This is a genomic window from Leeuwenhoekiella polynyae (genome assembly GCF_004104075.1).
Lineage (GTDB): Bacteria > Bacteroidota > Bacteroidia > Flavobacteriales > Flavobacteriaceae > Leeuwenhoekiella > Leeuwenhoekiella polynyae.
The window spans coordinates 692,058-790,419 of record NZ_QOVK01000001.1; the positions used below are offsets into that span (position 1 = coordinate 692,058).

General features: G+C 37.5%; 86 protein-coding genes (1 of these 86 running past the window's edge). 52 read left to right on the forward strand and 34 right to left on the reverse strand.

What is annotated here, in order from left to right:
* Window positions 1-573, forward strand: the 3' end of a protein-coding gene (locus tag DSM02_RS02945; RefSeq protein ID WP_128764229.1) for an FAD-binding and (Fe-S)-binding domain-containing protein. It extends 2,355 nt beyond the left edge of the window; the window shows 573 of its 2,928 coding nt (coding positions 2,356-2,928); its start codon lies beyond the left edge, outside the window; it ends in the stop codon at window positions 571-573.
* 2 nt (window positions 574-575) lie between these two features.
* Here DSM02_RS02945 and DSM02_RS02950 read toward each other — a convergent pair whose 3' ends face one another.
* The 3 genes from DSM02_RS02950 to DSM02_RS02960 are packed head-to-tail and all read right to left on the reverse strand — an operon-like array spanning window position 576 to window position 2,415.
* Window positions 576-1,118, reverse strand: coding sequence for a DUF4377 domain-containing protein (locus DSM02_RS02950; protein ID WP_128764230.1), 543 nt, complete (start codon window positions 1,116-1,118; stop codon window positions 576-578).
* A 46-nt stretch (window positions 1,119-1,164) separates the two neighbouring features.
* On the reverse strand, window positions 1,165-1,941 hold the full coding sequence (locus DSM02_RS02955) for an aldose 1-epimerase (protein ID WP_128764231.1): 777 nt from the start codon (window positions 1,939-1,941) through the stop codon (window positions 1,165-1,167).
* Entirely contained in the window at window positions 1,942-2,415 is a 474-nt protein-coding gene (locus DSM02_RS02960; RefSeq protein WP_128764232.1) for a hypothetical protein, read from the reverse strand.
* Window positions 2,416-2,549: 134 nt separating this feature from the next.
* Here DSM02_RS02960 and DSM02_RS02965 point away from each other — a divergent pair, with 134 nt between their 5' ends.
* The 4 genes from DSM02_RS02965 to DSM02_RS02980 all read left to right on the forward strand — a co-directional run bounded on the left by DSM02_RS02965 (window position 2,550) and on the right by DSM02_RS02980 (window position 6,279).
* Window positions 2,550-2,969 (forward strand): OsmC family protein, encoded by a 420-nt coding sequence (locus DSM02_RS02965; RefSeq protein ID WP_128764233.1) that lies wholly within the window; start codon window positions 2,550-2,552, stop codon window positions 2,967-2,969.
* Window positions 2,970-3,147: 178 nt separating this feature from the next.
* The gene (locus tag DSM02_RS02970; RefSeq protein ID WP_164918216.1) at window positions 3,148-4,128 is read left to right on the forward strand and encodes an MraY family glycosyltransferase; all 981 of its coding nucleotides are present in this window, start codon (window positions 3,148-3,150) and stop codon (window positions 4,126-4,128) included.
* A gap of 1 nt (window position 4,129) precedes the next feature.
* Entirely contained in the window at window positions 4,130-5,272 is a 1,143-nt protein-coding gene (locus DSM02_RS02975; protein ID WP_164918217.1) for an aminotransferase class I/II-fold pyridoxal phosphate-dependent enzyme, read from the forward strand.
* Window positions 5,272-6,279, forward strand: a complete 1,008-nt coding sequence (locus tag DSM02_RS02980) for a polysaccharide biosynthesis protein (RefSeq protein WP_128764236.1) — start codon at window positions 5,272-5,274, stop codon at window positions 6,277-6,279. Before DSM02_RS02975 ends, DSM02_RS02980 begins: the two co-directional genes overlap by 1 nt.
* Here DSM02_RS02980 and DSM02_RS02985 read toward each other — a convergent pair.
* A complete protein-coding gene (locus DSM02_RS02985) occupies window positions 6,276-7,016 on the reverse strand; it encodes a tyrosine-protein phosphatase (protein ID WP_128764237.1) in 741 nt (246 codons plus the stop codon). The genes DSM02_RS02980 and DSM02_RS02985 overlap by 4 nt on opposite strands.
* Window positions 7,017-7,122: 106 nt before the next feature.
* Here DSM02_RS02985 and DSM02_RS02990 point away from each other — a divergent pair, with 106 nt between their 5' ends.
* The 8 genes from DSM02_RS02990 to DSM02_RS03025 all read left to right on the forward strand — a co-directional run bounded on the left by DSM02_RS02990 (window position 7,123) and on the right by DSM02_RS03025 (window position 22,732).
* Window positions 7,123-9,948: a triple tyrosine motif-containing protein gene (locus DSM02_RS02990; RefSeq protein WP_128764238.1), complete on the forward strand. Its 2,826-nt coding sequence runs from the start codon at window positions 7,123-7,125 to the stop codon at window positions 9,946-9,948.
* 247 nt (window positions 9,949-10,195) lie between these two features.
* Window positions 10,196-13,231: a SusC/RagA family TonB-linked outer membrane protein gene (locus tag DSM02_RS02995; protein ID WP_128764239.1), complete on the forward strand. Its 3,036-nt coding sequence runs from the start codon at window positions 10,196-10,198 to the stop codon at window positions 13,229-13,231.
* Window positions 13,232-13,241: 10 nt separating this feature from the next.
* Window positions 13,242-14,720 carry a RagB/SusD family nutrient uptake outer membrane protein gene (locus tag DSM02_RS03000; protein ID WP_128764240.1) on the forward strand — a complete coding sequence of 493 codons (1,479 nt, stop codon included), beginning with the start codon at window positions 13,242-13,244 and terminating at the stop codon, window positions 14,718-14,720.
* A 14-nt stretch (window positions 14,721-14,734) separates the two neighbouring features.
* Window positions 14,735-16,348 (forward strand): hypothetical protein, encoded by a 1,614-nt coding sequence (locus tag DSM02_RS03005; RefSeq protein WP_128764241.1) that lies wholly within the window; start codon window positions 14,735-14,737, stop codon window positions 16,346-16,348.
* Between the two features lie 20 nt (window positions 16,349-16,368).
* On the forward strand, window positions 16,369-18,015 hold the full coding sequence (locus DSM02_RS03010) for a family 16 glycosylhydrolase (RefSeq protein ID WP_128764242.1): 1,647 nt from the start codon (window positions 16,369-16,371) through the stop codon (window positions 18,013-18,015).
* A gap of 2 nt (window positions 18,016-18,017) precedes the next feature.
* Window positions 18,018-20,303 carry a beta-glucosidase BglX gene (bglX, locus tag DSM02_RS03015; protein WP_128764243.1) on the forward strand — a complete coding sequence of 762 codons (2,286 nt, stop codon included), beginning with the start codon at window positions 18,018-18,020 and terminating at the stop codon, window positions 20,301-20,303.
* Window positions 20,303-21,064 carry a glycoside hydrolase family 16 protein gene (locus DSM02_RS03020; protein WP_128764244.1) on the forward strand — a complete coding sequence of 254 codons (762 nt, stop codon included), beginning with the start codon at window positions 20,303-20,305 and terminating at the stop codon, window positions 21,062-21,064. The genes bglX and DSM02_RS03020 overlap by 1 nt, the downstream gene beginning before the upstream one ends.
* A gap of 111 nt (window positions 21,065-21,175) precedes the next feature.
* Window positions 21,176-22,732 carry an NAD(P)/FAD-dependent oxidoreductase gene (locus DSM02_RS03025; RefSeq protein WP_128764245.1) on the forward strand — a complete coding sequence of 519 codons (1,557 nt, stop codon included), beginning with the start codon at window positions 21,176-21,178 and terminating at the stop codon, window positions 22,730-22,732.
* Window positions 22,733-22,790: 58 nt separating this feature from the next.
* Here DSM02_RS03025 and DSM02_RS03030 read toward each other — a convergent pair whose 3' ends face one another.
* Window positions 22,791-22,991 carry a hypothetical protein gene (locus tag DSM02_RS03030; RefSeq protein WP_128764246.1) on the reverse strand — a complete coding sequence of 67 codons (201 nt, stop codon included), beginning with the start codon at window positions 22,989-22,991 and terminating at the stop codon, window positions 22,791-22,793.
* A 138-nt stretch (window positions 22,992-23,129) separates the two neighbouring features.
* A complete protein-coding gene (locus DSM02_RS03035) occupies window positions 23,130-23,540 on the reverse strand; it encodes a hypothetical protein (protein WP_128764247.1) in 411 nt (136 codons plus the stop codon).
* Window positions 23,541-23,815: 275 nt separating this feature from the next.
* Between DSM02_RS03035 and DSM02_RS03040 the strand changes: the two genes are divergently transcribed.
* The 10 genes from DSM02_RS03040 (at window position 23,816) to DSM02_RS03085 (ending at window position 36,882) form a co-directional block, all read left to right on the forward strand.
* Window positions 23,816-25,198: a glycoside hydrolase family 28 protein gene (locus tag DSM02_RS03040; RefSeq protein ID WP_128764248.1), complete on the forward strand. Its 1,383-nt coding sequence runs from the start codon at window positions 23,816-23,818 to the stop codon at window positions 25,196-25,198.
* A gap of 369 nt (window positions 25,199-25,567) precedes the next feature.
* Window positions 25,568-27,208 (forward strand): TldD/PmbA family protein, encoded by a 1,641-nt coding sequence (locus DSM02_RS03045; RefSeq protein ID WP_128764249.1) that lies wholly within the window; start codon window positions 25,568-25,570, stop codon window positions 27,206-27,208.
* A gap of 33 nt (window positions 27,209-27,241) precedes the next feature.
* Window positions 27,242-28,558, forward strand: a complete 1,317-nt coding sequence (locus tag DSM02_RS03050; RefSeq protein WP_128764250.1) for a TldD/PmbA family protein — start codon at window positions 27,242-27,244, stop codon at window positions 28,556-28,558.
* Between the two features lie 130 nt (window positions 28,559-28,688).
* Window positions 28,689-29,309, forward strand: a complete 621-nt coding sequence (locus DSM02_RS03055; RefSeq protein ID WP_128764251.1) for a DUF4159 domain-containing protein — start codon at window positions 28,689-28,691, stop codon at window positions 29,307-29,309.
* Window positions 29,310-29,318: 9 nt separating this feature from the next.
* Complete coding sequence (locus DSM02_RS03060) at window positions 29,319-30,311, forward strand: AAA family ATPase (RefSeq protein WP_128764252.1); 993 nt, start codon at window positions 29,319-29,321, stop codon at window positions 30,309-30,311.
* Window positions 30,312-30,314: 3 nt separating this feature from the next.
* Window positions 30,315-31,211: a DUF58 domain-containing protein gene (locus DSM02_RS03065; RefSeq protein ID WP_128764253.1), complete on the forward strand. Its 897-nt coding sequence runs from the start codon at window positions 30,315-30,317 to the stop codon at window positions 31,209-31,211.
* Window position 31,212: 1 nt separating this feature from the next.
* Window positions 31,213-32,457 carry a BatA domain-containing protein gene (locus DSM02_RS03070; RefSeq protein WP_128764254.1) on the forward strand — a complete coding sequence of 415 codons (1,245 nt, stop codon included), beginning with the start codon at window positions 31,213-31,215 and terminating at the stop codon, window positions 32,455-32,457.
* Complete coding sequence (locus DSM02_RS03075; protein WP_128764255.1) at window positions 32,454-34,673, forward strand: tryptophan-rich sensory protein; 2,220 nt, start codon at window positions 32,454-32,456, stop codon at window positions 34,671-34,673. Before DSM02_RS03070 ends, DSM02_RS03075 begins: the two co-directional genes overlap by 4 nt.
* Window positions 34,666-36,411 (forward strand): hypothetical protein, encoded by a 1,746-nt coding sequence (locus DSM02_RS03080; protein WP_128764256.1) that lies wholly within the window; start codon window positions 34,666-34,668, stop codon window positions 36,409-36,411. Before DSM02_RS03075 ends, DSM02_RS03080 begins: the two co-directional genes overlap by 8 nt.
* A 159-nt stretch (window positions 36,412-36,570) precedes the next feature.
* Window positions 36,571-36,882: a hypothetical protein gene (locus DSM02_RS03085; RefSeq protein ID WP_128764257.1), complete on the forward strand. Its 312-nt coding sequence runs from the start codon at window positions 36,571-36,573 to the stop codon at window positions 36,880-36,882.
* A gap of 72 nt (window positions 36,883-36,954) precedes the next feature.
* Here the strand turns inward: DSM02_RS03085 and DSM02_RS03090 are convergent, their stop codons facing one another.
* The gene (locus tag DSM02_RS03090; protein WP_128764258.1) at window positions 36,955-37,587 is read right to left on the reverse strand and encodes a nitroreductase family protein; all 633 of its coding nucleotides are present in this window, start codon (window positions 37,585-37,587) and stop codon (window positions 36,955-36,957) included.
* 107 nt (window positions 37,588-37,694) lie between these two features.
* On the opposite strand from DSM02_RS03090, the gene DSM02_RS03095 reads away from it, so the two are divergent.
* Genes DSM02_RS03095 through DSM02_RS03105 form a run of 3 tightly spaced genes read left to right on the forward strand, consistent with a single transcriptional unit; the run spans window position 37,695 to window position 40,510 of the window.
* Complete coding sequence (locus DSM02_RS03095; protein WP_128764259.1) at window positions 37,695-38,036, forward strand: winged helix-turn-helix transcriptional regulator; 342 nt, start codon at window positions 37,695-37,697, stop codon at window positions 38,034-38,036.
* 42 nt (window positions 38,037-38,078) lie between these two features.
* Window positions 38,079-38,495 (forward strand): Fur family transcriptional regulator, encoded by a 417-nt coding sequence (locus tag DSM02_RS03100; protein ID WP_128764260.1) that lies wholly within the window; start codon window positions 38,079-38,081, stop codon window positions 38,493-38,495.
* A gap of 41 nt (window positions 38,496-38,536) precedes the next feature.
* On the forward strand, window positions 38,537-40,510 hold the full coding sequence (locus DSM02_RS03105; protein WP_128764261.1) for a heavy metal translocating P-type ATPase: 1,974 nt from the start codon (window positions 38,537-38,539) through the stop codon (window positions 40,508-40,510).
* A gap of 21 nt (window positions 40,511-40,531) precedes the next feature.
* Here the strand turns inward: DSM02_RS03105 and DSM02_RS03110 are convergent, their stop codons facing one another.
* From DSM02_RS03110 to DSM02_RS03155, 10 genes are all read right to left on the reverse strand, one after another.
* On the reverse strand, window positions 40,532-41,182 hold the full coding sequence (locus DSM02_RS03110) for a hypothetical protein (RefSeq protein WP_128764262.1): 651 nt from the start codon (window positions 41,180-41,182) through the stop codon (window positions 40,532-40,534).
* Entirely contained in the window at window positions 41,179-42,012 is an 834-nt protein-coding gene (locus tag DSM02_RS03115; RefSeq protein WP_128764263.1) for an ABC transporter permease, read from the reverse strand. The genes DSM02_RS03110 and DSM02_RS03115 overlap by 4 nt, the downstream gene beginning before the upstream one ends.
* The gene (locus DSM02_RS03120; protein ID WP_128764264.1) at window positions 42,009-42,860 is read right to left on the reverse strand and encodes an ABC transporter ATP-binding protein; all 852 of its coding nucleotides are present in this window, start codon (window positions 42,858-42,860) and stop codon (window positions 42,009-42,011) included. The genes DSM02_RS03115 and DSM02_RS03120 overlap by 4 nt, the downstream gene beginning before the upstream one ends.
* Window positions 42,860-43,402 carry a hypothetical protein gene (locus DSM02_RS03125; RefSeq protein WP_240673965.1) on the reverse strand — a complete coding sequence of 181 codons (543 nt, stop codon included), beginning with the start codon at window positions 43,400-43,402 and terminating at the stop codon, window positions 42,860-42,862. The genes DSM02_RS03120 and DSM02_RS03125 overlap by 1 nt, the downstream gene beginning before the upstream one ends.
* Window positions 43,403-43,550: 148 nt before the next feature.
* Window positions 43,551-44,738: a DUF748 domain-containing protein gene (locus DSM02_RS03130; RefSeq protein ID WP_128764265.1), complete on the reverse strand. Its 1,188-nt coding sequence runs from the start codon at window positions 44,736-44,738 to the stop codon at window positions 43,551-43,553.
* 113 nt (window positions 44,739-44,851) lie between these two features.
* Window positions 44,852-45,277 carry a barstar family protein gene (locus tag DSM02_RS03135; protein WP_128764266.1) on the reverse strand — a complete coding sequence of 142 codons (426 nt, stop codon included), beginning with the start codon at window positions 45,275-45,277 and terminating at the stop codon, window positions 44,852-44,854.
* Between the two features lie 20 nt (window positions 45,278-45,297).
* Window positions 45,298-45,852 (reverse strand): hypothetical protein, encoded by a 555-nt coding sequence (locus tag DSM02_RS03140; protein ID WP_128764267.1) that lies wholly within the window; start codon window positions 45,850-45,852, stop codon window positions 45,298-45,300.
* A 144-nt stretch (window positions 45,853-45,996) separates the two neighbouring features.
* Window positions 45,997-46,335: a hypothetical protein gene (locus tag DSM02_RS03145; RefSeq protein ID WP_128764268.1), complete on the reverse strand. Its 339-nt coding sequence runs from the start codon at window positions 46,333-46,335 to the stop codon at window positions 45,997-45,999.
* Between the two features lie 119 nt (window positions 46,336-46,454).
* On the reverse strand, window positions 46,455-47,057 hold the full coding sequence (locus DSM02_RS03150; RefSeq protein ID WP_128764269.1) for a 3-keto-disaccharide hydrolase: 603 nt from the start codon (window positions 47,055-47,057) through the stop codon (window positions 46,455-46,457).
* A 526-nt stretch (window positions 47,058-47,583) separates the two neighbouring features.
* The gene (locus DSM02_RS03155; RefSeq protein WP_128764270.1) at window positions 47,584-47,982 is read right to left on the reverse strand and encodes a hypothetical protein; all 399 of its coding nucleotides are present in this window, start codon (window positions 47,980-47,982) and stop codon (window positions 47,584-47,586) included.
* Between the two features lie 1,020 nt (window positions 47,983-49,002).
* Between DSM02_RS03155 and DSM02_RS03160 the strand changes: the two genes are divergently transcribed.
* The 5 genes from DSM02_RS03160 to DSM02_RS03180 all read left to right on the forward strand — a co-directional run bounded on the left by DSM02_RS03160 (window position 49,003) and on the right by DSM02_RS03180 (window position 58,605).
* Window positions 49,003-49,527, forward strand: coding sequence for an RNA polymerase sigma factor (locus DSM02_RS03160; protein ID WP_164918218.1), 525 nt, complete (start codon window positions 49,003-49,005; stop codon window positions 49,525-49,527).
* A gap of 101 nt (window positions 49,528-49,628) precedes the next feature.
* Window positions 49,629-50,783, forward strand: coding sequence for a FecR family protein (locus tag DSM02_RS03165; RefSeq protein ID WP_128764272.1), 1,155 nt, complete (start codon window positions 49,629-49,631; stop codon window positions 50,781-50,783).
* Between the two features lie 147 nt (window positions 50,784-50,930).
* Entirely contained in the window at window positions 50,931-54,335 is a 3,405-nt protein-coding gene (locus DSM02_RS03170) for a SusC/RagA family TonB-linked outer membrane protein (RefSeq protein WP_240673966.1), read from the forward strand.
* Window positions 54,336-54,345: 10 nt separating this feature from the next.
* Complete coding sequence (locus tag DSM02_RS03175) at window positions 54,346-55,692, forward strand: RagB/SusD family nutrient uptake outer membrane protein (protein WP_128764274.1); 1,347 nt, start codon at window positions 54,346-54,348, stop codon at window positions 55,690-55,692.
* A 93-nt stretch (window positions 55,693-55,785) separates the two neighbouring features.
* On the forward strand, window positions 55,786-58,605 hold the full coding sequence (locus tag DSM02_RS03180) for a M16 family metallopeptidase (RefSeq protein WP_128764275.1): 2,820 nt from the start codon (window positions 55,786-55,788) through the stop codon (window positions 58,603-58,605).
* A 191-nt stretch (window positions 58,606-58,796) separates the two neighbouring features.
* On the opposite strand, the gene DSM02_RS03185 is transcribed toward DSM02_RS03180, so the two are convergent.
* The 4 genes from DSM02_RS03185 to DSM02_RS03200 form a co-directional block, all read right to left on the reverse strand.
* Window positions 58,797-60,584, reverse strand: coding sequence for a RagB/SusD family nutrient uptake outer membrane protein (locus DSM02_RS03185; protein WP_128764276.1), 1,788 nt, complete (start codon window positions 60,582-60,584; stop codon window positions 58,797-58,799).
* Window positions 60,559-61,131, reverse strand: a complete 573-nt coding sequence (locus DSM02_RS03190; protein WP_128764277.1) for a hypothetical protein — start codon at window positions 61,129-61,131, stop codon at window positions 60,559-60,561. The genes DSM02_RS03185 and DSM02_RS03190 overlap by 26 nt, the downstream gene beginning before the upstream one ends.
* Before the next feature lie 107 nt (window positions 61,132-61,238).
* Window positions 61,239-62,063 carry a hypothetical protein gene (locus DSM02_RS03195; RefSeq protein ID WP_128764278.1) on the reverse strand — a complete coding sequence of 275 codons (825 nt, stop codon included), beginning with the start codon at window positions 62,061-62,063 and terminating at the stop codon, window positions 61,239-61,241.
* A gap of 66 nt (window positions 62,064-62,129) precedes the next feature.
* Window positions 62,130-62,873 (reverse strand): hypothetical protein, encoded by a 744-nt coding sequence (locus tag DSM02_RS03200; RefSeq protein ID WP_128764279.1) that lies wholly within the window; start codon window positions 62,871-62,873, stop codon window positions 62,130-62,132.
* 169 nt (window positions 62,874-63,042) lie between these two features.
* On the opposite strand from DSM02_RS03200, the gene DSM02_RS03205 reads away from it, so the two are divergent.
* The 4 genes from DSM02_RS03205 to DSM02_RS03220 are packed head-to-tail and all read left to right on the forward strand — an operon-like array spanning window position 63,043 to window position 66,587.
* Window positions 63,043-64,266, forward strand: a complete 1,224-nt coding sequence (locus DSM02_RS03205; RefSeq protein WP_128764280.1) for an Nramp family divalent metal transporter — start codon at window positions 63,043-63,045, stop codon at window positions 64,264-64,266.
* Window positions 64,263-65,018 carry a 5-oxoprolinase subunit PxpA gene (gene pxpA / locus DSM02_RS03210; RefSeq protein WP_128764281.1) on the forward strand — a complete coding sequence of 252 codons (756 nt, stop codon included), beginning with the start codon at window positions 64,263-64,265 and terminating at the stop codon, window positions 65,016-65,018. The genes DSM02_RS03205 and pxpA overlap by 4 nt, the downstream gene beginning before the upstream one ends.
* Window positions 65,009-65,737 carry a 5-oxoprolinase subunit PxpB gene (gene pxpB / locus DSM02_RS03215; RefSeq protein ID WP_128764282.1) on the forward strand — a complete coding sequence of 243 codons (729 nt, stop codon included), beginning with the start codon at window positions 65,009-65,011 and terminating at the stop codon, window positions 65,735-65,737. Before pxpA ends, pxpB begins: the two co-directional genes overlap by 10 nt.
* Window positions 65,730-66,587 (forward strand): 5-oxoprolinase subunit C family protein, encoded by an 858-nt coding sequence (locus DSM02_RS03220; RefSeq protein WP_128764283.1) that lies wholly within the window; start codon window positions 65,730-65,732, stop codon window positions 66,585-66,587. Before pxpB ends, DSM02_RS03220 begins: the two co-directional genes overlap by 8 nt.
* A gap of 4 nt (window positions 66,588-66,591) precedes the next feature.
* On the opposite strand, the gene DSM02_RS20290 is transcribed toward DSM02_RS03220, so the two are convergent.
* Window positions 66,592-66,729: a hypothetical protein gene (locus tag DSM02_RS20290; RefSeq protein WP_164918219.1), complete on the reverse strand. Its 138-nt coding sequence runs from the start codon at window positions 66,727-66,729 to the stop codon at window positions 66,592-66,594.
* 143 nt (window positions 66,730-66,872) lie between these two features.
* Between DSM02_RS20290 and DSM02_RS03225 the strand changes: the two genes are divergently transcribed.
* On the forward strand, window positions 66,873-67,841 hold the full coding sequence (locus DSM02_RS03225; RefSeq protein ID WP_128764284.1) for an aldo/keto reductase: 969 nt from the start codon (window positions 66,873-66,875) through the stop codon (window positions 67,839-67,841).
* Window positions 67,842-67,981: 140 nt separating this feature from the next.
* Window positions 67,982-70,444 (forward strand): zinc-dependent metalloprotease, encoded by a 2,463-nt coding sequence (locus DSM02_RS03230; RefSeq protein WP_128764285.1) that lies wholly within the window; start codon window positions 67,982-67,984, stop codon window positions 70,442-70,444.
* An 80-nt stretch (window positions 70,445-70,524) separates the two neighbouring features.
* On the opposite strand, the gene DSM02_RS03235 is transcribed toward DSM02_RS03230, so the two are convergent.
* The 3 genes from DSM02_RS03235 to DSM02_RS03245 form a co-directional block, all read right to left on the reverse strand.
* Complete coding sequence (locus tag DSM02_RS03235) at window positions 70,525-71,673, reverse strand: AEC family transporter (RefSeq protein ID WP_128764286.1); 1,149 nt, start codon at window positions 71,671-71,673, stop codon at window positions 70,525-70,527.
* Window positions 71,674-71,675: 2 nt separating this feature from the next.
* Window positions 71,676-72,866, reverse strand: coding sequence for a pyridoxal phosphate-dependent aminotransferase (locus DSM02_RS03240; RefSeq protein WP_128764287.1), 1,191 nt, complete (start codon window positions 72,864-72,866; stop codon window positions 71,676-71,678).
* Window positions 72,867-73,086: 220 nt separating this feature from the next.
* Window positions 73,087-73,557, reverse strand: a complete 471-nt coding sequence (locus DSM02_RS03245; RefSeq protein ID WP_128764288.1) for a ferritin-like domain-containing protein — start codon at window positions 73,555-73,557, stop codon at window positions 73,087-73,089.
* Between the two features lie 182 nt (window positions 73,558-73,739).
* Here DSM02_RS03245 and DSM02_RS03250 point away from each other — a divergent pair, with 182 nt between their 5' ends.
* Both DSM02_RS03250 and DSM02_RS03255 read left to right on the forward strand, forming a co-directional pair.
* Window positions 73,740-74,207 (forward strand): DUF6428 family protein, encoded by a 468-nt coding sequence (locus DSM02_RS03250; RefSeq protein WP_128764289.1) that lies wholly within the window; start codon window positions 73,740-73,742, stop codon window positions 74,205-74,207.
* Window positions 74,208-74,276: 69 nt separating this feature from the next.
* The gene (locus DSM02_RS03255) at window positions 74,277-75,545 is read left to right on the forward strand and encodes an MFS transporter (protein WP_128764290.1); all 1,269 of its coding nucleotides are present in this window, start codon (window positions 74,277-74,279) and stop codon (window positions 75,543-75,545) included.
* A gap of 1 nt (window position 75,546) precedes the next feature.
* Here DSM02_RS03255 and DSM02_RS03260 read toward each other — a convergent pair whose 3' ends face one another.
* The 3 genes from DSM02_RS03260 to DSM02_RS03270 form a co-directional block, all read right to left on the reverse strand.
* Window positions 75,547-76,191 (reverse strand): hypothetical protein, encoded by a 645-nt coding sequence (locus tag DSM02_RS03260; protein ID WP_128764291.1) that lies wholly within the window; start codon window positions 76,189-76,191, stop codon window positions 75,547-75,549.
* On the reverse strand, window positions 76,191-76,739 hold the full coding sequence (locus tag DSM02_RS03265; protein WP_128764292.1) for a hypothetical protein: 549 nt from the start codon (window positions 76,737-76,739) through the stop codon (window positions 76,191-76,193). The genes DSM02_RS03260 and DSM02_RS03265 overlap by 1 nt, the downstream gene beginning before the upstream one ends.
* Window positions 76,740-76,813: 74 nt before the next feature.
* Entirely contained in the window at window positions 76,814-77,449 is a 636-nt protein-coding gene (locus DSM02_RS03270; RefSeq protein WP_128764293.1) for a hypothetical protein, read from the reverse strand.
* A gap of 315 nt (window positions 77,450-77,764) precedes the next feature.
* Between DSM02_RS03270 and DSM02_RS03275 the strand changes: the two genes are divergently transcribed.
* A complete protein-coding gene (locus DSM02_RS03275) occupies window positions 77,765-78,229 on the forward strand; it encodes a cold-shock protein (RefSeq protein WP_073100854.1) in 465 nt (154 codons plus the stop codon).
* Here the strand turns inward: DSM02_RS03275 and DSM02_RS03280 are convergent, their stop codons facing one another.
* Genes DSM02_RS03280 through epsC form a run of 3 tightly spaced genes read right to left on the reverse strand, consistent with a single transcriptional unit; the run spans window position 78,230 to window position 80,748 of the window.
* The gene (locus DSM02_RS03280) at window positions 78,230-79,048 is read right to left on the reverse strand and encodes a DUF1853 family protein (protein ID WP_262707830.1); all 819 of its coding nucleotides are present in this window, start codon (window positions 79,046-79,048) and stop codon (window positions 78,230-78,232) included.
* Window positions 79,045-79,929, reverse strand: a complete 885-nt coding sequence (cysM, locus tag DSM02_RS03285) for a cysteine synthase CysM (protein ID WP_128764295.1) — start codon at window positions 79,927-79,929, stop codon at window positions 79,045-79,047. The genes DSM02_RS03280 and cysM overlap by 4 nt, the downstream gene beginning before the upstream one ends.
* Window positions 79,930-79,953: 24 nt before the next feature.
* Window positions 79,954-80,748, reverse strand: coding sequence for a serine O-acetyltransferase EpsC (epsC, locus tag DSM02_RS03290; protein ID WP_128764296.1), 795 nt, complete (start codon window positions 80,746-80,748; stop codon window positions 79,954-79,956).
* A gap of 190 nt (window positions 80,749-80,938) precedes the next feature.
* Between epsC and DSM02_RS03295 the strand changes: the two genes are divergently transcribed.
* From DSM02_RS03295 to corA, 3 genes are all read left to right on the forward strand, one after another.
* Window positions 80,939-81,721, forward strand: coding sequence for a tRNA pseudouridine synthase A (locus tag DSM02_RS03295; RefSeq protein WP_128764297.1), 783 nt, complete (start codon window positions 80,939-80,941; stop codon window positions 81,719-81,721).
* A gap of 150 nt (window positions 81,722-81,871) precedes the next feature.
* On the forward strand, window positions 81,872-82,417 hold the full coding sequence (locus tag DSM02_RS03300) for a type 1 glutamine amidotransferase domain-containing protein (protein ID WP_128764298.1): 546 nt from the start codon (window positions 81,872-81,874) through the stop codon (window positions 82,415-82,417).
* A gap of 74 nt (window positions 82,418-82,491) precedes the next feature.
* Entirely contained in the window at window positions 82,492-83,598 is a 1,107-nt protein-coding gene (gene corA / locus DSM02_RS03305) for a magnesium/cobalt transporter CorA (RefSeq protein WP_128764299.1), read from the forward strand.
* Between the two features lie 26 nt (window positions 83,599-83,624).
* Here the strand turns inward: corA and DSM02_RS03310 are convergent, their stop codons facing one another.
* Window positions 83,625-84,056, reverse strand: a complete 432-nt coding sequence (locus DSM02_RS03310; protein WP_128764300.1) for a hypothetical protein — start codon at window positions 84,054-84,056, stop codon at window positions 83,625-83,627.
* A gap of 109 nt (window positions 84,057-84,165) precedes the next feature.
* Between DSM02_RS03310 and DSM02_RS03315 the strand changes: the two genes are divergently transcribed.
* From DSM02_RS03315 to DSM02_RS03335, 5 genes are all read left to right on the forward strand, one after another.
* Window positions 84,166-84,843 (forward strand): DUF2461 domain-containing protein, encoded by a 678-nt coding sequence (locus DSM02_RS03315; RefSeq protein WP_128764301.1) that lies wholly within the window; start codon window positions 84,166-84,168, stop codon window positions 84,841-84,843.
* A 115-nt stretch (window positions 84,844-84,958) separates the two neighbouring features.
* Window positions 84,959-86,815, forward strand: coding sequence for a DNA topoisomerase IV subunit B (locus DSM02_RS03320; protein ID WP_128764302.1), 1,857 nt, complete (start codon window positions 84,959-84,961; stop codon window positions 86,813-86,815).
* 42 nt (window positions 86,816-86,857) lie between these two features.
* Window positions 86,858-89,485, forward strand: coding sequence for a DNA gyrase/topoisomerase IV subunit A (locus DSM02_RS03325; RefSeq protein WP_128764303.1), 2,628 nt, complete (start codon window positions 86,858-86,860; stop codon window positions 89,483-89,485).
* 3 nt (window positions 89,486-89,488) lie between these two features.
* Window positions 89,489-89,938: a large conductance mechanosensitive channel protein MscL gene (mscL, locus tag DSM02_RS03330; RefSeq protein WP_128764304.1), complete on the forward strand. Its 450-nt coding sequence runs from the start codon at window positions 89,489-89,491 to the stop codon at window positions 89,936-89,938.
* 115 nt (window positions 89,939-90,053) lie between these two features.
* Window positions 90,054-92,111 carry a response regulator gene (locus tag DSM02_RS03335; RefSeq protein ID WP_128764305.1) on the forward strand — a complete coding sequence of 686 codons (2,058 nt, stop codon included), beginning with the start codon at window positions 90,054-90,056 and terminating at the stop codon, window positions 92,109-92,111.
* 37 nt (window positions 92,112-92,148) lie between these two features.
* Here DSM02_RS03335 and DSM02_RS03340 read toward each other — a convergent pair whose 3' ends face one another.
* Both DSM02_RS03340 and DSM02_RS03345 read right to left on the reverse strand, forming a co-directional pair.
* The gene (locus tag DSM02_RS03340) at window positions 92,149-92,526 is read right to left on the reverse strand and encodes a DNA topoisomerase IV (protein WP_205875064.1); all 378 of its coding nucleotides are present in this window, start codon (window positions 92,524-92,526) and stop codon (window positions 92,149-92,151) included.
* Between the two features lie 54 nt (window positions 92,527-92,580).
* Window positions 92,581-93,018: a helix-turn-helix domain-containing protein gene (locus DSM02_RS03345; protein WP_128764307.1), complete on the reverse strand. Its 438-nt coding sequence runs from the start codon at window positions 93,016-93,018 to the stop codon at window positions 92,581-92,583.
* Window positions 93,019-93,306: 288 nt separating this feature from the next.
* On the opposite strand from DSM02_RS03345, the gene DSM02_RS03350 reads away from it, so the two are divergent.
* The 4 genes from DSM02_RS03350 to DSM02_RS03365 all read left to right on the forward strand — a co-directional run bounded on the left by DSM02_RS03350 (window position 93,307) and on the right by DSM02_RS03365 (window position 98,220).
* A complete protein-coding gene (locus DSM02_RS03350) occupies window positions 93,307-94,485 on the forward strand; it encodes a M14 family zinc carboxypeptidase (protein WP_240673967.1) in 1,179 nt (392 codons plus the stop codon).
* Between the two features lie 55 nt (window positions 94,486-94,540).
* Window positions 94,541-95,020 (forward strand): Lrp/AsnC family transcriptional regulator, encoded by a 480-nt coding sequence (locus tag DSM02_RS03355; protein WP_009780242.1) that lies wholly within the window; start codon window positions 94,541-94,543, stop codon window positions 95,018-95,020.
* Between the two features lie 87 nt (window positions 95,021-95,107).
* On the forward strand, window positions 95,108-97,693 hold the full coding sequence (locus tag DSM02_RS03360; protein WP_128764308.1) for a phosphoenolpyruvate carboxylase: 2,586 nt from the start codon (window positions 95,108-95,110) through the stop codon (window positions 97,691-97,693).
* Window positions 97,694-97,695: 2 nt separating this feature from the next.
* Entirely contained in the window at window positions 97,696-98,220 is a 525-nt protein-coding gene (locus tag DSM02_RS03365; protein ID WP_128764309.1) for a DinB family protein, read from the forward strand.
* The last annotated feature ends 142 nt before the right edge of the window (window positions 98,221-98,362 follow it).

Consider the following 98,362-nt stretch of genomic DNA (forward strand, 5'->3'; position numbering starts at 1 on the left):
TTAAAATATGCACGGAAAGCTGCTCAGAAAAACATTCAGACTTTTAAAGATTTAATTGATGAAGAACATCCATTAATTGGTATTGAACCCTCAGCTATTTTAGGGTTTAGAGATGAATACATCAGGCTGGCAAAAGATGTTGAAGCAGCTAAAAAGCTTGCGAAAAATACATTTACTATAGATGAATTTCTAAATGCTGAAATCAAAGCAGAACGTATTAAAGCAACCTCTTTTACTACCGAATCAAAAAAACTTAAAATCCACGGGCATTGTCATCAAAAAGCATTGAGCGGTATAGAGCATACGTTTAATATTCTCAATTTACCAGCTAATTTTAAACCAACCATTATTCCGTCTGGATGTTGTGGTATGGCGGGATCTTTTGGATACGAGAAAGAACATTACGATTTAAGTATGCAAATAGGGGAGCAAACTTTGTTTCCAGCGGTTAGGAAGGCTACTGGCGAAACTTTGATCGTAGCTCCCGGAACAAGCTGCAGACATCAAATAAAAGACGGGACGCAGCGTGAAGCAGTACATCCCGTAACTGTTTTGAGGAATGCCTTGGTTTAAATCTAATTGATAGCTAACAAAACTATTCCGTTAGGGAAAGCGTGTTTAAAATTACCAATAACTCGATCTTGAGCTTCTAGTTTTTGAGTCATTTCATCACATAAGAGGTTACAGTCCATTTCTATCTCGTTTAAAATGCTAAAACCGGAGTCCAATCTGACAAAGTTATTACCGTTACTTTTAAGGTCGATTTCAAAAGTTGTATCAGCATCAACATCTTCTGTATTATTGATACTAATTAACTTATAGCGTATAGAACTCCCATCAGCGGGAGGATTTTTTACTTTCATTTTCTCAACAGTAAGGTCATAAATCTTGCCGGGCACATAGTTAAAATCTTCTATGGGACTGTATAATCTGCTCCATTCTGAAGAACCAATAGCTTCTTCTTCCTGAATTAGCAATGTCAAATATTGACCTTCTCCCACACCAGTATTGCGATAATGATTTACTTTAAGGTTTACAGTTTGACTGTCCTCATTATCATCATTGGTACAGGAAAACAGACAAATACATAAGAGAACTAGCGTTAATATATGTTTCATAATAGATTGTTTCCTATATAGATGCAAAATCAGGAGAATGGTTGCTTCAATTTAATTTTAATTTAACTGTAAATCGAACTTCACCATTATTTAAAGTCTGAAAACCTTCGTGTAATTTTTCTTGTTTTACCGCGTAAGGATAAAAACTAATAGGCTCTATACAGAGCATATTGGTGACTTCAGTCCAGAGCATAAAGTTGCCAAAACCTTCCGATTTAAGCGTTATGTTTTTATCGTCTCTTAAACTGATTTCGCTACAATCTGGTACTTGAAAGGCCCGGCTTCCCACAGCCATAATCTCTTCTAAAGAAATCTCTCTTTTTTCATTTTGAACCACAGGCGTTTTCGTATGTAATTTAAATGCAGGATGATACCCCAGCATAAACGGCATTCCTTTTTCTCCGCTGATAATAAATTCGATTTTAAGCTCGTTTTCACTTAGCGTGAATTGTTTTTTAAAAACGAAATCATAAGGCCATGACAGCCATTTTTCTGTAGATTTTTTAGGGAATTTTGAATTTTTGACTTTGGTCTCGGCTTTATATGTTTTTTCAAAAACAGCAGTAGTTTCTGTAGAGCTGGTCAGTTTGTACGTAAGTTCACGCAATAAACCGTGCTGATCTAAAATGGCTTCACCTTTTGGGGTTTGTACTTTAAAATGTGCTTCATCGGTAGGCCCAATAACCGGAAACATCTCATCATCAGATTTTCCCCAGCCGGGACTTCCTACCTGATGTATATATTCGTGATCATCCTTTTTATAACTTGATAATTGTCCTTTATCTATTGAAACCGCTTGGTTGTTAAGTTGTAATTGTGTCATTTAATTTAGATTTTCTAGTGCGTTATAATAATCAAGATGCAGGTCTTCGTGCAGTGCTTCAATTTTTTTATGGATGTATTCCAGTTGTCTAAGATAGAGATTACGCAGCGTATTATTATTTCGAATTGCAGGTCTAACCGTGTTCATTTTTTCGCAGAAATAAATCAGGAGTTCCACTTCAGTTTCTTTGTTTCCGGAATAGCGAATGTACTTTTTAGTTTCCCTTAGGATTTTACGAACAGACTTTTTCATCCAATAATAATTTTTATGATTTATCGATTCAAACTGGTCGTCAATATCCTCTTTTACACTGGCCACATAACCCGCCTCATAATCCGATTCAAAAAGTAAATAGGTGAGTAATTCTTTGTTTTCTTTCTTGAATTTTGCCAGCCGCAAACAGATTTGAAGCAGTTCTTCTTCATCTTTGTGTTTTAATTCTTTTTTGAGTTGCGTTACCGTAGCTGCTTTCATACTTGCAATTTAACCAAAATGCTGTTAAAGCCCGTTAATACTAGGGCTATAAACGCTAAATTATATTTAAAATAGTTGTGAGGAAGCTGCCTGATAGTTAGTTTTAGTTAAACCAAAAAATAAAAAATAGATATATGAAATTTTCAAGAAACGCATCTGCAAACTGGAAAGGGCAAATTAAAGCCGGAATGGGAACAATCTCTACTGAAAGTACAGTTTTAGATGGTGCTAAATATGCATTCGGAACTCGTTTTGAGGACGGAAAAGGTACTAACCCTGAAGAATTAATAGGGGCAGCTCACGCCGGTTGCTATACGATGCAATTATCAGCATTTTTAGGAGAAGAAGATTTAACTCCAGAGAATTTGCACACCGACGCAAAAGTAACTTTTGAAGACGGAGCAATCACTAAAGTTCACTTAACCTTAAAAGGTAAAGTGCCGGGATGTGATGCGGAAACTTTTGAAAAAATTGCGACAAAAGCAAAAGACAATTGTCCGGTATCAAAATTACTTAAAGCCAAAATCACTTTAGATGCTACACTAGAAGAGTAAGATCTTTTGAACTATAACTTCAAACCGCCTCTGGGCGGTTTTTTTATGTCTTAGAGTCAAATGTGTAAAGTGTATATTTGAAAACCAAAACCTACGCGTAGTGCCACAATTATTGCTTTATTTTTTGCCGGCTTTGTTAGCATTTGTAATAACATTTGCAATGGTAAGGCTGTTGTGCATGCCTAAGTTTTCAAGCTATTTTGTAGATCATACAGGCGGAAAAAAACTGCACAAGAAGGCTACTCCTGCTTCGGGAGGGATCGCGTTGTTCACAGGTATATTCAGCACCGCTTTAATTTTTGACGGAAGCTATTTAATTCTCAATCATATATACATTTTAATAGGCTTTGCAGCGATGTTTTTGTTGGGACTCGTTGATGATCTAAAACCTATAGGTTGGAGGAGTAAGTTAGTTATCCAATTTGCGATTATTCTTTTTGTTGTTTTACCAGGGGACTTGTGTTTAGAATCGGTTATGTATGAGCAAAGTTTCTACCGAATGCCATATTATCTAAGTACAAGTGTTTCTATATTTATTTTGTTGTTTTTAACCAATGCGTTTAATTTTATAGATGGCGTAGATGGCTTAGCTACGACAGTTGCGCTACTTTTTTTTCTAGGTTTACTTTATTTTCAAACTCCATTTTCTGGTATTTTTTTAATGTGTGCGGCAGCCGGTTTATTCGCATTTAGAAGATTTAATAAAGAACCGGCCCAATTATTTATGGGAGATAGTGGCTCCTTATTGCTGGGTTTTATGTGTGCGGTTTTTTGCATTGTTTTTCTAGAGGCAGATCTAGCTATTTCTAACATACGCTTACAATCGTATCAGCAGCGTTTGCCTGTAATGACTACTTTATTTTGGTATCCCATTTTTGACACGGTACGTGTTTTATTGTTGCGTCTGTATAAAAGAAAACCTCTTTTTAAACGGGATAAATTACACAGTTATTCCGCCTTACTTAGATTGGGCTATACCCATACACAAATTGTAAGTTTTGTTTTTCTTATAACTCTGGTTTTACTTGGCGGAGTTTTATTTATGGAACCTTTAATTGGTTTGTGGTTCTTTTTAATCCTTCAGGTAATGCTGTTAGTTGCGCTTCACGTATATTTAGATTTTCTGATCAGAAACTTTAAGAAAAATACCAAGCAGTAACTTGAAACCTAAACCTCATACAATAGCACTTTCTGCACCAAAGCTTGATGCAAACGCAATTGCTGAGGTTACCCGTGCTATTGAGGATAACTGGATCACTGCAGGTGGACCATTTGTTACAAAATTTGAAAATTCATTACAGGAAGCGTTGGGTACACAACGAGATCTTGTTGCGCTAAATTCTGGCACTTCAGCTTTGCATTTAGCATTGATTCTCGCGGGTGTTCAGGCAGGAGATTCTGTTTTGTGTCAGACGATGACGTATGTCGCGACGGCTAATCCTGTTGCTTATTTAGGCGCAATGCCCATTTTTATAGATAGCGAAGCCGAAACCTACAACATGTGCCCTGAGGTTTTGGAAAATACTGTCGAATCATTAATCCAAAAAGGGAATAAGCCTAAGGCTATAATCGTTGTGCATTCTTATGGAATGCCGGCTAAAATTAAGCGTATTGCTGAAGTTGCTAAGAAATATCACATAGTCTTAATAGAAGATGCAGCCGAAGCTTTAGGGAGTAAAGTGGGTGAGCAGTTTTGTGGGCTTTTTGGTGATTATGGAATTCTTTCTTTTAATGGAAATAAGCTGATAACTACAGGTGGTGGTGGAGCTCTGATTTGCAAAAACACAGATGACGCTACTCAAGTTCGACATTTGGCGAGTCAGGCAAAAATGAATGCTTCTGGTTTTGAGCACGATAATGTGGGGTATAATTATATAATGCCCGGTCTCAATGCAGCTTTGGGGATCGCTCAACTGAAAACATTGCATGAGCGGGTTGCCACAAAGCGGAAAATACATCAATTCTATGCAGCTATTTTTGACGAAATTGATGATGTAGATTTGTTTGAATCTTTTGATAAAGAGCTGTATTCTAACTACTGGCTGAATGTAATTCAGTTTAAAGAATCTTCACTGAAGAGTCCCGAAGGACTCCGTATTTATTTTGAAAAGCGAGCAATTGAATCCCGGTTTTTATGGACACCCTTACACCTTCAGGGAATTTATACCCATCAGAAATATTTTGGGAATGCTACAGCCGAAGAGTTTTGGAAGCGAAGTCTGTGTTTGCCATCAGGAACCGGAATGACAGCTGATGAGCTTGACAGAATCAAAGATGAACTAATTGCTTATTTTTCAGATTAATGAAGAGCGACACGATAGATTTAAGTTCAGAGGTGATTTTAGTTACCGGAGCAGCCGGAAGCATCGGTCGCGAGTTGGTATTCAATTTCGCTTCTAAAAATCCTAAACAACTTATTCTGGTTGATATTTCAGAAACTGGGTTATCCAACCTGATTAAAGAACTTCAAATCAATTATCCCAAGTTGAACTTCGTTTATTTTACAGAAAGTATCTGTAATTCAGCTTTTATTGATTTTCTGTTTCAGAAACACAAAATAACATCCGTATTTCACGCGGCGGCTTACAAGCACGTTTCTTTAATGGAACAGAATATTTGTGCAGCGATTACCACTAATATTTATGGAGCAAAGCTGTTGATAGATAGCGCAACGACCGCGAGTGTAAGGCGTTTCATTTTTATTTCCACCGATAAAGCTGTAGAGCCGATAAGCGTGATGGGGCGAACAAAAAAAGTTGTAGAAGATTGTTTAGTATGGAAACAACAAGAAGGTTCACTGCCTCAAATTTGTACACTGAGATTGTGTAATGTTTACGGTTCTTCTGGTTCTGTAGTTCCTGTTTTTAAAAATCGGATAGCATTAAATCTACCGCTTGAAATTAAAGGGCAAAATGTAAAACGTGCGTTTATAGCTGTAGAAGAAATTAATGATATTACAGACTGGCTTTTAGCTCAAATAGATTGCGGCGGAATATTTATTCCGAAAAACCCTAAGGTTTTCACCATACTTGAAATAGCCCAGCAAGTGATCCGAGATTTTAAAAATATTTCACCAGAAGAATACCCAATACAATTTATTGACTTACCAAAGTCTGAAAAACAGGAAGAATCCTTAAAAAACACTTCAGAGAACATTATTCAACTAGAAGGTTCACCTCTTGTTCAATTAAAAACTATGAAACAGCGGCATTTTAATCTAGAACTGTTAGAAAGGTGTTTTTTTGCGGCAAAATCCTATGATGAACAAGAAGCCTTAAAATCGCTCAAAAACTTATGTATTGAGGGCTAGGAGCTAAACGTAGCGGTTGTATTACTAATTATTTTTTCAAGGGCTTGTTCATACTTTCCGGCAAATTTTACCTTTTTCATATTTTCTATGTGTCGTATATGATGCGTGTCTGTACCTATAAAATCATACATATTTTCGGCTAAAAGGCGTAGTGCGATTTTTGCAATTCCGGGTCCGTAATAGCCGCTAATAGAAAGTGCATTTAATTGAAACTTGCAAATGCTTTTCAATTCGGTAAACGTATCGTATTTAGCGTGATAAAACGCATAGCGCTCCGGGTGTGCCAAAACTGGTGTAAAACCGGCGTTACCTACTTTAAATAAGATTTCTCTAAGATTAACAGGAGGTTGCAGGTAAGACATTTCAACCAAGACGTAGTTGTCTTTAAGTGGTAGAATTTGCTTGCTGTCCAATAGATCTACCAGTCCGGAATCCATCATATATTCAGAAGATGATCTTATTTTAAAATCCTGGTGACCATTTTCAGTTAAAAAGGATTTTAGATTGTGTTCTGCTGCCAAGATAGTTTCTGGAGTATTGGCATAAAAATCACTCATTGTATGCGGGGTACAGATCAAATCTGTAATACCAAATTCTTTAAAGCCAGCCAGTAGTTTTAAAGAATCCTCTGGAGTTTTTGCGCCATCATCGATTCCGGGTAGTATATGATTATGAATATCTGTAAATTCACCAAGCTTACTTACTAAGAATTTCTTTGAGCTGAAAATTGATAACATTGGATTTTAATTTTTTGCAAAATTAAGCATTCTAAATTGTATGCCTAGCATTTAATATATAAGGTACTGTTATACTATTAAAGCTAATTGAGTAAATTGCTCATCTATGCTTAGTTTTTTACGAAATCTGCAATTACTTTTTGGTTTAATACTAGCTTTTGTTGCTGTAGAACTGTCCGCTCAGGAGCTTCCTCCTGTTCTCAATTTTACACCAGAAGATTATGCTGCCGAAAATCAGAACTGGGCCGTGGCTCAGGGCGATCAGGATTTTATATATGTAGCAAACAATTCCGGATTATTAGAATACGACGGTGCAAAATGGAGGCTTTATAATTCACCAAACAATACTATTTTAAGATCTGTTACTGTTGTAGACGATCGTGTTTATACCGGTAGTTATATGGAATTTGGTTATTGGCAACATACCAACACCGGTTTACTCGAATATACTTCCCTGAGTGAATCTTTAGAAACTTCGCTTATAGAAGATGAACAGTTTTGGAATATTCTGGTCATTGATGATTTGATTTTGTTTCAGTCTCTAAATCGCATTTATAGCTTTAACAGTACGACACAAGAATTTGAGATTTTTGATTCAGAATCTTCTATTACACAATCTTTTTTAGTCGATAGATCTGTTTATTTTCAGCAGGAAGGTTTAGGCTTATTCCAATTACAGAACGGCAGTGCGATATTGATTTCAGAATCGCAGACTTTTTTAGATAATCTTGTAGTTTCTTTTTTTAAGAAAAACGAGAATTATATAGCCATAACTCAAAAAAATGGCATATTTCAGTTGGGTGGCGGCAATCCTAATATCTGGAATCAGAATACCACCAATTATCTTTCTGATAAAACTATATATACGGCCAAAAAGCTTACCGACGGTTCGATTCTGCTGGGAACGATCTCAAGCGGATTGATCCATCTTTCTTCTGAAGGTGATATAGTTTACGAGATTGACCAGAATTTAGGCTTAGGAAATAATACGGTGCTAAGCATTTTTGAAGATAAAGATGCTCACGTCTGGTTGGGTTTAGATAATGGAATAAGCGTTATCAACACCAATACAGCTTTTAAAGTTTATACCGATAACGTAGGGAAATTAGGTTCGGTATATGCTGCTGCCAAGCATAAAGGTTATAGTTATCTAGGAACGAATCAAGGACTGTTTTACAAAAAGAATGCTGTTTCAAATGCTAGATATGTCTTAATTCCTGAAACTAAAGGACAAGTATGGAATTTGAATACTTTAGGAAATGAACTGTTGTGTGGACATCATGAGGGGACTTTTTTAGTGAATGCTGACCGCGTAGAGAAGATTGCAGATATACCCGGAACATGGAAAATACAATCGCTTGATGTTTCTAAGAATTTGGCTATTCAAGGCAATTATAATGGCTTGTATATCCTTGAGAAGTTAAATTCTAAATGGCACGTACGAAATAAGCTAACGGGTTTTGATATTTCCAGTCGCTATTTTGGGATTGCAGCACATCAAACTATTTATGTAAATCACGAATATAAAGGGGTATTTAAACTGAAAGCCAATACAAATTATACAGAGATTTTAAGTTATGATCTGGTTGAAAAACTTCCTAAGGGAGCCAAGTCAAGCTTAATCAGTTATCAAGATAAATTACTTTATGCCTTTGAAGATGGAATTTATGTCTTAAAAGAGGGGGGTGACAGCTTTGTAAAAGATACGATACTCAGTAATGGTTTTTTAGAAACTGCTAACTATACTTCCGGAAAATTAACTTATGATAGCATTAATGATAAACTGTGGGCTTTTAATGCACAGGATATTATGTATTTTGAACCCGGGATACTTGCTGATGCGTTAAAGGTACGCCGTATTGCGTTGCCTTCTAAGACGAGAAAAGATATTTCTGGATTTGAGAACATTACAGATTTTGGTGATGACACTTATCTTTTTGGTAATGCAACTGGTTATATTCTTTTTGATCTTAAAAAGTTAGATTTCAAGCCTTACACTATAACTCTTAGAACGATTCAGAATAAATCGCGTAAGGAAGAACAGAATTTTGTAGCACTAACAACTGTTGAACCTTTTAACTATAAGAATAACTCCTTTGTTTTTGATTATAGTGTAGCAGAATATGATAAGTTTCGTTCTGTGGTTTATCAATACCGTTTAGACGGAATGTATGAGGAATGGTCTAGTTGGTCAACGGTTTCTCAAGCTACTTTTGAGAATTTGCCTCCGGGTGATTATGAGTTCAACGTACGGGCACGTATTGGTGATCAGATTTCAGAAAATACCGCTTCGTATCCATTCAGTATAGCAAGACCCTGGTATTTATCTGTTGTAGCGATCGTGATTTACATTGTGTTGCTGATAGCATTATTTATTGCGATACAGATCTATAACAGGAAACATTATCGCAAGCAGAAAGAAACACTTATTGAGACCAATCAGAGAAAACTGGAATTGGCCAACTATGAAAGTGAACGGAAAATCATGAGGCTTCAAAATGAAAAGCTGCAACAAGATGTAGATAGCAAAAACAGAGAACTGGCAGCTTCTACGATGAATATTGTAAAAAAGAACGAGTTGCTGAATGCCATCAAGAAAGAATTGAAAGCAGATTCACAAGAGGAAGAATTAAAATCAGTTATCAAGATCATCGATAAAAACTTAAATCCTAAAAAGGATTGGGAATTCTTTAAAGAAGCGTTCAACAACGCAGACAAAGATTTCCTAAAGAAGATAAAAGAACTGCATCCCAAGCTTACTCCAAATGATTTAAAACTTTGTGCATACCTAAGGTTGAATCTTTCTTCTAAAGAAATCGCGCCGTTATTAAATATTTCGGTAAGAAGTGTGGAGATCAAAAGATATCGTTTGCGCAAAAAAATGGATTTGGAGCACGAAGAGGGGCTTGTTGAGTATGTTTTAAGCATCTAGCCACCTCATCAATTCTTAAAATTACCTATACATCACCTATACGAAAACGTTAGTAGTTTTGTTTTTAAGTGTTTATAGCCTATACATTTTAAATTTTAACGTTTACTCATAAGCCTTATAACGCAAGCGTTTTCGTTAAGTTCTTCTTGTAATATATAGGACATTTTAGATTGTATGTTTTTTGTTGAGGTGGGTTTTTAGTCTTTAGTAAGAGTTAGGTCTAGATTTGATTTCCAAAATATAATTTATGAAATCAATATTATCCTTGATCTTATTCGGGTTGCTCAGCACCGGACTTTTTAGTCAGACGGGCAATGCTATTCGCGTGACGGGTACGGTGACAGATGTGTCAGGAATGCCCCTTCCGGGGGTTAACGTAATTGTAAAAGGTACAACTACGGGTACCAGTACAGATTTTGACGGTTTATTTACATTAGATGTGCCGGCTCAGAGTACACTTGTTTTTTCATTCTTGGGTTTTCAAACTCAGGAGTTAGCTGTAAATAACGCTACAGATTTATCTATACAGATGGTAGAAGATGCCAGCACACTCGACGAAGTTGTTGTTGTGGGGTATGGTACTCAAACGAAGAAAGAAATTACAGGCGCGGTTAGTGTTGTAAGTTCTGAGACTATTGAAAATCAGAATCCCGTCCGTGTAGAACAAGCTTTACAAGGTAGAGTTGCTGGTGTGAATATCAGTTCTAACTCGGGTTCTCCGGGTAGTGCTTCAACAATCTCTATTCGTGGTATTTCTACTAATGGGGACAACAGGCCGCTTATTCTTGTTGATGGTGCTGTGATTGAAGACTTGAGTGTTATCAATCCTAATGACATTGAAAGCATTAACGTTTTAAAAGATGCTACAGCTGGTATTTATGGTGTGCGAGCTGCAAACGGTGTTATTCTTATTACAACGAAAGGGGGGCGTAAAAATACGGATTTGCGTGTAGATATAGACTCTTATGTTGGTCTTCAAGAAACAACCCGTAAACTTCCGGTTTTAAATGCTACGGAATACGGCGCTATAATTAACGAGGCTTATGTTGCCGGAAATCAAGCACCACCATTTCCTAATTTAGCAAGTCTGGGACGAGGAACTAACTGGCAAGATGAAGTTTTCAGGAAAGCTTTATTGTCTGATGTAAATGCAAATATATACGGAGGTGGAGAGAAATCTGCTTATTCTGTTGGTGCTGGTTATTTAGACCAAGATGGTATTGTAGGCGGTGGTGCTGTAAACTTTAACCGTTTCACAGGTAGAGGCAATTATAAATTAGATATTCTAGAAAACCTTAAGCTTTCTACAACGGCGATCTATACACATTCTAATCGTAAAACACTTTCAGAAAATGCATTGGGTTCGGTCTTGTTTAATGCTGTAAATATGGCGCCTACTTTTAATGTACGGGATCAAAATGGTGATTTTACCATCGCAAATGGTTTGGGTAATGAGGTGATTAATCCACTTGCGCAAATCGCAAATACGTTTAACAATAATGAAGTAGATAAGATTACCGGTACTGTTGGACTTTCTTATAATTTCTGGGATCATTTCACTGCAGAATCTCGCTATCAGTTCAACTATTCTGAAGTTCGTGGCCGTAGCTTTTTACCGGCAGGATTGAATTTTGGTGATGGTAAAGTGTTTAACAACTTGGGAGTTAATCAATATTTTGTAAATGATAGTTTTTTTAGAGATTATACGTTTGATAACTTTTTAACCTATAAAAATACGTTTGCAGACGATCACAATCTGACTGTTTTGTTGGGTATGTCTGTATTTAAAACCAGCGGAGAGTTTTACAACTTCACTGGTCGTGATGTTCCCGGGAGCACCTTTGCTGAAGCTAGTTTAGAGGGAGCAGGAGAAGTGATTGATGCCCGAGATATAAGTGGTCCAAATGAATTTGACCAACGCTTACTTTCTTATTTTACACGCGTTCAATACAATTATAAAGAGCGTTATTTGCTTTCTGCTGTTGTGCGTCGTGACGGATCGTCAAACTTTGGTCCTGAGAATAAATTTGGTTATTTCCCATCAGCATCAATTGGTTGGGTAGTAAGTGATGAGCCTTTCTACGGAAGTAATGATATTTTAAACTTCTTGAAAATGAGAGCCAGTTACGGTATATTGGGTAATGACCGTATTGGAGCATTTGGATATATTTCAACATTAAATGCTGAAGGAACCTATGTTTTTGATAATGAATTGGTAAATGGTGTAGCTGCAGGCCAGCTTTCTAATCCCGAGATTAAGTGGGAGCGTCAAAAAACGTTTGATGTCGGTTTTGATTCACGCTTGTTCAATAACAAAATTGACCTTACTGTAGATTATTTCAAACGTCGCACTGATGACTTATTATTAGTGCCTCAGGTTTCAGGAATTTTAGGGGTTTATGCACCGGGAGCAGGAGCACCTATTGTTAACGCAGGTAGCGTTGAGAATAGTGGTTTTGAATTTTCGATATCTTATGATGAATACATTAGTGATGATGCTAGTTTCAACCTGAGTTATAACTTTACAACTCTCAAAAATGAAGTGCTTGCTGTTGGTAATGAAAGCGGATTTATTCCCGGAGGTGGTTTTGGTTTTGGTCAGGAACCTCCTGCACGTATGGAAGCAGGCTTCCCTATAGGATATTTTTACGGCTTACAAACTAATGGAATCTTTCAGTCTCAGGCCGAAGTTGATGCACATGCAACACAAGCAGATGCAACACTGGGCGACTTAAGATATGTAGATCAGAACAATGACGGATTGATTGATGGTGATGACCGTATCAATATAGGTGATCCTATTCCAGATGTGACGATGGGCCTTAATTTAGGTTTCAATTATAAGAATTTTGACTTCACGGCTTACGCTTTTGCTTCCATAGGTAATGACATTGTGCGTTCATACGATCGTAATCAGAATCTTACCAATAAGACTAATTATGTACTAGACCGTTGGACGGGGCCAGGCTCTACAAATACGTACCCTCGGGTTACTATTGGGCCTAATTCTAACTTACTATTTTCAGATTTTTATGTAGAAGACGGTTCGTATCTAAGACTTCAAAATGTACAATTAGGCTATAGTTTAGGTAACGATGTGTTAGAGCAATTAGGTATTAGAAAACTACGTTTTTATGTAGCTGTCACTAATGCATTTACCTTGTCAAAATATAAAGGCTATGATCCTTCTGCATCATCTGGAGCGCCAATTGGCGGTGGAATTGATCAGGGTTTCTATCCGGTGCCCAGAACCTACACAGCAGGAATGAACTTCAAATTTTAATAGAAGAGCGATGAAAAATATAAAAATACATTTAGGGTTTATTGCGATGCTAGCTTCAGCAATGTTTGTGGCTTGTGGCGATGACTTTGTTGAAGTTGACCCTATAAACGAAAATTCTGAAGACTTTTTTAATTCTGAAGAAGATTATCAGGATGCATTAGTAGGAGCTTATGATTTATTACAAGCTACTTATCTTAATGTGATGATTGGTGAGATAGCTTCAGACAATGCATTATCTGGTGGTGAAAGCGCTACAGATTCCCCCGGTATTCAGCAAATAGATAATATGACCCATACTCCTGTAAATCAGCAGTTGCGTGATATTTGGGGATGGATGTTTGCAGGGGTAAACAGAGCAAACTATATATTAGAATTTCAGGATAAAACTGATTTCTCAGGAAAAGATCAAGTAATAGCTCAGGCCCGTTTTTTAAGAGCATACTATTATTTTGAATTGGTAAAGTGGTTTGGCGATGTGCCATTAGCCGTAGATCAGCGTTTACTTTTTGGAGATCAGTTTAATATAGATCGTACACCAAAAGCTGAGGTTTATGCACAAATTGAACAGGATCTTATTTTTGCTGCAGAAACACTTCCTCCTACTCAGGCAGAGCAAGGTCGTATAACCAGTGGTGCTGCACGAGCACTTTTAGGAAAGGCTTATTTGTATCAAGATAAATTCACTGAAGCAGCTGATGCTCTAGACCAGGTGATTGCAGGGCCTTATGATTTAGTACAAGATTATTCGACCATTTTTGAATTAGAAGGGGAGAACAGTGTAGAGTCTGTTTTTGAAGTTCAGTATACAGATAAAGAAGGAGCAGGTTTTGGATGTTTACAGTGTAGTGAAGGTAATGTCGCTGTAGGTTTTAACGGAATAAGAAACTATTCAGGACCTCTTTTTGACAGTGGCTTCAGCTTCAACGTTCCTGTTCAGGAGGCGTATGATGCTTTTGAACCCGGTGATACACGTAGGGATATCGCTATTCTTAATATAGAAGAATTTGCAGCAGCTAATGGAGCTACTTATAATGAAGGGTATAAGCATACTGGTTTTTACAACAGAAAGTATATTGCTCGTAAAGGAGATGCAAACTTAGGTGATGCAAACCTAACCAACCCTAACAACTACCGATCTATACGTTTTGCTGATGTATTGCTTATGGCAGCAGAAGCACATAACCGTAAGGCAAATCCTAATGATGGATTAGCACAGCAATATTTAAACCGTGTACGCAGAAGAGCTTTTGGTGATACCGATCACGATATCACTGCTTCGGGAGCTGCCTTAACTGATTTTATTTATGCTGAAAGGAGACTAGAGCTAGTAGGTGAAGGTCATCGCTTTTTTGATTTAGTACGCACAGGAAGAGCAGCACAAAATATAGATGGCTTTTCAACAGGTAAAAATGAAGTTTTCCCTATACCTGTAATAGAAATTGAACTTACCGGAAACCGTTGGGAACAAAATCAAGGATATACTAATTAATACACGACAATACGATGAAAATTTTTAAATTACTAGTAGCATTAACCGTTGTATTGACGGTATTTAACGCTTGTGAAGATGATGTTGTAACAAATTATGCTTTACAAGATATTTCTGCTCCACAAAATTTGACTGCTAATTTTGACATTGCTCAAGATGACTCAGGAACGCTGACCATTACTCCTGCTGGGGAAGGGGCTTCTACATTTACTATTAATTGGGGAGATGAAGGACAAACAGAGGAAACCATTAATGCCGGTGAATCTGCTTCAAATACTTTTCCTGAAGGCGAATATATGGTACGTGTTGTAGCAACAGGAGCCACTGGTCTTACAAGTGAATATTCTCAATTAGTAACTATATCTTTTAGAGCACCAGAAAACTTAGTTGTAACTGTAGATCAGTCGGCAGCTAATCCTTCTAATGTTGTTGTTTCAGCAGAAGCAGATTTTGCTACTTTATTTGATGTTTATTTTGGTGATGAAACAACTGAAGAACCTGTTCAATTTATGCCAGGTGAAAGTGTTTCACATGAATATGAAGAATTAGGAGCTTATACGATACGTATAATTGCAAAAGGTGCTGGTGTAGCTACTACAGAAACAACTGAAGCAATTACGGTATATGAAGTGACTTCACCTCTTGAAGGAGCCCTCAATCCAACGGAAAAAGCAGCATCTGTAATTTCTTTATTTTCTGGAGCGTATAGAGACATAGACATGAGAACTTGGCGTACAGACTGGTCGGTAGGAACTTTAACAGATATTGATATAAAAGGAAATACGACTAAACAATATGACGAGCTTAGTTTTGTAGGTGTAGAACCTGCAAGTCCTATTGATGCATCATCTATGACGCATTTTAATATTGATGTTTGGACAGGAACAGCCACACAACTACGTATTAAGTTAGTAGATTTTGGACCAGACGGTGGTTTTGATGGTGGTGATGACTCAGAACATGAGATTACTTTAAATTTAGACAATGGCGATTTTGTACAAGGTTCCTGGGTTTCTTTAGATCTTCCGCTTAGTGCTTTTACAGGTCTTAATGAGCGTGAACACATAGCGCAATTAATCTATTCAGCTGGTCCTGCAGGTGCAGCTACGGTATATGTAGATAACGTATATTTTTATGACGAAAATTATGTGTCGTTAACAGCACCAGCTACTGCAGCAGCTGTTCCTTCTGCTGATGCAGGTTCGGTATTTTCAGTATTTAGTAATTCTTTTGAAGATCCTGCAGGAGTAAACTATTTTCCAAATTGGGGACAGTCTACTTCTTATGAGCAAATAGATCTTAGTGGAAATGCAGCAATTAAATATGGGAATGCTAATTATCAAGGAATTGATATTGGAGAAGAGGTAGATGCTTCCGCTTATAGCTTTGTTCACATAGATGTTTGGTCAGCAGATTATACGACTATTCCATTTTTCATCATTGATGCTTCTGGTGAGCGCCCTGTAGATTTAGAGGTTAACCCAGAGCAATGGACGAGTATAGATCTTCCACTTTCAGCATTTACAGATCAAGGTATATCTATTAATAAAGTGTTCCAGTTTAAGTTCGATGTCGGGTTTAGTGCAGGAGGAACATTTTATATAGATAATTTATACTTCCATAACTAAGAATTAAATAGTAAGATATTATGAAAAAGATAATTCAAATAGCATCCTATTGCTTAATACTGTTTACAGTATTGAGCTGTCAGGATGATGACAATACACTAGAGCAAATACAGGTTCCTCAAAATTTAGAAGTTGTGATGGACGTGACTGAAGATGGTTCTGGTAATGTAACCTTTACTGCTTCTGCAGACAATGCGGTTACCTATCGGTTCTCATTTCCTGACGGATCAACAGCGGTTGCTCCAGGGGGAGTGTATACCAAGCGTTTTACAAAAACAGGACTAAATACGTATCAGGTGACTGTATTGGCATACGGGCAAGCTGGTGTAAGCAGTTCTAGATTAGTTGAGGTTACGGTTGAAAGTGATTTCTCTGATCCTGATGCCATCGAGTTATTGACCGGCGGGGATTCTAAAACCTGGTACTGGGCAGCAGATGTGCCTAATCATTTGGGTGTTGGGCCTAATAATGATGACCTTTCTCAAAATTATTTTTGGGCATTCTTTTCATTTACAGATCCTTTTGCTTTAGCAGCGAATCCTGCAGCTACTTGTGCTTATGATGATGAGTTTATTTTCAGTACTTCTAATGGTGAAAATCTAACCTATGAGTACGATAATAAAGGAGCGTCTTTCTTCAACAGAAGTTATGCCAGCATCGTAGGTGGGCAATCTCCAGATGATAACTGTTATGAGTTTGATACTTCAGGAGAGAAAGCGGTTACCTTAGCTCCATCTGAATCTGTTGTTGCGGCAGAGCGCAAACGCGGTACGGTAATGACACTTGGTGATGATGGTTTTGTGGGGTATTATATTGGGACCAATGAATATGAGATTATGTCTCTTACCGAAAATCGTATGCTTTTACGAGCTGTACAGGGTAATGATCAAGGATTAGCCTGGTATGTGATTTTAACTTCAGAAAAACCGGTACAGGGTTCTGGACCACAAGCCGAGGAAGATGATTTTCCAAATTTAGTTTGGTCAGACGAGTTTGACACAGCTGGAGCACCTGATGTTTCAAACTGGACGTATGACATAGGCAATGGTCAGGATGGTTGGGGTAACAATGAGCTTCAATATTATACAGACCGACCTGAAAATGTTATTGTAGAAGATGGATTCTTAAAAATTACTGCGCAGCGAGAAGCTTTTAGCGGATCTGATTTTACATCAGCACGTCTAAAGTCTGAAGGGCTACAGGAATTTACCTATGGTCGTTTTGAAATCAGAGCGAAGTTACCTCAGGGAGTAGGTACGTGGCCGGCAATCTGGATGTTGGGTGCAGATTATCAAACTAATCCTTGGCCTGGAGCTGGAGAGATTGATATCATGGAGCATGTAGGGCGGAACCAAAATGAAATTTTGTCTACGTTGCATTTACCGGGTAATTCTGGTGCAAATGGTATTTCTGAAGAAACTACAGTACCTACCGCTTCAACGGAGTTTCATGTGTATACAGCAGAATGGACCGAAACACAAATCCGTTTTTATGTAGACGATGAAATTTTCCACATTTTTGAAAATAATGACAGTACACCATTCAACAAAGATTTCTTTATGATTCTCAATGTTGCTATGGGCGGAAATCTGGGTGGAGATGTTGAAGCTTCTTTTCAAGAATCTATGATGGAAGTAGATTACGTACGGGTCTATCAAAGAGATTAATCATGAACATTAAATATTTAAAAATAGCGCTGTTTCTGCTAATTACACCTGTAATCCAGATGACAGCGCAAACCCAAGGGATTAATGATCTAGATCCGGTTATTGAGCATAAAATCGATTCGATTCTAGAGTTGATGACGGTAAAGGAAAAAGTTGGTCAAATGGTGCAATACAACGGTAGTTTTGATGTTACCGGTGCTCCGTCAGATATTGATTCTAAAACCAAATTAGAAAAGCTTAAGAATGGCGAAGTAGGTTCTATGCTTAATGTGCTTACTTCAAAAGCGACTCGCGAAGCGCAACAAGTAGTAATGGAGCATTCTCGTTTGAAGATTCCGTTGCTTTTTGGATATGATGTGATTCACGGGTATAAGACCATGTTTCCGGTACCATTAGGCGAGAGCGCAAGTTGGGATCTTGAAGCCATGAAGTTGAGTGCGAGCATCGCGGCAAAAGAAACCGCTGCAGCCGGAGTACACTGGACGTTCGCACCTATGATCGATGTTTCTCGTGATGCACGTTGGGGCCGTATTATGGAGGGTGCCGGTGAAGATCCGTATTTAAATAGTGTAATCGGTGTTGCCCGTATTAAGGGTTTTCAAGGAGGTGATCTTGCTGATATCGCTACCATCGCAGCCTGTGCTAAGCATTTTGCCGGTTACGGTTTCGCGGAAGCGGGAAGAGATTACAACACGGTAAACGTGGGGGAATCTGAATTACAAAATGCTATTTTAATGCCATTTAAAGCAGCTTCTGAAGCGGGTGTGGCTACATTTATGAACAGCTTTAATGAGATTGACGGTGTACCCTCAACAGCATCTAATTATCTGCAAAGAGACCTCTTAAAAGGTGATTGGGACTATAAAGGTTTTATGGTTTCAGACTGGGGATCTATCGCTGAGTTAATCTCGCACGGATATGCAAAAGATAAAATGCAAGCTGGGGAATTAGCCGTTGTTGCCGGTAGTGATATGGATATGGAAGGTCGCGTCTACGAAGAGGCTTTAGAACCTCTAGTTGCTGAAAATAAAATAGAAGAAGCGTTACTGGATGATGCGGTACGTAGAATTTTACGTGTAAAATTTCATTTAGGATTGTTTGAAGATCCTTATAAATACAGTGATGCGCAACGTGAAAAAGAGGTTTTACTTGCAAAAGAACATTTAGAAGCTGCCCGTGATATCGCACGTAAATCCATTGTTTTGCTGAAGAATGAAAGTGAGGTTTTACCGTTAAAGAAAGATGTAAAAAGCATTGCAGTTATCGGTCCGTTAGCAGATGACACAGATTCTCCTTTAGGAAACTGGCGTGCGCAGGCTGATAAGAATTCTGCGGTTTCTGTTTTAGAAGGGATTAAAAATGTTGTGGGTAATAATGCCCAGATTAATTATGCTAAAGGAGCCGATTTAGGAATGGGAGAGCGTAGCTTTCTAATGCCTTTAACAATAAATGAGACTGATACATCTGGTTTTACTGAAGCTGTAGCAGCTGCTGAAAATTCAGAAGTTGTGGTTATGGTTTTAGGAGAAGATGCTTTTCAAACCGGAGAAGGCCGCAGCCAAACCGGTATTCAGTTACGTGGTGTTCAGCAAGAACTGCTTGATGCAGTTTTAGAAGTTAATGACAATATTGTTTTAGTTTTAATGAACGGGCGTCCTTTAGATTTAAGCAAACCTAACGAGCAGGTACCTGCTATTTTAGAGACCTGGTTTTTAGGTTCTGAAGCGGGTAATGCCATTGCAGATGTACTTTTTGGAGATTACAATCCTTCCGGGAAATTACCGGTTTCTTTTCCGCGTAATGTGGGGCAGGAGCCTTTGTATTACAATCAGAAAAATACTGGGAGACCATCTAGTACTATGGTAACGTATTCTGGCTATCAGGATGGATCACGAGAGGCTTTATTTCCGTTTGGTTATGGATTGAGCTATACCACTTTTGAATATGGAAAGCTTCAGCTGAGTGCTTCTGAATTTTCCGGGGATTCCAGTATAGAGCTTTCCGTAAAAATCACAAATACCGGGAATGTTGCCGGTAAAGAAACGGTTCAACTTTACATTCACGATTTAGTTGCCAGCAGAACAAGACCGGTAAAAGAGCTTCGTGATTTCCGTCAGGTTACTTTAGAGCCGGGAGCAACACAAACAGTAAGCTTTACCATTTCGCCTAAAACATTAGCGTTCTATACAGCAAATAGGGTTTGGGAAGCAGAAGCTGGTGAGTTTGATGTGATGATAGGAGGTAATTCGGTGGATTTACAAAAAGCAACATTTCAATATAAAAATTAATGAAAAAACTCTTTTTACTTTGTGCTCTTGTAGTGTTATATTCCTGTAAAGCGCAACAGCCACAGTTGGTCTGGTCAGATGAGTTTAACGGTAAAGAATTAGATCTCACTTCGTGGAATTTTGAATTAGGCGATGGTTGTCCTAATCTTTGCGGTTGGGGAAACAACGAGCGTCAGATTTATACGAAAGATAACCATAGATTAGAAGACGGCAAGTTGATTATTACTGCAAAAAAAGATGGAGACCAGTATACTTCTACGCGTATTACTACCCAGGGAAAACATGAGTTTCAATACGGTAGAATGGAAGCTCGTGCAAAACTCGCTATAGGACAAGGGATCTGGCCGGCTTTCTGGATGCTGGGTAGTGATATCAAACAAGTGGGTTGGCCTGCCAGCGGTGAGATTGATATTTTAGAATATGTAGGAAGAGAAGAGGATATGGTGTATACCACATTGCATGTTCCTGCTGGTCATGGTGATAGTGCTTTTAGTAAAAAAACAAAATTTGAAGCTATTGAAGATGGCTATCACGTTTATGCAGCAGCATGGTCTCCTGAACACATTGAATTTTTTGTTGATGATCAATCGGTATTTATTTACAGTCCTGAAGATAAAAATAAAGCGGTTTGGCCATTTGATCAGCCTTTCTATTTCATAATCAATATGGCAATTGGGGGAAACTTTGGAGGTCCTGAAGTTGATGATCGTATTTTTCCGCAGGAATTTAGTATTGATTATGTAAGAGTTTATAAGCTTTAAGTCTTAGTTTAATTTTTGGATTGATTGTTATTTAAAAGGTTCTGTTGGTAAGACAGCGCCTTTTTTGGGTTTCTGCCAAATCTATTTAAATAGCAAGTATATTTGCAGTCTATGAGCATACTTACCTCAATTACCATCAGACCCGAATTACTCGAGGAACGGGATTATATTTTGAAACAGGCTTTACAAAAAGCCAGAGTAAAGCCGCGTATGGTTTCAGACTGGCGTATTAGAAAGCGTTCTATAGATGCTCGTAATAAACCCGTGAAATTGCAGTTACAGATTGAGATTTGGCAGACGGGAGAGGAGCGTAAAAGTCTTAATGCTTTTATTTCTCAAGATGTCTCTCAAGCTCCTCAAATTGCCATAATTGGTGCCGGTCCTGCCGGACTCTATGCAGCTTTGCGTGCCATTGAAGCCGGACTGAAGCCTGTAGTTTTTGAACGGGGAAAAGATGTGCGGGAACGTCGCCGGGACTTGGCTAAAATCAATAAAGATCAAATTGTAAATCCGGAATCTAATTACTGTTTTGGTGAAGGCGGTGCCGGTACCTATTCTGACGGAAAATTGTATACGCGATCTAAAAAGCGCGGTAACGTTTTAAAGGGGCTTGAATGGTTAGTGCATTTTGGAGCAGATGAGGATATTTTAGTGGATGCCCACCCACATATAGGGACTAATAAGTTGCCCAAGGTGATTTCTGCAATGCGTGATGCTATACTTGAAGCAGGAGGAGCTGTGCATTTTAATGCTAAACTGACCGATCTGATTATTGAAAACAAAGCCATTAAAGAAATCGTTATTAATCATGCAGATCATTTTACTTTTAATGAAGTCGTATTGGCAACTGGTCATTCGGCACGTGATATTTTTTACTTGTTACACGATAAAGGCGTGAAGATTGAAGCAAAACCCTTTGCGCTTGGTGTGCGTATAGAACATCAGCAGGAAGTTATTAACTACATTCAGTACCACGGAGAGACTGACAACCCGTATTTACCACCAGCTGCATATAGTCTGGTAGAGCAAATAGATGGGATGGGCGTATATTCTTTCTGTATGTGTCCCGGTGGAATTATAGCTCCTTGCGCTACAGCTCCCGATGAGGTGGTTACAAACGGTTGGAGCCCGAGTAAGCGTAACAATCCGTATGCGAATTCTGGAATCGTAGTAAGTGTTGAGCCTAAAGATTTACCGAATTACGCACCAGATAACCCTTTTGTAAGTCTTGATTTTCAGAAAGCCGTGGAGCATGCGTGTTGGGTTGCTGGAGGTAAGACACAGCAAGTGCCTGCACAGCGTATGACTGATTTTGTAAAAGGGAAAATATCTGATGATTTCCCTAAAACTTCCTACCAACCTGGAATTGTAAGTGCAGATCTAAATATAGTTTTGCCAGATTTAATTGCTTCACGGTTGAAAAAAGCATTTGTGATCTTCGGAAAAAAAATGCCGGGCTATTTATCTAAAGAAGCCGTTTTACATGCTCCGGAAAGCCGTACTTCTTCACCGGTTTCTATTCCTCGTAATTCTGAGACTTTAGAACATGTAGCGATCAGTGGGCTCTATCCTTGTGGAGAAGGGGCAGGTTATGCCGGCGGAATTATGTCTGCAGCTATTGATGGTATCAACTGTGTAGATGCAATAGCTAAAAAATATATATCTTAAAAAAGCAAAGCCTCGCTTTTGCGAGGCTTTGAATTGAATTTCGTAAGCTTAAGACTTATTATTCAGCTTGAGGAGCAGGTACAGCAGCGCTGTCAACTACAACTTCAGCAGGAGCTTCTTCAACAGGAGCCTCAGGAGTTACTTCTTCCATAGAAGTTTCTTCCATTGTCTCTTCAGTTGATTCTTGAGCAGACTCTCTGCAAGAAAAAACAGTGATCATTAAACTCAAAGCGAAACCAGCTAAAATATTGCGTTTCATAAATAAAGATTTATTGCGTTAAAAATGCGGGCGAATGTACTTCAAATATGAATACGTGCAACATGACCTAGTCTGATTTTATATATTTTTTAGCTAAAATTCTATAGGGGGCATAACTGACTTAAAATCAGATATGAATTAAGCATAATATTTTGCTAAAGATGACATTTTTGATGCTAAAGCTCTATTTGCTTCTCCATTTTCCTGATCACCATTAATTTTACTCAATTCTAAAAGAGAATAATTTTCTACCAGTTGTTGAGATATAAATCTTCTAGACTTTTTCAGATTTGCGATATTTATATTAAGTGCTTGATTAGTTACGTCATAAGTCATAGAACTTTTTTTGAAGGGATTCCAATAGGTTTTAATAAGAATATCTGAATTGGATTTAGAGATCGAGTCCAATAAGATATTTATCTGGTCTGTCTTTTCTTCAGAGAAAATGTCAACTAAATGATTTTGAAAAAAAGTACTGTGAAGTACATCACAAGTTCTTCTGACTGCACTACTGATGAGCCGATTTTCACCATTGTAAACTAAATTCATAGGAGTAGATTTTTGTTAGTTATTATGTATTAGTCAGGAAATTCGAGTTGTTAAGTGGTTAATCATAAACTTACTTTATTAGTTTTTAAGTTATATACGTATTGAAATAAATTAGATATTCTAACATAGAAAAACGATGAACAGTAAATTTTACATTTAAATGACTTGTAAAAATTAAGATTAGCTGTTTATAACCATCAAATTGAGCAGGGCGGTGCAGGATGAATAGATTATTGAAACTCATTATTTTTCAATATCATTTTCAATTTATTTTTATGAAAAATATATCTGCTTTTTTTCTTGTTTCCATTTTGCTTATCAATACATCTTGTAAGAAAGAGGTATCATCATCTGGGGTTCATAATTTAGTTATAGATACCCAAACAGTGTTAGCACCTTTTGGCAATTTTGAAGTTAAAACTCCAGATTTTAGCAATACACCTCAATTTTTAATTACTGATTTTGGTGCAGTTAAAGGTGATAAAGTAAAAAACACACAAGCGATTGCCTCCGCCATAGATTCTGCAAATGCATCAGGGGCGGGTACCGTAGTCATTCCTAAAGGTGAGTGGTTGACTGGTGCAATCCATTTTAAGAGTAATGTAAATCTTCATGTAAAGGAAGGAGCAACGCTTTTATTTTCAGAAGATCCTCACGATTATCTTCCGGCTGTACTGAGCACCTGGGAAGGTATGGAATGTTATAATTATTCCCCGCTTATTTATGCCTATGCTTGTAAAAATGTAGCTATTACCGGTACAGGAATTTTAAAGGCAAAAATGGATACTTGGAAAGTCTGGTTTGCCAGACCTTCCGGTCATATGCAAAACTTAAAACGCTTGTATGAAATGGCTTCAAACGATATACCTGTTGAAGAGCGTCAAATGGTTAATGATTCAGCTAATTTCAGACCACAGTTTATCCAGTTCAATCGCTGTAACAATGTGTTGCTTGAGAATGTTTCCATCGAGAACAGTCCATTCTGGGTGATTCATCCATATTTATCCTCAGATGTGACCATACGAAATGTACATGTATTTGCTCACGGTCATAATAACGATGGTGTAGATCCCGAAATGAGTCAGCGTGTTTTGATTGAAGATTGTGTTTTTGATCAGGGAGACGATGCGATCGCTGTAAAGGCTGGTCGTAACCAAGATGCCTGGCGTCTCAATACACCGGTTAAAGATGTAGTCATTCGTAATTGTCTGGTTAAAAACGGTCACCAACTTCTGGCGATAGGTAGCGAATTGTCAGGCGGGGTGGAAAATGTGTATATGGAAAATTGCGAGGTTGAGCCTAACGCTAAGCTGAATCATTTACTTTTCATCAAGACTAACGAACGCCGCGGAGGCTATGTCAAAAATATCTTTATGGAAAACATCAAAGCTGGTCGTATAGATAAAGGCGTTTTAGGAATTGAGACAGATGTGTTGTATCAATGGAGAGATTTAGTGCCTACTTATGAACGCAGATTGACACCCATTGAAGCTGTTTTTATGAATAAGGTCACTGCAACTCATGTTGATTTTGTTTCCCGAATTTTAGGAGATGCCGAAATGCCCATTAAAAACATCGAGCTAAAAAACATAAAGGTAGATTCTATACGAGATCAGGAACTGATTCACAAAAATGTTTCCGGATTTACCCGTAGCTAGTATTGAGCAGTCTATAATGATTTACACAAGAAAAAAATGAAGTCTGAAGTAGCAGTACTACTTCAGACTTCATTTTTAGTTATTCTTAAATTCGGGCATTTATTTTTCATAGTTCTCAAGAATGATTCATTGATTTTATAGAATCTATATTTTGTTTAAACTACTGGTAATTTAATTTGATATAAATGTTAAAAATTTAAGTTTTTAAGATTGTTTTAAGATATTACTGCTGTTTAATCAATTAGTTTAGAGCCTATCCTTTCAGGTCTTATCTTAAATTCCACCGCGGAAAACACTTTTCTTTTTAGAAAATATTAAGATTTTGATTTTTAAGGCTAAAGCATCATTAATCAAAACTTATCTGTTTTTATGAAAAGAAGAAACTTTGTTCAACTTACTGGTCTTGGAGCAGGGGCATTAATGTTACCTGTCTCGATGATGGGTAATGACATTGCTGCTGAAGCATTATTAGAACCCGGTCTGGATCTGTTTACCAAAAAATCCTTAGCAGATGTAGCATTGAATACAGCACGTTCTCTAGGTGCTTCCTATGCAGATGCACGTATAGGCCGTTACCTCAATCAATATGTTTTTACCCGTGAAGATAAGGTACAAAACGTTGTGAATACCGAGTCTTTTGGGGTGGGTGTTCGTGTCATAGCAAACGGTACCTGGGGTTTTGCATCAACAAATGATGTGAGTGATGCCGGTATTAAAAAAGCAACACAGCAAGCGGTTGCTATAGCAAAGGCAAATTCAAAAATACAAACAGACCCTGTGGTTTTGGCTCCCGTTGAAGCTCATGGTGAAGTGAGTTGGAAAACACCCTTAAAAAAGGATTTTAGAGAAGTACCGGTTTCTGAAAAAGTGGAGCTGTTGCTTGATGCAAATGCTGCTGCAATGAATGCAGGAGCCAACTTTGTGAATTCGGCTTTGTTTATGGTAAATGAGCAAAAATATTTTGCCTCAACAGATGGATCATACATCGATCAGGATATACATCGCATCTGGCCAACATTTGGTGTCACCGCCATAGATAGAGAAGCCGGTAAATTTAAATCTCGCCAGGCAATGAGTGCTCCTATGGGAATGGGATATGAATATATGGACGGTCTCGAAAGTGAAAAGCTAATGAGTCCGGCAGGATTCAATCTGTATCGTAACAGTTATGATATTATAGAAGATGCAACTACTGCTGCAAAACAGGCTAAAGAAATGCTTACTGCAGAATCTGTACAACCGGGTAAATACGATTTGGTTTTAGAGCCTAATCACCTTGGGTTGACTATTCATGAATCAGTAGGTCACCCTCTGGAGCTTGATCGTGTTTTAGGATATGAAGCAAATTATGCCGGAACCAGTTTTGCCACTCTAGATAAATGGAAATCCGGAGACTTTAAATACGGTAGTGATATTGTGAACATCGTGGCAGATAAAACACAACCGCACTCTCTTGGTGCTGTGGGATATGATGATGAAGGGGTGAAGACTAAGAAATGGGATTTAATTCGTAACGGTATTCTGGTCAATTACGAAGCGATTCGGGATCAGGTAAGCATTTTAGATCAGAATGAATCTCATGGATGTTGTTATGCACAAAGCTGGAATGATGTGCAGTTTCAGCGTATGCCAAACATATCGCTTGAAGCCGGTAAAGAACCGTATTCTGTTGAAGAAATGATCAAAGATGTAGAAAAAGGAATTTATATCGCAGGTCGTGGTAGTTATTCCATAGATCAGCAACGCTATAATTTTCAGTTTGGTGGTACGGTATTTTATGAGATAAAAGAGGGTAAGATTGTAGGAATGCTTAATGATGTTGCCTACCAGTCTAACACCCAGGAGTTTTGGAATTCCTGTGCAAAGATTTGTGATGAGGGCGACTACAGGTTGTTTGGGTCTTTCTTTGACGGGAAAGGGCAGCCTTCTCAGGTAAGTGCTGTTTCTCACGGTAGTTCTACAACGCGTTTTGACGGTGTGAATGTGATTAATACAGGAAGATCTGTCTAAATTCTTTTATCTAACTAATTAATACAAAGTACAATGGCAATATATACAGAAGAAGAATCACGTAAGATATTAGAGAAGGCAATGAGCTTTTCTAAAGCTGATGCGTGCGTGATTAACCTTGGCGGAAGTGAAAGCGGCAATATTCGTTATGCCCGGAACACGGTTTCTACAGCTGGGCATCAATCTAATCAAAGTCTGGCAGTGGAAGCTAGCTTTGGAAAGAAATCTGGCACAGCAACTATAGATGAATTTGACGATGCTTCCCTAGAGAAAGTAGTGCGTCGTGCAGAAGAACTGGCGCAACTCTCTCCTGAAAACCCAGAGTTTATGGAGCCGTTAGGATCCCAAACTTATGATGAGTCGGTGAGCTACTCAGAAGCTACGGCAAATACAACTCCGGAATTTAGGGCGGACGTTGCAGCAAAAAGTATCAAACCTGCAAGCGAAAAAGAGGTAACCGCAGCTGGTTTTTTAGATGACGGTGCCGGTTTTAGCGCAATGCTCAACTCAAACGGACTTTTCGCCTATAATAAGTCTACAAATGTTGACTTCACTGTGACGATGCGTACCAATGATGGTACGGGGTCTGGTTGGGTGACGCGTGATTATAATGATATTTCAAAGTTTGATGCTGAAGAAGCTTCTGCCATAGCAATTGATAAAGCGGTGATGTCGCGCGAGGCAAGGGCTATTGAACCGGGGCGTTACACGGTGATACTGGAGCCTGCTGCTGCAGAAGAGTTACTGGGTAATATGGGACGTGCCTTTAATGCACGTACTGCAGATGAGGGGAGAAGCTTTATGTCTAAAGAAGGCGGCGGAACAAAGTTGGGAGACAAAATTGTAGATGAGCGTGTGACCATCTGGTCAGATCCTCTGCATCCAGATGTGCCCACTTCAACCTGGAGTGGTGATGGTTTACCACGCAAAAAAACAATGTGGGTAGAAAATGGAGTGGTAAAAAACCTGGCGTATGACCGGTATTGGGCATCGCAACAAGGGGTTGATCCGGTACCGTATCCCAGCAATATGATTATGCAAGGCGGTGATGCTTCGCTTGATGATATGATTAAACGTACAAAACGCGGAATTTTAGTGACGCGTTTCTGGTATATTCGTTCAGTAGATCCACAAACCCTATTGTTTACCGGTCTTACTCGTGACGGAACGTTTTACATTGAGAATGGTCAGATCAAATACCCGGTGAAGAATTTCCGTTTTAATGAGAGCCCTATCATCATGCTCAACAACCTGGAAGAGTTGGGTGAGCAGGTCCGCGTTAACGGCAACCTTATCCCGTATATGAAGATTCGAGACTTTACATTTACCAGCCTTTCAGATGCTGTGTAAGTATTTCATACAAACAGAAACTGGTTACTTTTTTAAGTAGCCAGTTTTATTTTTTCCAAAGAAATTACTGAAGTCTGACTTTTGGTAAAATCAAACTTCACCAATACATTTTAACCCCTCCTTGCTTACATTGAACAACGATTTTTTCTTCACAAGACTGCAATACGAGTCGGGCGACTGGGATGTTGACCAGCGTATGCCGTCTAACCTCCTCAATTCGCTGGTGGAATATACAACGCTTAAAATAGATACTCGGGAAAACATCATTTCACTAAGTAGCGATGCAATTTTTAAATGTCCGTTTTGCTACATTTCGGGGCATAAACTGGTACAGTTTACTTCAAAAGAGCGGGAAAATTTTGAGAAGTACGTAAACAACGGCGGTTTTGTGTTTGCAGATGATTGTAACCACGACATAGACGGACTTTTTGCTAAATCTTTTGAACGGCAGATGGAAGAGATTTTTGGTCCGGATGAACTCCAGAAAATTCCCAATGACCACGAAATTTATTCCTCTTTTTTTGAATTTGATGACGGTCCGCCTACAACCTCTCAGGAGCTTAATGGCTGGGGTGATGATCTCGTTCATGAATACCTTAAAGCTATTGTTGTCAATGGCAGAATAGGAGTTTTGTATAGTAATAAAGATTATGGTTGCGAGTGGGATTACGACTTTAGAAATAAACGATTTTATAGAATAGACAATACACGATTTGGGGTGAATATTGTGATGTATGCCCTTACCTCTTAACTTAAAAATATGGATAACGAATTGGTGAAAATCGAGCAGGAAGTTAATAGCCTTACAGCAAAGATTACACAGCTCAAACAAGAAATCGGCAAGATAATTATAGGGCAAGAAGAAACGGTAGAGCAGTTGTTGATTACCTTTTTGGCGGGTGGTCATGCATTGCTTGAAGGTGTTCCCGGACTTGCCAAAACCTTGATGATTCGCACGTTGGCGCAAGCCATAGATTTAAAATTTAAGCGTATTCAATTTACGCCAGATTTGATGCCATCAGACATTATAGGAACCGAAATCCTTGAAGAAGATCAGACCACCGGGAAGAAATTCTTTGAATTCAATAAAGGACCTATTTTCTCAAACATCATACTGGCTGATGAGATTAACCGTACTCCACCAAAAACTCAGGCTGCTTTGCTTGAGGCTATGCAGGAATTTGAAGTGACCTACTCAGGAAAAACCTATTCTTTGGATAAGCCATTCTTTATTTTGGCAACACAAAACCCTATTGAACAATCCGGAACTTTCCCGTTGCCGGAAGCACAACAAGACCGATTTTTACTGTACATCCGTATTGGGTATCCTACAGAAACCGATGAAACTGCGATTTTAAAAGCGACAACAAGTTCTAAGAAAGCTAAAGTCAATTCGGTGATTTCTGGTGAGGAGATTATTCGTTTACAAGAGTTGGTTCGTGAAGTTCCCATAAGTGATGATTTAATCGCTAAGGTGAGTAAACTAATACGTGCCACACGCCCGGAAACAACACCAGATGATTACGTCAAACAATGGGTGAGCTGGGGAGCCGGTCCACGTGCGGGGCAGGCGATGATTTTAACAGCAAAAGCAAGAGCTTTAGCACAAGGTCGACTCTCAGTAACCCCGGCCGATTTAAAGTTTGTAGCGTTCCCTGTTTTGCGCCATCGCGTAATTGTGAATTTTAAAGCCGAAGCAGCAAACATCAATACCGATAGGGTTACTCAGAAACTAGTAGACACAATTTTATAACCGATGCAAACCAACTATCAAGAACTCCTAAAACCCGAAATCCTGCATGAGGTGTCAGGCCTAAGCCTGCTGGCTCGGGTTGTAGTTGATGGATATTTGCAAGGTTTGAACCGCAGTAAAAGTCTGGGTAGTGGTATGGAATTCAGTCAGTACCGTGGGTATGAACCGGGCGATGACTTGCGTTTGCTAGACTGGAAAATGTTAGCGCGTTCTGGACGCTATTATATCAAACAATCTGAGATAGAATCTCAAGTTTCGGTGAAGTTTATTCTTGATGCGAGTAACTCCATGTTGCATCAGGAAGGGAATCTGACAAAAATGGATTATGCCCGGATTCTTGTGGCAAGTCTGTCTTATCTCGCACACAAACAGGGAGATGAAGTCGGTCTTTTTGCGTTAAGTGAAAGCAACTTAACCACGATTTACCCTAAAGCCAGTGTACAACATTTTAACCGGCTGTTAGAGGAATTGATCCGTATTGAAACTGTCGGAAAATGGCCGCCTCATGCTATTACAAATGAGCGTCTGCATGAGCGCGGCCGCAAGGAACTGATATTTTTTATTACGGATATGTATGAGCACGGGGATGAACTTTCAGCATTCACAAAAGCTTTGAAAACGTCTCGAAATGAGGTCGCAGTACTGCAGATTTTAGGTAAAGATGAACTGAATTTTGAATATAGCGGGACGGTAACTTTTGAGGATTTAGAAACGGGTACAAAATTAAAGGTGGCGGCAAAAGAAGCCCGAACACATTATTTGGAAAACCTAACTAACAAACTAAAAAAGACCGAAGAACTGTTACTGAATCAAGGCATAAGCCATCAGGTATTTACAATGGGTGAACCGCTTGGAGCAACTCTCAATTTGTTTTTAAAAAAACGCATAAACTTAGTATAATATGTTTTTTGCTAATCCACTGTATTTATGGGCTTTGTTGGGACTTGCTGTTCCCGTGGCGATACATTTGTGGAGCAAAAGTGAGGGTAAAACAATCCAAGTGGGTAGTATCTCCATGTTTCAGGAGTCTGAAACTACACAAAGTAACAGCCTGCATCTTAACGAGTGGATTTTGTTGCTTTTGCGCATGCTTGCCGTTGCGTTGCTGGTGTTTATTTTGGCAGAGCCTTTCGCTAAAGCACAAACAAAAAAAGAAGATTTAGTCTATCTCGTAGAACCTGGTTTACTAGAATTACAATCTTTTAAACTCGTGCTTGACAGTCTTGCTGAAAAGCAGGAGGTGAAGCTCTTGCAAAAGGACTTTTCTACGTATAAACCCGAGGATACATTAGTAGATAACAGCACGATAAATTATTGGCAACTAGTTCAAGAACTTCAAGAGTTACAGGCTGATCGTATTGTGGTGTATTCACAATCTTTAGCAAAAGGTTTAAAAGGAAAGCGTCCCGAAATTCCTGAACATATAAACTGGATAACGATTGATTCTACTGCTGCTGTTGATGAGGTTCTGCAGCTGCGTCAATTGCAGGATTCGGTTGAAGTTTTAAACCTGCATAGCACTCGTGACAAACTGTATTTTACTAAGGAATTTATAGCATTAAAGAAAGCTCAGGATTTGAATAAAGGTATTGACCTTATTGCTACCGACACCCTTTCTATTTCTTTTTCAGCAACAGATTCGCTGACCTCGCAGATCCCATTTTTAAAAGCTGGTTTTGAAGCCTTAAACAGTTATCTGAATCAACCTATAGTTTTCAAGCAGATTGAGAACCCTGCTGAAATTGAAGCAGAAACAGCTGTTTTAATTTGGCTGCAGCCCAATAATCCACCTGAAGTTGACGGGATCACCTTACTATTTAATCCTGATGCATTTGCAACTCATTTGGTTGAGCCGGTTGATGCTAAAAACTATGTGTTGACTCAACTCATTACACGTAAGCATGCAGTTACAAACCATCTCCCTGAACAGTTGTTGCCATTACTCAACCTGCATCCGGAACTAGCGATCGAAATTGCTAAATATGACAACAGAGTAGCTTCTTCCGAAGAGATACAACCTTTAAAAATTGATGGGGATAACCAGATCGATGAAGCATCGATGATCCCTTTTACGCCGTGGTTTTGGCTGGCTCTTGTACTCGTTTTGATCGTTGAACGCATGGTATCCCGAATACGAAAGCAATGAGGAGTACCGGGCAACATAAGGTTTTAAAATTTAAGCAACGGTGGCAAACCCATTTGTGGTTGCAAGTGGTATTGCTTGCTTTGATCCCTGCTGCTACGCTCTATATATTGTCGTTTCAAATAGCCCTAAGTCTCTTTATTTTTATGCTAATGGGCTTAATCGGACTGCTGTTTTTTAAGCCTTTTTCGGTACCTATTTCACGTGTTATTCAATTTGTTGATGGCAATTTGCAAAATTCAGAATATAGCGCAGCATTGGTTTTTCAACCTAAAGAAGAGTTGACGCGTTTAGCGCAAATTCAACGTTACAGAACCGAAGAAAAAATAGCTGCAGAACTTAAAAGTTTACAACCACCGGTACATTATAAGCGTTTTAGTATCTGCCTTTTGGGAGCTCTTGCAACCCTACTAATTGTGTTTACCGTTTTTAAAGCAACAGATACACGGTCACTGAATTATTCTGTAAAACCTGAAAATGAAATGATCGTTCGGGCGGTTGATTCTTCTGAAGTGCAACAAATTCCTCCTAAAATCATCAAGCAATCGGTAAAGCTGCGTTATCCTGCATACACTTCCTTAGGTTCAAGAAGTACTGAAAGTATGGATATCAAAGCACTTGAAGGTTCACAGATCACGTGGAGTTTGCAGTTTGATCAGAAAGTAGATTCTGTTTTTATGGAAAGTCAATCAACACAGTATTTGATGCAACGCAACAGAGATACGTATCAAAGAAGTCAACACGTCTCAGCTTCCGGTTTTTACAATTTTAAGTTTGTAGATACGCTGGGCAACGTCTATATATCAGATTTGCATAGCATAGAAACCATGTACGACGAAGCACCACAAGTCGATATATTCAATTTAGACCCATTTACTTCTTTTGAACCCCAGGATGAAAAAACAATCCGTTTTGAAACTCAAATCACTGATGATTATGGTATTGCCGATGCGTTTATTGTTGCAACGGTGAGTCGGGGCTCGGGAGAATCGGTGAAGTTTCGGGAGGAGAAAATTGCATTTAATTCTGCTATAGCAACAGGAACTAAACAGCAATCGCTTTTACAAAAAATCAATCTGGATGCTCTTAACATGGAGCCGGGAGATGAACTCTATTTTTATATTCACGCGCAAGATTTAAAAACGCCTAAACCTAATATCACTCGAAGTGAAACCTATTTTGCCGTGATTAAAGACACGACCCAGTATGAGTTTGTGGAGGCCGGCGGGATGGGAGTAGACCTGATTCCTGATTATTTTAGAAGTCAGCGTCAACTCATCATTGATACCGAAAAACTGATCAAAAACAAGTCTAAACTTAGTACTAAAGCGTTTAATGCTACCAGTAATGAACTGGCATTTGACCAGAAAAGTTTGCGGTTAAAATACGGAGAATTTATGGGGGATGAAGCAGAAGGTGGTCTGGCTGCACAGCAAGGAGACCCCGGAGCGATTGAAGCTGAAACCGATGATCTGCTCGCAGAATACGCACACAAGCATGACGGTGCTAATGAGCATAATCTTGTGGAAGATGAGCATGAGCACGAAGAGAAAGAAGGGGAAGAGGAAAATCCACTGGAAAAGTATGTGCACAACCACGATGATCCTGAGGAATCGACGCTTTTTGCGAAGTCGCTTAAGCGTAAGCTGCGAGCGGCATTAAACATTATGTGGGATGCTGAGTTGCATTTGCGTATGTATGACCCAAAACAATCGTTGCCGTATCAATATGAAGCCTTAGAACTGATTCAGGAACTAAAAAATAGTTCCCGTATTTACGTGCATCGCATCGGGTTTGACCCGCCACCTATAAAAGAAGATAAGCGCTTGAGTGGTGAACTCAAAGATGTGGATAGTTTTACAAAGCAAGAAGATTTTAAAGAATCTGAAAACTTTAAAGCTTTGCGGAAAGCGATTAACAGGTTAGAACAATTGATTGCACATCAAAGGGAAATAACTTCTGTAGATCAAGAAACTTTTGAAGCGGCAGGTAATGAATTGGCCGCTTTGGCGATAGAGCATCCGGGAAATCACTTAGAGACTTTGCAACAACTGCGGTGGATTTCTAAAAACCTGAATACCCAAGTTGAAGATTTAAAACGTTTACAAAACGGACTCCTAAAAGCATTACCCGAGCAGGAAGCAAATCCTTCAAAAATAAAGTCACATTATAGCAAATTAGATGCGTTGCTGGTTAAAAAGTTAGACGCTGATGAGTGATTTTACTTTTATAAATATCGATTATTGGATTCCTGTGCTGATAGGGACAGTTGTTCTTTTTGTGGTTTTTTTAATTAAAGAATGGTCTCGAAAAAGCAGCAGTACTTTTGTGATACGCATCGGGGTTGCTATGGTAGCGATTTTAGCTTTAGCGGTTTTAGCATTGAAGCCGGCAAGTAGGTTTGAAATCGAAGGCAAACAAGGCGTTTTGTTGACCCAAGGTTATCAAGAAAGTCAGTTGGATCGTCTTAAAAAATTGAATCCAAAGCTCGAGGAAGTGATTTATAACGATCATATACTACAATCTCAATTGGATTCTTTGCGTAAGGTATTCATTTTGGGAACCGGAGTTCAACCCTACGATTTCTGGCAGTTAGCAGACAAAAATGTAGCATTTTTATCAGGAGAATTTCCTGCCGGTATCAACAACGTGAATTATAAAACGAGTGCGGTTGAAGGTGATGCATGGAATGTAAAAGCACAGTATGCTAAACCTAACATAGGAAATCAAATTGTATTACAAGCGCCCGGAAATCTAGCGCTTGATTCTGTAAGATTCAACAGAAGTCAGGATACGGTTTTTTCGCTTCAAGCGAGATTAAAAGCACCGGGCAATTTTGTATATGAGTTGGTAGAAAAAGATTCCACCGGGATTGAAATTCAACGCGAACCGCTTCCATTACATGTGCTTCCCAAGCAGCAGTTGAATATTTTAATGCTTAATGCCTTTCCTACTTTTGAGATCAAGTATCTGAAGAACTTCTTAGCAGCATTGAATCACAAAGTTTTAGTTCGCAACCGCCTGACGCAAGGTAGATTTAAATATGAGTATTTCAACCGGGAACGGGAAACACTTCAAAGTTTAAATGCTACAGCTTTAGAAGCTATAGATCTGTTGATTCTAGATGGTGGAGCCTGGAATTCGCTTTCGAGAAAAGAACAGCATACGGTTCGTACAGCAATAGAGCAGGAGGGATTGGGTGTTTTTCTAATGCCAGACGAGAATTTGTTTTACGGGAATCAACCGCTGTTGAATTTTAAGTTTACGCGTACGTCACTAAGCGAAATTAACTTAGAAAACGGAGTGCGTGTCTCAACATTTGGATATTTATTTAATCCCAGCTCAGATATAAATGCGACTTTAAAAAGTGGAAATTCTTTACTGGCAGCTCAGCGATTTTTGGGTTTTGGTAGCGTGAGTACTACAGTATTGACAAATACCTATGCCTTACAGCTTAAAGGAAATAAAGCTGCTTATAAAGCGGTGTGGAGTGAACTTTTAAAACCAGTTTTAAGAGCTGAAGATGAAGTGGTGTATTGGGAGGATTCTCACCAGTCGGTTTATAAAAATGAACCCTATGACATACAATTCAGGACCACGTTAAACGATTTTAAAGTACAAGATGCGAGCGGAGCTTCACTTCCTGTTTCGGGAGATCCTGATATTGAAGATCTGTGGAGTGTTACTTTTTACCCAGAACAATCCGGCTGGTATCAATTGCAAATCGCAACAGATTCTATTGTTTCAACCCATTCTTATTATGTTTTGGATTCTTTAGACTGGCAGGCAAAATCATCCAGAGCGCGAATACTGGCAAACGAAAATTATTTCAAAAGCAGCGCTCCTGAAGAAACTCCAATTTATTTAAAACAAGCTATTAACCCGTTGTATTTCTTTATGATTTTCTTTCTGGCAATGGGATATTTATGGCTGGAACCCAAACTCGCAATGGATTAAAAAGATTGTTGTTAAGACGCTAAATCTTAAGGTTTTTCTTAAAAAACGATGTATTGGGTTGTTTATTAGGAAAGCTTTAGTATTTGATGCTAAAGTATGATTAAGACATCTTGTTTAGCGGTTTATGCTTTGTAAATTAGAGGTATAAATAAGAGAAAAATGAAAACTTTAATCACCATATTTAGTATCGTAGTAATCAGTTTAAGCGGCTTTAATAGCCCGGAGTCAACAGCGTCAGTGCATGAGGATGTTGTTCAAAATCAACTTACATTTGACGGGTATGAAGGTGGTTACTACTTTTTTACGAACACCAATCAACAAGCTGTTGTTTTAGAAGCTGATGAAGAGACTAAAAGTCCTGATTTAATAAACGGTAATTTAGAAGGTAAGACTTTTAAAGTTGTGTATACTCCTGTAGAAAGAACTGCAACTTCATCAACGCAAGGTATAATAGAAACTGTAAGAAAATAATTAATAAATCCCCTGATTCATTAATAAAAAAAGCCCGGAACTCCGGGCTTTTTTGTGCTTGTATTTGACGTGTTATTTTATTTCAGTACTAAAATCCTCTTTTGGGGTACGCACTTTTTTCATATTCACAAGCCAGTCGTTATCCGCATCGCGATACCCTAAAGTCAGGAGCAAGGTACTTTTATACCCGCTTCCTTCAAGTTCTAAAAGTTTATCGACTTCAGGAGGTAAAAAGCCTTCAATAGGGGTCGCATCCACTTTTTGCTCCGCTGCTGCAGCTATAGCCATTGCAAATGAAATATAACTTTGTTTAGCGGCGTGGTCAGCTTGCCACTCTTTTCCTAAAGGTTCGTATAAACTCATGATGTTTTGTTTATAATCATCCATAGTCTCACGAGGCAATCCACGTTGATCCATAGTATAATTAAAAACCGCACTTACCCGCGCATCAGTATAACCATCCCAAGCAGCAAAAACAAGCAGATGAGAGCAGTCTACAACCTGACTTTGATTCCAGGCTACATCTTTAATTTTATTCAGCAATTCTTTATTAGAAATCACAAATATCTTATAAGGCTGTAAACCTGATGAAGAAGGAGCCAGGCGGGCAGCTTCTAAAATATAATTTAATTTGTCTTCTGGTATCTGCTCGCCATTCATTTTTTTAGCTGCATAGCGCCATTTAAGATCTTCTATTAAACTCATAGTACTATTTATTTATAAGAAGCAAAATTAGTTAAGCTTAGTGACATAAAGTAACTTTGTGACATAAAGTGTCAGTTACATTTGAGTAACCACTTAAAACAATTGAAATGGAAGATGTAAAGCTGTTAACCTGCAATGAAAAAATACGGGCAATTCACGATACGATGGATGTGTTAAGCGGCAAATGGAAGGTTTCAATCATAGCCTGTTTGTGTTATAAAGGAATGCGCTATTCAGAATTGATGCGTCAAGTGCCCGGTATTAGCGGTAAAATGCTGAGTCGGGAATTGAAAGATTTAGAAATGAATAAACTCATTGAGCGCACCGTAGCACATACAAAGCCGGTTTGTGTTTATTATAAAATAACCCCTTATGGCGCTTCGTTAAAAGAGTTAACTGAAGTAATAGCAATCTGGGGACTGAAGCACCGGGAGCTGATAACGCAATAATTACAAAGCAGTATTTGTTGAACCCATTTAAAATACGTTGTGATGACCGAAATAGAACACAAATTAGACAGTAACGGCATACGGCCTACGGCGATGCGTATTTTGATATACAAATACATGGCTGAGAAAAACAATGCGCTGGCTTTAGCCGATGTTGAACAGGCATTTCAAAAAGCCGAACGTACGACCTTATACCGAACGATAAAAACCTTTGAAGAAAAAGGGATTGTACATCAAATAGATGATGGTACCGGCGTGTTGAAATACGCCTTGTGTGAACCGGGCTGTAATTGTGAAATCGATAGGGATTTGCATTTACATTTTCATTGTAACTCCTGCGATAAGACCATTTGTCTTACTCAACATAAAATACCGCACATCAACCTTCCCGAAGGTTTTATGGCTGAAGATGCCAATCTGGTCGTAAAAGGTATCTGTGATAGTTGTAGTGCCTATTAATTGCACTTCTGTTGCATTGTTTATTTATAGACCTTGCACCTATGAATACAGAAGCTCAAAATACCACACATACCTACGAGAACGACAGTTGTTGTTCTACGAATAAAAAAACGCATAATCACGCAGATCACAATCACGATCACGGAGACCATGGAGGTGGTTTTAAGACCTATATTCCGGGTATATTTAGTTTTGTGATGCTGGTTACCGGTATCGCTTTGGATTACTTTGAAGTTGCTTTCTTTAAAGAATACATACGTTTGGTGTGGTATATAGTAGCTTATATCCCGGTGGGATTTCCGGTGATGAAAGAAGGTTGGGAAAGTATTCGTAACGGGGATTTTTTCACTGAATTTCTTTTAATGACCCTAGCGACCATCGGCGCATTTGCATTGGGAGAATATCCTGAGGGGGTTGCGGTGATGTTGTTTTATGCGGTAGGTGAGTTGTTTCAGCACGCTGCGGTAGACAAGGCTAAAGGCAATATCAAAGCCCTACTGGATGTAAGACCCAATGAGGCTTTGGTTTTTCGTAAGAATGCGTTTACCGCTGTTGATCCAGAAGAAGTTGCTGTAGGCGAAAAGGTTCAGGTACGAGTAGGAGAGAAGATTCCTTTAGATGGAACGTTACTGAGTGATCAAGCAGTTCTAAACACGGCTGCACTGACGGGAGAAAGTAAACCTGATACGGTAAAAAAAGGAGCTCAGGTTTATGCCGGAAGCATCAATCTGGAAGGTGTAATTGAACTGGAAACTACCGCTGCATTCAAAGACAGTTCGATTGCCCGTATTTTAGATTTGGTTCAAAATGCAACCTCCAGAAAGTCTAAAACCGAGTTATTCATCCGGAAGTTTGCACGCGTTTATACGCCTATCGTGGTTGTTCTTGCGATTGCAGTTACGCTGTTACCCTACTTTTTTGTGGAAGATTATGTTTTTAGAGACTGGTTATATCGAGCGTTAATCTTTCTGGTAATCTCATGTCCGTGTGCTTTAGTGATCTCGATTCCGTTAGGGTATTTTGGGGGACTGGGGGCTGCATCCCGCAACGGGATTTTATTTAAAGGTGCGTCTTTTTTAGATGCGATGACTAAGATAAATACTGTGGTGATGGATAAAACCGGAACCGTAACTCAAGGTGTTTTTAAGATCAAACAGATTGAAAACAAATCGGGTTTTTCTGAAGATGAGTTGATGAATTACCTTACCGCTATAGAAGCTCAATCCACACATCCTATTGCAACCGCTGTGGGGGAATACCACGTGCAAGACGTTGCTTTTTCTGCAAGTGCGGTTTCAGAAATTGCCGGTAAAGGTTTAAAAGGAACTGTAAACGGAAAGACTGTTCTGGCAGGAAATAAAGCCTTGATGACTGCTCACCATATACCTGTTCCTGCTGAGGTGGATGAGATCGTAGAATCTGTTGTTATGGTTGCTGTTGATACTGAATTTTCGGGCTATGTAGTGCTTGCCGATGAATTGAAGGCCGATGCGAAAGAAGCCGTAATCCAGATTAGAAAAGCCGGAATCAAGCAGGTCATCATGCTTTCCGGAGATAAGGATGCTATTACGCAGCAAACCGCAAACGAACTCGGTCTGGATTATGCAAAAGGAGGTTTACTTCCGGAAGATAAATTGAACGAAGTGGAACGGCTACAGCAAGATAAAACGACTCAAGTTGCGTTTATAGGTGATGGTATTAATGATGCACCAGTATTAGCGACCAGTGACGTGGGGATTGCTATGGGAGGTTTAGGGAGCGATGTAGCGATAGAAACGGCAGCTATTATTATACAGACTGATCAACCTTCAAAAGTAGCACAGGCGATTAAAATAGGGAGATCTACTCGCAAGATCGTTTGGCAGAATATCGCGCTGGCTTTTGGTGTAAAAGCCATTGTACTTATTCTGGGAGCTGGCGGCTTGGCCACCATGTGGGAAGCGGTATTTGCTGACGTAGGTGTTGCTTTTCTGGCAATTTTAAATGCCGTGCGTTTGCAGAATATGAAGTGGTAATTCGGTTAGAATAACCCGTGATCAATCGATTTTATAATTGGTAATCTTCAGTTTGATCTTTCCGGTTTTGGTATCGATATTACGCATGGCTTTTCGATCTATCTTGGTATCACTGCCCATAAAATTCAAGGGTATTTTGAGCTTTTCGATAGCAAAAGAAACTTCGACATAATTGGGTAAACTATCCTGATTTGCGGCGTATTGCATATCCAATTTGTAAGTGCCTTGTTTTTTGGTAGTGATCTCAGAAGCGGCGATGCGCTGGTTTTGAGTATCCAGATACAGCGTTGCTAAAGCCATATCAGACTCATCCCCGATAGGGATCACATGGAGTACTTTTACAGAGATTCCGTGTAGTATTTCTTCACCGCGGTTGACGGTAATAAAGGGATGCTCAAATAATTCAGACAGTGCAAAATCGAGTCCACGTTTGGGTAAGACCACAAAATCATTACTAGAAAATTTGATGTCTTTTCCTTTTTGATACTTCATAGACGCGTGCTTGGTGGGCATATTGATGAAAGGAGCTTCTAAGTCGAGTTTGAGATCTGCTGTAAATCCATTCACTGCATCCATACGTTCTTTAATCGCAATCAAATCTGCATCAATCTCTTGAGCCGAAGTGTTTAAAACACAACATAGCGCAGCAATCAGGCTTAAGTATTTTATCATCCTATATCTTTTTTAGTAAACAGAAAGATCCCTAGTAGCGCAAAAAACGCGGTATATCCTGCAAGTAACAGGTTGTCTATCAAGATGGAATTCATATTCAATTCATAATCAAAAAAATGCTGCCATGCATTGGTAAGCTTCGGAAAAAAGAAGCGCTCTACTGTAGGTAAACCAAAATCTGCTTTGAGCAACAACGAGCATAATATTAAGAAGAAAGCTGAAGCAATCCAGGTTTTTGCCGGTTCCTTAAGTAAAATACCCAGCGTAAGACTAACCGTAGTAAAAAACAGCATACTCAACAAACCGGAAGCAAAAGCGAAGCAAATGCGCTTAAAAGCCTCGTCTGCCGGGAAAAAATTAAGCGTTCCTAAATACACGACCAGATCTCCATTGCCAAAAATACTGTATGCCAAAATAAAAGTAGTGAGCATCAGCAAGACCAGAATAAGTGCTGTAAAAATAAAGGAAGCTATGTATTTTGCTGTGATGAGTTGCCCTTTGCTCACAGCTTGTAACATCACGGTTTTTAACGTTCCGTTTTTGTATTCTTCAGTGATGAGGGCAGAGCTTACGATCATCAGAATTAGCGGTAAATTAAACCACAGCGAATTCAGGATAATGTATAACAGCAAATTGCCATTCAGCAGATTTCCTTCAAAATAAAAAGATTGTCTGAGGTTGTCTAAGAGCAATTCTAAGATCGTTGCACCTTGATAATATGCAGCGGTTAGGATAATGCCTTCAATCAACAGGACTGCTGTAATCGCATACCAGGTTTTACTTTCGCGAAAAAGTTTAAACAATTCGGCTTTTAATAACGGGATCATCATTGTGCCAACGGAATTACCAATTGTTCTAAGGTGATATCAGGCACGCATGAGGTTACCGCAAAACCTTCTTCCAACACATTTTGCAAGATTGCCGGTATGTGTTCACTGCTGCATTTGATGGAGGCCGTATTTTTTTCAGCAGCTACTAAGTAGGGTTGTAGTGTTCTGCTAGTTTCAATATTAGTAGCAGTGATCGTATACCTTGAAATTAATCCGTCAAGTAGCTTCTTAGTTTCCCCTTTATTTACCAAAAACCCATTGTCTATGACATAGAGATAGTCACAACACTTTTGCAATTCGGTCATCAAGTGTGAAGAAAGCAAAATAGCGATATTTTGAGCAGCCAGTTTTTTAATGAGTTTGATAAGCGATGCTACACCGGTTGGGTCGAGACCCGAAAAAGGTTCGTCAAGAATCAAAATCTCCGGATCGTTGAGTAGCGCAATCGCAATGCCCAGACGTTGTTTCATACCCATAGAAAAGTTACGCACAGGATCTTTACGGTCTGTGGGTAGCCCCACGCTTTCCAGATAGTTCTCCACGCTTTTTAAATCGGCAGGAGCTTTCTGAATTTGCGCAAACAGTTTAAGATTTTCATAGGCGTTGAGGTAGCCGTATAAGCCCGGTTGCTCAATAACTGCACCTATGGGTTTTGGACGCCTGGATGCTACCGTCACCGTGCCATGATCTGGAGTAATCAAACCGCACAAAATCTTAAATAAGGTGGTTTTGCCTGCGCCATTTCTGCCTAGTAGGCCAGAGATGACACCCGGTTTTAATTCAATAGAAAAGTTGTGAAGCGCTTTACCCGATTTGTAAGACTTGCTTAATTCTGTTGCGTGTAGCATTAAGCCATTAATTTTTTAGAATTTCTAAAATTAAATTTTGGCTCATAATATTTCTCTAAAAAGGTTCTGGACCAAAAGTATTTTTTAAATGGAAACAAGGGATCCTGAATCATAAACTGGGGTACAAAATGATACCATTTTACACCTAGCGAGGAATAGTATTGTTTGATTTCGGTTTCCATACCCAGTTCTTTAGCTGCGGCTATCAATGCCATACGCTGGCATTTACTTCCCCGGTAATGCTCTGCTATTTTAGGGGTAAAGCCGTGCTGAAATAAATGATCTTTTACCCGTTTGTAATTCTGAAACCGCGACCAGACATCCATCGTGACCAAAAAAATATGAATAAATGAAAACATCAGAGACCAGAGCCAAAATGCGATGATAATGATAGTTTCTTCCGTGTAGGCTTCCAGAAATTTAGTGTAGTAAAAAACCGTTTCCAAAATAAATAAAAACAGCGCGCCATAGAGTAATTTACCTACGTTCCAGTAAGATATAAAAACCGTAGGCTGCTTGGGCAAATCGCTGTAACGCATCATAAAATGGAAACCTATTATTTGCAATAATAAACAAATAGAAGGGTTAATTATTGTTCAGCATATAGATTAACTAAATTTTTCAGGAATATCTAAAAAAAGCCATTCCTTTTAAAAAGAGTTCAAGGTTTTGAAGCGAAACCTTAGCGTGCTATACCGAATCTTGCTCTTTAGCTGCCTTGCGCTCTTCTCGTTCTTGTTGTCGTGCAGCTCTTCTGGCTTCCCTTTTTTCTTTACCGGTTAAGGTAGTTTCTTCCTTAAAAGCATCTTTAAACTCTATAGAATCGTCAGTTTCTCCCTTAAATGCTTTGATCCAGGCATTTTTTAAAATCCCTCCGATCGTTGGCCATACACCGGCTTTGATATTATTTAAATCCCCGGAAAGTGGTATTTCGGTAGCTAAGGTATCGGTACGCTGATTTTTGAGTGCAAATTTGAAAAAGCCGATAAACCCTTCCCATAGGGTTTCCAAGAAACCATCTTCTTTGCCTATGAGTTTAGAATCTATTAACAGGGGCTTCATATAGCCTTTCAGGTAACCGTCTGCAATAGCGATCTCGCTGTAAAACTCTACCGTACCGCTGTCAAAATCTATTCCGGCATAATAGTTTGTAAAATCGTTAAGCGCTGTGGCATTGGCTTGTTGCAGGGAAAGCTCTATATCCATATCAGGAATTTCTTTAAGGATGTTGAGCGCACCACCTAGTTGTACTTTTCCTCCACCAAAAGAAATTCCGGTCGCCTTAATAGGAGAGGGGAGCACCCGATTTTGTTCTACCACGTTACGCAAATTGTCTGCGGTGAGTTCGAGATTTTCTATTGAAAGGTCCACGTTAGGGTCTGCAGCGAGTTGCACAAAAGCCAGTTTCCCATCGTGTACCTCAAAATGATTTATTTCGAGAGGAACAATATCTGTAATCGCTTTGGTCCAGTCTTCTACGTCGGCATCACCTTCTGATGCAGTTGCTTGCTGATCTTCAAAAACATAGATGATCTCCGGACTAAGCATCTTAATTTCAGAAACAATTTTACCTTTGAAGATTGATTTCCATTCCACCGAAATATCGGTTTTAGGAAAGTTTAAAAAAGGAACCTGCGTGTCTGCATTTACTTTGTTGAGGTAAAGACCATCAATGACATACGCCCCACGGTACAAAGAAATATCTATATCTGCTACCTGACCGTAATAGCCCGGGATATCGGCCAATACTTTATTTATATAATTTTTAACCAGAGTGGGAAGATAAATTCTGAATGCAATTAAAAGTATGATCAGCACTATGGGAATCACATATCTTTTTTTCTTGTAGCGCGATCTTTTCGCCTCTGAATCTGCCATGATGTAGCGTTTGAAGCTGCCAAGTTATTAAGCTTCTTAGAAAAATGTGCACTGCTTAACGGAATATTAAGCTTTAAGCGCGCTTTTAAATCGCCTAGGCAGACAACATGGTTTTAATCGAGGATGAGTCGTATGTTTTTATGGTCTGCAAATAGATCGAGTAGAATCTTAAAAAGTGTTTCTCCCTGATCATTTTCTAATGCGGTTATCTTGTTATGTACCCATTGGATGTTATAGGGATTACGGATATCAGTTTTATTGGCACCGCCAAAGGGTTCAATACCCCGAGGTAGTTTACTCTGATAGAAATCCCGAGTGGCTTCGAAGCCCAAGTCTTGTTTGCTTTTATGTGCATGCTTCCAAATTAACACTACCGGATGCTTCCCAAAACCGGAATAGAGTACATCATTGAGTGCATCCAGATTGTGTGTCGGTTTCCAATTCGGAAGAAAAGGCATCACTTGATACAGATCTATATAAAAACCTTCTAGAGAATTAAAGCGAGCAGCGTTTAAGGTATAGACCTTGGGCTTTTGCATGGCGTTTAGAGCGTTAGATTTTAATTAGATAATTCTGAATAAGTATAGTACTCATTCAAGTATGAAAGGTATTGTATGGCTATTATGAGTCTCCAATAATTAGCTTTAAAAGCTATAGTTCGCTGCTCATCATAATTGATTATTAAGCTTCTAAATATAAATGATGGAGGTAGATCACCTGCAGCTAAAACCTTACTCACATAGGTTTTTACATCTTTGTCAGAAAGCCTTTTTAGTAGAGCGAGATACTTTCCTGAGGTATTAATAGAGAAGGAATTATAAATAATGGGTTCATCAAATCTCACGCCGTTATAGGATCTATAAGCTGTTGCCTTACTATTTACCCATAACTCTTTTTTTGTAGACAGCGAGAGCCTATTGAGTTGTTCTTTAAGTTCAACTTTGTCGAAAAGAATTTTGGTTATAGAGTCTGGTCTTAGTGCTGTATATTGAAAAAATCGCAAGTAAGAAGTATTGAGATTGGTTTGTGGTTTTTTTATACCAGTTTCAAAGTAGTCTACCAGTGTATTCATTTCTGAAGCTTCAGTGTGATCAAATCCCTGATGTAAAAGCATCTTTTTTACAGAAGTTCTTTGAGATGAGCACGAAGTGAAAATAACAACTAGTATTAGTAAGAGTGAGCGTTTCATTTTCAAAGCGAGAAATACCTTATATGTTTTAACAAGTATAGTATTTTAAAAGTGAAAAAGGACCTACAATCAAACACCAACCTCCGGTTGTTTTTTAGGATCGCTATCTTCTATTATGATCTCTGGGGCCTGCCTTTCCCAGGATCTTTTGAAATAGTAGTAGAGTAAATAGGTACAGGCAATACCAAAAGGAAGGAGCATCAGACTCAGCAGAAAATCATTGATCGTATCAAAATAACCCGGAGCAATAAGCTCTATAAAAATACCTAATAGTATGCCTGAAACAACAGCACCCACATAATAGGCAACAATGCCCAGCATGGCAAAACCCCATTTGCTTTTACCGTGAGCTTCTGCTAATTGATAATAGTATTTTCCGATCCAGTAGAGTAAAATTAATCCGATCATAGAGGGTGTCTGCTTGTTTTTTTAATCTTTTGAAAAGTGTAGCTCTTCGCTGCACAACCCTGGTATTCTTGAGCGGTTAACAATGGAATCATGCAGCTTGTTCTTCTTCAATAAGAAAACTAGTTTAGTTCTTCAATTATAATATCCTTCCATTTCACTTTTATTCCACCTCCTGAATGAATTTGTAAAGCGATAGAACCCACTCCTTTCCCAATTTTATCATCAGCAATTGAAACCATTTCCTCACCGTTTAGCCAGGAAGTTAATTCATTACCTACCACTCTAATTTTCATAGCATTCCATTCTCCTTCTTTTAATACCTCTTCTTTTTCAGCAGTTGGTTTAATCAGCCATCCTCTGCCGTAAGACTCGTAGACACCACCTGTGTGCATTCCTTTTGGAGCCACTTCTACCTGCCAACCTGAAACTTTAGTCCCTTCAATTGTAGAACGAATAAAAACTCCGCTATTACCGTCTGCTTCTTGCTTAAATTTTAAGGTTAGAACATAATCTTTGTACTGTTTATCTGTTGCCAAATAACCGTATTCTTGATCCGGGCCACTTTCACAAACCAATAAACCATCCTCAACATACCATTTTTCAGTACCATAGTTTGTCCAACCCTCTAAATTCGTTCCATTGAACAACGACTTTTTCTGAGCATGCAATTGAAATCCGTAACTGAAAATCATCATTAAAGCTGCTAAAACTATTTTTCTCATTTTACTCTATTTTTTACTTGATAACCGACATTTAAATGCTCCGAGATTTGTCTCGTTCAGTTTAATGCTTCGCGGGCCTGCCTTTGTCGGCAGACAGGCTTGCGCCGAAGTAGTTTACTAATTCGTAAATTACGAATATTTTTCACTTAAATCTTAAACACTAACATTTCTATGTATCACATCTGCTAACCAGAGATATCAGGAAGTTTCCTGATTATCATTACTAATGATACATCGTATCAATCAAGTACCCTTACGGAATTCCCTATTCCCTCTAAAAATAATGCCACTTCAAGCAGTATTTGCTTTCCGTTTCTTCCAAGTTCAGGTCTCTTTTCGTTGGGTGCAAGGTGTACTTTTGAAGAACTGCATCCCTTGATTGGGGAACGTTGCGATTACGTGAAAACCCGTAATACCGAACCAAACCCCTGAAATTTTCGATTGAGTATATAAAAACAAGAGGTCTTACTACTCGTTTTTTGAAAGGAGGAGCTTAAAAAGTTCAATAAGCCTAATCGCCTCAAGGTTAAAGATAGGATTTTACGAGTTTTTCTATGATTATGTTTATACGATTCCTTTCTTCCTCCTGAGTAGAATCTAATACGCGTAATTGTATGCAGGTGTAATCATTGATTAATTTTACAACCAAGAAATATCTAGAGTTTTTGATATGACTTCGATTTATAGAAATTTTTGTTGGTTGTATTATAGAACTTTCTTTTTTTGATTTAAAAGGATCCCAAGAACTGACCACTTGTAAAGCTTCTGGATTATTTGATTTTAATTGGTTCATTAACGGAGTTATGTCAACAAAATCTATTTTTTTCTCAATTTCATTTTGATAAAATGAACTGACTAGAATACGATTGGCTTTATTTACCGCTCTATTGGTAAAACTTTGATTTCCTGAATACTGTAAATGCATACTGTTGCGATTTGAGGTTTATAAACGTAAACAATTAGAGTCTAAAGTTAACATTTAAAGCGCTGAATTTCAGTTAAATAAAGTTTGTGTTGCGAAATTTTTATATATGAAAGAATAGCTTATTGTAATGATAATTTATCTTTTTAGAAGAGTAGTTTTGAAAGAATTTTATGTGATTCACAATATTTTAAGATTTTCAGAATCAACTGTTTTTCTTGTGCATGATTGAAAATTCTTCCTAATCGTGTTGGCAGCTCTTAAAAAGAAAATTTTAAAGCACGATAATTTGTCTAATCTATTATAGATGATCCCTTGTCTTGTGTTCTTGAGAAAAAGTGTGAGTAAAAAGGCTATTAACCTTACTTCCTATCTAATGAGGGGTGACAAAGATTAATTTCTTCTAAAATATTTTTATAAACGAGACATTTAGCACCAGCAAAATTCTTTCCGTAATACTAGTTTTTAGATTGTATTAATGAGGCAATTTTAGCGTGTCGTAAGCACTAGAACTTCTTAGAAATATATCTTCTTACAGGTTAGAGAGTCGTTTGAAATTCTATTGATAAACTTGATTTACTTTCTAATAGAATATTTTAAATTCATTCAAAAAATGGATAAAAATAGGGGCAGAAATACAGAACTTGTTTTTTGAAGTCAAAACAATATAAAAAAGAATTTTTATACCTAGTAATGGACAAACCCTATAAAACTATATAATTGATTAAATGAATCCGTTTTTTTTGAACTATAGTATTGTGAGACGTTTAACGGTATTGCTACATTTTTTCCACAAAACTTTGTCAATTTAAATAACATAAGAAATGAAATGTGCCGTAGTGCATATGAAAAAGGAGATTTTTAGATTTAAAGAATTTAAAAAAGTATGATTGAAATATGCTATAATGGTAATTTTACTCCTCTGAAAATGGCTATTTCCTAAAAATACATTTACAGTATTTATCCGTGTTGTATTTTGCGTTTTCTCAATTATCTTTAACAATTAAATCTGATAGAACCTATTTGAATACTAATGAAGCTTTCATAAAATCTGTTTTCCAAAAGGAATATAAGGCGTTATGTATTTATGCATATGGGTATCTACTTGATAAGGATGATGCACAAGATATTGTACAAGATGTTTTTGTTAGATTATTAGAGTCCGATAATTTAGATCATATAAATAATCTCAAAGCATATATAAAAACAAGTATTTATCACAGTTGTTTAAAAGAAATGCGTAATAAATCAAAAACCAACTCTTTAACTCCTGTAGAAGATCGCATCGCTTCAATAGCTCTTACCCAAGAAGCAAAGTTTATAAAAGAAGAGGAGTCTCAGCTTCTTTTGAACGAATTGCAGTTATTACCAAAAGAATGTCGTAAAGCGTTTGAGCTTTGTGTTTTGTACGGATATAAATACACAGAAGCAGCAGATAGTCTCAACATTTCTAAAAATACCATCAAAACACAAATTAAAAAAGCATATAAGATCTTACGTGAGTCGATGAGGATTGCTCAGGTTTTATGGTTGTTTGCTGGCTTTTAAATGTTAAATTTTTACTTTTTGTAAATATTTTAGGAATTCGAGTCACCCCAAAGTAATTCCTCCGGCTCTTATTAGTAGAACCCTTAATTAAAGTGGTTACTATGCAAGGAGAACTAGATATTCTGATAAAGAAACTCAACGGTAGTTTAAATTCCAAGGAAGCGGTTTTATTTGACAACTGGATTAACCAATCTGTTGAAAATAAAAAGTTTTACGAGAAACTACTTTTGCTTAAATCACAAGGAGGTGATTTACAAGAGTTACATAATCTTGATACCCACAACGCCTGGGAAGCGGTTTTAAATAAGGTTGAAAGTCGCAAGACTGTTGTTCAAATGCCAGTTCATAAAAAGTTGAGCTTTTGGCATTACGCTGCTGTTGCCGCTGTAGCCGGTATATTGATTACTTTAAATTTTGTGTATCGTCCGTTTAAAAATGTTACAGACTATACGAATACACTGAGTATAGAGACTGAAGACGGAGCAATAGAAGTTATTGAGTCAGAAAGCAGTATCCAACTATTTGATGAAGCCGGAACACAAATCGCATCTCAACAAGCGGACACCTTAAGCTATAAATTTTCACAAGCTAAAAAAGCAATTGCTTACAATACTTTGAATGTGCCCCATGGTAATACGTTTACTTTAAAACTAGGTGATGGTTCTGTTGTGCGTCTTAATGCAGGAAGCCGACTTACTTATCCGGTTAATTTTAAACCGGGACAAGAGCGTTTGCTTTCGTTAAAAGGAGAGGCCTATTTTATGGTGAGTAAAAGCAAAAAACAGCCTTTTATTATAAATACACATGGAGTTAATGTAGAGGTACTGGGAACATCCTTTAATATCAATTCCTATAGTGAAGATAACACTGTGGCAGTAGCTCTTGTTGAAGGTTCTGTCAAAATGTATGATGATTTAGATAAAGACTCTCAATCAATTATACTTTCACCAAATCAATTAGGATTGTATACCAAACAAGAAGCAACTCTACACGTAACCGATGCTGATATGTGGGAGCATACAGCTTGGTTAGCTGGACGTTTAATTATAAGAGATGCTTCATTCTCTGATATCCTAAAGAAAATCGAACGTAAATACGGTGTGAGGGTAATCAATAAAAACACTACGATTAAAGAGGAACGTTTTAACGCCAGTTTTGATGTAGAAACCGTAACCGAAGTGTTGGAAGCGTTTGCTATAGATACCCCATTCAATTTTACGTATAAAGATAATATGATAACAATAACAGATATATAAAAAAGGATCAGGAAATGCGTCAACATTCCCTGATCTAATAAATGTAAGTCAACTAGTTCAAATTAATTAACCTAACACTGTAAATGTATGAAAATACCTATTTGTACAAGGCATGTAATGTCTTGTTTCCAACAACATTCTTTAGCGATGAAACTAACTACGCTATTATTGTTTGCTTCCCTATTTAGTTTACAAGCAAACTCTTATTCCCAACGGCTTAAGGTTACACTTAATCTCAACCATGTAAGTGTGCAAGAAGTTTTGGAGCAAATCGAGGAAAGTACTGCCTATAAATTTATCTACAATGTAAAAACATTTGATACAGATAAATTATTGAATATCAATTTTAATGAAGAAGAAATTCAGGTTGTTCTTGATCAGATTTTGGCCAGTACACATACAGATTATGTTATTCGGAAAAATCTGATTGTACTTAAGCCTTCTCCACAAGTAGCTGTAAGCGCATTAATAGAGGCATCAAAAAATGCGATGCAAATGCAGATCACGGGTACAGTACAGGATAGTAAAGGAGTTATGCTCCCCGGGGTCACTGTAAAAATCAAAGATTCACAAAAAGGTGTTTCTACAGATTTTGACGGGAACTATTCAATTACTGCAGACCCTGAAGCGACCCTTGTTTTTTCATATGTAGGTTTTGAAACTTTAGAGACTACTATTGACGGTCGCAACCAAATTGATATTACGCTTAAAGAATCACTTGAAGAAATGAGCGAGGTTGTTGTAATAGGATATGGGCAGGTGAAAAAAGAAAACATTACCGGCTCGGTAGGTATTGTTGATATGGAAAGTTTTCAAAATCAAGCACCGACTATCAATATCGATCAGGGTCTGCAAGGTCTCGTTGCGGGTGTAAATGTGAGTTCGCCTAGTGGTCAACCAGGCTCGGCTTCCAAAATACGCATACGTGGAACCACTTCGCTTTTTGGGTCTAATCAACCGTTATATGTAATTGATGGAATTCCTGTTGTATCGGAAAGTAATATTCCTATTGGAGGAACTGAAGGTGGTAATCTGGGGCAGGAATTGGACAATCAGGGGTTGAGTACTCCTATTGGTAATATTAATCCCAGTGATATCAAATCGATCACGGTTTTAAAGGATGCATCTGCAGCAGCAATATATGGCTCACGAGCTGCTAATGGTGTAATTGTAATTACTACAAAACAAGGAACCAAAGACGGCAAAACTCAATTTGAGTTTAGTGCTTCAACAACTGTTCAAAATACACCTACTCTAGATGTGCTTAATGCAGACCAATTTAAGGATGTGTGGCTTACAGCTGTAAATAACAGTTCGAGTACAGATGCTTTTTCACAAAGTATACGAGATGGTTCTTATTTTGGTACAGCAAACACAAATTGGGAAGAAGAACTTAATCCTTCAAATCAGGTGTCTTCAAATTACAACTTGAGTATACGTGGTGGAAATGCAACCACACAGTATTCAACGTCAATGTCTGCACTTAATGAGCAAGGCGCATTAGAAGGAGCGGCTAGAAAACGTTATACCTTAAATTTAAATTTGAATACGAAGGCTACCGAAAAGTGGAGTTTTGGCACACGTCTACAAACGACTTATTCTGATCAGGATGCGGCAGATTCCGGTTTGTTTGATCGTATTTATGTCTATAGACCAGATCTACCTGTTTTTGATGAAGAGGGTAACTATTCATTTTCAGATGGTTATAATTTAGAAAATCCAAAAGCACTATCACAAGCGGTAAACAGTAATAAGACATTTTTATTTCTAGGAACATTTTTTACCCAATTAGAACTTGTAGAAGGGCTCAAGGCTGAAACTCGATTATCAATTAACTATAATACCGGAAAGCAAAATAGTTATTACCCAGAGTTTTTATCTCGTGGTGGGTGGAGTCGCCTGCAAGGTGATGGCGATGGGTATGCACAAGATAGTAGAGCAGAATCTTCTGTAGTGCAATGGAATTCAAATCTTACGTATTCTAAAACATTTAATGACTTACACAGTATAGAGAGTGTACTAGGTACAACTTTCGAAAAAGTAAGTTCTTCTTATAATAAAGCTTTTGGTGAAGGGTATAGCAATGGGGTTTTAAGTAATGTGAGCAGTGCTACCTCTAGCAATGGTGGGCTCTCAACAAGCCAAGGATCTGGTTTACATTCCTATTTCGGTCGTGTACATTATGATTATGACGATCGTTACTTACTAACACTTTTGGGACGTGTAGATGGTTCTTCAAAGTTTGCTGTAGAAAATAAATATGCATTTTTCCCAGCGGCTGCTGTTGCCTGGAGAGCAACAGAGGAAAGCTTTTTAAAGAATAATAAAACCTTAAATAATTTAAAATTTAAAGCGAGTTTAGGTACTACAGGACAGCAAGATTTTGGTGCTTACCAGTGGCGCACTCTTTACGAAACCTATTTCTATGCAGGAAGCGCTGTGATTTTAACCCAATTGGGTAATGATAAATTAAAGTGGGAAACAACTCAGCAACTTGATTTCGGTATAGAGTTTGGCCTTTTAAATAACCGTATTTCGGGTGAATTGGGTTACTATGAGAAGAACACGAAGGATGCTATTTTTAATGTCATACCCCCAGGAAATACCGGGTCAGGTACAATTTTAGCAAACGTAGGAGAAACCCAAAATAAAGGTTTAGAGCTTTTAGTAAACTTTAATGTAATACGCGCTAAAGATTTTTCCTGGGACCTACGGATCAACGCTACCAAAAACAGTAATAAGTTGGTAAAGATATCGGATGATTATAAAGACGATGAAGGTTTTGTAACTGGAATTCCCGGTAATGGTGGGCGCCTACGTGAAGGAAGCCCGATAGGTTTGATTTACGGGTATGTTGCAGAAGGAATTTTTCAAGATCAGGTAACAATTGATGGGTTAAACTCCAGTGCTCCGGGTGGAGTCTATCAAGATGAGGAGACCTCACCAGGAGATATTCGTTTTAAAGATATCTCAGGCCCAGACGGTATTCCCGATGGCATAATATCATCTTTTGATCAACAAGTGATAGGAGATGCGCGACCAGATGTTTATGGAGGTTTTACGAATACTTTTAGATACAAACAACTATCACTTTCGGCGCAGTTTAGTTATGCAATAGGAAATGACCTATTATGGTTCTCACAGTCACGAAGTATAAACTTTCAGAATTCATTTCTTGGTGAAAATAAGACCATTGATGTCCTTAATGCCTGGACTGCAGAAAACCCAACCAACGTTCCAAGATCAGTATATCGTGATCCTAATGGAAATGGTAAAATCTCGAGCTTTTATGTGCACGACGGTTCGTATTTAAGACTAAACACGCTTAATCTCCGCTATGATTTTTCTAAAGAATTTTTAGAGCGTTTTCCTTTTATTAATGGCCTTGCAATATATGGAATAGCTCAAAACCTATTTACAGTTACAAATTATCCAGGTGCAAATCCACAAGGCGGAAGCTTATTTGATAATGATATCTCCGGTTCTGGTAGAGATACGAACCGATACCCGCTTCAAAGTGCCTATACCGTAGGTGTCAACTTAAGATTTTAATTCTACACATATGAAAAAATATATAATATATAGCTTATTAGCACTAATTACGGTTTCTTGTGAAATTGTTGATGCTATAGATCAAAATCCACCTAATAATCTGGTGCCGGATAATGTAATCCAAACTAGTGATGATGCCCAAGCCCTTCTTAATGGAGCATACGGGCAGATTGTTTCTTTTTCAGTATCGCATTATTATATGTATTCTGAATTGATTCCCAGCGCAATGATTGGAACGATGAGTACTGCAGGAGGAGGAAGTGCAAATGCTCAATTTGCGGAGAATGATTTATTATCTGATAATGGCAATATCAATAGCTTTTGGAAGATCATTTATACGGTCGTGGATGCTGCAAACAACAGTATAAAACTAACTCAAGAGCTCCCAGATAGTGAGATAACTCCCACGCTGCGTACAGAAATTATTGGTGAAGCTCATTTTTTACGAGCGATGGCAACCTTTGATGTGTTGCGCTATTTCGGTCAGTTTTATGATTTATCCAGTGACCTGGGCGTAGTTCTTAGAACTGAACCGGTTAATTTTATTACCCGTAGTAAACCCCGTAGTACGGTTTCAGAGTGCTATAATCAAATTCTTACAGATTTAAATTTTGCTATAGAAAACGCCCCCGAGTTTAGTGTTAACTATAGAGCGTCTAAGGTTGCTGCTCAAGCATTAAAAGCTAAGGTTTTATTATTTATGGGTAACTATACAGAAGCAGCTGTAATGGCTGACGTCGTTATCAATTCTGGAGCTCGATCACTTGAGCCTACTTTTGCAGAGACTTTTAACAAAGGTTTAAACTCACAAGAAATCATCTTGCAAATTTATAGAGATGCAGATTCGGATACCGATCAAAATAATCGAAAGCGGTTTTATTCAGGAAGAGCAGGAACAACTTGGTTTCCCGAATTGATGACAGGTGATCCCAGACAGCCACTTACCTATTCAGGAGCAACTGTTGTCAAAACAAATAATGAAACAACCTTTAGACCTACTTATTTTCTGAGACTAGCAGAAATGTATCTTATAAAATCAGAAGGCCTTGCACGTAGTGGAGCAAGTATAGAAGCTAGCCTTATACCTCTAAATGTAATACGCAATAGAGCAGGTAATGCAGATGCGGTAGCGACTACTAATGAAGAAGTGCTGGATTTAATTTTTGAAGAAATCATCAAAGAACTCGCTTTTGAAAATGGATCTGACTGGTTTGCAGCAATACGCTTTGATAAGGCCATGGAGCTGAAATCCACAATCACAAGTGTAGATCAATACATACTTCCACTACCCTTAGCTGAAATAGAGGGTAATGAGTTTATCGATTTGACCGATCAAAACCCAGGTTATAATTTCTAATAAGTAGCATTAGAACCTAAATTTTTTCTATTCAGGATTGCTCGTAGTAAAAAAACAGCAAGCAATTCTCTTACCTTAAAAACAAAGATATTTATGATACGTTTATTTATAAACCTAAGTATGTTATTACTAGGCTTTATGGCCACTGTATGCGCACAACAGCAAACAGATTTTTCAGATTTAGATCAGCAATTAGCCTTAGATCCATCAGTGGTTACCGGAACCTTAGATAATGGATTAACCTATTATATTAAAAATAATACCCGCCCAGAACATAAAGCTGAATTGAGACTGGTGATCAATGCAGGGTCAATATTAGAGGATGAAGATCAACGCGGTTTAGCTCACTTTGTAGAGCATATGGCTTTTAATGGAACGACAAGCTTTGAAAAAAATGAACTTATAGATTATTTACAAAGTATAGGGGTGCAGTTTGGTGCAGATTTAAATGCACACACCAGTTTTGACGAGACAGTTTATAAACTTACCGTTCCCACAGATGATGATGACATCTTTAATACCAGTTTGCAAATTTTAAAAGAATGGGCAGGAGGAATTACGTTTTCTGATGAAGAAATAGATAACGAGCGCGGGGTAGTGGCCGAAGAATTGAGAGCACGTAGTGGTGCAGGATCCAGAATGTACGATCAGTCAATTCCTGTGATTACTAATAATGCTAGATATGCAGACCGTTTACCAATAGGAACTCTTGACGTTATTTTAAATTCAGACTATGACGCAATGAAACGTTTTTATAAGGATTGGTACAGACCAGATCTGATGGCACTTGTACTTGTAGGAGATTTTGATGTAAATGATGTAGAAGTAAAAGTAAAGCAACTTTTTGAAGATCTTAAACCAACTGGGGAACCTAAAGAAAGAAGGGTTTATCAAATAAAAACTGCCCAGAAACCTGCTGCTAAAATTATTACGGATAAGGAAACTCAAAAAACTTCTGTAGCCATATATTATAAGAAGGAGCACGAGAACACTATATCTTTTGAGGATTATAGAACATCTATGCTAGAGAAATTATATTCCGGAATGCTACGAGCACGTCTTGAAGAAATTGCTCAAAATAAAGACACTCCCTTTTTAGCAGGTACTGCAGGAATAGGTTTTTTCTTAGGAAACAAAGACAGCTACTTTTTACGAGCAAATTTAAAGGAAGGTAAAGCACTCGAAGGTTATAAGGCACTTCTTAAGGAAAGTGAGCGTGCTAAACGTTTTGGATTTACTCAAACAGAATTGGATCGTTATAAAGATGAAATGATTCAAAATGCAGAATTGTTCAAGACTGAATCAGACAAAATCCCACATCGTATTTATGTGGAAGCTTTAATAGATAATTTCACTTTTGAAGATCCTGTAGTAAGCGAAGATTTTAGATTCAATTTTTATAAAGAAACGCTGCCGGAAATAACTTTAGAGGACGTAAATACAATAGCTAAACATTGGGTAAATACAACTGATATAGCGGTTATTCTCAATGCTCCAGAAAATGATTTAGAGCAATTACCTACTGAAGCAAAATTACTTTCAGAATTAAGCGAGGTCAAAAACTTGGAGTTAAAACCCTATGTTGATGATATGGCAAACGTAGCGCTAATGGAGAATAAGCCGGAGCCAGGAGAATTAGTTAAAGAATCTTATCAAGAAAAAGTTGATGCTACGACATGGGAATTTGCCAATGGTGTGACTGTAATTGTAAAGCCCACAACTTTTCAAAATGATATGATTAAAATGAGTGGTTTCCGTGAAGGTGGAAGTTCAATAGCGCCTGACAGTATATATGTATCGGCTCGCGAATCAGGTAGAATTATATCAGAAAGTGGTATAAATTCTATTTCCAATGTTCAGCTTATCAAATTGAATATGGGTAAAAACATAAGTGTCACTCCTTATATCAATTATTACGAAGAGCTTATATCGGGAAGTAGTAACCGAGAGAATCTTGAACGTATGTTTCAAATGACTCACTTATACTTTACAGCACCAAATAAGGATCAAAATAGTTTTCAATCTCATAAAGAAAATCTAATTGAATTGTATAGAGGGAATGATGATAGCCCAGGTTCTTATTTTGAAAAAATAATAGCCAAAACGATGATGAACAATCACCTAAGAGCAATTCCGTTAGAGGCCGATCAAATTGAATCTGATCTTAAAATAGATGAGGTATTTAGCTTTTATAAAGAGCGTTTTTCTAATGCAAATGGCTTTACGTTTGTGCTTGCTGGTAATTTTGAACCTAAACACATCAAAGAGTTGGCTACAATCTATTTAGCCAGCTTACCTGCAGATCTTAAGGAAAACAGCACTTGGAAAGACATAGGACTGAGAAGAGTTACAGGAAATGTAAAGAAAGTTGTTAAGAAAGGAATCGAAAATAAAGCTGATGTAGATATGCGCTATACCGGAAAGCTTAACTATTCTCCAGAGGCAGCTGAAGAGCTGAATTTACTAGCTAAAGTTTTAAAAATCAGACTTACTGAAGAATTAAGGGAAAAGATGGGAGGTGTCTATGGAGTTCGAGTGAGTGGCTTTACTACTGATAGACCTTATGAATGGTATAGAATGCAAGTTCGTTTTACTTGCGATCCCAATAATATAGAGGCACTAAAGAATAAAGTTTTTGAAGAAATTGAAGATATTAAAAGAAATGGAGTCTCCGATAAAAATTTAAATAAAATAAAAGAAGCAGAATTAAGCCGAACGGAAGAGTTTCTAAAATACGATGCTTTTTGGATTTCAAAAATAAAAGAGGCCTATATCTTGGGTCGTGATTATGGAAGCTTTTTAGACTATAAAGAAAAAATAGGAGGGATTGATTCCGATTATTTTAAGGAAGCTGCACAGCATTATTTTGATAATACCAATTACGCAGAGTTCATATTACTTCCTGAGGAATAATTAATTAGCTGTTTTACATAGCCACTCCTAGTTCCTTTTCGATTGCTTGAATATAAAATTTCATTCTTAAGGAAAGCTTTGCGAAAAACTTTGAGTTGCTACAGGTTGCGTGTATTTATAAGCACAACCGTGTTATAAAGCAAAAGAGGCTGTCTATTTCTAGACAGCCTCTTTGTTATAAAAAACTAATCTTAGTAATTGGGGTTTTGGATTAAAGTAGGCGCTCCTGTCTCATCAACGCTAAGATCTATTTGTGCTTGTGGTATAGGATAGTATTCGTTTTTTCCAGAAATAAAATTCCCTCCACGTACGTCTGTGGTTAAATTGCCTTGATAATCAAAATAGGCATTTAAGGTCTCTTCAGCAATACCCCAGCGGACCAGGTCAAAAAAGCGATGACCTTCCATCGCTAATTCTAGTTTGCGCTCAAAATAAATAGCTTTGAGAGCATTTTCAGGAGAAGAAAACTGGGTAGATGTGTACGGCTCTATATTGTAATTAGCCGCATTTTGATCTTCATCAAATCCTGCTAGAGGATCAGAATCATCTTTATATTTTTTAAGAAAACCATCTTCATTAGCAGCGCGTTCTCGTACTCTATTTACATAGTTCATTGCTGCGGGCAGATCACCGGTCTGAGCTTCTGCTTCTGCAGCCATTAATAATACATCGGCAAAACGAATGATGTGTACATTAATAGCAGTACCGGGAGCCCATGAACTCTGGTCTGCATAAATACCTTGAGTAGCTTGCCTGTATATGTTTTTCTTTGGAGCAAAAGGGCCACCATAACTTTGCTCCCGCACCCAAGCAATACCCGGATGATTTCCCCAATCGTGATAGGGAATACCCCGTCTTCCTATCGTCCAGTCTGCTCTGGGGTCTAAGGAACCTGTGTAGGGAACAAAGGACTCACTTGCAGTTATACCCATATCATTTTTTACCGGGTTTTGATTATACGTATCTAAGTAGGGTAGTCCTGTAGTTGCTTCTGTTTTATAGGAATTCATCAAATCTACTGATGGTTGTAAGAAACCACAGCATCTAAACGGACTGTTATATGGAAAATTTAATTTCCCGCCTTGGTTAGAGTTTGTTATGGTAGAGGTCCCGTCATTAGCAACCATTTGAATGTCAAAAACAGTCTCTGCGTTGTTTTCGGTAGCCGCATCAAAATTATCTTTAAAAAAAGGAACTAAATCATATTTTACTCCGCCAGAGTTTACGCCTGATGCAGTAACCGTGTTGAGGATATCACGAGCTTCGGGAAATTTTTCCTGAAAAAGAAAGGTTTTTCCCAGATAAGCACCAGCGGCCCATTTATTAGCCCGACCAAAGTCACTTTGAGTAGGAGGTAAGTTGTCGTAAGCAAACTGAAAATCGGCTTCAATCATTGGCCAGATATCTATATTATTAGGCTGCTTAGGATCTTCGGTAGTTTCATCAATCCAAGGCACCATATTCCACATTTTTTTAAGTTCAAAATAGTAATGACCTCTTAAAAATCGCGTTTGAGCCTCTATGTTGAGTCTTTCTGAATCAGAAATATCTTCAACATTTCCGAGCAACCTTAGGGTATTGTTACAACGCGCAACACCTTCATAGAGTGCTTTCCATTTAGTATTGTAAAACCCATTTGTAGGGTTAGAGATAAATTTTACAATTTGGTCTATGGCTGGCTGATCGCCACCAAAACTACCTTTACTCGCCTCGCCACCTGCAACGGTACCATATACCCAGTTATCTGGAGCGGCTTCCCAAGGGCCACCACCGCCTAATGCGTTATCAGCATCCTGCTGTCCATCAAGAGCTCCATATGCGCCTATAAGCAATTTTTGTACTCCCTGAGCATTAGCAACCACATTGTCATCTAATGCGCCTAAAGCGGGTTGTTCTAAATAATTATCTGAACAGGAGCCTAATAAAAAAAGAGCTATTGCAGCCAGATAACGTTTACTTTGTTTTAGTATTATTTTCATAATTTAAAGTTTTATTGGCGCCGCCAAAGGGTTTAATACCCCGAGGCTTGCCTCGAAATTGAAAATTTGTTTCTAACGAATGCCTCGTGGGCCTGCCTTTGTCGGCAGACAGGCTTGCCCCGAGGTAGTTTACCTTTTGATATTTATAACTACAGCCCTCGGTACAAATGGGACCGCTAGTAGGAGTAAGTAAAAAAGTTTTTGATTCATATGCTATAGAATAAGTTATTAATCCATCTTCATTTGCTGCTGTAGGCTCAAAATCAGGACAAACATATTTTAAAGTCAATGTAGAATCTTCTATTGAAAAAGTTCCCCGAGTACATTCTGTATAACGATTAGAAGAAAAGGTGCCATTTGATAGAAATTGAATTTCTTCTCCATCTTCTATCTCAATCCAATATTGAGGTCCACCTGAACTAATAAAAGCTTCTGTGTTTTGCCAGTTACCATTTAGTAGCGCTTCAGACTCATTTTGAGTTTCATTTTCTGTATCGCATCCTATGAACATAAATAGTAAAGCGATTATTGACAATTTTAGATTCATCTTTTGTGTTTAATTAAAGATGCCTTATTAGGTTAAAGGTTGCGTGTAAAGGGCTTTAGAAAAAATCAATTATTTTATAAGATCTACATATTGTTCTTCATTACGCTTCAGTTTTGAGGCCATTCTACCCGAAATTTGATTTCAAAATTTACAGATTCATCTTTTAGAATGATTTCACTAGGGCGAATCATATTATATTCTTTTAGGTCTAGAATTCGGTAATCAGGAAAGTCAGGGAATAAAGATTGTCCCATATTTCCACCATCATCGTCCCCAATACCTACCCTAATTTGTTTATTTAAATCTATGTAAAGTTCTTCTGCACTAAAATCAAAAAAAAGATTAGATTGATTCGGGTAGGAGTCTGATGTGAACCATCTGTAAGTAGAATAATCTGTTCCACCAAAACGATCGTTAAGTTTTGATCTATGAAACGCAATCGCAACATCTGCCAGCCTATTTATATCTGTATCTGTAAACTCAGGATCCCAGGTTTCATTCATTCTGTAAAACGAGATCACTTCAGCAGACAAAATGCGCACAGCGTTTCCACGAGTAACAGTAATGGTTTCACTAAAGGGTACAACCTGACCGTAAATATCTGTGACCAGAAAATCAAGTTTGCGCGGTCCTAATGTCGTATAGCTAAAATAAAGCTTAACCGAAGTTCCTAAGCCATTGGGTTCTCCTGATGATTTTGCTGAATTCGATACATTGCCATCGTCAGTTACCTCAATTTCTTGGATAGGGTTTGACGTTGTAATCTCTACTTCTAATATATAATCAATGAAAGGAGTCGCTGTATTGGTTTTAATTTGTACAACTAGTGCAGGATCTTCAGGTTCAGGAATCTCTTCATAATCTTCTGAAGTACCGCAACTTATGAATAAAATTATAACTAAAAGAGACCAAAGTACAGCGCTATTCTTCATCAAACTATTTTATATTTCCAGCTCGAAAAGTAATTCTAAATGGACAATAATTATTCTTAATAATTGTTAATTCGGTTTATCTCCCATAATGGCTTCTCCTTTTACCAGCCAACTGAGCCCAAAAGCTTCAACAGCTAATGCTTCCATCCAGAATGTAAGTTTTAATCGGTTATAAGTTTCCGGAGAAATAATCTCAGTCAATCCTAACATGATAACTGCAAGCGCAACGATCATAACGATTCCGCAGATGCGGTAGACTTTATTGCGACGTACTTTCTCTTCGCAGCGTTTCCCTTTTGGAGTATTTGATTTTACAAACAAAAAGAGCGCCATAAAAGCCAATGAAACTAAAAATACAGCTGCGGATATATAATGAAAAGTCGATCTCCAACCTTCTTGTGATTCGTCAAAATAAGTGACTGCATAAGGCATTGTTGCGTCGCAACACGACTCTGCAAGATTATTAGTAGGAAAAAATGCGACACACAATGCAGCAATACCTGCGATATTAGAAACCCAAAAATCAACTGGTTCTTCACCGCTGTAAACAATTAGAAAAATGCCTATAAGACTAACAGTCACCGTAAATAGAGTAGCAGCGCGTGTGTAATAATAATGACTTATAGATTCTAACGGTCCGCTCATTTCAAATACCGTTAGAGAACTTGCTACTAATAAAACTGGAAGCAGTATCCCCGCTGTACCCACAATTTTACGCAGTGTTTTACCCTGGTGTAACCAAACTCCATTATCTGAAGCGTAATTGAGATTGAGCGATTCACTTAGCGTTTGTGATTTTTGATCTTTCATGAGAGAAGGTTTTTTGCATTTACCTTCTAAATTAAGGATTTAAAATTGAGTCAGTTATATCTAAAATGCAAGGTTTTTCAATTATAATAAAAGTTTTTAAATCCCTTTATAGCATTATCATTAGTCCTGTAGCTTCATAATTTTTATATTTAAGATCTTAAGCCATACTATGCGAAATCCTTTAAAAAACATAGGTCCGGGAGCATTAGTTGCCGCGGCTTTTATAGGTCCGGGGACCGTAACCGTTTGTACCCTTGCCGGGATTCAGTTTGGTTTTGTGCTGTTGTGGGCGATGACCCTTTCTATTATCGCGACAGTAGTTTTGCAAGAAGCATCTGCTCGTATAGGTTTGGTGACACAAAAAGGACTTTCTCAAGTTCTAAGAGCCCAATTACCTGATGGGATTTTACGCAAGTTTATTTTGGGATTGGTATTAGCAGCGATTGTTATCGGAAATGCCGCTTATGAAGGCGGAAACATCAGCGGTGGGGTTTTAGGCTTACAAGCCCTTGGAAATAGTGGTGTTCTTGAAGTGGGATCATTATCAATCAATTGGTATAGTTTATTGATAGGTGTAATAGCATTCGCTTTATTATATATTGGGAATTATAAAGTTTTAGAAAAAGTCTTTCTGATTATGGTCATCTTGATGAGTGTATCTTTTGTGGTAACCGCCATCCTGACAAAACCTGATCTTTTAGGATTATTAAAAGGAAGCTTTATCCCTTCTTTTCCTGACGGAAGTATTCTGATGATTGTGGCTTTAGTAGGGACGACTGTAGTGCCTTATAACTTGTTTTTGCACGCATCTCTCGTTAATCAAAAATGGAAAAATAAAAAGGATTTACCAGCAGCAAGGCGTGATACCATTGTCGCAGTTATTTTAGGTGGATTGGTCTCTATGTGTGTTATTGTAGCAGCTTCAGCTTTAAACGGTTCTGCCGTTACCGGGGTAACGGGTCTCGCCCAAAGCCTGGAGCCGTTATATGGGAGTGCGGCACGATATTGCATCGGTTTGGGCTTATTTGCAGCCGGGATTACTTCTGCGATAACAGCACCCTTGGCAGCAGCTTATGTGGCTCAGGGATGTCTCAAATTGGGTGAGGGTTTAAAGTCTACTTATTTTAGAATGACCTGGATGATCATTTTGATTTTAGGCGTTGGTCTGGCAGCTTTTGGAATCAAACCCGTGGAGGTAATACAGTTTGCTCAAATTGCCAACGGAATCTTACTTCCCGTTATTGCCGGTATTCTGATCTGGTTGGCAAACAGAAGTGAACTGCTGGGATCTTATCGAAATTCTAAATTAAAAAACGCAATCAGTATTTTTATTTTAGTAGTAACTGTTATTTTGGGAGGCAGAGCAATTCTAAACGTATTTGGATTGATATGAGTATAAGGACGAGAATAGATATCAATTGTGATTTAGGGGAAGGCATAGGTAACGAAGCAGATTTAATGCCGTTTATCAGTTCGTGTAACCTCGCCTGTGGGGGTCACGCTGGTGACGAAGTAACGATTGATAACGTTGTCAAGCTGGCTAAGCACAATGCTGTTGGAGTAGGAGCGCACCCTTCTTTTCCGGATCGAGCTAATTTTGGACGTGGTGAACTCAAGATACCTTTTTATCAACTTGAAAGTTCTTTAAAAGAACAAATAGATCGCGTCAAGAAAGCTTGTCAAATTCATAACATAGAGATGCATCACATAAAAGCACACGGTGCCCTTTATAATTTGTGTGCCAGTGACGCAATTTATGCTGAATTTTTTATTGATTTTATAGCTCGTTTCTATCCTGATATACCGGTTTATGTGCCATTTAATTCTATACTATCTCAACGGGCTCAAGGAAAAATTAAACTGCTTTTTGAAGCTTTTGCAGATCGTAATTATGAAGCAGACGGAAGTCTTGTTTCTAGAACTAAACCCCATGCGCTAATCAAAGACGAAAAAACGCTTGTTAAGCACGTTTTAGGAATGGTGGAAAACAATGAAATTCATACCGTTTCAGGGACTGTTTTGAATGCAAAAATTGATACAATTTGTGTTCATGGAGATACCCCAAAAGCGGTAAATCTGGTGTGTAACTTAAAGCAACAATTAGAAAAAAATAACCTGAAAATAGAAACAGTATTTTGCAAATAAAACCAAGCATAAACAGACTGGGGGAAAAAGCAATTTTATTGCAATGGGACTTCAATATAGCACCAGAAAACTTAAACTGGTTGTTGAGCATAAAACAAATTTTACAAAAGCATGTGATTGAATCAAAAGTTCAGATAATCAACACATACAACTCACTGTTAATGACTTACAATTGTTCGATAGAAAATATTTATAATGATTTTAATGCTTTAAAAAGCTATGACTTTACAGGAATTAGTTATGAAGATTTTAAAGGCAAGCTTTACAAACTACCCGTTTGTTATGATGTTGAATTTGGGTTGGATTTAGATGAACTTGCGCGACGAAATTCATTGACTGCATCAGAAATAATCCACTTGCATACACAGCCTGTTTACACCCTTTATTTTATGGGCTTTTTACCAGGTTTTTTATACCTGGGGGGAATGAAGGAACGGCTTAAGATTTCACGTAAAAAGGAGCCTAGAACATCGGTGTTAAAAGGTGCTGTGGGAATCGCCGAAAATCAAACCGGTATCTACCCAAATAGTAGTCCGGCAGGATGGCAAATTATAGGAAATTGCCCCGTGGAATTATTCAATGCACACACTGAAAACCCGTGTCCATTTAAAGCCGGTGATCAAATTCAATTTTATTCGGTTTCGAAACAGGAATACGATAAAATAAAACAGCAAATTAAAGCTGGGAAATATATACTAAAACCAGAATCTCATGCCTAAAGTTGAAGTCAAAAAAGCTGGTTTGTACACCACGATTCAGGATTTAGGTAGGTTAAATGTTGCTCAATATGGCGTACCCCAGAGTGGTGTTATGGATAGTTTTTCAGCAAAAAAAGCAAACTTACTTCTTAATAATGAGGCTGACGCTGCTGTTCTTGAGCTAACGATGGCTGGGCCAATATTGAAGTTTCAATCTAAAACACAGATAGCAGTCTGTGGAGCAATCTTTGACATGTATTTAGATGAGAAGCCTATAACAAACGCTAAAGCATTTCAGGTTAATTCTGGTTCTGTTTTACGTTTTGGCGGCTTAAAAAAGGGATTTCGTAGTTATTTAGCTGTACAGGGAGGTTTCAAGACAGCGGTAGTTTTAGAAAGTCGAAGTCACTATCCCAAAATAACTTCTGCTTCTCGACTTGTTAACGGTGATGAATTAGAAATCGACTCTCTTGAGAATACAGTTATTGCGAGTGCTCGAGTTAATTTTGAGGATCAAGAACTATTCAGCAATACTATACCCGTTTTTAAAGGACCTGAATTTGAGTTATTGCCGCAAAAACTTCAGCAAGAACTCTTTATTGAAAATTTTACGTTAACTCCTGCAGGAAACCGCATGGCAATTCTATTTAAGGAATTACTTAAAAACAATATCAAAGGAATTATAACCGGTCCGGTGATTCCGGGAACGGTACAACTCACACCAAACGGGAACCTTATCGCATTGATGAGAGATTGTCAAGTTACTGGGGGTTACCCGCGTATACTCCAAATTTCCGAAATGGGGATTTGTAAACTTGCTCAAAAGAAACCCGGAGAACAGGTTCTTTTTCAGCTTAGTGAATTTTACTGAAATTTTAGAAAACCTTAAAAACGTATCCCAATAACCAGTAAAGTATTGCAAAAACTACAATTGTACCAATACAACCGCATCTCCCACCACCAATTTTCTTTGCACCATAACCGGCGATTAAAGCTCTGATTATATTTTTCATAATGTCTATTAGTTAAGTAATCTGCTAATTTAATACCATTCCGTTAGTGGTTGCTATGTTTTATACAGATTAACAATACTTTATATAAGCCTTAGCCAGGCAATTATAGGCGTTTTGTAATTTTAAAATTCAAATATTAAATTATGGAATTGAAACACTTGGGAAATTCATCTTTACACGTACCGCCATTAGTTTTTGGTGGTAATGTATTTGGATGGACGGCGGATAAAAAAACGTCTTTTTATTTATTAGATGCATTATTAGAACGTGGTTTAAACTTTATTGATTCTGCCAATGTGTATTCTTATTGGGCTGAAGGAAACGAAGGGGGAGAGAGTGAAGCACTATTAGGCGAGTGGATGAAAGAACGAAAAAACCGCGATAAAGTTATTATTGCTACTAAAGTGGGAAGCCCTATGGGAAAAGGAAGTCCAGACCTTTCTAATGCTTATATCAATGAGCAAATAGATTTAAGTTTAAAGCGGTTACAAACAGATTATATCGATCTGTATTTTAGCCATAAATACGATGACAGCACACCACAGCTCGAAACCTTAAAAACCTATAACTCGCTAATCAACTCTGGTAAAGTACGTGAATTGGGTGCTTCTAATTTTCCGTTAGCTATTTTACGAGAAGCTTTACAGATTTCTAAAGACGAAAATTTACCACGATATGAAGTTATTCAACCGGAATATAACTTACTAGAGCGTTCTCATTTTGAGGGAGAATATCAGCGATTTTGTATTGAAAATAATCTTGGAGTAATTAGCTATTTCACTCTGGCAAGTGGTTTTCTTACCGGTAAATATACTGATGTAGCTGATGCTTCAGGAAAAGAGCGAGAGCGTTTTATAAAGAAATATTTTAATGATAAAGGAACAGCTGTTTTAAAGGCTTTAAAAACACTTTCAGATAAATATAAATGCTCTCAAGCTGGCGTAAGTATTGCATGGACCATGGCTCAACCGGGAATCTCCGCACCCATTGTAAGTGCTACTAAAGAATCTCATTTAAAAGCATTTGATGAAGCTCTAAAATTGAGTTTTGATGCTGAAGACTTACAGATTTTAGATGAAGTAAGTCGTGAAAAAAATACCGTTGAGAACTAAAATGATTGTAGGAACTGCATTTTAAACGTATAAAACTGTTAAAAATTACATTTTATTAAATTTAAGAAACGCTGTTAAGAATTTCTTAACAGCGTTTCTTTTTGCTGAGTCTTAAATTGGCGCAACTCTAATATAAAAAAATGAAATTAAAACTTTACCCTATTGCAGCTTTTGCGTTTGCAATGCTTACGGTTGTTTCATGCGCCAGTACCAAACAAAATAAAAAGAACGGTACCGCAGCAACTTCCGAAGAAAAAAAAGACAAAAAAGATGACTTAAAACCTTACGATAAAGTCATAACCAAAGCAGCTGTTTCAGATTCTGGTCTTTTTACTATTCACAAAGTAGATGAAGATTATTTCTACGAAATACCAGATAGCTTATTTACTCGTGAAATGCTTATGGTAAGCCGTATTGCTAAAACAGCATCAGGCTTAGGCTTTGGCGGTGGAAAAGCAAATACTCAGGTTTTACGCTGGGAAAAACGCGACAAAAAAGTTTTATTGCGTGTTGTCTCTCATCAGATTTTTGCTGCAGATTCCTTACCGATTCACGAGGCGGTAAGCAATTCTAATTTTGAACCGGTACTTTTTTCTTTTGATGTAAAAACAGTAGGAAAAGATTCAACGAGTACGATAATTCAGGTCAATGATTTGTATACCGATGATGTACAGGCAATGGGTATTCCTAGCTACTATCGGGAAGAGTATAAAGTGCGTAATGTAGATAAAGGAAGAGGCTATATTGAAAGTCTAAAAAGTTACCCTTTAAATATTGAAGCACGACACGTAAAAACATACAATGCTGGTAATCCTCCAAGTAATGAAAGTGTAGGTTCTATTACTGTTGAAATGAGTAATAGTATGGTGTTATTACCTAAAAAACCTATGGAGCGTCGTTATTTTGATAAGAGAGTAGGTTGGTTTGCGCGTGGTCAGGTAGATTATGGCCTTGATGCTCAAGAAAGTAAAACAGTACGTTACTTAGACCGCTGGAGGTTAGAAGTAAAACCAGAAGACGAGGCTAAATTTAAAGCCGGTGAACTGGTAGAACCTAAGAAGCAAATCGTTTATTATATAGACCGTGCAACTCCAAAAAAATGGGTTCCATTTATCAAGCAAGGTATCGAAGACTGGCAGGTAGCTTTTGAAGCAGCCGGATTTAAAAATGCGATAATCGCAAAAGAGGCTCCTTCTGTAGCAGAAGATCCAGAATGGTCTCCGGAGGATGTTCGTTTTTCTACAGTACGTTACTTAGCTTCACCTATCCCTAATGCAAATGGCCCACACGTAAGTGATCCTCGTAGTGGAGAAATCTTAGAATCTGATATCAACTGGTATCATAATGTAATGACTTTATTACGCAACTGGTACTTTGTACAAACTGCAGCAATTAATCCTGAAGCACGGGGTGTGGCTTTTAAAGATGAGATTATGGGACGTTTAATTCGTTTTGTTTCTTCTCACGAAGTAGGGCATACACTCGGTTTACCTCACAATATGGGTAGCAGTGTTGCTTATCCTGTAGATTCATTGCGTTCTAAGAGTTTTACAGATAAATATGGGACAGCGCCTTCAATTATGGATTATGCGCGTTTTAACTACATCGCACAACCGGGTGATGAGGGAGTTTCTATGATGCCTAACATTGGTATTTATGATAACTATGCTATCAACTGGGGTTACCGACCTATCCTTGATAAAAAAGGAATGGAAGAAAAACCAATTCTTGATGCGTGGATTTTAGAACATGCCGGTGACCCCATGTACCGTTTTGGAGCTCAGCAATGGAGTATTGTTGACCCAAGCTCTCAGACTGAAGATCTTGGTGACGATGCTGTTAAAGCCAGTAATTACGGTATTGAGAACTTAAAACGTATTGTTCCTAATTTGATAAAGTGGACCGCTGAAGATGGTAAAAATTATGATGATTTAGAAACACTTTATGGTCAGGTTTTAGCTCAGTTTAACCGCTACATGGGACATGTGAGTAATAATATTGGTGGTGTTTATGAGTATAACAAAACCTACGATCAAGAAGGTGTAGTTTATATACCAGTACCAAAAGAGCGACAAGAGGGAAGTATGGCGTTTTTACAAGACCAACTTTTTACAACGCCAGAGTGGATGGTAGATACTGAAATTTTGAATCGTATTGAAAGTGACGGAAATCTTGAGCGTGTAAGAAGCGTACAGGAGCGTACATTGAACAATGTTCTAGATTTTGGAAGAATGGGGCGTATGATTGAAAATGAAACCTTAAACGGAAAATCTGCATATACGCTAACTGAAATGATGAATGATTTAAGAAGTGGTATTTTTAGTGAATTACGTAGTGGTAAAAAAATAGATACGTATCGTCGTAATTTACAACGTGCTTATGTAGAACGTCTGGAGTACTTATTGACTAAAGAGCAAGAGGGCCGTAGCAACGCAACTCGTGTACATGTGAGTCAGTCTGACATTAGAGCAGTCTCTCGTGCCGAGTTAAACACGTTAAGAAGATTAGTAACTCGTGCTATTAGCCGCACAGGTGATAGCTTAAGTCGTTATCATTTACAAGATTTGAAAGAACGTATAGATCTTATTTTAGATCCGAGATAATTGGATTTAACTATCAATACTTAAAAGACCGGCAAATTTGCCGGTCTTTTTGTTTTCAAAAGGAATAGAAGCTTTAAAAATTAATTTTCAGAAACTCTTTTAAGGTTATATAGCTGCTCAGCTTCCGTTACATTAGGAAGGTCTTCGGTATTCTTTTTTTGAGTGAATTTGAGAAATAGGGGGTAAACAAGTCCGCATCCCAAAAGCACAAAAGCTAAGATAACCAAGGTAAACAGATCTGCTACTTGGTTTCCGGCAGATAAAATTCCTAAAATCAAAACAACAGAAAGCGGAAAAGACAATGCCAGAATATTAATAGCAAAATTCTGATTGAATGTTTTTCTGCTATTTAAAACTCGTTTTTCCTGAGCGTCAACTGCAGCTATATGTGCAAAAGGCCAAAAACTACATGCACTCAATCCAAAAGCCAAAAGCAGCAATCTATCTTCAGCTATAACAATATCTGCAACCCGGATTAATCCTATAGCTAAAAACACTACGATACCAGCTCTTACAAGAAGTAAAGAAACAATTTCAGCAAATTGACGCTTTTTGATGTTTACTGAAAGTCCAATAAATAGCAAAACAAGCGGAGTCATTAATAAACTCAATCTGCTTAAACTCTCACTGAATAAAAAAGGAATACTGTTCATATTTATTCCTAAAAACAAAAGGATTAGCGCAGCAGCTATAAAAATATTCACAGGCTCTGAGATCATTGCAATACAAAGACTTTTAAATTTTGCTCCGGTAGATCTATTTGTGATGTTTTGGGTTTTATAATGCCAATTCATCGCAACCAGATACAATATTAAAAGTACAAACAGTTTGTTCCCAAGATCTGCCATTGCTGCTTTAGCAAGAAAGCCTTCGCCCAGATACTCCAATATAAAAGGAAAACAACTCAAGCCTGGTGCTAAAGAGGGGATAAGCATCTGTGCAGTTCTGTAATTAGGACTGTTTTTTTTTATTCCAATAAATGGAAAAAGAAAAGGGGTGACAAGAAATAAAAAGAAATTGAGTACTAAGGCTATAACGGGTAGCACAAGTAGAGAGACCTCTACATTTACCGAAAGCAGTGCAATAAAGATTGTAGCCGGAAGTGCCAGATTTAAAATAATCATCTTGATACCGGCTAGTTCTTTTTTCTCCTTAATTTTTAATTTTAGAAGTAAACCTAAACCTATAAAAAGTAAGAAAAGTAATGTCTTTTGTACATTGACATCCATAATTAAACCAGTATATCGTCTATGGCATCAGTAAAATAGTTCATTTCTTCCATCGTCCCCATACTTACACGACACCAGTTTTGATCCCAAAATTTAAAAGCTCTCACGACAACGCTTTTATCATATATTTTTTCTAAAAATACATCACCTTCCATATCAATAGGAAAGATGATAAAGTTTGTTGAAGAAGGCATATAGTCAAAGCCTTTTGAGTCTAAATACGCAGTAGTATACTCTCTTGCTTCTTTGATTTTTTCTTTACACATCGTCAAATATTCAATATCATCCATACTGGCAGAAGCTGCATCAATGGTAGGTCCCGCAATACCCATACCGCCACGTGTAATTTCATTTATAGCTTCAAGTGATTCTTTTTTACCTAGCATGTACCCCATTCTAAGGCCTGCCATCCCGTGAATTTTAGAAAAGGTACGTGTTACAAAAACATCTTTCCCTTCTGCGACTAATGGAGCCATACTAGCGTCTAAACCTTCTGGAGCCAATTCCAGATAGGCTTCATCAACGAAAACAGGGACTTTGTCAGAAACTCTTCTACAAAAATCTTTCAGCTTTTCGGTATCGGTTAAAGTAGCAGTAGGATTGTTAGGGTTTGTGATGTAAACCAGCTTAGTATCGTCGTCAATTGCAGCTTCCATCGCATCAAGGTCGTGCTGATAATCTTCAGTCAATTTGATAGCTTTCCAAGAACCTCCGGCAGCTTTTGCTACACTTACCAGCGACATATAGCTAGGGTCTGCGCTGATCACATTTCCACCATTTTGAAATAAAACTAATGCTGTTTTTTCTAAAAGGTCAGAAGAACCGGGTCCCATCATAATATGATCTGGAGTAACCCCTTCTTTATCTGCAATTTTTTGCACTAAGCTCCCTAAAGAAGACCACGAATAGTGATTACCATCCCAAACGCCTTCCTGAAATGCTTTTGCAGCAAGTTTAGAAGGACCGTACGGATTCTCATTCCATACTAAACGAGCTTTAACCGTGCTCAGATCTGGGAATTTAGGCGGTGTAAACTCATCAAAAGCAGCGTTTTTATATAAGAATTTTTGATTATTTCGTTGTGCTTGTTCTACAGTTGATCCCCATAAAGCAGTAGGGGCAATGGCAATTGCACCAACAGAAAACGCCATTTTCTTTAACCAATCTCTTCTAGGATTTTGAGAAGTGCTCATAATTCACAATTTATTTTGGATTCCTTTAAATTTATGAAAATGAAATTATGATTATTGTGTTAAATCCGTAAAAAACAGCTGTTTAAATAGTTATTTAAAAATTATCTTGAGTAATTATTGAATTATTATTAACGTATTTAGGGTGTTTAAATAACTAGTAAAGCCTCTACTAATTGAAAATCAATTGTCAGAGGCTTTACTATTATATTTTAAAATAAGGTTATTGTAACTTAGAAATATCTTCTAGTTGCTGCAAATCTTCAATAGTTCTATAGATTTTAGACAGTTGATTATTAATTATTGTACGCAGGTGTGTAGAGAATTCAAAATCTTTTAAAGCGTTTTCATATTCTTCAGCACTTATTTTTTCACCTCTTAGACATTCCTCTAAAACAGAAGAAATATCATCTTTACTAACAATACTCTTTACATCTATCCAGAATCTGTGTAGATTAGCGGCAATGCTCCCTTCGTTTTCAGGACGAGCATTAATGGCGTGTAATTCTTTGTCGAGTTCAGTTGCAAATTGATTACGCTTAGCGGCCTGGCGTTGCATAAAACCTTTAAGTTCAGTGTGGTTTATTTCTTGCATTGCTTTAATAAAACCCTTCTCGGCGTCATAATTTTTTACGAGTAATTTTTGAAGAGTATCTACGAGTTCTTCATGGTGTTTTTGCTTATCAACGTTCATGGCTTTACTTTAATGAAATGAAATGTAATTTAATCGAAACCTTTTGAATTAGGTAGAGTAAAGGTAGTTATCCCAACAGATATTTTTTTAACATTTTAATCTTTTTGCAATAACTTAACACCAGTAGCAGAGTTAGTTTCTAATTTAGGTGAAGCCATGTACTCACTATCTAATAAAACTTTATGTCTATCACTTTTTCTGAATTTAAAAAGCTACTAACTACGTCCTATAAAATAGGTTTTGAACTGCCAAACGGAAAATTAGTTCCCAGTCATTTTACAATAACGGGAATAGGGGAGCAGATCACCAATAGTATTGATTTAAATGAAAAATTTCAAAAGCAGCGCTATCTAGTTCTACAATTAAAACCTTTTGGAAATTTCAATCACAGATTGCATCCGGAGAAACTCTTACATCTTTTAGAGCTGGCTGAACAATCATTTGATATAGGAACCTTAACTATCTTAATTGCTTACGAAGCTGAAAGCACAATTTTCTATAAACTTGAAGCTTCAGAAAAGTATTTCAAACTTCTACCAGATATAGATAAGGCTAAGATTGATGAAAAACAAACTCTTACTCACAAACAAACAACACCTTTAATGGATGCAGCTTCAGACTCTTGCATTCCGGGGAATGGTTGCTGCTAAAAACTTGTAAAGATTTACTTTAGCGTTCGCAATCAGAGAGCTAATTTCGCATCCTATATTTGAGCTATTATGGCAAAGAAAGATCCGTATGCCGCACTTAGGTATCGAGAGTTTAATGTTTTTCTGTTGATGCGATTTGCCATGGTTTTTGCGTGGTCTATGCAATTTGTGGTCATCGAATGGGAAGTGTATAGTATAACAAAAAATCCGCTTTCTCTTGGAATTATAGGCTTGATGGAAGTTATACCAGCTGTATCTCTTGCCTTATTTGCCGGGCATATTGTAGATCAAAATGAAAAACGCTCCTTGCTTTTTAAATGTTTGTTAGGTTTTTCGGTAATTAGCATGGGCTTGTTTTTATTGACCTGGCCGCGGTTTACCCAATTCATAGATACGAATTACACGTTATATTTTATTTATTTTCTGGTGTTTTTAGGAGGCATTGTAAGAGCATTTCTTGGTCCAACGATCTTTTCCTTATTCGCCTTAATTATACCCAAAAAGATTTACCCTAATGCAGCTACCTGGAGCAGTTCAGTTTGGCAAATGGGAGCTGTGGTTGGTCCTGCGGCAGGAGGTTTTACTATAAACATGATAGGAGTACACTGGTCGATGTGTGTAATATTTGGCTTTTCATTATTTGCTTTAATCTGTCTATCTCAGATTGAAAGAAAGCCTATTATGAATACTAAAATAGGTGAGCCTATTCTTCAAAGCCTAAAAGAAGGTATTCATTTTGTGAAAAATAGTAAAGCTGTTTTAGGAGCCTTGAGCCTTGATATGATTGCTGTTCTCTTTGGTGGGGCTGTGGCTCTCCTGCCAATATATGCACAAGATATTCTTGAAGTAGGCCCTGAAGGCTTTGGAATCCTTAGAGCAGCACCAGCTGTAGGGGCCTTGATAACCATGTTTACTTCGGCTTATTTCCCTTTATACAAAAATGCGGGGATAAAATTGCTTGCGGCAATCTTTGGTTTTGGGGTTTGTATTGTCGTATTTGGTTTGTCTACTACATTCTGGTTGTCTGTAGCAGCCTTATTTATGAGCGGGGTAACCGATGGGATTTCTATGATCATCAGGCAAACCATACTTCAGCTAAAAACACCAGACGCTATGCGAGGACGTGTAGCTTCTGTTAATTCTATGTTTGTAGGTAGTTCAAATGAATTAGGCGCTTTTGAGAGCGGACTAACTGCAAAATTAATGGGAACGGTTACAGCAGTAGTTTTTGGTGGCAGTATGACTCTTATTACCGTAATTTTTACAGGAATAATTTCGCCAAAATTCAGAAAATTAGACCTCCGAAAAGATTTAGAAGAACATGAGGCTTTAGAGTGATTTAGAATCCTGCTGGTAAGGCAGCGGTTCCCTTTACCTCTTCATCTAAATCAACTTCAATAGCGTTCATTTCTTTCGCTAAAAGCCCTTTTCTAAATATGATAAGGTTAATATAAATATCAACTTTTATATCATCATTTCCAGCTACTCTAAAGATACTATTGTTAACAAATACTTTAATATGCCAGGTTGTAGAACCTTTATACGCGTACGCTTGAAATCCTTCAATTTTATCATCACCATTTGTACTCTGCGTGATAACTGAGGTTCCATTATTATTATTATCTAAAAAATAATATCCTTGTAATGTAACATTATAAGGGTCTATAGGAATTTTAGTATCAAAATCTTCAACGCCACTTTTGTTTGTTGCTTTTAAAACAAGTTCTGCATAATTTATTGGTCCATATTTACTTACATCGAGATTGTATTGGACTATGGAGTTATCTGTACGCTGAATTAGAAGCTGAGAACCTCTGATTTGTGTTGATTCACCGGGATCTTCTAGGTATAGTTTTTTCTCAATAATAGTAAACCCATTAACATCTAAATCTGTATTTGGATTAGTAGTATTAACCCCTACCTGTGCAGATACTGTTAATGCAGCGCACATACAAGTGACTAGTATGTATATTTTATAATGCATTAATTTAAGTTTTCAGGAGCCGAAGTGCTACCTGTATTGTTACCTTCTAAATCAACTCTGATTGTTGGAAGCTCTTTATAATACGATTTATCATAAACTATAAGTGTAAGTCTATACTCAACACTCTTAGTAGCTGCCAGATCAAGAAAGCGGTTTCTAATTTCTAAATGCCATGTGTTATTTTCCTGAAAAACACGCGTTACAAATGCTCCTATACTGTTACTAGGTCCTTTATCGATGCCGTCGCCAATATATTGAAAATTTGATATAGCAATCACATACTTGCCTGTATCGTATTGTAAATCAACATTTTCAAGATTGTCGCTATTTATATTAAAAAAACGATAGTTAACAATATTTATAGGAGCTACCGTTAAATCATCAGGATCCAGATAGGTCACTTCTCCTATAGGAGTTGAGTTTGTTAAACGTGTTAGCAGCTTAAATTCCTCATCGGTAGCAGTAACTTCATCTATTTGACTTCTAATCAATTCTTTTTGGATGAGCATATCGCCATTAATATGCAAATCTGCTTCGGGATTTGTCATGCCTATTCCTACCTGACTATAGGTAACAAAACTGCATAAGCATAGTGTTATATATAATAGAAGTTTGGGCATAATTAATTAATAATAGGGGTTGTAATGGTTCCGGTAGTCGTATTGTTCATATCGTACTCTATTTTGCCCAGTTGTTTTGATAAATCCCGTGAGTAAATTAAAGTTGTTATGGTCCACGTTCCTATTTCATTACTATCAAGATTGTTTGCCGCGGGAAAATCGGCAGTAATATGCCAAGTTGAAGATCCATCAGAATTTGTTTTGATGATAGCCGCGAAATAAGGTATTGTTGAATAATTACCAATATCGAGTTCTCTGTCATAATTTGCAGAAATAGTATTTACTACAAAATCGTTGGCATCAATACTAGTGTTGAGATCTCGCACCCAGTCTTCATTTGGATTGTAAATCTCATATTTTTGGATATACCCCAAAGCTGCACCCGTAGGGTTACTCACATCTAATTTTCTAATATTAGAATTATTTTCCTGCATCAAAAACGAAGATTTATCTTCATCGGTTAATGGTTCAATAACTTTTATATTAAAACCGTCTCTCAATGTAGCAGCACCAGCCACCTCAAGGGTAGCACGTGGTTTTAAAGTACCAATACCAACGCCAGGCTCTTGTGAAAAAGAAGAAGTAGTTATAAATACAAGAGCACTTGTTAAAACATTTAACAGGGTAATGTTTTTCATCGATGAAAATTGGGGTTTGTAAGTGTAAAATTAATATAAATCAGATTATTAACAAGTTTTTATTGTTAATATTAGGTAATGTAATCTGAATCCTACATTGTTCTGAGGATTGTAATATTTCAATCTATATAGATAGTCTGTCCATGTGAAGCTTAAAATGCGTATCTTTACATCAGTTTGAGTTTTATAAGCATTTAGCTTAAGCAGTTCTTGATAGCATCAGATATTAGATCAGTCTCCAATTTTTCAAAGTATCCACGTTTCAGTACTTTTTAATTCACTCAAACTAATTTATTTATTCACCTAAAACAGATAATGGCTAAATCACAACAGACCTATAGTAAGACAGAACGAGAAAAAAAACGTATTAAAAAGCGTGAAGAGAAATTGAAGCGCAAAGAAGCACGTAAAGCAAACTCAACAGGAGGAAATTTTGAAGATATGATTGCTTACGTTGACCACAATGGAAACCTAACAGATACTCCTCCAGATCCAGCAATGAAAGTTGAAGTAGATATTGAAGATATCCAGATTAGTGTTCCTAAAACTACTGAAGAAGATAAAATCGCAGCGGAAGAAGCTAAATTTAGAAAAGGTAAAGTTTCTTTCTTTGACCATTCTAAAGGATTTGGTTTTATCATAGATACCGAAAATCAAGAAAAGTATTTTGTTCACGTTAGTGGAATTCTTGAAGGAGAACTTAACGAAAATGATAAAGTGGCTTACGAATTGGAGCGTGGTCAAAAAGGGATGAATGCTGTACGTGTGAGTAAAATTTAGTTACCACCATGTGGCAAAATGTCTCTGAACTTTAATATCAGATTCAAAAACCCAAAATATACACGAGCGCTGTTCTTTTAGAGCAGCGCTTATTTTTTTATAAAAAACTGAAAAACTATCAGTTTTAATAGACTCTAAAATAGGAGCGGAGACCCAGTCATTTTTATGCGGGATATAAAACGAGAAATCTTTTTTATTGAAAAATTCCAGTTCTTCTACTCTAAAATAAAAACCTTGTATAGGGTCTTTTAAGATTTCCACCTCATTTATTTTATGATTTAAGGGTAGGTATATCTGAGCTTTAAAACTAATCTGTTGCATTAAATCCTCAGCTTTAAGATTTAAACTTTTCAAATAGCTCGTTGTTTCTGGTCTGTAAAGAATAGGAAATTGATGCGAACTCATTTTGTTCAGTTTAAAGCGCAGTTTGTCTTTCGCATTGGGACCTATAATTTTATCAATCCAATTTCCGGTTAATTCAGGTCTGTAGAAATAGAACTTATAAACCATTTCAAGATGAATGGTCTTTTTTAAAGTAAGATCATTAACTATAAAATCGAGCTCGCCCAGCGTTTGCTTTTCCGCAATAATCTGTAGATTTTTTGATAAAATCTGATATCTGTGAGAACTTAATGCCGCTTCCATCAAAACTTCCATGCGTTGACCCAACCGAATAGAGTCCGGCATTTTAAAATCTTTTGGAAGATTTTTTTTTACTTCAGTTAGTTGAAAATTTGAATACGGAAATTCATCGGAGTTAAATACTAACTGCGGAGTGTTTAAAAATCCTATATATTGCTGTTGCAGAGCGCTGATCAATCAAAAAGATCTGAAGATAAATAGCGATCTCCCCGATCACAAATAATCGAGACGACAATGCCTTCTTCTAGCTGTTCACAAAGGCGTAAAGCTGCTGCAGTAGCACCACCGCTGCTCATTCCACTAAAAATGCCTTCTTCTTTGGCCAGTCGTTTAGCCATTTCACGGGCATCAGCCTCGCTAACTTCAATAACCTGATCTACTTTTTTAGCATCAAATATCTTTGGTAAATATTCTTGAGGCCATTTACGAATACCGGGAATGCTGGACTCATCGGTAGGTTGTACGCCCACAATTTGTATGAATTCGTTTTGTTCTTTCAAATAAGTAGAAGTTCCCATAATTGTTCCTGTAGTTCCCATAGAAGACACAAAATGTGTTACTTTTCCTTCGGTATCTTTCCAGATTTCAGGACCAGTTGTTTTATAATGTGCTTTCCAATTATCAGGATTTGAAAACTGATTGAACATAAAATAGCCTTCATTTTTTACTTTTGCCTCTGCGAAATCCCGTGCTCCTTCAATACCCACATCTTTTGGAGTTAGAATTACCGTTGCACCATAAGCACGCATCGTTTGTACGCGTTCTTTAGTTGCATTTTCTGGCATTACAATCTCAAGATCTAAACCATACATAGCGGCGATCATTGCCAGAGCAATTCCCGTATTTCCACTTGTGGCTTCTATCAGTTTAGTTTCCTTATTAATTTCTCCGCGTTCCATAGCAGCGGTTATCATATTAAAAGCCGCACGGTCTTTTACGCTACCACCGGGATTTTGACCTTCTAGTTTAAATAATAGTTTAACTTTTGGGTTAGTCTGTAAAACTTTAGATTCAACTAAAGGTGTATTGCCAATAAGGCGTTCTATAGAATAGTTCATGAAATTTAATTTAAAATACCCGTATTATTTTTTCTCCAGTTCTCTAATAAGAATTTCGGGTTTGTGAGAAACCAGAGAGTAGGGCGGTACAGATTTAGTAAGCCAAACATTACCACCTATTAAGCTGTTTGCGCCTATAACGGTATCCCCACCTAGTATAGTTGCGTTTGCATAGATTGTTACGTGATCTTCAATGGTAGGATGACGCTTTATAGCCTGCAAGTCTTTTGCAACACTTAACGCACCTAAAGTCACCCCTTGATATAATTTCACGTGATCTTTTATGATAGCAGTTTCACCAATTACAATTCCGGTCGCGTGATCCATAAAAAAATGTTCTCCAATTACCGCTCCCGGATTGATATCTACACCAGTAACGTGATGCGCATATTCGGTCATAAGACGGGGAACTATAGGAAAGCCTTTTTTATACAACGCGTGGCTCAATCTGTAAATAGCAATCGCGTAAAAACCAGGATAGGCTAAATAAACTTCTTCAATGGTAGTTGCAGCAGGGTCGTTTTTATAGATAGCTTCTGCATCAAGATTCAGTTTTCTTAGTATTTCCGGGAGTTGAGCAACATAATCATCCCAAACCTTACTGCATTTTTTATCGATTTCCCAGCAAGCAAGTTCTACAAGATTTTCAAACAAACGCTCCAGACGCTCCAGATCTTCTACCAATTCGTTAGGGAAATTAAAAAGCGTTGCAAATAACTCTTTGGTAAAGCGGTGTGTATCTTCTTTTAATCTGAAGTTGAGATTTGCATTTTGTTTATGTGCCCGTATCTGATTTACGATTTCAATCTTATTCACCATATCTTCTAAGTTAAGCACTGATTGAGCATTAATCTACTCAGCTTTTAGTTTCAATTAGTAATGCTTTAAAACCATTCTGGTCTTAGTTTCAAATTTATAGAATAGTATTTGTACAAAACCCCTTCCGCGAGGGAATTTTTCCCTTTTTAAACTCAAAAGTCATTCGCATGAATAATCTTATTTTTGAATTATGTTTAGAAAAGAATTCTACTATTTACTCAAAATACAATATCTGGGTTTCAGATATCACGGTTGGCAAAAACAACCTGATTTGCTCACGGTCGAACGCATGATGCAACGTACTTTAAAGTATGTACTGGGTCGTAATAATTTTAAATTCATTGCAGCCGGACGTACAGATTCTAAAGTTTCGGTAAATGAAACTTATGTTGAGCTCATTCTTAGAGAGGACGCATTAACTATGGAAACCTTTTTTGATGCGTTTAATGAAAACCTTCCGCAGGATATTCGCTTACTCGAGATAACGCCTAAGAAAGAGCTTACACACATTATACAAGCTCCCAAGCTTAAAGAATATATCTATCTGTTTTCCTTTGGAATTAAAAATCACCCGTTTTGTGCACCGTTTATGATAAACTACAAGCATAATCTTGATATTGGACTGATGCAAAAAGGGGCTGAGCTGATGCTTGGCTCCCACGATTACCGCAATTATGCTTATAAAGCTTCGCCTGAAGCGCAAACGCTCATGCATATTGAAAACTGTGTTATTGAGGTTAATGCACTTTACACCGCTAATTTCTTCCCGGAAACTTCTTATGTTTTTCGGGTAGTGGGGGCTGGGTTCAAAAGACATCAAGTGCGTCTGATGATGGGAGCACTTTTTGATCTGGGGAGCGGGGAAATGTCCTTAAGTGATTTTGAAAAAAGTCTTGACGGTTCTACGCCTTATCAATTAACTCATGTGGCACAAGCGTCTGGCTTGATCCTTCAAAATGTAACTTTAGAATGATTCTTTTTATAATTTAAGTTAAAGCGTCTAATCCTTAACAAAGCTTAACCTTGTAAATAAAAGCTTTAACCCGGCATTAACCCTGTAAGATAGCGTTGCGTCATACCTTTGAGTTGAATTAAAATTTTAACCAACAAAACATATATAACTATGAAAAAGGTAGCCATATTAGCAACAAACGGATTTGAAGAAGTAGAATTAACTTCTCCGTTAGAAGCGATGAAAAAAGAAGGATTTGAAGTACATATAGTAAGTGAAGAATCAGGTAAAATTAAAGCCTGGGCTTCAACAGACTGGGGGAAAGAATATGATGTTGATAAAACCCTATCTGAAGTTTCTGCTAAAGAATACAACGCCTTGGTATTACCAGGCGGAGTCATAAATCCAGATAAATTGCGTCGTAATGAAGATGCATTAGTGTTTATTAGAGATTTCTTTAAGCAACATAAACCGGTTGCAGCTATTTGCCACGCACCACAATTACTAATTAGTGCAGATGTTGTAAAAGGTAGAACCTTAACTTCGTTCAACTCTATTAAGAAAGACTTACAAAATGCAGGAGCATTATGGGTTGATAAAGAGGTAGTTGTAGATGAAGCACTAGTGACTAGTAGAAATCCAGATGATCTACCAGCATTTAATGCAAAAGTGATTGAAGAAATCAACGAAGGTAAGCACGAGTTACAACACGCATAATTTCTGAATATATAGAATATTTAAAGTCCGTCATTCGACGGACTTTTTCTATTTTTAGTCACTAAATGAAAGCTATGAATAAGCGTTTAAAGATTAAGAAGCCTAGAATACCAAAACTTCCCAAAATTAAAAGAGCACATAAGATCATTCAGAACGATGTGCCGGGTACGTTAACCTATACCGGATTTAAAGAACAGAAACACGTTAGTGTTGAGCTTATAGATTATTCTCCCAATACGTATACAGCGATTACTGTTGATGATGTTTCAAAAGCATTTAACAAGCAGTTGCCCGGTGATATATCGTGGATCAATGTAAATGGTCTGAGCCAAATTGACCAGATTGAAAAATTAGGACAACATTATAATTTACACCCGCTTATTCTTGAAGATATCGTTGATACCAATCAACGCCCTAAAATAGATGAATACCCAGACTATCTTTTTATCGTTTTTAAAATGCTGTATTATGATGAGCACGGTACCTTTATGAACGAGCACATCAGTTTAGTTTTAGGAGAAAACTTTCTGATAACCTTTCAGGAGGCAGATGGTGATGTTTTTGATTCGTTACGGCAGCGAATTGCAAATGCTAAAGGCCGTGTTCGAAATGCCGGTTCAGATTATCTGATGTTTGCTATTATGGATGCGGTGGTTGACCACTATTTCACATTGATAGAGGCGATGAGCGACCGCATAGAATCTCTTGAAGATATTCTTTTTGCAAATACTGCCGATCAAGACATCACACAAGATATTCAGGAGTTAAAGCGTGAAATTTTACGCTTGAGAAAAGCTGTATTTCCTTTTAGAGAAGTGGTAAACAGACTCGAGAAGATAGACAGTACGCTGATCGATGAAAAAACGATCACGTATATTCGGGATTTATACGATCACGTAACGCAAGTTACAGATAGCATTGATATTTACCGGGAGATGACCTGGGGTCTTATGGATATGTATATGACTACCATAAGTAATAAAATGAACGAAGTGATGAAGGTCCTAACCATTATGGCTAGTATTTTTATCCCGCTAACCTTTATGGCCGGTATTTACGGGATGAATTTTGACTACATTCCAGAACTTCATTTTAAATATGGTTATTTCTATTTATGGGGAGCTATGATCGCTGTATTTATAGGACTTCTCTATTATTTTAAACGAAAAAAATGGTTATAATGAATATGGATGGTTCACTTGAAGTTTTAATCTAAATATCCTTTTTTAGCACTCTTTTTACTGAAAAAATACAGGTAAGCGGCAATAATAATTACCATTAGAGGCATTGCAAGCCCCTGAACAACGCCATATATCTGAAGCGCTTCGGTAGCAAAAAAAGAATACCCCATTTGTATTAAAACCCCAATAACTGAAATGAAAAATAGGGTAGTAGCAGACTTTCTTCTAAGGATGAGGAGTATACTACCTATCAATCCGGTTACTGTTGCAATTGCAAAAATACCGGTAAGCCACTGCGGTGTACTTCTAATAAGTTCAACTTGCTCAGCGGGTAACTCTGCAAGCATAGTGCTGCTCATAAAGGCTTGCCCCATAAATGCAAAAATGCCCATTAGATTCCATATAACAGCAATTATTGAAATGATCCAGAAGCTTTTAGAAGGTTTAGTTGTAGTCATAATGGTTTATTTTTGGTTGATTCTACTAAGCTAGTAAAAATATTTCAGTTGTAAATTGTCCCAAAATAACCTCAATTTATTAAAATAGCATCTTAATATATATTCAGATATGTCTGTACAAATTCCTAAAGCATATTTTCCTTTTCTAAAAGAATTGAAAGAAAACAACCATAAAGATTGGATGGATGCTCACAAAAGTGCGTATAAAAATCTTGAAAATGATTTTAAAACATTTTGTAAAGCAACTGTTGATGAGCTGAATACTTTTGATCAGATAGCCCGTGTAAAAGTGTTTAGAATCAATAGAGATGTGCGTTTCAGTAAAAATAAAATGCCTTATAAAACCACACGCAGTGCAATTTTCTCAAGAGAAGGGGTACACCGTAGAGGTAGTTATTATTTTCAGATAGCCCCGGGGGCTAGTTTTGTAGGTGGTGGTTTTTTTAAGCCGGAACCTGTAGATCTGTTACGGATTAGACAAGAGTTTGAATTCGATTCAGAACCCATTCGCGAGATACTTAGTGAGGCTAAATTTAAGAAGGCTTACGGAGGGTTCAACACAGAGAGTCAGGTAAAAACCGCTCCCAAGGGTTTCAGTAAAGAAGATGCTAATATCGATTTGATTCGTAATAAAAACTTCTTTGTTAGACATGCTTTTACTGATGAAGAAGTACTAGCTGATGACTTTCAGGAACGCCTAGTAGCACATTTTAAACTTTTGCTTCCATTTTTTGATTACATGACTGAAATTTTAACTACAGATTTAAACGGGGAAAGTATCCTCTAATTTTCAGCATATTACAAATTCATTTTTCAATCTTGAAAACTTTGTTAATTACTTTGACTTTTTCGGCTTTTATAAACGTTTATGAAGTCCTATATTAGCGTACATCCCTTTATTTATGGCAGAAGAAACAAAATACACCGAGGATAATATCAGATCTCTTGACTGGAAGGAGCATATACGTATGCGACCCGGTATGTACATTGGTAAACTGGGAGACGGTACGAGTGCAGATGATGGTATATATATCTTGTTGAAAGAGGTTTTAGACAACTCTATTGATGAGTTTGTGATGGGATCTGGTAAAACCATAGAAGTTAGTATACAGGGAACTCGCGTAATCGTTCGTGATTATGGGCGTGGTATTCCGCTGGGTAAAGTGGTTGATGTAGTTTCTAAAATGAATACCGGTGGTAAATACGATTCACGGGCATTTAAAAAATCTGTAGGTCTAAACGGGGTAGGTACCAAAGCGGTAAATGCGTTATCGGAATATTTTAGAGTTGAATCTAGCCGTGACGGAAAATCTGCCGCAGCAGAATTTGAACGTGGAAACTTGAAAGATGAGGAGTTTTTAGAAGAAACTTCACGCAGGAAAGGGACTAAGATTACTTTTATTCCTGACGAGGCGATTTTTAAAAATTACAAGTTTAGAAATGAATATGTAGCCCGAATGCTTAAAAACTATGTTTATCTCAATCCGGGATTGACGATTGTTTTTAATGGGGAAAAATTTTATTCAGAAAACGGCCTAAAAGATTTATTGGGCGATCGTATCGCTGAGACCGATATTTTATATCCTATCATTCACTTACGCGGTGACGACATTGAGGTTGCGCTTACACACAGCAGAACCCAGTACTCAGAAGAATATCACTCGTTTGTTAACGGCCAAAATACCACTCAGGGTGGTACGCATTTAGCAGCCTTCCGCGAAGCGGTGGTAAAAACGGTTCGGGAATTCTACAATAAGAACTATGATGCTTCAGATATTAGAAAGTCTATTGTTTCGGCAATAAGCATTAAGGTAATGGAACCGGTTTTTGAATCCCAGACTAAAACGAAACTGGGTTCTACAGATATGGGTGGTGAACTGCCTACCGTAAGGACTTATATAAATGATTTTCTAAAAACCAAACTGGATAATTACCTGCATAAAAATGCTGAGACTGCAGATAAGTTGCAACGTAAGATTTTACAGGCAGAGCGGGAACGTACAGAACTTAGCGGCATTAGAAAACTCGCTAAAGAACGTGCTAAAAAAGCAAGTCTTCACAATAAGAAATTGCGGGACTGTCGTATTCATTTGACAGACAGTAAAAAAGAGCGAAATTTAGAAAGTACCTTGTTTATTACAGAGGGAGATTCGGCTTCCGGGTCAATTACAAAATCCCGTGATGTGAATACGCAGGCGGTTTTTAGTTTGCGCGGAAAACCGCTCAACTCCTACAATATGAGTAAGAAGATTGTATATGAGAATGAAGAATTCAACCTCTTACAATCTGCGCTCAATATTGAAGAATCTATGGGCGATTTGCGCTACAACAATATTGTGATCGCAACCGATGCCGATGTTGATGGAATGCATATTCGATTACTTTTAATTACTTTTTTTCTGCAGTTCTTCCCGGAATTGATCAAAGAAGGACATCTCTATATATTAGAAACGCCACTTTTTAGAGTGCGTAACAAGAAGAAAACTATTTACTGCTACAGTGAGCAGGAACGTAGAAATGCGATTGAAGAATTAACCGGTAAACCTGAGATTACCCGATTTAAAGGTTTGGGTGAAATCTCTCCGGATGAATTCAAGCATTTTATAGGTGATAGTATACGCTTAGCACCTATTATGCTTGATGAAGCCATATCAATCGAAGAAATTTTACAGTTTTATATGGGGAAAAATACCCCGGACAGACAAAAATTTATCATCAATAACCTGAAAGTAGAATTAGATCCCGTTTTAGAAAACTAAAACGCTAAAAATCCCCATATTTATCTACCCGGATAAACAGCTATGAGCGAAAATTACGAAGATCCAAATTTAGACAATCCAGAAGAAGAGCATTCAGGCGAAACCATAACCCGGGTAACGGGTATGTTTAAAGACTGGTTTCTTGACTATGCCTCCTATGTAATCCTAGAGCGTGCAGTTCCTGCAATAGAAGACGGTTTTAAACCAGTGCAACGTCGTATCATGCACTCTATGAAAGACCTTGATGATGGGCGTTACAATAAAGTAGCTAACATTGTAGGGCATACGATGCAGTATCACCCGCATGGTGACGCTAGTATCGCGGATGCGATGGTACAAATGGGGCAAAAAGATTTGCTCATTGATACGCAGGGAAACTGGGGTAATACCTTAACCGGAGATAGTGCGGCAGCATCACGATATATTGAAGCCAGGCTTTCAAAATTTGCGCTTGAAGTATTATTTAGTCCAAAAATTACAGAATGGCAATCCTCTTATGATGGGCGTCGCAAAGAACCTATAAATCTTCCGGTGAAGTTTCCGTTGCTTTTAGCTCAGGGAGCCGAAGGTATTGCAGTGGGGTTAAGCACAAAAGTTTTACCACATAATTTTAACGAACTTATTGACGGTTCTATAAAACATCTTCAGGGGAAAAAATTTACACTTTTACCCGATTTTCCTTCTGCAGGTGAAGCAGATTTTAGCGATTATAAAGATGGAAAGCGCGGCGGAAGAGTTCGGGTTAGAGCCAAAATAAATCAGCTTGACAAAAACACTTTAGTCATAACAGAAATCCCTTTTAGCACAACTACCACATCGCTGATTGATAGTATTTTAAAAGCTAATGATAAAGGAAAGATTAAAGTAAAAAAAATAGAGGATAACACCTCTTCAGAAGTGGAGATCCTGGTGCATTTACCCGCAGGTCTTTCGCCAGATAAAACAATAGGAGCCCTCTATGCCTTTACGAATTGTGAAGTTTCTATTTCACCTTTAGGTTGTGTTATTGAAGACAATAAACCGCTCTTTGTAGGTGTTACCGAAATGCTTCGTATTTCTACAGATCGTACTAAAGATCTTTTACGCCAAGAATTAGAAATTCAACTTCAGGAATTAGAAAATCAATGGCATTATGCTTCCTTAGAACGCATATTTATAGAAAATAGAATTTACCGGGATATTGAAGAAGAAACAACCTGGGAAGGTGTTTTGAATGCAATAGATGAAGGATTACAACCGCACATAGCGCATTTAAAAAGACCGGTAATCGAAGAGGATCTGGTGCGCCTTACCGAAATACGAATCAAGCGAATTTCAAAATTTGATATTGATAAGGCCCAGCAAAAAATTGAAGCTTTAGAAGATCAGATTGCAGCGGTTAAGCATCATTTAGCAAATCTTACCGATTTTGCTATCGCCTATTTCAAAAGACTCAAAAAGGAGTATGGATTAGGAAGGGAGCGTAAAACAGAGATCAAGCTTTTTGATGATATTGAAGCTTCAAAAGTAATTATTCGTAACACCAAGCTCTATGTAAACCGCAAAGAAGGTTTTATAGGTACCTCGCTTAAAAAAGATGAGTACGTTACAGATTGTGCAGATATTGATGATATCATTGTTTTTACCAAAGAAGGGGATATGATGGTAACCAAAGTGGATACCAAAACTTTTATAGGTAAAGATATTATTCACGTCGCAGTATATAAGAAGAAAGACAAGCGCACCATCTACAATATGATTTATAGAGACGGAAAAGGTGGAGCTACTTATGTGAAGCGATTTAATGTTACCAGTACAACGCGTGACCGACAATACCCGATGACTAAAGGTAAAAAGGGCTCTCAAGTCTTATATTTTTCCGCAAATCCTAATGGTGAAGCTGAAGTGGTTTCGGTTTATTTACGATCTGTAGGTAATGTGAAGAAACTGAAGTTTGATCTTGATTTTTCAGATATTTTAATAAAAGGTCGAAACGCCAATGGAAACCTGGTTACTAAACATGCTGTCAAAACTATCGATTTAAAAGAAAAAGGAGTTTCCACACTTAAACCTCGTAAAATTTGGTTTGATGATACGGTTCAACGTCTTAATGTTGATGGTCGCGGGGAGCTGCTTGGTGAATTTAAGGGAGAAGACAGACTGCTTATCATAACGCAAGACGGAATTGCAAAAACAATAACTCCGGAATTGACCACTCGTTTTGACGATAAAATGATTGTTCTTGAGAAATGGATCCCAGAAAAGCCGGTATCTGCAATTTACTGGGACGGAAACAGAGCGCGTTATTACGTTAAGCGTTTTCTTATTGAAAACCCTGAGAAAGAAGAATACTTTGTTTCTGATCACGCGGACACCCAATTAGAACTTATTTCTACCCAATACAGACCTGTGGTAGAAATGGTATTTTACAAAGAACGAAATAAAGATCAAAAACCTAATGAATCTGTTGATATCGAAGCGTTTATTGCAATCAAAGGTATTAATGCATTAGGAAATCAATTTTATACAGAAAAACTTAAACAAATCAATTTACTAGATCCGCTTCCTTACGAAGAAGAAGTTCCTGAAGAACCAGAAACTACCGAGGAACCCTCTTCAGATTCAAAAGATTTATCTGATGAAGATACAGATGATGATGCTGGGGATGCTACACAGGGGTCATTATTTTAAGATATGGGCTTAATACAAGAGTTTAAAAACTTTGCTGTAAAAGGCAATATGGTTGATATCGCCGTCGGTGTCATAATAGGAGCTGCTTTTCAAAAAGTTATAGATGTTTTGGTCAAGCAGGTTATGATGCCGCCTTTAACATTGCTTACAGACGGTGTGAATTTTGCAAACAAACAACTGGTACTTCGGGAAGCCTATACCAAAACAGATGGATCTGCGGTAGAACAAGTTGCGATAGGTTATGGAGAATTGATCACGGTTTTTATAGATTTTTTCATCATTGCATTAGTAGTTTTTACTATAGTTAAGCTTATGAACAGCTTACGCGCTAAGAGTGAAGATGAGAAAAACCCAGCGGTAGAAACCCCTAAGAACATCCAACTACTTGCTCAGATGAATGAGCTTCTTGAGGAGCAAAATAGAATTCTTACCAAGAATAATTCAACTAAATAGAAGAAGTATTTTAGGTCTTTGAAAATTCCAATTCGATTAATGTTCTTTTTTATTTGTTAAACTACGCAATATTTCAGTATTTTTAGTTTTCGTTAACATAATTTACAGGGAAATAATGATCAAAAAATTACCAAGCAGGCACTATTGGATTTCCCTCCTTTGTTTTCTTATACCGGCAAGTCTTTGCCTTTTTATATATCTGGATTTTAAAGCAAAACTGCCTCAACGCCTTTCTGATCAAATCCAACTAACCGGGACCCTTGCAGCACAAGATTTTAAGAGTACCGTTCGCAACAACCTACAGGCCATTCATAATCTGGCAGAACGCATACAAGAAACTGATGGTGCGTATTATAGCTATTGGAAACAAGATGCACAGCGCTTACTTAGACAAAACGAATCTCTTACTTTTGTTGAGTTAATCTCTGAAGAAGGTATTATTAAAGACATTTATCCAAGAGTAAAGAATCAATCTGCTATAGGTCTTGATATCACCAAGCTAGATTATCGGTTTCCAGACTGGAAAACAAAATCAAAAAAAGGATTTACCAATATTACACAGTGGCTACAACTATCACAGGGAGGTAATTCTTTTCTTATAGATGTTCCTATTTACTTTGATGACACTTTTGACGGAACTGTAACCGGTGCAATGAATTTTAATGCAGAATTTAATCGGTTGAGTTATTACTTGGAGGATTTTGCAATTAAGATTGAAGATGAAGAAGGAACCGTTTTTTATAGCTACAATAACTTTGATGTCGCTCAAAATGATCCTGAATACATCTTTGAAACCGCGATGATTATGGATTCTGATATTGAAGAATCCTGGCATTTTCAATTAACTTTTGCAGATCCTAATGTATTTATGAATAACCTTAAGGTTGCTAATCTGGCACTGGGATTTGGTTTGTTACTATCCTTATGTATTGGGCTGTTACAATTCTTCAATAGTAGTTCACGTATTGCTACTAAAGAAGCTTTGGATACCAATAAAAAACTGCAGCTGGTAAACACAGCGTTAGAACAACAAACTGAAAATGCAAAGTTAGCATCTGTTGCCAAGTCAGAATTTTTATCTAACATGAGTCATGAGATACGAACACCACTCAATGCAATTGTGGGTATTACAGATCTTATGGATGCTGGAAATAGTGATTTTGAAGAAGAACATTATTTAGAACTCTTAAAGAAGTCGTCTAAAACTTTACTCAATCTCATTAATGATATTTTACGTTTAGACAGGATTGAGTCTGGCTTTGTAGATGTTGACCATGTAGAATTTAGTCCCGCCTCTGTATTAGAAAGTATAGTCTCTTTTCACAATCAAATAGTAGAGCATAAAGATCTTGATTTGTCGCTGAAAGTCAATTCTTCAAAAAGTAAAATCGCTTTGGGTGATCGCGCAAAGTTTGAACAGATTATTACCCATATTCTTAGTAATGCCATTAAGTTTACCGATTCAGGAAGTATTCTTGTTGTATATGATGAAAAGGAGGTTAATGAGCAAATAGCTCTTAAAATAAGCATAAAAGATACGGGCATAGGGATACCTGACGAAAAAATAAATCAGATATTTGATCGCTTTATACAACTCGATACCGGCACTCGTAAAAAACATTCCGGAGGCGGACTAGGCTTAGCGATTGCTCAACATCTAACTCAACTTCTCAATGGAACTATAGAAGTCACTAGTAAAGAAGGTACAGGATCTGAGTTTATAATCAATCTTAAATTTGATTGTTTGCAAGCACCAACTGAAAAAAGAGAGGAGTACTTCAAAAGAGCGCTGCCCGAGCTAAACATTTTAGCTGTAGACGATAATAAATTGAATGTGGTGATTTTATCCCAACTTCTCAAAAAGATAGGTCTACAAGCAGATATAGCTTATAATGGAACTGAAGCAGTAGCGAAAGCCCAAGCCAAAAATTATGACTTGATATTCATGGACATACATATGCCGGATATTGATGGTTTTGAGGCTACTCGGCAAATAAAGAGCACCCAAAAAAATACAATCGTAATGGGGCTTTCTGCTGACACTACCTTAAATTCAATAAACGAAGGTATGAGTAGCGGAATGAGTAATTATCTAACCAAACCTATAGATAAAAGCAAGTTAATCGCTGTGATTGAAGATTATTTTGGCCCAACTTCAAGAAACGTAGTATAACCGTCTATAGTATCTCTAATCCCCCTAGCTTAAGAAGCTATTCAATTTTGGTTACCGTACCTTTTTGTTTCTTAGTTTCACCTACAAGAGCATACTCAAACGTATAGGTGTTATCTTGGGTTGTTAATATTTTAAAGTGAATCGCTTTGCGATCCATCATAGACTTCGGATTGATCTTTTCTGCTATGTATTCACAATCGTTAATCCATCTTATAGTTGAAGAATCTGCCTGACCTTGGTAGAAATCAATTTCAAGCGTATCATTGCGCGTAAAAGTTGTCTTGACGACTTCCCCGTTCAAATAGGTTTCAAACTCAAACTTACCCGTTTTAAAATCGGTACAGGCTCTTTGCTGATCGTAGCAACCCCCTAACGTAGCCAGAGCGACAAGTAGTAACATAAATCTCTTAATCATAGTGCTGTAAAAATACGGCTAAATGATGAAGATCTGATAAGTATAGACTACAGATTAGGGTAAGAAATTTTTGAAGGTTCCGTCTTTATAGAAAATAACAATTCGTTCTATTTCAGAATTTGAGTCTGCTCTTAATTCAGGTTGATTTTGATATTCTAGAGGTTTTTGGTACGCAGTTTCTTTTTGCTCAGATTCTTTTTGCTCTTCAAAATTTGCTTCTAATTGATTCTCGCTGTTTTTCTTTGAAGGGATAGTTACAGCTGATTTTTTAGGAAAACTTCCTTTACCATTCAATAACCAATATAATTCTACTTCAGGAAACGCTGCAATGATCTTCATCACAAACTCCAGACTTGGTTTGTTGCGACCAGAAATAATATGTGAGATAGAAGAGCGGCCTACATCTATTGCATCAGCAAAGGATGTAGCATTTAAATCATACTCATCCATCACTTTTTGAAGTCGTTTACTGAATTGATCACTGTTTACCATTGTAAAATAGGTATTGCTTGTTGAGTGTTACAAATGTAAAATAAATAATTGCATTTGACACGTTACATTTGTAAACCAAGCCTTTTATCATTAAATGATTTAATCAGGTAAAGGTACTTAAATCACTTAAAATAAATTTATTAATAGGTGTTCAATCAGCTTAAGGAATGTTTCCGATTTCACGTGTAGCTAATAAGCAGACTGTATTTACAGTTGTAAACAAAGGAGGTTCATAAACTTGTTTACATTTGTAAATAATTGAATGTTTACATTTGTAATTCAATTTATATGATGAATTATTCTGCTTTAAAAGATTGGCATAACAGCCATAAAGAGTCTGCCCTTTTTAGGAGGTATATTACACTCAACACCATTCAACCTTTACTAGACACTCTTTCTAATTTATTCTCTGTAGCGGTTTTAGGGTATTCAGTTGAAAACAGACCCATTTCTAAAGTTACATTTGGTACCGGACCAATTCGTGTCTTAGGATGGTCTCAGATGCACGGTAACGAGAGTACAACTACTAAAGCGCTATTTGATCTTTTTCACTGGTTTGAGAGTAATAAAGAAGAGTCTGCAGTTATCAGGCTGCTAACTGAATTCACGTTCACAATGGTTCCTATGCTGAATCCTGACGGAGCTGAGGCTTACACACGCATCAATGCGAATAAAGTTGACCTTAACCGAGATGCACAAGATTGCTCACAACCGGAAAGTCTTATCCTTAAAGAGCTTTACACCTCCTTAAAACCTGATTACTGTCTTAACCTACATGGGCAGCGTACAATTTTTGGAGTTGGTACGCCTCCCAAGAGTGCAATAGTTTCCTTTTTATCGCCTTCTCAAGATGCGCTGCGTACTGTTACCCATTCTCGAAAGAAGGGCATGGCTATAATTTCCGATTTAAACGAAATGCTTCAAGAGTTTATACCTGATTCTGTAGGGCGGTATGACGATGGTTTTAACATCAATTGTGTTGGAGATACGCTTCAGCATAAAAATATACCTACTATACTTTTTGAAGCGGGTCATTTTCCAGGAGATTATGATCGAGAAACGACCCGGGTTTTTATGTTTTTGTCATTAATTCGCGTTTTTGAGTCCGTTTTATTGCTTAAATCTGAAGAAACACCCTCCTCAAATTCCTATTTTTCTATTCCTGAGAACAAAAAATGCTTTTTTGACTACATCATTCGCAATATAGATTTACCCGAAATAGGGGTGACAGATATGGCGATTCAATTTGAAGAAAAACTAGTTGGAGCTGAGCTGAATTTCATTCCTAAAATTGCGCAAATAGCTGAATTGGTTGACTTTGTTGGCCATTTAGAAATCGACTTAGAAGCTCAAAAACCCCGTTTTTCAGCTGATTTTAATTTTGAAATCGGAACTATTATTGAAAAAATTCAAGTAAATGGCAAATTACCTACAACGTTTTCGGTAAAAAGCAACAATTTATTGTGAATTGTTCAGTGATTTTATGTTATTTTTGATTTATATATAATTTAATCAATTAATAATGGCAAAATTCAAATTAGACGAGGTTGATCATCAGATCTTAGATATGTTGATAGAGAATACCAGAACCCCTTTTACAGATATCGCAAAAAAGTTATTGATCTCTGCAGGTACGGTTCATGTGCGTGTAAAAAAGATGGAAGAAGCTGGTATCATTGTAGGATCATCGTTAACGCTTGACTATGCTAAACTGGGTTATTCTTTTATCGCTTATGTAGGCATATACATCAATAAAACAAGTCAAACTACATTTGTTTTGGAGCGTATTAATCAAATTCCTTATGTTACGGTAGCACATGTTACTACCGGGAAATTTAATATTTTCTGTAAAGTACGCGCTAAGAATACGGAGCACGCTAAAAATATTATCTTTATGTTAGATGATATTGAGGGAGTTTATCGTACCGAAACGATGATATCTCTTGATGAAAGCATCAATGATAAAAAGCGCTTAATGCACAGTATTTTTCAAGACCTTTAAAGTAAACCAAAGAATATTTTAATATAATATACCCTTTGGCTTTACTGGCAAAGGGTTTTTTATTTATTATAAATCAGAAACTAACTTATGTCAAGACAACCAAAACTAGAACGTTTTAACAACCAGGTAAAATCCAAGTACCAGGTTTACAACAGTTTATTTATGACTCTTCCGTTTCACGGAATTACAGATACAGGGGTATTGTTACCTCTTTTTGACAGAATCTGTACCCGGGGTTATGATAACAAATACAATCCAGAAAAAATAGTAAACTATTTCTTTGAGAAGTATCAACGTGATGTATCTGAAGAAGATCGCTACGATTTATTGTTTAGATTCATTCAGTATATAGAAAGACAAGTTGTACTTTTTGATGCTATTGAAGACTCTGCCTACCGCACTGTAAACAATATGGACGGTCGCGGAACCCTGCGTAACATTAAAGAAGAGGCAGAGGCGCAGTCTAAAACCGAAGATCTTAAAGCATATCTTCAGGATTTTAAAATTCGTCCTGTATTAACGGCGCATCCCACGCAATTTTATCCTGGGGCAGTTCTTGGGATCATCAATGATCTGAGTGCGGCTATTAGTGAGAACAACCTTGAGATGATCAAGAAGTTATTATCTCAGTTAGGTAAAACACCGTTTTTTAAGAAAGAAAAGCCTACGCCTTACGATGAGGCGGTAAGTCTTATCTGGTATTTAGAAAATGTTTTTTATAAAGCTTCAAGTCACATCTATAACTATCTGCATCAAAATGTTTTCAAAGGAGAGTTTTTTGATAACGAAGTAATCGACCTTGGTTTCTGGCCGGGGGGTGACCGTGATGGTAATCCGTTTGTAACAACAGAGATCACACTTAAAGTCGCTTCTCGTTTGCGTAGTACTATTATTAAAAATTACTATAGAGATGTGCGCAAGTTGCGTCGTCGCATCACTTTTAATGGAACAGAAGAGCCGCTTGCTGATTTAGAGCGCAGACTGTTTGATAGTATTGCGGTTAAAGACGCTGAAGTAAAAGTTTCATTAGAAGAATTGCAGTCTACCCTTAAACGAATCAGAAAACTGGTTATTGATCGTCATGAGAGCTTGTTCTTAGAAGAAATAGACGATTTACTCAACAAAATAACCATGTTTGGTTATCATTTTGCTGTTTTAGATATCCGTCAGGATAGTAGGGTGCATATGCACGTGATGGAAGAAATTGTAAAACAATGTGCTAAAGATAATCTGGGTATTTTCCCTGATAATTATCTAGAGCTTGATGAGGCTCAGCAAATTGAAGTTTTGCAAAATGTTAAAGGGGAGGTAGATCCGGCAACTTTAGAAGATGATATTGCTCGTAAAACTTTAGAGAGTGTGTATGCTATGCGTGAAATTCAAGCGCAAAACGGGGAGCGCAGTTGTAACCGTTATATCATAAGTAACAATCAGACTGGTCTTAACGTGATGCAGGCCTTTTCTATGTTTCATTTGACCGGTTGGGAGCATCCTACAGTAGATATTGTTCCTTTATTTGAAACGGTACCAGATTTGAAAATTGCGCACGAAGTTATGCGTAAGCTGTATACAAATCCTGCATATGCCGCGCACCTTAAAGAGCGTGGTATGAAGCAAACGATCATGCTAGGTTTTAGTGACGGGACTAAAGATGGTGGGTATTTGATGGCTAACTGGAGTATTTTTAAAGCTAAAGAAGAGCTAACAAAAGTGTCTCGTGAGTTTGGTATTAAAGTAATATTCTTTGATGGTAGAGGTGGGCCTCCAGCACGTGGTGGGGGTAAAACACATCAATTCTATGCTTCTTTAGGAGAAACTATTGAGGATGAGGAAATTCAATTAACCGTTCAAGGGCAAACCATTAGTTCTAATTTTGGAACGCCAGATTCCTGCCAATACAACTTAGAGCAGTTGTTGAGTTCTGGTATTTTTAACGGCGTATTCTTCCAGAAGACAAAAGCTTTTCCGGATGCAGATCGCAAAACTATGGAAGCGCTTGCTGAAATTAGTTATAAGACCTATTCAGACTTTAAAGCTCATCCTAAATTCTTAGGGTATTTAGAGCGTATGAGTACGTTGAAATATTATGCTAAAACCAATATAGGCAGTAGACCTAGTAAACGGGGTCAAAGCGATAAATTGGATTTTTCTGATTTGCGTGCTATTCCTTTTGTAGGATCGTGGTCGCAGCTTAAACAGAATGTACCCGGTTTCTTTGGTGTTGGTACTGCTATTGAAGCATTTGAAGAAAGAGGTGAGTTCGACAGAGTTAAGTCGCTGTATAAGAATAGCTTATTCTTTAAAACTTTATTAGAAAACAGTATGATGAGTTTGACTAAATCATTCTTTGGTCTTACAGCTTATATGCAAGATGATCCAGAGTTTGGAGCGTTTTGGGATTTGATTCACGATGAGTTTGAGCGCACAAAACGCGTATTATTAAAGCTTACCGGTTACAGCGAATTGATGGAAGAAGAGCAAGCTGGTAAAGCTTCAATTCAAGAGCGAGAGCGCATCGTACTTCCGTTATTGACAATCCAACAGTTTGCGTTGAAAAAAATTCAGGAAATGAGCAGGGAAGAAAATCCTGATCAGGAAAAGCTGGATATGTTTGAAAAAATGGTAACGCGTTCTTTATTTGGTAATATTAACGCAAGTCGTAACTCGGCATAAGTATGACCCTAAAAGATTTAGATCACAGCGAGTATAATGCGTTTTATAGAAACTATGTAGAATTAGTTAGAGACGATATGCATTTGCTTGATGCACTTGTGAACGGTAAAGCGAAGAATGTGACTTTTTATAATGAAATACCTGAGGAAAAATGGCATTTTGCCTATGAATCCGGGAAATGGACCATTTTGGAGGTACTTCAGCATATCATAGATACGGAGCGCATCTTCAGTTATCGGGCATTGCGTATTGGCAGGGGGGATAAAACTCCGCTTGCCGGTTTTGAGCAGGATGATTACATCAAGCCTTCCCGAGCTCATGAGCGTACTATGCCGGATTTAGTTGAAGAATATAGTTTGGTTAGAGATTGTACTGTAAATCTGTTTAAAGGCTTTAATGAGGAAGCTTTAGCACAATCCGGTACTTCTAGCGATGCTACATTATCCACTCGAGCTGCGGGTTTTATCATTTGTGGCCACGAGGTGCATCACGCTAATATAATTAGTACGCGATATCTAAATGCTTAGCGCATTATATATTTAAATTTTAAAGAGGCTGTCTAAAAAGGCAGCCTTTTTTTATAGGATTTATTCTGAATATGTTTTAATTTCATGGAATGAAAGCAAAACCTGTTTGGAAGACCGACCATCAGTCTCAGTTGAGCCTGCT

What these genes read in the sequence shown, in the direction of transcription:
- DSM02_RS02950 (WP_128764230.1), bottom strand. Translation starts at nt 1,118, where the DNA reads ATGAAACATATATTAACGCTAGTTCTCTTATGTATTTGTCTGTTTTCC.
- DSM02_RS02955 (WP_128764231.1), bottom strand. Translation starts at nt 1,941, where the DNA reads ATGACACAATTACAACTTAACAACCAAGCGGTTTCAATAGATAAAGGA.
- DSM02_RS02960 (WP_128764232.1), bottom strand. Translation starts at nt 2,415, where the DNA reads ATGAAAGCAGCTACGGTAACGCAACTCAAAAAAGAATTAAAACACAAA.
- DSM02_RS02965 (WP_128764233.1), top strand. Translation starts at nt 2,550, where the DNA reads ATGAAATTTTCAAGAAACGCATCTGCAAACTGGAAAGGGCAAATTAAA.
- DSM02_RS02970 (WP_164918216.1), top strand. Translation starts at nt 3,148, where the DNA reads ATGCCTAAGTTTTCAAGCTATTTTGTAGATCATACAGGCGGAAAAAAA.
- DSM02_RS02980 (WP_128764236.1), top strand. Translation starts at nt 5,272, where the DNA reads ATGAAGAGCGACACGATAGATTTAAGTTCAGAGGTGATTTTAGTTACC.
- DSM02_RS02985 (WP_128764237.1), bottom strand. Translation starts at nt 7,016, where the DNA reads ATGTTATCAATTTTCAGCTCAAAGAAATTCTTAGTAAGTAAGCTTGGT.
- DSM02_RS02990 (WP_128764238.1), top strand. Translation starts at nt 7,123, where the DNA reads ATGCTTAGTTTTTTACGAAATCTGCAATTACTTTTTGGTTTAATACTA.
- DSM02_RS02995 (WP_128764239.1), top strand. Translation starts at nt 10,196, where the DNA reads ATGAAATCAATATTATCCTTGATCTTATTCGGGTTGCTCAGCACCGGA.
- DSM02_RS03000 (WP_128764240.1), top strand. Translation starts at nt 13,242, where the DNA reads ATGAAAAATATAAAAATACATTTAGGGTTTATTGCGATGCTAGCTTCA.
- DSM02_RS03005 (WP_128764241.1), top strand. Translation starts at nt 14,735, where the DNA reads ATGAAAATTTTTAAATTACTAGTAGCATTAACCGTTGTATTGACGGTA.
- DSM02_RS03010 (WP_128764242.1), top strand. Translation starts at nt 16,369, where the DNA reads ATGAAAAAGATAATTCAAATAGCATCCTATTGCTTAATACTGTTTACA.
- bglX (WP_128764243.1), top strand. Translation starts at nt 18,018, where the DNA reads ATGAACATTAAATATTTAAAAATAGCGCTGTTTCTGCTAATTACACCT.
- DSM02_RS03020 (WP_128764244.1), top strand. Translation starts at nt 20,303, where the DNA reads ATGAAAAAACTCTTTTTACTTTGTGCTCTTGTAGTGTTATATTCCTGT.
- DSM02_RS03025 (WP_128764245.1), top strand. Translation starts at nt 21,176, where the DNA reads ATGAGCATACTTACCTCAATTACCATCAGACCCGAATTACTCGAGGAA.
- DSM02_RS03030 (WP_128764246.1), bottom strand. Translation starts at nt 22,991, where the DNA reads ATGAAACGCAATATTTTAGCTGGTTTCGCTTTGAGTTTAATGATCACT.
- DSM02_RS03035 (WP_128764247.1), bottom strand. Translation starts at nt 23,540, where the DNA reads ATGAATTTAGTTTACAATGGTGAAAATCGGCTCATCAGTAGTGCAGTC.
- DSM02_RS03040 (WP_128764248.1), top strand. Translation starts at nt 23,816, where the DNA reads ATGAAAAATATATCTGCTTTTTTTCTTGTTTCCATTTTGCTTATCAAT.
- DSM02_RS03045 (WP_128764249.1), top strand. Translation starts at nt 25,568, where the DNA reads ATGAAAAGAAGAAACTTTGTTCAACTTACTGGTCTTGGAGCAGGGGCA.
- DSM02_RS03050 (WP_128764250.1), top strand. Translation starts at nt 27,242, where the DNA reads ATGGCAATATATACAGAAGAAGAATCACGTAAGATATTAGAGAAGGCA.
- DSM02_RS03060 (WP_128764252.1), top strand. Translation starts at nt 29,319, where the DNA reads ATGGATAACGAATTGGTGAAAATCGAGCAGGAAGTTAATAGCCTTACA.
- DSM02_RS03065 (WP_128764253.1), top strand. Translation starts at nt 30,315, where the DNA reads ATGCAAACCAACTATCAAGAACTCCTAAAACCCGAAATCCTGCATGAG.
- DSM02_RS03070 (WP_128764254.1), top strand. Translation starts at nt 31,213, where the DNA reads ATGTTTTTTGCTAATCCACTGTATTTATGGGCTTTGTTGGGACTTGCT.
- DSM02_RS03075 (WP_128764255.1), top strand. Translation starts at nt 32,454, where the DNA reads ATGAGGAGTACCGGGCAACATAAGGTTTTAAAATTTAAGCAACGGTGG.
- DSM02_RS03080 (WP_128764256.1), top strand. Translation starts at nt 34,666, where the DNA reads ATGAGTGATTTTACTTTTATAAATATCGATTATTGGATTCCTGTGCTG.
- DSM02_RS03085 (WP_128764257.1), top strand. Translation starts at nt 36,571, where the DNA reads ATGAAAACTTTAATCACCATATTTAGTATCGTAGTAATCAGTTTAAGC.
- DSM02_RS03090 (WP_128764258.1), bottom strand. Translation starts at nt 37,587, where the DNA reads ATGAGTTTAATAGAAGATCTTAAATGGCGCTATGCAGCTAAAAAAATG.
- DSM02_RS03095 (WP_128764259.1), top strand. Translation starts at nt 37,695, where the DNA reads ATGGAAGATGTAAAGCTGTTAACCTGCAATGAAAAAATACGGGCAATT.
- DSM02_RS03100 (WP_128764260.1), top strand. Translation starts at nt 38,079, where the DNA reads ATGACCGAAATAGAACACAAATTAGACAGTAACGGCATACGGCCTACG.
- DSM02_RS03105 (WP_128764261.1), top strand. Translation starts at nt 38,537, where the DNA reads ATGAATACAGAAGCTCAAAATACCACACATACCTACGAGAACGACAGT.
- DSM02_RS03110 (WP_128764262.1), bottom strand. Translation starts at nt 41,182, where the DNA reads ATGATAAAATACTTAAGCCTGATTGCTGCGCTATGTTGTGTTTTAAAC.
- DSM02_RS03115 (WP_128764263.1), bottom strand. Translation starts at nt 42,012, where the DNA reads ATGATGATCCCGTTATTAAAAGCCGAATTGTTTAAACTTTTTCGCGAA.
- DSM02_RS03120 (WP_128764264.1), bottom strand. Translation starts at nt 42,860, where the DNA reads ATGCTACACGCAACAGAATTAAGCAAGTCTTACAAATCGGGTAAAGCG.
- DSM02_RS03125 (WP_240673965.1), bottom strand. Translation starts at nt 43,402, where the DNA reads ATGATGCGTTACAGCGATTTGCCCAAGCAGCCTACGGTTTTTATATCT.
- DSM02_RS03130 (WP_128764265.1), bottom strand. Translation starts at nt 44,738, where the DNA reads ATGGCAGATTCAGAGGCGAAAAGATCGCGCTACAAGAAAAAAAGATAT.
- DSM02_RS03135 (WP_128764266.1), bottom strand. Translation starts at nt 45,277, where the DNA reads ATGCAAAAGCCCAAGGTCTATACCTTAAACGCTGCTCGCTTTAATTCT.
- DSM02_RS03140 (WP_128764267.1), bottom strand. Translation starts at nt 45,852, where the DNA reads ATGCTTTTACATCAGGGATTTGATCACACTGAAGCTTCAGAAATGAAT.
- DSM02_RS03145 (WP_128764268.1), bottom strand. Translation starts at nt 46,335, where the DNA reads ATGATCGGATTAATTTTACTCTACTGGATCGGAAAATACTATTATCAA.
- DSM02_RS03150 (WP_128764269.1), bottom strand. Translation starts at nt 47,057, where the DNA reads ATGAGAAAAATAGTTTTAGCAGCTTTAATGATGATTTTCAGTTACGGA.
- DSM02_RS03155 (WP_128764270.1), bottom strand. Translation starts at nt 47,982, where the DNA reads ATGCATTTACAGTATTCAGGAAATCAAAGTTTTACCAATAGAGCGGTA.
- DSM02_RS03165 (WP_128764272.1), top strand. Translation starts at nt 49,629, where the DNA reads ATGCAAGGAGAACTAGATATTCTGATAAAGAAACTCAACGGTAGTTTA.
- DSM02_RS03170 (WP_240673966.1), top strand. Translation starts at nt 50,931, where the DNA reads ATGAAACTAACTACGCTATTATTGTTTGCTTCCCTATTTAGTTTACAA.
- DSM02_RS03175 (WP_128764274.1), top strand. Translation starts at nt 54,346, where the DNA reads ATGAAAAAATATATAATATATAGCTTATTAGCACTAATTACGGTTTCT.
- DSM02_RS03180 (WP_128764275.1), top strand. Translation starts at nt 55,786, where the DNA reads ATGATACGTTTATTTATAAACCTAAGTATGTTATTACTAGGCTTTATG.
- DSM02_RS03185 (WP_128764276.1), bottom strand. Translation starts at nt 60,584, where the DNA reads ATGAAAATAATACTAAAACAAAGTAAACGTTATCTGGCTGCAATAGCT.
- DSM02_RS03190 (WP_128764277.1), bottom strand. Translation starts at nt 61,131, where the DNA reads ATGAATCTAAAATTGTCAATAATCGCTTTACTATTTATGTTCATAGGA.
- DSM02_RS03195 (WP_128764278.1), bottom strand. Translation starts at nt 62,063, where the DNA reads ATGAAGAATAGCGCTGTACTTTGGTCTCTTTTAGTTATAATTTTATTC.
- DSM02_RS03200 (WP_128764279.1), bottom strand. Translation starts at nt 62,873, where the DNA reads ATGAAAGATCAAAAATCACAAACGCTAAGTGAATCGCTCAATCTCAAT.
- DSM02_RS03205 (WP_128764280.1), top strand. Translation starts at nt 63,043, where the DNA reads ATGCGAAATCCTTTAAAAAACATAGGTCCGGGAGCATTAGTTGCCGCG.
- pxpA (WP_128764281.1), top strand. Translation starts at nt 64,263, where the DNA reads ATGAGTATAAGGACGAGAATAGATATCAATTGTGATTTAGGGGAAGGC.
- DSM02_RS03220 (WP_128764283.1), top strand. Translation starts at nt 65,730, where the DNA reads ATGCCTAAAGTTGAAGTCAAAAAAGCTGGTTTGTACACCACGATTCAG.
- DSM02_RS20290 (WP_164918219.1), bottom strand. Translation starts at nt 66,729, where the DNA reads ATGAAAAATATAATCAGAGCTTTAATCGCCGGTTATGGTGCAAAGAAA.
- DSM02_RS03225 (WP_128764284.1), top strand. Translation starts at nt 66,873, where the DNA reads ATGGAATTGAAACACTTGGGAAATTCATCTTTACACGTACCGCCATTA.
- DSM02_RS03230 (WP_128764285.1), top strand. Translation starts at nt 67,982, where the DNA reads ATGAAATTAAAACTTTACCCTATTGCAGCTTTTGCGTTTGCAATGCTT.
- DSM02_RS03235 (WP_128764286.1), bottom strand. Translation starts at nt 71,673, where the DNA reads ATGGATGTCAATGTACAAAAGACATTACTTTTCTTACTTTTTATAGGT.
- DSM02_RS03240 (WP_128764287.1), bottom strand. Translation starts at nt 72,866, where the DNA reads ATGAGCACTTCTCAAAATCCTAGAAGAGATTGGTTAAAGAAAATGGCG.
- DSM02_RS03245 (WP_128764288.1), bottom strand. Translation starts at nt 73,557, where the DNA reads ATGAACGTTGATAAGCAAAAACACCATGAAGAACTCGTAGATACTCTT.
- DSM02_RS03250 (WP_128764289.1), top strand. Translation starts at nt 73,740, where the DNA reads ATGTCTATCACTTTTTCTGAATTTAAAAAGCTACTAACTACGTCCTAT.
- DSM02_RS03255 (WP_128764290.1), top strand. Translation starts at nt 74,277, where the DNA reads ATGGCAAAGAAAGATCCGTATGCCGCACTTAGGTATCGAGAGTTTAAT.
- DSM02_RS03260 (WP_128764291.1), bottom strand. Translation starts at nt 76,191, where the DNA reads ATGCATTATAAAATATACATACTAGTCACTTGTATGTGCGCTGCATTA.
- DSM02_RS03265 (WP_128764292.1), bottom strand. Translation starts at nt 76,739, where the DNA reads ATGACAAATCCCGAAGCAGATTTGCATATTAATGGCGATATGCTCATC.
- DSM02_RS03270 (WP_128764293.1), bottom strand. Translation starts at nt 77,449, where the DNA reads ATGAAAAACATTACCCTGTTAAATGTTTTAACAAGTGCTCTTGTATTT.
- DSM02_RS03275 (WP_073100854.1), top strand. Translation starts at nt 77,765, where the DNA reads ATGGCTAAATCACAACAGACCTATAGTAAGACAGAACGAGAAAAAAAA.
- cysM (WP_128764295.1), bottom strand. Translation starts at nt 79,929, where the DNA reads ATGAACTATTCTATAGAACGCCTTATTGGCAATACACCTTTAGTTGAA.
- epsC (WP_128764296.1), bottom strand. Translation starts at nt 80,748, where the DNA reads ATGGTGAATAAGATTGAAATCGTAAATCAGATACGGGCACATAAACAA.
- DSM02_RS03295 (WP_128764297.1), top strand. Translation starts at nt 80,939, where the DNA reads ATGTTTAGAAAAGAATTCTACTATTTACTCAAAATACAATATCTGGGT.
- DSM02_RS03300 (WP_128764298.1), top strand. Translation starts at nt 81,872, where the DNA reads ATGAAAAAGGTAGCCATATTAGCAACAAACGGATTTGAAGAAGTAGAA.
- corA (WP_128764299.1), top strand. Translation starts at nt 82,492, where the DNA reads ATGAATAAGCGTTTAAAGATTAAGAAGCCTAGAATACCAAAACTTCCC.
- DSM02_RS03310 (WP_128764300.1), bottom strand. Translation starts at nt 84,056, where the DNA reads ATGACTACAACTAAACCTTCTAAAAGCTTCTGGATCATTTCAATAATT.
- DSM02_RS03315 (WP_128764301.1), top strand. Translation starts at nt 84,166, where the DNA reads ATGTCTGTACAAATTCCTAAAGCATATTTTCCTTTTCTAAAAGAATTG.
- DSM02_RS03320 (WP_128764302.1), top strand. Translation starts at nt 84,959, where the DNA reads ATGGCAGAAGAAACAAAATACACCGAGGATAATATCAGATCTCTTGAC.
- DSM02_RS03325 (WP_128764303.1), top strand. Translation starts at nt 86,858, where the DNA reads ATGAGCGAAAATTACGAAGATCCAAATTTAGACAATCCAGAAGAAGAG.
- mscL (WP_128764304.1), top strand. Translation starts at nt 89,489, where the DNA reads ATGGGCTTAATACAAGAGTTTAAAAACTTTGCTGTAAAAGGCAATATG.
- DSM02_RS03335 (WP_128764305.1), top strand. Translation starts at nt 90,054, where the DNA reads ATGATCAAAAAATTACCAAGCAGGCACTATTGGATTTCCCTCCTTTGT.
- DSM02_RS03340 (WP_205875064.1), bottom strand. Translation starts at nt 92,526, where the DNA reads ATGATTAAGAGATTTATGTTACTACTTGTCGCTCTGGCTACGTTAGGG.
- DSM02_RS03345 (WP_128764307.1), bottom strand. Translation starts at nt 93,018, where the DNA reads ATGGTAAACAGTGATCAATTCAGTAAACGACTTCAAAAAGTGATGGAT.
- DSM02_RS03350 (WP_240673967.1), top strand. Translation starts at nt 93,307, where the DNA reads ATGATGAATTATTCTGCTTTAAAAGATTGGCATAACAGCCATAAAGAG.
- DSM02_RS03355 (WP_009780242.1), top strand. Translation starts at nt 94,541, where the DNA reads ATGGCAAAATTCAAATTAGACGAGGTTGATCATCAGATCTTAGATATG.
- DSM02_RS03360 (WP_128764308.1), top strand. Translation starts at nt 95,108, where the DNA reads ATGTCAAGACAACCAAAACTAGAACGTTTTAACAACCAGGTAAAATCC.
- DSM02_RS03365 (WP_128764309.1), top strand. Translation starts at nt 97,696, where the DNA reads ATGACCCTAAAAGATTTAGATCACAGCGAGTATAATGCGTTTTATAGA.